The organism is Rhodoplanes tepidamans (genome assembly GCF_030813915.1).
GTDB lineage: Bacteria > Pseudomonadota > Alphaproteobacteria > Rhizobiales > Xanthobacteraceae > Rhodoplanes > Rhodoplanes tepidamans.
The window spans coordinates 170345-283649 of sequence record NZ_JAUSUJ010000001.1 but is presented as its reverse complement, the minus strand read 5'-3'; the positions used below and the strand labels follow the sequence as shown (position 1 = coordinate 283649).

Annotated in this window: 105 protein-coding genes and 1 tRNA gene (2 of these 106 cut by a window edge); 40 read left to right on the top strand and 66 right to left on the bottom strand. The window is 71.3% G+C overall.

Translation table 11 applies throughout. The annotated features are described in order from the left end of the window. The 9 genes from J2S22_RS01265 to J2S22_RS01225 form a co-directional block, all read left to right on the top strand. Positions 1-844: the 3' portion of an NAD-dependent epimerase/dehydratase family protein gene (locus J2S22_RS01265; RefSeq protein WP_272776332.1), read on the top strand. Its footprint begins 272 nt before the window's first position; only the last 844 of its 1116 coding nucleotides appear in the window; its start codon lies off the left edge, out of view; it ends in the stop codon at positions 842-844. Then, positions 844-2130: a TIGR04295 family B12-binding domain-containing radical SAM protein gene (locus J2S22_RS01260; protein WP_272776333.1), complete on the top strand. Its 1287-nt coding sequence runs from the start codon at positions 844-846 to the stop codon at positions 2128-2130. The genes J2S22_RS01265 and J2S22_RS01260 overlap by 1 nt, the downstream gene beginning before the upstream one ends. Next, on the top strand, positions 2127-3275 hold the full coding sequence (locus tag J2S22_RS01255; RefSeq protein WP_272776334.1) for a glycosyltransferase family 4 protein: 1149 nt from the start codon (positions 2127-2129) through the stop codon (positions 3273-3275). Before J2S22_RS01260 ends, J2S22_RS01255 begins: the two co-directional genes overlap by 4 nt. Next, complete coding sequence (locus tag J2S22_RS01250; protein WP_272776335.1) at positions 3272-4411, top strand: CgeB family protein; 1140 nt, start codon at positions 3272-3274, stop codon at positions 4409-4411. Before J2S22_RS01255 ends, J2S22_RS01250 begins: the two co-directional genes overlap by 4 nt. After that, positions 4408-5499: a CgeB family protein gene (locus J2S22_RS01245; protein WP_272776336.1), complete on the top strand. Its 1092-nt coding sequence runs from the start codon at positions 4408-4410 to the stop codon at positions 5497-5499. Before J2S22_RS01250 ends, J2S22_RS01245 begins: the two co-directional genes overlap by 4 nt. Next, positions 5496-6611 (top strand): CgeB family protein, encoded by a 1116-nt coding sequence (locus J2S22_RS01240; protein ID WP_272776337.1) that lies wholly within the window; start codon positions 5496-5498, stop codon positions 6609-6611. Before J2S22_RS01245 ends, J2S22_RS01240 begins: the two co-directional genes overlap by 4 nt. A gap of 135 nt (positions 6612-6746) precedes the next feature. Further along, positions 6747-7811 carry a UDP-glucuronic acid decarboxylase family protein gene (locus J2S22_RS01235; RefSeq protein ID WP_370878166.1) on the top strand — a complete coding sequence of 355 codons (1065 nt, stop codon included), beginning with the start codon at positions 6747-6749 and terminating at the stop codon, positions 7809-7811. A gap of 431 nt (positions 7812-8242) precedes the next feature. Further along, positions 8243-9103, top strand: a complete 861-nt coding sequence (locus J2S22_RS01230; RefSeq protein WP_272776339.1) for an FAD binding domain-containing protein — start codon at positions 8243-8245, stop codon at positions 9101-9103. 82 nt (positions 9104-9185) lie between these two features. Beyond that, positions 9186-9548 (top strand): hypothetical protein, encoded by a 363-nt coding sequence (locus tag J2S22_RS01225; protein WP_272776340.1) that lies wholly within the window; start codon positions 9186-9188, stop codon positions 9546-9548. Between the two features lie 60 nt (positions 9549-9608). Here J2S22_RS01225 and J2S22_RS01220 read toward each other — a convergent pair whose 3' ends face one another. The 4 genes from J2S22_RS01220 to J2S22_RS01205 form a co-directional block, all read right to left on the bottom strand. After that, the gene (locus J2S22_RS01220; protein ID WP_272776341.1) at positions 9609-10133 is read right to left on the bottom strand and encodes a hypothetical protein; all 525 of its coding nucleotides are present in this window, start codon (positions 10131-10133) and stop codon (positions 9609-9611) included. Positions 10134-10418: 285 nt separating this feature from the next. After that, positions 10419-11135: a 50S ribosomal protein L1 gene (gene rplA, locus J2S22_RS01215; RefSeq protein WP_272776342.1), complete on the bottom strand. Its 717-nt coding sequence runs from the start codon at positions 11133-11135 to the stop codon at positions 10419-10421. Positions 11136-11139: 4 nt separating this feature from the next. Beyond that, complete coding sequence (gene rplK, locus J2S22_RS01210; protein WP_272776343.1) at positions 11140-11568, bottom strand: 50S ribosomal protein L11; 429 nt, start codon at positions 11566-11568, stop codon at positions 11140-11142. Between the two features lie 132 nt (positions 11569-11700). After that, positions 11701-12117 (bottom strand): winged helix-turn-helix transcriptional regulator, encoded by a 417-nt coding sequence (locus J2S22_RS01205; RefSeq protein WP_272776344.1) that lies wholly within the window; start codon positions 12115-12117, stop codon positions 11701-11703. A gap of 122 nt (positions 12118-12239) precedes the next feature. Between J2S22_RS01205 and J2S22_RS01200 the strand changes: the two genes are divergently transcribed. Next, positions 12240-13256, top strand: coding sequence for a zinc-binding alcohol dehydrogenase family protein (locus tag J2S22_RS01200; protein WP_272776437.1), 1017 nt, complete (start codon positions 12240-12242; stop codon positions 13254-13256). Positions 13257-13272: 16 nt separating this feature from the next. Here J2S22_RS01200 and nadA read toward each other — a convergent pair whose 3' ends face one another. The 11 genes from nadA to J2S22_RS01145 all read right to left on the bottom strand — a co-directional run bounded on the left by nadA (position 13273) and on the right by J2S22_RS01145 (position 24956). Beyond that, on the bottom strand, positions 13273-14358 hold the full coding sequence (gene nadA / locus J2S22_RS01195) for a quinolinate synthase NadA (protein WP_272776345.1): 1086 nt from the start codon (positions 14356-14358) through the stop codon (positions 13273-13275). A 385-nt stretch (positions 14359-14743) separates the two neighbouring features. Next, positions 14744-15274 carry a transcription termination/antitermination protein NusG gene (gene nusG / locus J2S22_RS01190; protein ID WP_272776346.1) on the bottom strand — a complete coding sequence of 177 codons (531 nt, stop codon included), beginning with the start codon at positions 15272-15274 and terminating at the stop codon, positions 14744-14746. Positions 15275-15292: 18 nt separating this feature from the next. Then, positions 15293-15490, bottom strand: a complete 198-nt coding sequence (gene secE / locus J2S22_RS01185) for a preprotein translocase subunit SecE (RefSeq protein ID WP_111421509.1) — start codon at positions 15488-15490, stop codon at positions 15293-15295. A 349-nt stretch (positions 15491-15839) separates the two neighbouring features. Further along, entirely contained in the window at positions 15840-16637 is a 798-nt protein-coding gene (locus tag J2S22_RS01180; RefSeq protein ID WP_272776439.1) for a galactosyltransferase-related protein, read from the bottom strand. A 61-nt stretch (positions 16638-16698) separates the two neighbouring features. Beyond that, complete coding sequence (locus J2S22_RS01175) at positions 16699-16902, bottom strand: hypothetical protein (protein WP_272776347.1); 204 nt, start codon at positions 16900-16902, stop codon at positions 16699-16701. A gap of 312 nt (positions 16903-17214) precedes the next feature. Continuing rightward, positions 17215-17291 (bottom strand) — tRNA-Trp (locus J2S22_RS01170). 141 nt (positions 17292-17432) lie between these two features. Beyond that, the gene (locus tag J2S22_RS01165; RefSeq protein WP_272776348.1) at positions 17433-18410 is read right to left on the bottom strand and encodes an alpha/beta fold hydrolase; all 978 of its coding nucleotides are present in this window, start codon (positions 18408-18410) and stop codon (positions 17433-17435) included. A gap of 73 nt (positions 18411-18483) precedes the next feature. Further along, positions 18484-19725: an amidohydrolase family protein gene (locus J2S22_RS01160; RefSeq protein WP_272776349.1), complete on the bottom strand. Its 1242-nt coding sequence runs from the start codon at positions 19723-19725 to the stop codon at positions 18484-18486. A gap of 165 nt (positions 19726-19890) precedes the next feature. Beyond that, positions 19891-22380: a branched-chain amino acid ABC transporter ATP-binding protein/permease gene (locus tag J2S22_RS01155; RefSeq protein ID WP_272776440.1), complete on the bottom strand. Its 2490-nt coding sequence runs from the start codon at positions 22378-22380 to the stop codon at positions 19891-19893. Between the two features lie 310 nt (positions 22381-22690). Then, complete coding sequence (locus J2S22_RS01150; RefSeq protein ID WP_272776441.1) at positions 22691-23560, bottom strand: branched-chain amino acid ABC transporter permease; 870 nt, start codon at positions 23558-23560, stop codon at positions 22691-22693. Positions 23561-23753: 193 nt separating this feature from the next. Continuing rightward, positions 23754-24956, bottom strand: coding sequence for an ABC transporter substrate-binding protein (locus J2S22_RS01145; protein WP_272776350.1), 1203 nt, complete (start codon positions 24954-24956; stop codon positions 23754-23756). Positions 24957-25233: 277 nt separating this feature from the next. Between J2S22_RS01145 and J2S22_RS01140 the strand changes: the two genes are divergently transcribed. Beyond that, positions 25234-25674 carry a nuclear transport factor 2-like protein gene (locus J2S22_RS01140; protein ID WP_272776351.1) on the top strand — a complete coding sequence of 147 codons (441 nt, stop codon included), beginning with the start codon at positions 25234-25236 and terminating at the stop codon, positions 25672-25674. A gap of 230 nt (positions 25675-25904) precedes the next feature. On the opposite strand, the gene J2S22_RS01135 is transcribed toward J2S22_RS01140, so the two are convergent. The 9 genes from J2S22_RS01135 to flgB form a co-directional block, all read right to left on the bottom strand. Next, entirely contained in the window at positions 25905-26660 is a 756-nt protein-coding gene (locus J2S22_RS01135; protein WP_272776352.1) for a GntR family transcriptional regulator, read from the bottom strand. Between the two features lie 146 nt (positions 26661-26806). Then, on the bottom strand, positions 26807-27019 hold the full coding sequence (locus tag J2S22_RS01130; RefSeq protein WP_272776353.1) for a hypothetical protein: 213 nt from the start codon (positions 27017-27019) through the stop codon (positions 26807-26809). Positions 27020-27131: 112 nt separating this feature from the next. Continuing rightward, the gene (gene cckA / locus J2S22_RS01125) at positions 27132-29759 is read right to left on the bottom strand and encodes a cell cycle histidine kinase CckA (protein ID WP_370878158.1); all 2628 of its coding nucleotides are present in this window, start codon (positions 29757-29759) and stop codon (positions 27132-27134) included. Positions 29760-29981: 222 nt separating this feature from the next. Beyond that, on the bottom strand, positions 29982-31049 hold the full coding sequence (flhB, locus tag J2S22_RS01120) for a flagellar biosynthesis protein FlhB (protein ID WP_272776354.1): 1068 nt from the start codon (positions 31047-31049) through the stop codon (positions 29982-29984). A gap of 15 nt (positions 31050-31064) precedes the next feature. Next, complete coding sequence (gene fliR, locus J2S22_RS01115; RefSeq protein WP_272776355.1) at positions 31065-31835, bottom strand: flagellar biosynthetic protein FliR; 771 nt, start codon at positions 31833-31835, stop codon at positions 31065-31067. A gap of 25 nt (positions 31836-31860) precedes the next feature. After that, a complete protein-coding gene (fliQ, locus tag J2S22_RS01110) occupies positions 31861-32124 on the bottom strand; it encodes a flagellar biosynthesis protein FliQ (protein ID WP_272776356.1) in 264 nt (87 codons plus the stop codon). Between the two features lie 61 nt (positions 32125-32185). Beyond that, positions 32186-32509 carry a flagellar hook-basal body complex protein FliE gene (gene fliE, locus J2S22_RS01105; RefSeq protein ID WP_272776357.1) on the bottom strand — a complete coding sequence of 108 codons (324 nt, stop codon included), beginning with the start codon at positions 32507-32509 and terminating at the stop codon, positions 32186-32188. Positions 32510-32526: 17 nt separating this feature from the next. Beyond that, positions 32527-32937 carry a flagellar basal body rod protein FlgC gene (gene flgC, locus J2S22_RS01100; protein ID WP_272776358.1) on the bottom strand — a complete coding sequence of 137 codons (411 nt, stop codon included), beginning with the start codon at positions 32935-32937 and terminating at the stop codon, positions 32527-32529. 20 nt (positions 32938-32957) lie between these two features. After that, positions 32958-33341 (bottom strand): flagellar basal body rod protein FlgB, encoded by a 384-nt coding sequence (gene flgB, locus J2S22_RS01095; protein ID WP_272776359.1) that lies wholly within the window; start codon positions 33339-33341, stop codon positions 32958-32960. A 284-nt stretch (positions 33342-33625) separates the two neighbouring features. On the opposite strand from flgB, the gene J2S22_RS01090 reads away from it, so the two are divergent. Then, positions 33626-34900, top strand: coding sequence for a flagellar biosynthetic protein FliO (locus J2S22_RS01090; RefSeq protein WP_272776360.1), 1275 nt, complete (start codon positions 33626-33628; stop codon positions 34898-34900). A 158-nt stretch (positions 34901-35058) separates the two neighbouring features. Next, positions 35059-35751 carry a flagellar type III secretion system pore protein FliP gene (fliP, locus tag J2S22_RS01085; protein ID WP_272776443.1) on the top strand — a complete coding sequence of 231 codons (693 nt, stop codon included), beginning with the start codon at positions 35059-35061 and terminating at the stop codon, positions 35749-35751. A gap of 137 nt (positions 35752-35888) precedes the next feature. On the opposite strand, the gene J2S22_RS01080 is transcribed toward fliP, so the two are convergent. Then, a complete protein-coding gene (locus J2S22_RS01080; RefSeq protein WP_272776361.1) occupies positions 35889-39899 on the bottom strand; it encodes a tetratricopeptide repeat protein in 4011 nt (1336 codons plus the stop codon). A 213-nt stretch (positions 39900-40112) separates the two neighbouring features. On the opposite strand from J2S22_RS01080, the gene J2S22_RS01075 reads away from it, so the two are divergent. After that, complete coding sequence (locus tag J2S22_RS01075; RefSeq protein ID WP_272776362.1) at positions 40113-40316, top strand: hypothetical protein; 204 nt, start codon at positions 40113-40115, stop codon at positions 40314-40316. A gap of 55 nt (positions 40317-40371) precedes the next feature. Here the strand turns inward: J2S22_RS01075 and J2S22_RS01070 are convergent, their stop codons facing one another. Continuing rightward, on the bottom strand, positions 40372-41271 hold the full coding sequence (locus tag J2S22_RS01070) for a VOC family protein (RefSeq protein ID WP_272776363.1): 900 nt from the start codon (positions 41269-41271) through the stop codon (positions 40372-40374). A 253-nt stretch (positions 41272-41524) separates the two neighbouring features. Between J2S22_RS01070 and J2S22_RS01065 the strand changes: the two genes are divergently transcribed. From J2S22_RS01065 to J2S22_RS01050, 4 genes are all read left to right on the top strand, one after another. Beyond that, a complete protein-coding gene (locus J2S22_RS01065) occupies positions 41525-42334 on the top strand; it encodes an ABC transporter ATP-binding protein (protein WP_272776364.1) in 810 nt (269 codons plus the stop codon). A 38-nt stretch (positions 42335-42372) separates the two neighbouring features. Continuing rightward, a complete protein-coding gene (locus J2S22_RS01060; RefSeq protein ID WP_272776365.1) occupies positions 42373-43353 on the top strand; it encodes an ABC transporter substrate-binding protein in 981 nt (326 codons plus the stop codon). Next, positions 43350-44144 carry an ABC transporter permease gene (locus J2S22_RS01055; RefSeq protein ID WP_272776366.1) on the top strand — a complete coding sequence of 265 codons (795 nt, stop codon included), beginning with the start codon at positions 43350-43352 and terminating at the stop codon, positions 44142-44144. Before J2S22_RS01060 ends, J2S22_RS01055 begins: the two co-directional genes overlap by 4 nt. Before the next feature lie 192 nt (positions 44145-44336). Next, on the top strand, positions 44337-45326 hold the full coding sequence (locus tag J2S22_RS01050) for a Bug family tripartite tricarboxylate transporter substrate binding protein (protein ID WP_272776367.1): 990 nt from the start codon (positions 44337-44339) through the stop codon (positions 45324-45326). 134 nt (positions 45327-45460) lie between these two features. Here J2S22_RS01050 and J2S22_RS01045 read toward each other — a convergent pair whose 3' ends face one another. The 3 genes from J2S22_RS01045 to J2S22_RS01035 all read right to left on the bottom strand — a co-directional run bounded on the left by J2S22_RS01045 (position 45461) and on the right by J2S22_RS01035 (position 48994). Beyond that, positions 45461-46996, bottom strand: coding sequence for a class I adenylate-forming enzyme family protein (locus J2S22_RS01045; protein WP_272776368.1), 1536 nt, complete (start codon positions 46994-46996; stop codon positions 45461-45463). Positions 46997-47302: 306 nt separating this feature from the next. Then, positions 47303-47728 (bottom strand): PaaI family thioesterase, encoded by a 426-nt coding sequence (locus J2S22_RS01040; RefSeq protein ID WP_272776369.1) that lies wholly within the window; start codon positions 47726-47728, stop codon positions 47303-47305. A gap of 261 nt (positions 47729-47989) precedes the next feature. Beyond that, on the bottom strand, positions 47990-48994 hold the full coding sequence (locus tag J2S22_RS01035; RefSeq protein ID WP_272776370.1) for a zinc-binding dehydrogenase: 1005 nt from the start codon (positions 48992-48994) through the stop codon (positions 47990-47992). A gap of 268 nt (positions 48995-49262) precedes the next feature. On the opposite strand from J2S22_RS01035, the gene J2S22_RS01030 reads away from it, so the two are divergent. Continuing rightward, positions 49263-50861 (top strand): UbiD family decarboxylase, encoded by a 1599-nt coding sequence (locus J2S22_RS01030; RefSeq protein ID WP_272776371.1) that lies wholly within the window; start codon positions 49263-49265, stop codon positions 50859-50861. Positions 50862-51078: 217 nt separating this feature from the next. Here J2S22_RS01030 and J2S22_RS01025 read toward each other — a convergent pair whose 3' ends face one another. The 3 genes from J2S22_RS01025 to J2S22_RS01015 all read right to left on the bottom strand — a co-directional run bounded on the left by J2S22_RS01025 (position 51079) and on the right by J2S22_RS01015 (position 54638). Next, positions 51079-52158 (bottom strand): NAD/NADP octopine/nopaline dehydrogenase family protein, encoded by a 1080-nt coding sequence (locus J2S22_RS01025; protein WP_272776372.1) that lies wholly within the window; start codon positions 52156-52158, stop codon positions 51079-51081. Continuing rightward, a complete protein-coding gene (locus J2S22_RS01020) occupies positions 52155-53579 on the bottom strand; it encodes an MmgE/PrpD family protein (protein ID WP_272776373.1) in 1425 nt (474 codons plus the stop codon). Before J2S22_RS01020 ends, J2S22_RS01025 begins: the two co-directional genes overlap by 4 nt. A gap of 81 nt (positions 53580-53660) precedes the next feature. Further along, positions 53661-54638: an ABC transporter substrate-binding protein gene (locus tag J2S22_RS01015; protein WP_272776374.1), complete on the bottom strand. Its 978-nt coding sequence runs from the start codon at positions 54636-54638 to the stop codon at positions 53661-53663. Positions 54639-54802: 164 nt separating this feature from the next. Between J2S22_RS01015 and J2S22_RS01010 the strand changes: the two genes are divergently transcribed. The 5 genes from J2S22_RS01010 to J2S22_RS00990 all read left to right on the top strand — a co-directional run bounded on the left by J2S22_RS01010 (position 54803) and on the right by J2S22_RS00990 (position 60015). Continuing rightward, positions 54803-55639, top strand: a complete 837-nt coding sequence (locus J2S22_RS01010) for an IclR family transcriptional regulator (protein ID WP_272776375.1) — start codon at positions 54803-54805, stop codon at positions 55637-55639. Between the two features lie 276 nt (positions 55640-55915). After that, the gene (locus J2S22_RS01005) at positions 55916-57028 is read left to right on the top strand and encodes a CobW family GTP-binding protein (RefSeq protein ID WP_272776376.1); all 1113 of its coding nucleotides are present in this window, start codon (positions 55916-55918) and stop codon (positions 57026-57028) included. Between the two features lie 19 nt (positions 57029-57047). After that, entirely contained in the window at positions 57048-58430 is a 1383-nt protein-coding gene (locus J2S22_RS01000) for a dihydroorotase (protein WP_272776377.1), read from the top strand. A 14-nt stretch (positions 58431-58444) separates the two neighbouring features. Next, the gene (locus tag J2S22_RS00995) at positions 58445-59227 is read left to right on the top strand and encodes an ABC transporter permease (RefSeq protein ID WP_272776378.1); all 783 of its coding nucleotides are present in this window, start codon (positions 58445-58447) and stop codon (positions 59225-59227) included. Then, a complete protein-coding gene (locus tag J2S22_RS00990) occupies positions 59224-60015 on the top strand; it encodes an ABC transporter ATP-binding protein (protein WP_272776379.1) in 792 nt (263 codons plus the stop codon). Before J2S22_RS00995 ends, J2S22_RS00990 begins: the two co-directional genes overlap by 4 nt. 24 nt (positions 60016-60039) lie before the next feature. Here the strand turns inward: J2S22_RS00990 and J2S22_RS00985 are convergent, their stop codons facing one another. Together J2S22_RS00985 and J2S22_RS00980 are read right to left on the bottom strand one after the other, a co-directional pair. Beyond that, positions 60040-60426 carry a DUF805 domain-containing protein gene (locus J2S22_RS00985; RefSeq protein ID WP_272776380.1) on the bottom strand — a complete coding sequence of 129 codons (387 nt, stop codon included), beginning with the start codon at positions 60424-60426 and terminating at the stop codon, positions 60040-60042. Positions 60427-60494: 68 nt separating this feature from the next. Beyond that, a complete protein-coding gene (locus J2S22_RS00980) occupies positions 60495-61235 on the bottom strand; it encodes a sulfite exporter TauE/SafE family protein (protein WP_272776381.1) in 741 nt (246 codons plus the stop codon). Between the two features lie 149 nt (positions 61236-61384). Here J2S22_RS00980 and J2S22_RS00975 point away from each other — a divergent pair, with 149 nt between their 5' ends. Next, the gene (locus J2S22_RS00975) at positions 61385-62281 is read left to right on the top strand and encodes a LysR family transcriptional regulator (RefSeq protein ID WP_272776382.1); all 897 of its coding nucleotides are present in this window, start codon (positions 61385-61387) and stop codon (positions 62279-62281) included. 39 nt (positions 62282-62320) lie between these two features. On the opposite strand, the gene J2S22_RS00970 is transcribed toward J2S22_RS00975, so the two are convergent. The 4 genes from J2S22_RS00970 to fliL are packed head-to-tail and all read right to left on the bottom strand — an operon-like array spanning position 62321 to position 65342. Continuing rightward, positions 62321-63148 carry a MotE family protein gene (locus tag J2S22_RS00970; protein WP_272776383.1) on the bottom strand — a complete coding sequence of 276 codons (828 nt, stop codon included), beginning with the start codon at positions 63146-63148 and terminating at the stop codon, positions 62321-62323. Continuing rightward, positions 63145-63609 carry a DUF6468 domain-containing protein gene (locus J2S22_RS00965; protein WP_272776384.1) on the bottom strand — a complete coding sequence of 155 codons (465 nt, stop codon included), beginning with the start codon at positions 63607-63609 and terminating at the stop codon, positions 63145-63147. Before J2S22_RS00965 ends, J2S22_RS00970 begins: the two co-directional genes overlap by 4 nt. After that, positions 63606-64814 (bottom strand): flagellar motor switch protein FliM, encoded by a 1209-nt coding sequence (fliM, locus tag J2S22_RS00960; protein ID WP_272776385.1) that lies wholly within the window; start codon positions 64812-64814, stop codon positions 63606-63608. The genes J2S22_RS00965 and fliM overlap by 4 nt, the downstream gene beginning before the upstream one ends. A gap of 18 nt (positions 64815-64832) precedes the next feature. Beyond that, the gene (fliL, locus tag J2S22_RS00955; RefSeq protein ID WP_272776386.1) at positions 64833-65342 is read right to left on the bottom strand and encodes a flagellar basal body-associated protein FliL; all 510 of its coding nucleotides are present in this window, start codon (positions 65340-65342) and stop codon (positions 64833-64835) included. Between the two features lie 355 nt (positions 65343-65697). Between fliL and flgF the strand changes: the two genes are divergently transcribed. The 6 genes from flgF (at position 65698) to J2S22_RS00925 (ending at position 71428) form a co-directional block, all read left to right on the top strand. Continuing rightward, complete coding sequence (gene flgF / locus J2S22_RS00950) at positions 65698-66468, top strand: flagellar basal-body rod protein FlgF (protein WP_272776387.1); 771 nt, start codon at positions 65698-65700, stop codon at positions 66466-66468. Positions 66469-66490: 22 nt separating this feature from the next. Continuing rightward, a complete protein-coding gene (gene flgG / locus J2S22_RS00945; protein WP_272776388.1) occupies positions 66491-67282 on the top strand; it encodes a flagellar basal-body rod protein FlgG in 792 nt (263 codons plus the stop codon). 11 nt (positions 67283-67293) lie between these two features. Continuing rightward, entirely contained in the window at positions 67294-68391 is a 1098-nt protein-coding gene (gene flgA / locus J2S22_RS00940) for a flagellar basal body P-ring formation chaperone FlgA (protein WP_272776389.1), read from the top strand. 6 nt (positions 68392-68397) lie between these two features. Beyond that, the gene (flgH, locus tag J2S22_RS00935; RefSeq protein ID WP_272776390.1) at positions 68398-69159 is read left to right on the top strand and encodes a flagellar basal body L-ring protein FlgH; all 762 of its coding nucleotides are present in this window, start codon (positions 68398-68400) and stop codon (positions 69157-69159) included. 266 nt (positions 69160-69425) lie between these two features. Continuing rightward, positions 69426-70505: an MraY family glycosyltransferase gene (locus J2S22_RS00930; protein ID WP_370878157.1), complete on the top strand. Its 1080-nt coding sequence runs from the start codon at positions 69426-69428 to the stop codon at positions 70503-70505. Further along, positions 70502-71428, top strand: coding sequence for an NAD-dependent epimerase/dehydratase family protein (locus J2S22_RS00925; RefSeq protein ID WP_272776391.1), 927 nt, complete (start codon positions 70502-70504; stop codon positions 71426-71428). Before J2S22_RS00930 ends, J2S22_RS00925 begins: the two co-directional genes overlap by 4 nt. A 51-nt stretch (positions 71429-71479) precedes the next feature. Here J2S22_RS00925 and J2S22_RS00920 read toward each other — a convergent pair whose 3' ends face one another. Next, positions 71480-73396 carry a nucleoside-diphosphate sugar epimerase/dehydratase gene (locus J2S22_RS00920; protein WP_272776392.1) on the bottom strand — a complete coding sequence of 639 codons (1917 nt, stop codon included), beginning with the start codon at positions 73394-73396 and terminating at the stop codon, positions 71480-71482. A gap of 204 nt (positions 73397-73600) precedes the next feature. After that, complete coding sequence (locus J2S22_RS00915) at positions 73601-74122, bottom strand: methyltransferase family protein (RefSeq protein WP_272776393.1); 522 nt, start codon at positions 74120-74122, stop codon at positions 73601-73603. A 114-nt stretch (positions 74123-74236) separates the two neighbouring features. Here J2S22_RS00915 and J2S22_RS00910 point away from each other — a divergent pair, with 114 nt between their 5' ends. Both J2S22_RS00910 and J2S22_RS00905 read left to right on the top strand, forming a co-directional pair. Continuing rightward, entirely contained in the window at positions 74237-75739 is a 1503-nt protein-coding gene (locus J2S22_RS00910) for a peptide MFS transporter (protein WP_272776394.1), read from the top strand. Positions 75740-75827: 88 nt separating this feature from the next. Further along, a complete protein-coding gene (locus tag J2S22_RS00905) occupies positions 75828-76772 on the top strand; it encodes a UDP-glucuronic acid decarboxylase family protein (protein ID WP_272776395.1) in 945 nt (314 codons plus the stop codon). A gap of 215 nt (positions 76773-76987) precedes the next feature. Here the strand turns inward: J2S22_RS00905 and J2S22_RS00900 are convergent, their stop codons facing one another. Then, entirely contained in the window at positions 76988-77875 is an 888-nt protein-coding gene (locus J2S22_RS00900; protein ID WP_272776396.1) for a tetratricopeptide repeat protein, read from the bottom strand. Positions 77876-78009: 134 nt separating this feature from the next. After that, entirely contained in the window at positions 78010-79176 is a 1167-nt protein-coding gene (locus tag J2S22_RS00895; RefSeq protein ID WP_272776397.1) for a 4-hydroxybenzoate 3-monooxygenase, read from the bottom strand. A 431-nt stretch (positions 79177-79607) separates the two neighbouring features. Here J2S22_RS00895 and J2S22_RS00890 point away from each other — a divergent pair, with 431 nt between their 5' ends. Both J2S22_RS00890 and J2S22_RS00885 read left to right on the top strand, forming a co-directional pair. After that, positions 79608-81092, top strand: coding sequence for a DEAD/DEAH box helicase (locus J2S22_RS00890; protein WP_272776398.1), 1485 nt, complete (start codon positions 79608-79610; stop codon positions 81090-81092). 252 nt (positions 81093-81344) lie between these two features. Then, a complete protein-coding gene (locus tag J2S22_RS00885) occupies positions 81345-82412 on the top strand; it encodes a GGDEF domain-containing protein (RefSeq protein WP_272776399.1) in 1068 nt (355 codons plus the stop codon). Between the two features lie 33 nt (positions 82413-82445). On the opposite strand, the gene J2S22_RS00880 is transcribed toward J2S22_RS00885, so the two are convergent. From J2S22_RS00880 to J2S22_RS00845, 8 genes are all read right to left on the bottom strand, one after another. After that, positions 82446-82817, bottom strand: coding sequence for a HesB/IscA family protein (locus tag J2S22_RS00880; RefSeq protein WP_272776400.1), 372 nt, complete (start codon positions 82815-82817; stop codon positions 82446-82448). A 70-nt stretch (positions 82818-82887) separates the two neighbouring features. Continuing rightward, positions 82888-83277 carry an SUF system Fe-S cluster assembly protein gene (locus tag J2S22_RS00875; RefSeq protein WP_272776401.1) on the bottom strand — a complete coding sequence of 130 codons (390 nt, stop codon included), beginning with the start codon at positions 83275-83277 and terminating at the stop codon, positions 82888-82890. Then, complete coding sequence (locus J2S22_RS00870) at positions 83274-84518, bottom strand: cysteine desulfurase (protein WP_272776402.1); 1245 nt, start codon at positions 84516-84518, stop codon at positions 83274-83276. Before J2S22_RS00870 ends, J2S22_RS00875 begins: the two co-directional genes overlap by 4 nt. 39 nt (positions 84519-84557) lie before the next feature. Further along, a complete protein-coding gene (gene sufD / locus J2S22_RS00865) occupies positions 84558-85889 on the bottom strand; it encodes a Fe-S cluster assembly protein SufD (RefSeq protein WP_370878165.1) in 1332 nt (443 codons plus the stop codon). A 280-nt stretch (positions 85890-86169) separates the two neighbouring features. Further along, complete coding sequence (gene sufC / locus J2S22_RS00860) at positions 86170-86928, bottom strand: Fe-S cluster assembly ATPase SufC (RefSeq protein WP_272776404.1); 759 nt, start codon at positions 86926-86928, stop codon at positions 86170-86172. Between the two features lie 122 nt (positions 86929-87050). Further along, positions 87051-87272 (bottom strand): hypothetical protein, encoded by a 222-nt coding sequence (locus tag J2S22_RS00855; protein WP_272776405.1) that lies wholly within the window; start codon positions 87270-87272, stop codon positions 87051-87053. After that, a complete protein-coding gene (gene sufB, locus J2S22_RS00850) occupies positions 87269-88768 on the bottom strand; it encodes a Fe-S cluster assembly protein SufB (RefSeq protein ID WP_272776406.1) in 1500 nt (499 codons plus the stop codon). Before sufB ends, J2S22_RS00855 begins: the two co-directional genes overlap by 4 nt. A gap of 92 nt (positions 88769-88860) precedes the next feature. Then, complete coding sequence (locus tag J2S22_RS00845) at positions 88861-90042, bottom strand: cysteine desulfurase family protein (RefSeq protein WP_272776407.1); 1182 nt, start codon at positions 90040-90042, stop codon at positions 88861-88863. A 315-nt stretch (positions 90043-90357) separates the two neighbouring features. Between J2S22_RS00845 and J2S22_RS00840 the strand changes: the two genes are divergently transcribed. Further along, on the top strand, positions 90358-91038 hold the full coding sequence (locus tag J2S22_RS00840; RefSeq protein WP_272776408.1) for an alpha/beta hydrolase: 681 nt from the start codon (positions 90358-90360) through the stop codon (positions 91036-91038). A 60-nt stretch (positions 91039-91098) separates the two neighbouring features. Here the strand turns inward: J2S22_RS00840 and J2S22_RS00835 are convergent, their stop codons facing one another. After that, positions 91099-91827, bottom strand: coding sequence for a ceramidase domain-containing protein (locus tag J2S22_RS00835; RefSeq protein ID WP_272776409.1), 729 nt, complete (start codon positions 91825-91827; stop codon positions 91099-91101). Positions 91828-92138: 311 nt separating this feature from the next. Between J2S22_RS00835 and trhA the strand changes: the two genes are divergently transcribed. After that, on the top strand, positions 92139-92825 hold the full coding sequence (gene trhA / locus J2S22_RS00830; RefSeq protein WP_272776410.1) for a PAQR family membrane homeostasis protein TrhA: 687 nt from the start codon (positions 92139-92141) through the stop codon (positions 92823-92825). Between the two features lie 75 nt (positions 92826-92900). On the opposite strand, the gene J2S22_RS00825 is transcribed toward trhA, so the two are convergent. Continuing rightward, positions 92901-95015 carry a methyl-accepting chemotaxis protein gene (locus J2S22_RS00825; protein WP_272776411.1) on the bottom strand — a complete coding sequence of 705 codons (2115 nt, stop codon included), beginning with the start codon at positions 95013-95015 and terminating at the stop codon, positions 92901-92903. Between the two features lie 451 nt (positions 95016-95466). Between J2S22_RS00825 and tyrS the strand changes: the two genes are divergently transcribed. Beyond that, positions 95467-96723, top strand: coding sequence for a tyrosine--tRNA ligase (gene tyrS, locus J2S22_RS00820; RefSeq protein ID WP_272776412.1), 1257 nt, complete (start codon positions 95467-95469; stop codon positions 96721-96723). 27 nt (positions 96724-96750) lie between these two features. Here the strand turns inward: tyrS and J2S22_RS00815 are convergent, their stop codons facing one another. After that, positions 96751-97845 carry an alpha/beta fold hydrolase gene (locus tag J2S22_RS00815; RefSeq protein ID WP_272776413.1) on the bottom strand — a complete coding sequence of 365 codons (1095 nt, stop codon included), beginning with the start codon at positions 97843-97845 and terminating at the stop codon, positions 96751-96753. A 100-nt stretch (positions 97846-97945) separates the two neighbouring features. On the opposite strand from J2S22_RS00815, the gene J2S22_RS00810 reads away from it, so the two are divergent. Next, complete coding sequence (locus J2S22_RS00810; RefSeq protein ID WP_272776414.1) at positions 97946-98845, top strand: LysR family transcriptional regulator; 900 nt, start codon at positions 97946-97948, stop codon at positions 98843-98845. A 53-nt stretch (positions 98846-98898) separates the two neighbouring features. Here the strand turns inward: J2S22_RS00810 and J2S22_RS00805 are convergent, their stop codons facing one another. From J2S22_RS00805 to J2S22_RS00785, 5 genes are all read right to left on the bottom strand, one after another. Continuing rightward, entirely contained in the window at positions 98899-100392 is a 1494-nt protein-coding gene (locus J2S22_RS00805) for a Do family serine endopeptidase (protein WP_272776415.1), read from the bottom strand. Between the two features lie 197 nt (positions 100393-100589). After that, positions 100590-100781 carry a DUF2065 domain-containing protein gene (locus tag J2S22_RS00800; RefSeq protein ID WP_272776416.1) on the bottom strand — a complete coding sequence of 64 codons (192 nt, stop codon included), beginning with the start codon at positions 100779-100781 and terminating at the stop codon, positions 100590-100592. Between the two features lie 73 nt (positions 100782-100854). Further along, positions 100855-101787 (bottom strand): protease modulator HflC, encoded by a 933-nt coding sequence (gene hflC, locus J2S22_RS00795; RefSeq protein ID WP_272776417.1) that lies wholly within the window; start codon positions 101785-101787, stop codon positions 100855-100857. Continuing rightward, a complete protein-coding gene (gene hflK, locus J2S22_RS00790; protein WP_272776418.1) occupies positions 101784-102941 on the bottom strand; it encodes an FtsH protease activity modulator HflK in 1158 nt (385 codons plus the stop codon). Before hflK ends, hflC begins: the two co-directional genes overlap by 4 nt. 185 nt (positions 102942-103126) lie before the next feature. Then, positions 103127-103687 carry a dihydrofolate reductase gene (locus J2S22_RS00785; protein WP_272776419.1) on the bottom strand — a complete coding sequence of 187 codons (561 nt, stop codon included), beginning with the start codon at positions 103685-103687 and terminating at the stop codon, positions 103127-103129. Positions 103688-103830: 143 nt separating this feature from the next. On the opposite strand from J2S22_RS00785, the gene J2S22_RS00780 reads away from it, so the two are divergent. Next, positions 103831-106077 carry a hypothetical protein gene (locus J2S22_RS00780; RefSeq protein ID WP_272776420.1) on the top strand — a complete coding sequence of 749 codons (2247 nt, stop codon included), beginning with the start codon at positions 103831-103833 and terminating at the stop codon, positions 106075-106077. 42 nt (positions 106078-106119) lie between these two features. On the opposite strand, the gene J2S22_RS00775 is transcribed toward J2S22_RS00780, so the two are convergent. The 8 genes from J2S22_RS00775 to J2S22_RS00740 all read right to left on the bottom strand — a co-directional run. After that, entirely contained in the window at positions 106120-106755 is a 636-nt protein-coding gene (locus tag J2S22_RS00775) for a thiamine pyrophosphate-dependent enzyme (protein WP_272776421.1), read from the bottom strand. Further along, on the bottom strand, positions 106752-107252 hold the full coding sequence (locus tag J2S22_RS00770) for a thiamine pyrophosphate-binding protein (protein ID WP_272776422.1): 501 nt from the start codon (positions 107250-107252) through the stop codon (positions 106752-106754). The genes J2S22_RS00775 and J2S22_RS00770 overlap by 4 nt, the downstream gene beginning before the upstream one ends. A gap of 9 nt (positions 107253-107261) precedes the next feature. Further along, positions 107262-107735, bottom strand: coding sequence for a nucleoside deaminase (locus tag J2S22_RS00765; RefSeq protein WP_272776423.1), 474 nt, complete (start codon positions 107733-107735; stop codon positions 107262-107264). Between the two features lie 191 nt (positions 107736-107926). Beyond that, positions 107927-108976: an ABC transporter substrate-binding protein gene (locus tag J2S22_RS00760; RefSeq protein WP_272776424.1), complete on the bottom strand. Its 1050-nt coding sequence runs from the start codon at positions 108974-108976 to the stop codon at positions 107927-107929. A gap of 109 nt (positions 108977-109085) precedes the next feature. Further along, positions 109086-110009 carry a LysR family transcriptional regulator gene (locus J2S22_RS00755; protein ID WP_272776425.1) on the bottom strand — a complete coding sequence of 308 codons (924 nt, stop codon included), beginning with the start codon at positions 110007-110009 and terminating at the stop codon, positions 109086-109088. A 167-nt stretch (positions 110010-110176) separates the two neighbouring features. Continuing rightward, on the bottom strand, positions 110177-110971 hold the full coding sequence (locus J2S22_RS00750; RefSeq protein ID WP_272776426.1) for a thymidylate synthase: 795 nt from the start codon (positions 110969-110971) through the stop codon (positions 110177-110179). A 131-nt stretch (positions 110972-111102) separates the two neighbouring features. Further along, positions 111103-112089, bottom strand: a complete 987-nt coding sequence (locus tag J2S22_RS00745; RefSeq protein WP_272776427.1) for a tripartite tricarboxylate transporter substrate-binding protein — start codon at positions 112087-112089, stop codon at positions 111103-111105. 404 nt (positions 112090-112493) lie between these two features. Continuing rightward, positions 112494-113305, bottom strand: partial view of a tripartite tricarboxylate transporter permease gene (locus J2S22_RS00740; protein WP_272776428.1) — the 3' portion only. The gene runs 694 nt beyond the window's last position; the window shows 812 of its 1506 coding nt (coding positions 695-1506); its start codon lies beyond the right edge, outside the window; the stop codon is at positions 112494-112496.

Genomic DNA, 113305 nt, shown 5'->3' with positions numbered 1-113305 from the left:
GATCGCCGCCTACACCAACACCAACGACCTCGGCACCGCCGTGCTGATGGAGGCGCTGCTGCGCCACCCGGTCGACCGGCTGGTGGTCGCCTCGTCGATGAGCATCTACGGCGAGGGTCTGGCGCGGCGGGCCGACGGCACGCTCGTCGAGCCGGCGGACCGCAGCGTCGAGCAGCTCCGCCACGGCCGCTGGGAGCCCGAGGACCAGGACGGCGCTCCGCTCGAGGCGGTGCCGACCCCGGAGACCAAGCGTCCGGCCCTCAACTCGATCTACGCCCTGAACAAGTACGTGCAGGAGCGCATGGGCCTGATCACCGGCCGCGCCTACGGCATCCCGACCGTGGCGCTGCGCTTCTTCAACGTGTTCGGGCCCCATCAGGCGCTGTCCAACCCCTACACCGGCGTGCTGGCGATCTTCGCGGCGCGCCTGCTCAACCAGCGGCCGCCGCTGGTGTTCGAGGACGGCCGGCAGCGGCGCGACTTCGTGCATGTGCGCGACGTCGCCGAGGCCTGCCTGCTGGCGATGACCACCGACGTCGGCGTCGGCGAGGTGTTCAACGTCGGCTCCGGCACGAGCCGCAGCATCGAGTCCGTCGCCCACGACCTCGCCGCCGTGATGAACGCGACCGACCTCGCCCCGCACGTCACCGGCAAGTACCGCACCGGCGACATCCGCCACTGCTTCGCCGACGTCGGCCGGAGCCGCAGCCGGCTCGGCTTCACGCCCAAGGTGGACTTCTCGGACGGGCTGGTCGAGCTCGCAGAGTGGCTGTCGACCGAGATCGCCATCGACCAGGTCGAGCACGCCACCGCCGAGCTCGCGCGCCGCGGCCTGGTGGCGTGATGAAGGTCGCGCTCGTCAACCCGCCGTGGCGCTACGACGGCAGCATCTATTTCGGCTGCCGGGCGCCGCACCTGCCGATCGAGCTCGGCTGCGCGGCGCAGCTCCTCGCCGCCGCCGGACACGAGGCGACGATCCTCGACGCGCATCTGCTCGGCCTGTCGCTGGCCGAGCTCGCCGACCGGGTCCGCGCCGCCGCTCCGGACATGGTCGTGATCACGACTGCGCCGACCTATCTGTTCTGGCGCTGCGCTCCGCCCGAGCTGCGGGTGCCGCAGGAGACGGCGCGGGCGCTGCGCGACCTCGCGCCGCTCCTCGTCGCCGTCGGGCCGCACGGCTCGACCACGCCCCGTGCCGCCCTGAAGAAGCTCGACGTCGACGTGGTGGTGATGGGCGAGAGCGAGGAGACGCTGGTGCGCCTCGCCGCCGGCGAGCGCGACGGCGTTCCGGGGCTCTGCTACGTCGACGCTGGCACGGTGCGCGTCAGTGGCGGTCCGCAGGCGGCGTGCTTCGTCGACATGGCACCGCTCGCCTGGCCGGACGAGTTCGTCGCCCGCCACCGTCACCATCATCACCGCTTCGACGCCGAGCCGGCCGGGCCGGGCGCCGAGGTCGAGGCGTCGCGCGGCTGCCCCTACAGCTGCACGTTCTGCGCCAAGGAGAACTTCCGCAACGGCTACCGCAGGCGTCCGCCGGCCTCGGTGCTGGCCGAGATCGACGCCCTGCAGCGGCAGGGCGTCGAGTACGTCTACTTCATCGACGAGATCTTCCTGCCCAATGCCGAGCTGCTCGAGGGGCTGGTCGGCCGCGGCCTGACCTTCGGCGTGCAGACCCGCATCGACCTGTGGAAGCCGGACCAGCTCGCGCTGCTCGGCCGTGCCGGCTGCGGGTCGGTCGAGGCCGGCGTGGAGAGCCTCTCGGTCGAAGGCCGCGACGCGCTCGCGAAGAAGTGCCGGCTGTCGACCGACGAGCTCGCCGAACGGCTCTACGCCGCCAAGCGGCACATCCCCTTCGTCCAGGCGAACCTGATCGAGATGCCGCAGGACGACGACGAGACGGTGCAGCGCTGGCGCGACGCCATGCGGGCCGCCGGAGTCTGGGCGAACGATCCGGTGCCGCTGTTCCCGTATCCCGGCTCGCCCGACTACCGCCGCCTGTGGGGCGAGCCCGACGACGAGGCCTGGGAGCGGGCGCACGCCTGGTATCTCGGCCAGTTCGCCGGCTTCAGCGACATCCAGGAGGAGCGCCCGCGGCCGCTGCCCGAGCTCGAGCGGGAGTGCTGCGCGTGAGGCCGCCGCGCCCGCTGCGCGTGCTGATGACCGCCGACGCCGTCGGCGGCGTGTGGACCTACGCGACGACGCTCGCCGGGGCCCTGGCCGGGCGCGGGCATCGGGTCCTGCTGGTGACGCTCGGCCCCGCACCCGACGCCGCCCAGCGGGCGGCGGTGGCCGCGACCGACGGCGTCGCGCTGCGCGTCACCGACCTCGCGCTCGAATGGATGGATCCCGAGGGTCGCGATCTTCCCCGTGCCCGGAGCGTGCTCGGCGTGATCGCGGCCGAGTTCGGTCCCGACGTCGTGCATCTCGGCGGCTTTCGCGAGGCGACGATCGACGTCGCCGCGCCCACCCTGGTGGTGGCGCATTCCTGCGTGCGCTCGTGGTGGCGCGCCTGCCGGGGCGGCGAGCCCGACGAGCCGCGCTGGCGGACCTACATGGCGAACGTCGCGGCGGGGCTCGCCGCGGCGGACGCCTGGGCGGCGCCGACCCGCGCGTTCCGCGACGAGATCGCCGCCCTCTACGCGCCGCCGCGCGCCGGGGTCGTGATCCCGAACGGCATCGCGGTGCGTCACGCCGCCGGGCCGGCGCTCCGTCGTCCGGTCGTGCTCGCCGCCGGCCGCCTGTGGGACGAGGCCAAGGGCATCGACACCCTGGTCGCGGCCGCCCCTGCCCTGCCCTGGCTTGTGCGGATCGCCGGTCCGGAGATGGCGCCGGACGGCAGCGCCGCCCTCGCCGCGTCCGACGCCGTGGCGGCTCTCGGCCGGCTCGACCGCGACGCCCTGCACGACGAGATGCGATCGGCCGAGATCGTCGCGGCGCCCGCCCGCTACGAGCCGTTCGGCCTGACCGTCGCCGAGGCGGCGGCCTGCGGCGCCGCGCTGGTGCTGGCCGACATCCCGACCTTCCGCGAGCTGTGGGACGGCGCCGCCGTCCTCGTGCCGCCGGACGACCCGGACGCCCTCGCCGCGGCCGTGAAGGGCCTCGCGGCGGACCCGCAGCGGCGCGCCGCGCTGCAGCGTGCCGCCCGCGCCCGCGCCGCGGCCCTCACGCTCGCGGCCGTGACCGACGCCGTGGAGGCGCTCTACGCGCGGCTGCTCGCCGGCGGCTCTCGCCAGGCCCTGCACGCGGCGACGCTCGCGCCGGAGGCCGTGGCATGAAGATCGTGATCTTCTGCCACTCGCTCGAATCCTGCTGGAACCACGGCAACGCCCATTTCCTCCGCGGCGTCGCGCGCGAGCTCCTGCGGGCCGGGCATGCCGTCGCCGTGCACGAGCCGGCCGAGGGCTGGAGCCGCACCAATGCGGTCGCCGACGGCGGTCCGCACGCGCTGGCGCAGGCGGCGGATCTCGTCCCGGGCGTCGCCGTGCAGCGCTACGACGCTGCCGGCCCGGACCTCGACGAGGCCCTCGACGGGGCCGACCTGGTGCTGGCGCACGAGTGGAACGAGCCCGGCCTGATCGCCGCGCTCGGCGCCCGCCGCGCCGCCGACGGTCGCTTCCTGCTGTTCTTCCACGACACCCATCACCGCGCCGTCACGGCGCCGGAGGAGATCGGCCGCTTCGACCTCGACGGCTACGACGGCGTGCTCGCCTTCGGCGAGGTGCTGCGCGAGGTGTATCTGAAGCGCGGCTGGGGCCGCCGGGTGTTCACCTGGCACGAGGCGGCCGACACGGCCCTGTTCCGGCCGCTGGTGCGGGCGCACGAGCGGGACCTCGTGTTCATCGGCAACTACGGCGACGGCGAGCGGGACGCCGAGCTGAAGAGCTTCCTGATGGAGCCGGTCGCGGCGCTGGGCCTCGCCGCCCGCGTGCACGGCGTGCGCTGGCCCGAGGCCGCCCGCGCCGCGCTTCTCGCGCGCGGCATCGAGTATGCCGGCTGGCTGCCCAATCACCGCGCGCCGGAGGCCTTCGCCCGCGCCCGCGTCACCGTGCACGTGCCGCGCCGGCCCTATGCCGAGGCGCTGCGCGGCATCCCGACCATCCGGATGTTCGAGGCGCTCGCCTGCGGCATCCCGCTGATCAGCGCGCCGTGGGACGACGCCGAGGGCCTGTTCCCGGACGGCAGCTATCTGAAGGTCGGCGACCGCGACGGCATGACGGCGGCGCTCGCCGCCGTGCTGCGCGACCGCGACCGCGCCGAAGACCTCGCCCGCACCGGGCTCGCCGCGATCCGGGCGCGTCACACCTGCGCCCACCGCGTCGCCGAGCTCCTGTCCATCGCCGCGTCCCTCCGAGGAGACCGCATGCCCGCCTCCCCCGCCCCCGCCGAGCCGAGCAGGATCGCCGCATCATGAAGCTCCGCTTCTTCGGATCGAGCCTCGTGTCCTCCTACTGGAACGGGGCGGCCACCTATTATCGCGGACTCCTGAAGGCGCTCGCCGCGCACGGCGTCGACGTCGTCTTCTACGAGCCGGACGCCTATCAGCGTCAGCAGTTCCGCGACATCGCCGACCCGGACTGGGCGCGCGTCGTCGTCTACCCGGCCAGCGCGGCGGGTTGGCAGCGGGCGCTCGACGAGGCGGCGCGCGACGCCGACCTGCTGGTCAAGGCGAGCGGCGTCGGCGTGTTCGACCGCGAGCTGGAGATCGCGGTGCCGGAGGCGGTGCGACCGGGGGCGATCTCCGCCTGGTGGGACGTCGACGCGCCCGCCACGCTCGATGCCGTCGCGGCGAACCCGGAGGATCACCTGCGGGCCGCCGTGCCGCGCTACGACATCGTCTTCACCTACGGGGGCGGCGATCCGGTGGTCGACGCCTACATGGCGCTCGGCGCCCGCGCCTGCGTGCCGATCTACAACGCCGTCGATCCCGAGACGCATCACCCGGTGCCGGCGCGCGACGAATGGCGCTGCGATCTCGGCTTCCTCGGCAACCGCCTGCCCGACCGCGAGGCCCGCGTCGAGGACTTCTTCCTCGCCGCCGCCGCGCACCTGCCGGAGCGGAGCTTCCTGCTCGGCGGCGCCGGCTGGGAGGACAAGCCGATGCCCGCCAATGTGCGCCGCCTCGGCCATGTCGGCAGCGTCGATCACAACGCCTTCTTCTGCTCGTCGGTCGCCACCCTCAACGTCAACCGCGCCAGCATGGCGCGCTACGGCTTCTCGCCGCCGACCCGCATCTTCGAGGCGGCCGGCGCCGGTGCCTGCCTGATCACCGACCGCTGGGACGGCATCGACCAGTTCCTCGAGCCGGACCGCGAGATCCTGGTCGCCGAGTCGGGCGCCGAGGTCGCGTCCCTGCTCGCGGCGCTCGACGAGACGCGCGCCAGGGCGATCGGCGCCGCCGGCCGCGCCCGCGTGCTCGCGGCCCACACCTACGCGCACCGCGCCCGCCAGGTGCTCGACCGCCTCGGCGTCCGCAGCGTCGGCCGGGAGGCGGCGGAATGACGCTCGACATCGTCGTCCTCGGCCTGTCCATCACGTCGTCCTGGGGCAACGGCCACGCCACCACCTACCGGGCGCTGATCAAGGCGCTCGCCGAGCGCGGCCATCGCGTCACCTTCCTGGAGCGCGACGTCGCGTGGTATCGCGACCATCGCGACCTGCGGCGGCCGGACTGGTGCCGGGTCGAGCTGTACAGGACCCTGACGGATCTGCCGCGCCGCCATGCCGGGCTGGTGCGCGATGCAGACCTCGTGATCCTCGGCTCCTTCGTGCCGGACGGCGCGGCCATCGCCGACTGGGTGACGTCGCAGGCACGCGGCGTCACCGCCTTCTACGACATCGACACGCCGGTGACGCTGGCGCGGCTCGAGCGCGGCGTCACCGACTACATCGCGCCGGCCCTCGTCCCCCGCTTCGATGTCTACCTGTCGTTCACGGGCGGCCCGGTGCTGGAGCTGATCGAGCAGACCTGGGGCGCGCGGGCGGCGCGGCCGCTCTACTGCGCCGTCGATCCCGACATCCACCGGCCGCACGACGTCGTTCCGCACCTCGCGCTCGGCTACATCGGCACCTACAGCCCCGACCGCCAGCGCACCCTCGACCGCCTGCTGGTCGAGCCGGCGCGACGCCTGCCGGCGCTGCGCTTCGCTGTCGCCGGCCCGCAATATCCGGCCGAGCTGCAGTGGCCCGCCAATGTCGAGCGCATCGACCACCTCCCGCCGCAGGAGCACGCGCGCTTCTACTGCGGCCAGCGCTACACCCTCAACGTCACCCGCGCCGACATGATCGCCGCCGGCTGGTCGCCGAGCGTGCGTCTGTTCGAGGCGGGCGCCTGCGGCGTCCCGGTGATCTCCGACCGCTGGGCCGGCCTCGACGGCTTCTACACGCCCGGCACCGAGATCCTGATCGCCGACTCGACCGAGCAGGCGGTGGCGATCATCCGCGAGATGCCGGAGGACAGGCGGCGCGACATCGCCGCGGCGGCGCGCCGGCGCACGCTCGCCTGCCACACGGCGCGCGAGCGCGCCCGTGCGCTGGAGGAGCACTACGCGGAGGCGGCGGCGGCGAGGACCCGGCGTGACGCCCCGCGGGTCGGGGTCGGCGCGGTGGCCTGATGACGTGATCAGGAACCGGCGAACGGGACGAGGTTTGTACCCAGTGTGCCGTCGCGCAGGACCGATCTCGGCGAGCGACACGGCCGATCGGCAGCGACACCACGACAAGAACAGGAAGGGAGACCACGCGTGCCCGTGATCGGAAAGCTGAACATCGTCGTGACCGGCGGCGCCGGATTCATCGGCTCCCACCTGTGCGACCGGCTCGTCCAGAAGGGGCACATGGTGACCTGCGTCGACAATCTGCACACCGGCCGTTTCGACAACGTCCGGCCGCTGCTCAATCACCGCAACTTCAGCTTCGCCGAGGCCGACGTGCGCGAGCCGCTCGACATCGGCGGCCCGGTCGACCGCATCTACAATCTCGCCTGCCCGGCCTCGCCGCCGCATTACCAGACCGATCCGATCGGCACCGTGAAGACCTGCGTGCTCGGGGCCCTCCACGTGCTGGAGCTCGCTCGCTCGACCGGCGCACGGGTGCTGCAGGCCTCGACCAGCGAGGTCTACGGCGACCCGGAGATCCATCCGCAGCCGGAGAGCTATCGGGGCAGCGTCAACCCGATCGGCCCGCGCGCCTGCTACGACGAGGGCAAGCGCTGCGCCGAGGCGCTGTTCTTCGACTATCGGCGCATGCACGGCGTCGCCGTCAAGGTAGCGCGCATCTTCAACACCTACGGTCCGCGCATGCTGGAGAACGACGGCCGGGTGATCTCCAATTTCGTCGTGCAGGCGCTGCGCAACAAGCCGATCACGCTGTACGGCGACGGCTCGCAGACCCGCTCGTTCTGCTATGTCGAGGACCTGCTGAACGGCCTCGAGCTCTTGATGGAGAGCGACGACCAGGTGACCGGGCCGATCAATCTGGGCAATCCGCGCGAGGTGACGGTCAAGGAGATCGCCCACATGGTGCTGGCCCAGACCGGGTCGCGCTCGCGCCTCGCCTACCATCCACTGCCGCAGGACGATCCGCGCCGCCGCAAGCCGGAGATCGGGGCGGCCGCGCAGGCGCTGGGCTGGCAGCCCAGCATCCCGCTCGAGCAGGGGCTGCGCTCGACGATCGACTACTTCGCCCTCAAGGTGGCGACGCCGGCTCCGGCCGCGGCACCGCGGCGCGAGGCGCCCACGGCGGTGGCGGCCGGGCCGAATCGCGCCGTGCGAAAGCGGCGGGCCGCCCTCTCGGCCGTCTCCGGGCCGGCGTGACCCGAACGGTCCGACTCGCCCGGCCCGAAACCCTCGCCGCCCCCCGGTGCATCCCGGGCGCGGCCGGGGCCGCTCGGGGAGCCGACGCCGACCTGTCCAGTCAACTGCACGACGGCCGTGTTCTGACAAATTGACAAATCGGCCTGCCTGTATGAGAGCTTGAGGCGACCGAGCCGTTGCTTCGTGACGCGGTCTCGGCCCATTCGTGACGAGCCCGGCTCAGGACCCGTGTTGGACCGCTCGATCTCCACGCCTTCCGACGCGAAGCGCCCAGCGGCCCCGGCTCGCGCCCGTGTCGTCCTGTTCGATGTTCGCAACCACGCTCGCTGGGAGCGGTCGGTGTCGACGCGATCGCGCGCTCCCGCTCGGGCGGCATCCATCGACCTTCGGCGCGGCGCGCGCCCGGCGGGCTCCCATGGCGGATGCTGCCCATGAAGGGACCCTCGCTGGACCTCCACATGGATTCCGCTCAGTTCGACTATGTCCGCGTGCTGTATGCCGAGGAGGCCGTCAACGTCCTGGCCCAGTGCGGTGAGCGCGGCGTGGTGCTGGCCGGCGGCCAGTCGCTGATCCCGCAGATGAGCCTGCGCTCCTCCGTGCCGCACGTCCTCGTCGATCTCGGCCAGGCGACCGATCTGCGCACCATCGAGGCGCGCGGCGACACGGTCGCGATCGGCGCGATGGTCACCCATGCGATGATCGAGGACGGCCTGGTGCCGGACCCGATGGCCGGCATTCTGCCCTATGTGGCGCACGGCATCGCGCACCGTGACATCCGCAACCGCGGCACCCTGGGCGGCACCGCCTGCTGGGCCGATCCGTGTGCCGACTGGCCGACCGCCCTGATGGCGCTCGACGCCACCATGGTGACCCTGTCGCAGCAGGGGGAGCGGCGCATCCCGATCACCGCGTTCTATCCGGAGGCGTTCACCAACGCCCTCGGCCCGGCCGAGATCGTCACTTCGATCGTGCTGCCGCGCTCGTCCAAGCGGGCCCGGTGGGGCTACTACAAGGTCACCCGCACGGTCAGCGAATCGGCGGACGCGATCGCCGCCGTGATCTCCGATCCGGAGCGCGGCGTCAGCCGGGTGGTGCTGGGCGGGCTCAAATGCCCGCCGCTGGTCCTCGACGAGCTGTCCACGCGCCTGCGTGAGCGCCCGCTGGAGCCCGGCGAGATCCGGCTGGAGGCGTGCAAGGAGATGATCTCGCATCTCCCGGCCCTCGTCGACGTCAACCTCCACAATTACGCCTTCGCGCTCAGCCGCGCCCTGCGCAGCGCCTTCGTGGCGTGACGCCGGAGGGCGCCGGCCCGGCCGCCGCCTCGGCGCGGAACGCCCGGTCCCGCCACGGGTTTCCCTCGAAAGGGAGCCCCAGATGGACCGTGACGAGACCGCCCGCGCCGCGCCTTCCAGGACAGCCTTCGCCGACCGGGCCGAGGTGAGCGACGGCGACCGCCCGCTGCTGGAGACCCCCGGCGGACGCTCCGCCGAGCGCGATCCGGCCGACCGCAGCGACTTCGACGACGAGGCCCGCCGCACCGATGTGGGCGCGGTTCCGCGCAGCACCGTCACGGGCCGGCACGAGCCGGGCACGGGCGGCCAGGAGACCGAGGACGGGCTGAGCGAGACCGAGGAGGCGACCCGGCGCGCCGCCGAGGACATCGCCACCGGCCCCGGCGAAGAGGACCGCGGCGACGGGACGCCGGTGTTCGAGCGTGGCGGCCTGCCGAAGGCGTGACGATCCGGCGCGCCGCTCCGCCTGGCGGCCGGCTGCCGGCGCCGGGCGCCTGGTGGCGGGTCAGAAAGCGCAGGCGCCGCGAAGCCGGCCGGCGGCCTCGGCGAAGCCGTGGACGTCGAAGCTGAGCTCGCGCTCCCCGGCTGCGGTGCGGACCTGCAGCGCGAAGGTGCGGGCGGCGCGGAAGCGATCGAGCAGCGCCGCCGCGTCGGGCGCCGCATAGGCGTTGCCCAGAATGCGCCAGCGTTCCGCGCTGGTCACGTGGTCGAGCTGCACGGTGACGTCGACCTCGCCGACCGGCTCGCTGCCGGGCGGCCAGTCGAGGTCGACGGCGAGCAGCGCGAGCGTCCCCTGCCGGCACTCCACCAGCAGCCCGGCCCGGCCCGGCTCGGCCATCGGCCCTTCGCGGCGCGTCACCGACAGGCCGTGCTCGACCAGCGCCGGCCGCTCCGGGCCCTGCCCCGGAGCCGGCGCCGGGACCGGCACACGCAGCACGAAACCGGTGGTGACCCGATCCTGGGCGGCCGCCGCGCCGAGCGGGAGCAACACGAACGGCAGCAACAACTTGACGACTCGGAACACGGTCACGCCGGGCACCTCCGGGTCTGCGGGCGCTCCGCTGCGGAGGCCGGCGCGAACGACCAAAAAGTCCGATGAAGCCGATGAGCACGTCCAGGCATGATTTGCGAATTCTTAACTGCTTCGTGGGCGCAGTCCAATCCTGTCGACGGTCGGCATGGCCGATCTCCGGCCGGATCCGGGCCGCCGCCGTGCCTTGCTCGTGCCCCAAATCGAAACGGCCGGGACGAAGCCCGGCCGTGACGTCACGATTCGAACGATGTGACGCGACCGCCGCGCGGCGGTCGCGTCGCCTCAGTGCTGCTGGGCCGTCGCGGCGGCCAGCACCGTCGACGGCTCGACCTTCACGCCCGGGCCCATCGTGGAGGAGATGGCGATCCGGTTGATGTACTGGCCCTTGGCGCCGGCCGGCTTGGCCTTCGACACCGCGTCGGCGAACGCCTTGATGTTCTCGACCAGCTTGTCGGCCTCGAACGACGCCTTGCCGACGCCGGCATGGATGATGCCGGCCTTCTCGACGCGGAACTCCACCGAGCCGCCCTTGGCGCCGGCGACCGCCGCCTTGACGTCCATGGTGACGGTGCCGACCTTCGGGTTCGGCATCATGCCGCGCGGGCCGAGCACCTTGCCGAGGCGACCGACCAGCGGCATCAGGTCCGGGGTGGCGATGCAGCGGTCGAAGTCGATGTTGCCGCCCTGGACGCGCTCGACCAGGTCCTCGGCGCCGACCACGTCGGCCCCGGCGGCGCGCGCCTCGTCGGCCTTGGCGCCGCGGGCGAACACCGCGACCCGCAGGCTGCGGCCGGTGCCGTTCGGCAGGGTGACGACGCCACGCACCATCTGGTCGGCGTGACGCGGATCGACGCCGAGATTCATCGCGATCTCGACGGTCTCGTCGAACTTCGCGGTGGCCCGCTCCTTGATCAGCTTCACGGCGTCGGCGAGCGAATAGAGCTTGTTGCGGTCGATGCCTTCGCGGGAGGCCAGAACGCGCTTTCCATGATCAGCCATCAGATCACCCCTTCACGTCCAGGCCCATGGAGCGGGCGGAGCCCTCGACCATGCGCATCGCCGATTCGATGTTGTCGGTGTTGAAATCCTTCATCTTCTTCTCGGCGATCTCGCGCACCTGGTCGCGGGTCACGACGCCCACGTGGTCGCGGCCGGTCGCCTTGGCGCCCGACTGGATGCCGGCCGCCTTCTTGAGGAAGAACGACACCGGCGGGGTGCGCATCTCGAACGTGAAGGAGCGGTCGGCATAGATGGTGATGACGACCGGGATCGGCGATCCCTTCTCCATCTGCTGGGTCTGGGCGTTGAACGCCTTGCAGAACTCCATGATGTTGAGGCCGCGCTGGCCGAGCGCGGGGCCGATCGGCGGGGACGGATTGGCCGATCCCGCCGGCACCTGAAGCTTCAGGTATCCTGTGACTTTCTTCGCCATGGCAATGTCCTTCGCGCCGGCATCGCCGGCTCGCAGGGTTCGTGGTGCGGATCAAGGGCGGTCGGCGAACCGTCCCTCCTCCCACGTATCGACGCCGTCGCCGGCAGGCGCCGACGGCGGTGTGGCGGGTATCTATCCCGGGACGTCCGGGGAGACAAGGGGGCCGCCGCCGGGCTCCGAACGGCCCGGCGCCGGGGACGCGACCGGCCTGCCGTCGCGCGCCGCCAGATAGGCGTCGCCCCAGCTCTTCAGCGCCAGGATGACCGGCCGCAGGCTCGCGCCAAGCCCGGACAGCCGGTACTCGACCCGCGGCGGCACCTCGGCATAGACGGTGCGCACCACGAGCCCGGCCGTCTCCAGCTCGCGCAGCTGGCGCGTCAGGACCCGCTGGGTCACGCCCGGCAGCTTGCGGCGCAGGGCGTTGAAGCGCAGGCAGCCGTCCAGCAGGTGGTACAGCACCACGCCCTTCCACTTGCCGTCGATCAGGTCGAGGGTCGCCTCGACCGGGCAGCCCGGTCCGCAGTCGTACCGCCGCGTCGTCTTCGCCATGGTATCCAAAACGACCCTAAGAGCCCGAAAGGTTCATTCTTGCACCTGTCCGCCCTATCGCCAACTCTGCGGGCGTCACATCGGGCCTCGCGGCGAGGCCCGCCGAACACCCGGAGACCATGATGCGTGCCGTCGGCTTCACCCGCTCGCTCCCGATCGACGACCCCGAATCGCTCGTCGACCTCACCCTCGACCGGCCGGAGCCGACCGGGCGGGACCTCCTGGTCGAGGTCAGGGCGGTGTCGGTCAATCCGGTCGACACGAAGGTGAGGAAGCGGACCGAACCCGATGGAAAGCCTGTGGTTCTCGGCTACGACGCCGCCGGCGTGGTGGCCGCGGCCGGGCCCGAGGTCACGCTGTTCCGGCCGGGCGACGAGGTCTTCTACGCCGGCTCGATCGCCCGCCCCGGCACCAATGCCGAGTTCCACCTGGTCGACGAGCGCATCGTCGGCCGCAAGCCGCGGACGCTGGGCTTCGCGGCCGCCGCGGCGCTGCCGCTGACCGCCATCACGGCCTGGGAGATGATGTTCGACCGGCTGGGAATTCCGCGCAGCCCGGACGGCCGCGGCGGCGGCCCCGGCCTGCTCCTGATCGGCAGCGCGGGCGGGGTCGGCTCGATCGCGATCCAGCTCGCCCGGGCCCTCACCGACGTCACCGTGATCGGCACCGCCTCGCGTCCGGAGACGGCCGCGTGGGCGCGGTCGCTCGGCGCCCATCACGTCATCGACCACACGCAGCCGATGGCGCCCCAGCTCGCCGCGATCGGCCACCCGACCGTCCCGTGGATCTTCTCGATCAATGCCAGCGACCAGCACTTCGACACCGCCGCCGAGGTGATCGCCCCGCAGGGCCGGTTCGGCCTGATCGACGATCCGGGGCCGATCGACGTGCGCAAGCTCAAGCGCAAATGCGCCTCGTTCCACTGGGAGCTGATGTTCACCCGGCCCCTGTTCGGGACGCCCGACATGATCGAGCAGCATCGGCTGCTGAACGAGGTCGCCGATCTGGTCGACGCCGGCCGGATCAAGACCACCGCGACCGAGACGCTCGGCCGCATCGACGCGGCGACGCTGCGCCGCGCCCATGCCCTGATCGAGAGCGGCCGCACCCGGGGCAAGCTGGTGCTGGAGGGCTTTTAGGCGCCGGCCTCCGGCGTCACGGAACGGCCGGCCGGCGCACCGCCGGCCGGACCGCCAGCATGCGCTCCACCGCACGCCGCGCCGGCGCCGCCAGGGCCGGGTCGATCTCCACCCGGGGCGCCAGGCCGCGCAGCGCCGCCAGGATGTTGGCGAGGGTGATCCGGCCCATGTGCGGGCACAGATGGCAGGGCCGCACGATCTCGACCTCCGGCACCGCCGCCGTGACATTGTCGCTCATCGCGCATTCGGTCAGCAGCAGCACCCGCGGCGGCCTGCGGCTCTCGATGAAGTCGATCATCGCGGCAGTCGAGCCGACCAGATCCGCCCCGGCCAGCACCTCGGGCGTGCATTCCGGATGGGCGAGCACCACGAGTTCGTCATAGGCCTCGCGGAACTCGGCGATGTCGGCCGCCGTGAAGCGGACATGGACCTCGCACTGGCCCTCCCAGGCGATGATCCGCACCGCGGTGCGCGAGGCGACGTGCCGGGCCAGATAGGCGTCCGGCAGCATGATCACCTCCGGCGCGCCGAGGCTCTCGACCACCTCGAGGGCGTTGCCGGAGGTGCAGCAGATGTCGACCTCGGCCTTCACGGCCACCGACGTGTTCACATAGGCGACCACCGGGACACCGGGATGGCGCTCCCGCAGCCGGCGGACGTCGGCCGGCGCGATCGAGGCGGCGAGTGAGCAGCCGGCCTCCGGATCGGGGATCAGCACGGTCTTGTCGGGATTCATCAGCTTGGCGGTCTCCGCCATGAAGTGGACCCCGGCCAGCACGATCACCTCGGCGTCGGTGTCGCACGCCTGCCGGGCGAGCGCGAGGCTGTCGCCGACCAGGTCGGCGACGCCGTGGAAGATCTCCGGTGCCTGATAGTTGTGGGCGAGCACGATCGCCCGCCGCTCGCGCTTGAGGCGGTCGATCGCGTGGATCAGCGGCGCGTGGACCGGCCATTCGACGGCGGGGATCACCCGCCGCAGCCGTTCGTAGGCCGGCCGGGTCGCCTCGGCGATCTCCGGCGTGAAGTCCGGCACGGCCCCGCCCGGCCCGGCGGGAGACGAGGTCGCCGCGCTGCGGCCCGCATCCGGAACATCCGAGGACATGATCGCCTCCTGCGTCACGACGCCGGTCCGCCCGGCGGAGCGGATGGCGCTCCGTGGCGACCGGCGATCGATGGGAGTGTGGCCGGGCTCTGCCCGATCCGCGCCCGGCCGCGCGACGCGCGGGCCCGAAGGGCGCCGTCCGCCGCGCGTCGACCGGATCGACCGGACGCGGGCGGGTCGTCCGCCGCCGGCGCCGAACGGCGGCCTGCGCGGAGGACGTGCCTCGGATGGTAGCGGCCGGGGCCACCGGGCGGCAAGGGCGACGCGAGGCGCAGGGCGCAAGGCAGGCTGCAGGGCGGCGGCCGAGCGCTCGCCGGGACCCCACAGCACAACGGCCGGGCGAGCCCGGCCGTTCGAAAATTTCTAAAGACTCAGAGTTTTGCGGTCAGACCTTCTCGACCTGCCCGAACTCCAGCTCGACCGGCGTGGCGCGGCCGAAGATCGACACCGCGACCTTGATGCGCGAGCGGGCGTCGTCGACCTCCTCGACCACGCCGTTGAACGAGGCGAACGGGCCGTCCGACACGCGCACCTGCTCGCCGATCTCGAACGAGACGGTCGGCTTCGGGCGCTCGATGCCCTCCTGCACCTGGTGCAGGATGCGGCCGGCCTCGGCCTCGGAGATCGGCATCGGCTTGTTGTCGGTGCCGAGGAAGCCGGTCACCTTCGGGGTGTTCTTGATGAGGTGGTAGGCCTCGTCGGTGAGCTCCATCTTCACCAGCACGTAGCCGGGGAAGAACTTGCGCTCCGAGTCGACCTTGCGGCCGCGCCGCACCTCGGTGACCTTCTCCTTGGGCACCAGGATCTCGTCGAACAGGTGCTCGAGATGCCGCTGGCGCGCCTGCTCGCGGATCGATTCCGCCACCTTGTTCTCGAAATTGGAATAGGCGTGAACGATGTACCAACGCTTGCTCATGTCCGTCATCCGCGCCGTCTAGCGTCCGATCCCGAGCACGAGCGTCACGCCGAACCGGATCACCTGGTCGGCGAGCAGGAAGAAGATGGCAGCCGCCGCCGACATCACGAACACCATCACGGTGGTGATCGCGGTCTCGCGCCGGGTCGGCCAGGTGACCTTCTCGGTCTCCGAGCGGACCTCCTGCAAGAACTTGAACGGGCTAACCTTCGCCATCGCCTCTTCCGATCGTCCAATGGGTGAAATGAGCCCGCGCGAGCGACGGCGGAGCCGCCGTCGGTCCTCGCCATCGCGGTCCCGCAGGGTCGAGCCGCGCCTTCCCGCCCCGGTGGCGCACCACCGTCGCGCCGCCCGAGCAGTGTGGACGCATGCCCGAACCGAAAACCGTTCAGACACTTAGGTTCGAGCCGACGCGCCGACAACCCCGCCGCGGGCCGAACAGGCCCAACTCGATGATCCACCTTCTAGTTTTGTTTTACGCTCCAAGCAAGGGCCGAACCGCCACGGCCGGCCGCGGTTCGACCGGCCCGGCGGGCCGCCCCGGCGCCGATCGGATCGGGGCCGGTCAGATCGAGACCGTCACCTTCTCGGCCTGGAAGCCGGGCGCGGCCTCGGCGAGCGTCGCCCGGGTCAATACCGCGAAGTCGAGGGTCGAGAGCCCGTCCGCCGCCAGCGATGCGGGATCGGTCGCCTCCCGGGCGGCGAAGCGCTGCTCGAACAGCGCCTTGTTCCGCAGGTGCGAGGCGGTCGGCGCAACCTGCCCGGCGGCGAGGTCGTACCCCTTGTTGGGGTGCGGCAGGAGCCTGAACCTGCCGTTGCGCCGGGTGAGCGGCACCCCCGTGATCTCGCACCGCGCGGCCAGGTCGGTGTCCTCGTAACCCCATCCCCAGTAGTCGTTGCTGTAGCCGTTGACCCGCTCGAAGCCCTCCTTGGCGAAGGCGACGACGCCACCCATGAACGCCGCCATGTCGTGCGAGACGGCGAACCCGCGCGGGTCGACGACGGTCTCGGCCCCGCGGCCGACCAGATGCACCCCGCCGCGCTTCGGGCAGCGGTAATCGACCCGCACCGGGCAGTAGTCGACGTCGTGAAAGCACACGGCGTCGATGCGATCCCGCAGGAGCACGTAGCCGATGTTCTTGAGCTTCGCGATGTTGAACTCGCGGCCCGGCTCCTGCTCGACGACGAGGAGGCTCGTGCGGGCCGGCGCCTTGCTCCGGTGCTCGCGGAGATAGCGCTGCAGCACCGGGAGAAACTCGGCGAGATGCGCATTGCGGTCGCGGAACGGAACTACCACGCCCAGATGGCCGCCAGCGACTGCATTGTCGTCGCCCAGCCCGACCGACGCCTGGTAGCTCACCATCACGAAGGCTCTTCTCGGGTTCGCCGCCGGGTTCCGGCAGCCGGCCGGCGGGGGATCGCGGTCATCTGTGGAAGTAGACGAGCGCAGCGATCATCAGCCCGAAATAGATGCAGGTTCCGCCGATCACCACCCGGGCTCGCCGGGACAGGAGGGGCGTGTCGAGGCTGGCGCGATGGGTGGCCCGCTCGGCGGCCACCATCAGGGCGCCGCCGGCGATCACCATCAGCCCGGCGAGGCCGTAGAAGATCCGTATGTCGAAATCCATGCCGCTCCGCCCCCTCGGCCCGTGCCCGCATCGCCCGGCCGGCACGCCGCGCCGCAGTCCTTTAGCGAACTGCCGCCGCATTCTCAATTTCGCTCGCACGGTGCGGGGGGGGGGGAGCCGGACGGCCCGCGAAGACGGGATGAACCCCGACAGCAGGACCGGTGGAGACGGAGCGTCGCGGCAGACCGGCGGAGAGCGGCCTTGGCAGCCGGCGCGGCAGAGGCGCGATCGCCGCGCCGCATCCCCGCGGCGGGCCGATGCAGCCGACGCGAAATCCGTTTTCAATCAGATGCTTGAGGTCATGCCGCTCGATGGCAGGAGTGGAGGGACTCGAACCCCCAACCCCCGGTTTTGGAGACCGGTGCTCTGACCAATTGAGCTACACTCCTACGCGCGAGGCGCAGCGGCTGCCGGTTCCGGCGGCCACGGCCTCTCATTGCATCATCGCCCGCGGCTTTGCAAGGGCGACCGGGCTCGCCCGGATGCAAGACGCCGGGCCGGCGGAGCCGGCCTTCCCACTCGGTGGCGGCTCAGCCCAGCGGCAGGCCGGCGAGGCGCTCGATCTCGGCCGCGATCGCCTCGGCGTGGCGGTGATGGGCCATGTGGCCGGCGCCCGGCAGGCGCACCACGCGGCCGTGCGGCAGCACCTTGGCCAGCACCTCGCCATGCAGGGCGGGCGGGACGATCGGGTCGGCCTCGGCGACCACCACGACGGTCGGCACCGTGATGTCGGGATAGCGCGGCGCCACCGCGACGAGGTGGTTCCGCAGGTCCGAATACTCCGTCATGCTGTTCCGGAAGCGCCGCGGCGTCAGCCCGACGGCGAGGCCGGTGCGGGCCGCATAGTCCTTGACGGGCGGCTCCGGCCGGAACAGCCGGGCGACCATGCGGTCCATCATCGGCAGCGAGGCGGGCAGCAGCACGGTCCAGATCAGCGGCCGCCCGAACATCACCTCGGCGACGCGCTGGAACCAGGGCAGCCCGCCCGGACGCGGATGGGTGGTCGGGTTGATCAGCACCAGGCCCGCCACCGTGCCGGGCTCGTCGAGCGCGTAGCGCAGCGCGATCAGGCCGCCGAGCGAGTGGCCGACGACGACGAGCCGCTTCGCGCCGACCTTCTCCACGGCGGTGCGGATCAGCGCGACCTGATGGCCGGGATCGGAGACCACCGGACCGCCCTCCCCGGAGAAGCCCTGCCCGGGCCGGTCCGGCACGATCACGCGCAGGCGGCGTGACAGCCGCTCGCCGAGCGCGAGCCGCATGTCGGCATGGTGCACATTGGCGCCGTGGAGCAGCAGCACGGCCGGCGGCTCGGCGCCGGTGCCGGCGCCGGTGCCGGGGGGCGTTTCGGGGGCGAGATCGACGAGATGGATGCGGGCCGGCCCCGCCTCGATCAGCCGGCCGACCGGCGGGTTGTCCGCCTCGATGATGCGCGTGAGCCACCATGTGAGCGTCGCCGCCGCGGCGAGCCCGACCGCGACGACCAGCAGAAGTCCGACAACCAGCATGGCGACCTGCGCCTCCTCCCCGGGGGCCGGCCCACCGTATCGGGCGCCGGCGGCCCCGCGCAAGCGGGCGGCGTCATTCCGCCGCGACCGCCTCCCGGTGCAGCACCGCGGGGGCGCGCGTGAAGGTGCGGCGGCCACGCTTCCAGCCGCCGAGCGGCACGGCGATCTCGGCGACGGCGCCGGCCGGATCGCGCGCGTCGAGCACCACGAGATCGGCCGGGTTGCCGACCGCAATGCCGTAGTCCGGGAGATTCATCAGCCGGGCCGGCGCGGCCGTGATCATGTCGAGGCAGCGTTCCAGCTCGGCCGCGCGGCCGAGCTGCGCCACGTTGGCGTACAGGTTGGCGATCCGCACCATCGAGCAGTCGCCGAACGGCGTGAACGGGTTGAGCACGTTGTTGGTGGCGATCGAGCAGGTGACGCCCTGCTCGGCCAGGCGATGCGCCGGGGTGACGCCGCGCGGCACGTCGTGGTCGTGGCCGCGGCCCATGAGGAACAGGTCGGTCGCCGGCAGCACGGTGAGCGCCACCCCGGCGTCGGCGAGCCGTCTGGCCGCCGCGGCCCGGGCCGCCTCCGGCATGGCCGAGAGCTTGGTGACGTGGCCGATGGCGACGCGGCCGCCCCAGCCGTGGCGGTCGGTTAGGCGGCACACCTCGTCGAGATGCGTCCAGCCGGGATCGAGGTCGAAGTCGAGATGGAAGTCGACGTCGAGATCGTACCTTTGCGCGATGGCGAAGATGCGGGCGATCTGGCCGTGCGGGTCCGTGTCGGTGTAGGGGCAGCCGCCGATCGTGTCGGCCCCCGCCTCGCAGGCCTGGACCAGCAGCTCCTCGGTGCCGGGATCGTTGAGAAGCCCTTCCTGCGGAAAGACGCAGATGTCGAGATCGATCGCGAAGGCATGGTCGTGCTTCAGTCGGCGGATGGCACGAAAGCTCTTCAGGCCGATGCGCGGGTCCACCTCGACATGGGTGCGCATGCGCGTCGTGCCCTGCAGGATCGCCTTCTCCAATGTCCGCCTCGCCCGCGCATGGACGTCCTCCTCGGTGAAGTCGCGCTTGGCCGCCGCCACCTGGGCGATCGCCTCGGCGAGCGTCCCCTGCTCGCTCCGGCAGCGGTCGAGGATGCAGGACTTGTCGAGATGGATGTGGGTCTCGACGAAGCCCGGCACCGCCAGCCGGCCGCCGAGGTCCTCGGTCGGCGCGCCGCTCGCGATGCGGGGCTCGATCGCGGCGATGCGGCCCGCACGCACGCCGATGTCGCAGAGCGACTCGCGGCCGGCGAGGCGGACGTTCCTGAAGAGGAGATCGAGGGGCATGGAGACAGCTCGCATCCGAGAGTGGGCTACAGACAGCTGTGGTCATTCCGGGCCGGCGCGCAGCGCCGGACCCGGAATCCAGCCAAGAATGCCGAGTTCGGGGCTGGATTCCGGGTTCGCGCCTTCGGCGCGCCCCGGAATGACTGGCTTGCTTCCACCACGCCGTCACTCCGCCGCGTGGCCCAGATAGGCGGCCTCGATGGCGGGGTCGCCGCGCAGGGCCGCGGCCGTGCCGGCGCCGACGACGCGGCCCGACTCCAGCACATAGGCCCGGTCGGCGACGTCGAGGGCGAGCTGCGCCATCTGGTCGACCAGCAGGATGGTGACGCCGTCGTCACGCAGCCGCGCCAGCACGTCGAACAGCCCGTCGATGACGGCCGGCGCCAGCCCGAGCGACGGCTCGTCGAGCAGCAGGGTGCGGGGCCGCGCCATCAGGCCGCGGACGATCGCCAGCATCTGCTGCTCGCCGCCGGACAGGAGCCCGGCCGGACTGTCGATTCGTTCGCGCAGCCGCGGGAAGAGGTTCAGCAGACGCTCCGCGTCCGCCTCGATGTCGCGGTCGGAGCGCGTGTAGGCGCCGAGCAGGATGTTGTCGCGCACCGAGAGGTCGGGAAACACCTGCCGGCCCTCCGGCACCAGCACGAGGCGCGCGCCGGCGATCTCGGGGGCGTCGAGATGGTCGATGCGCAGGTCGTTGAACACCACCTCGCCGTCGACCGGCCGCAGCAGCCCGGCGAGCGCCCGCAGCGCGGTCGACTTGCCGGCCCCGTTGGCGCCGATCAGCGCGACGGTCTCGCCCGGACGGACGTCGAGATCGACGTTGTCCAGCACCGGGGCGGCGCCGTAGCCGGCGGTGAGGCGGATGACGGTGAGGATGGCGTCGACAGGCGCCTCCCACCCCGCGGTGCGGCCGCGCGCCTGCCTGGTCTCGCCGCCCAGATAGGCCTTGATCACCTTCGGGTCGCGGCGGATCTCGGCCGGCCGGCCGGTGGCGATCGGCACGCCGGCGTCGAGCACCACGATGGAATCCGAGATTCCCATCACGAGCTGCATGTCGTGCTCGACCAGGATCACGGCGAGGCCGAGATCGGCGATCCGGCGCAGGAGGCCGGCGAGCGTGTCCTTGTCGGCCCGCATCAGGCCGGCGGCCGGCTCGTCGAGCAGCAGCACGCGCGGCCGCATGGCCAGCGCCCGGGCGATCTCGACGAGGCGGCGGTCGACATGCGGGAGATCCGCGGCCGGGGTCGCCAGGGCGCCGCGATAGCCGACGAAGGCGAGCAGCGCCTCGGCGGCCTTCACGTCGTCGGGACCGGCGAAACGACCGAGCAGCCCGCCGAGCTTTCCGCGGCGGAGCGCCACCAGGACGTTGTCGAGCACCGAGAGCGAGCCGAACAGCCGCGTCGTCTGGTAGGTCCGGGCGATGCCGGCGCGCGCCACCCTGTGGCTCGCGGCGCCGGCGAGCTCCGTGTCGGCGAGCCGGATGCTGCCGGAATCGGGGCGGTAGAAGCCGCCGATCATGTTGAGGACGGTCGTCTTGCCGGCGCCGTTCGGGCCGATGATCGCGGTGACGCGCCCCGGCTCGGCCGTCACGGCGACGCCGGTCGCCGCCTTGATGCCGCCGAAGGCGAGCGTCAGGCCCTCGACCCGCAGGGTCCGCGGCTCGGCCGGCGCCAGGAAGGCGGCGAGGTCGAAGCCGGTGCCGTCGGCGGGGCGCGGATCGACGCGGCGCCAGAACCGCGACACCGTGCCGATGACGCCCTCCGGGGCGAGCCACAGCACACCGAGCAGCAGCGCGCCGAAGAACAGGAGCCGGTACTCGGCGAGGCCGGACAGCAGCTCCGGCAGCACCACGCTGATCGCTGCGCCGATCACCGGGCCGAACACCGCGCCGGCGCCGCCGACGATCACGGCGAGCAGGAACAGGATCGACTGCGAGAACGGGAACGAGTCGGGCGCGACGAACATCATCAGCGGCGCGAACAGGCCGCCGGCGACCCCGGCGAAGCCGGCCGACAGCGTGAAGGCGGCCGCCTTGACGATCACCGGATCGAGCCCCACCGAGCGGGCGGCGATCTCGGCGTCGCGCACCGCCACCATGCTCTTGCCCCAGGCGCTGCGGGCGATGCGGTGGAACAGCCACAGCGAGGCGCCGGCCAGCACCACGGCGAGCGCCGCCATCTCGCGCTCGGTGAACACGAGGCTGCCGATCGCCGGCGGCGGCAGGCCCATCAGGCCGTTGGCGCCGCCGGTCAGGGCCCGCCACTCGATGGTGCCGTGCTGGACGATGAAGGCGAACGCGATGGTCAGCATCGCCAGCGTCGGCCCGGCGACCCGCAGGGCGGGCAGCGACAGCAGGAACCCGACCGCGGCGGCGATCAGGCCGGCGGCCGGCAAGGCCAGCCAGAAGTCCACGCCGGCCAGCGTCAGGATCGCCACCGCATAGGCGCCGATGGCGTAGAAGCCGACATGGCCGAGCGACACCTGCCCGCCGAGGCCGAGCAGGATGTTGAGCCCGACGCAGACGACGACGGTGAGCGAGACCAGCGCCAGCACGAACGGCGCATAGCCCTCCGCCAGCAGCGCGAAGCCGAGCGCGACCGCGGTGAGCAGCGCGATGGCGACCGGCGTTGCGAAACGCCGCAGCGGCGCGGGCAGCGACGGGAGGCGGGGGAGGCGCAGAGCACGCAGGGCCCGACGAATTTTGGCGGACAATGTCCCCTCCTCCGTCATGGCCGGGCTCGTCCCGTGATCGTCCGGTTCTGTATGCGGAGCTGCGGCACGAACCGGTACCCTCTCCCGAGGGGAGAGGGTCGGACGAGAGCGCAGCTCGCGTCCGGGGTGAGGGGCGTATGCGCCGATGATCGGCCTCGGCCCCCGCTCACCCGACGCGCTGGGCGCGTCGACCTCTCCCCGCTGGGGAGAGGTGACGGGGGCAGACGCGAGGCCGTGATGTTGGACCAGGCCATCACACCTTGCTCACGGCGGCGCGGCCGAGGAGGCCGTGGGGCATCAGGGCGAGCGCGGCGATCACCACCGAGAAGACGACGATCTGGGTGTAGGTCGAGCCCAGATAGGCGGTCACCAGGGCCTCGGTCAGGCCGTAGATCAGGCCGGCCAGCATGACGCCCCAGGCCGAGCCGATGCCGCCCAGGATCGCCACGGCGAAGGCCTTGATGCCGAACAGCGTGCCCATCTCGGAATGGACGCTGAACAGCGGCGCGATCAGCAGGCCGGCGAGGCCGGCGAGCGCCGTGGACAGCATGAAGGCGACGGCGACGACGCGCCGCACGTCGATGCCCATCAGCCGCGCCGCGTCGGGATTCTGCACCACGGCCAGCATGGCCTTGCCGCGCCGCGTCTTCCGCAGCGCGAGATGCAGCAGCACCGCGATGCCGAGGCCGACCGCCGGGATGACGAGCTGCAGCGGGTAGACGCCGGCGCCGAAGACCTCCACCGGCCTGACGGCGAGCGACGACGGGAAGCTGCGCGGCTCCTTGCCAAACGTGAACAGCACGGCGTTGTCGAGCACGATGCCGCCCGCCACCGTCGCCATCAGCCAGGCGCCGGAGCCGCGGTCGACAAAGGGCCGCACCAGCACGCGCTCGATGGCGAGCCCGAAGGCGGCGCACAGGAACAGCGCCAGCACGGCGGCCGGCACCCACGGCCAGCCGAGCTTGACGGCGAACACGTAGCCCAGCACCGCGCCGAGCATCATGGCCGAGCCCTGCGCGAAGTTGACCGTGCTGGACACGACATACGTGACATGGAAGCCGAGCGCGATCAGCCCGTACATGCTGCCGAGCCCCAGCCCGGACACGATCGACGAGGTGAGCAGCATCTCGTTCTCCCTGGGCCCGGGCCCCGATCTCCGCTCGTCCCCGCGTCCGGGTCTTGCCCCCTCCCTGGGGGAGAAGCTCGCGACCGGGGTGAGGGCCTACGGCGCCGATGACGAGCCTGGGCCCCCCTCACGCGCCGCGCTGCGCGCGGCGACCTCCCCCCGCCGGGGAGAGGTGCAGCAGAGGCAGCGCTCAGTTCTTCAGCGGCAGGATCTCGTCGCCCTTGAAGTAGGTGAAGATGTAGTCGGACGACGCCAGCGCGTCGTGGTTCTGCTTGGTGAAGGGCGTCTTGTAGGTCTTGATCAGGCCGTCGTAGCTGTCGATGGCGTAGAGCGCGTCGCGGATCTTGGTGCCGTCGGTCGAGCCGGCCTTGGCGATGGCGAGGCCGACCAGATGGGCGGCGTCGTAGGCGTTGGCGATGCCGACCGCCGGGGTCACGTCGGCGAGGCCCTTGATCTCGGGATACTTGGCCTTGAGCGCGGCCAGCGTCGCCTTCGCCTTGGGCGTCTCGTTGCCCGAGAAGCTGAAGGTCTGGATGAAGTGCACCTTGTCGGCGCTGGCGCCCGCGAGCTCGCCGAAGCGGCCGCCGGCCGGGCCCCAGTGCGAGACGATCGGCACCGACCAGCCCATCCGGTCGAGCGACTTCACCACCTGGGCCGAGGGCGCCACGTTGGCGACCAGGAACAGCACGTCGGCGCCGGCCTGCTTCAGGCGGGTGAGCTGCGGCACCACGTCGACGTCGTTGGTCTCGAACTTCTCCACGCCGGCGAACGGGATCTTCTTGGCCTCGAGCGCGGCCTTGAGGCCCTTCTCGTTGGACTCGCCCCACGGATTGTTGATCAGGATCATGCCCGGCTTCTTGGCGCCGTACTTCTTGACGGCGTAGTCGACCAGCGCGACGTCGACCAGCTCGTCGACGGCCGAGACGCGGAACACGTAGTTGTCGGCGGCGCCGTTCTTGGTGATCGGCGTGCCGGCCGCCCACACGCCCATGAACGGTACCTTGGACTGGTTGGCGAACGGCACGATGGCGAGCGACACCGGCGTGTCGAGGCCGCCGAAGAACGCCGCCACCTTCTCGCGCTGCACCAGCTCGCGCGCCGCGACGACGCCCTTGGCCGGATTGCTCTCGTCGTCGCGCACGACCAGCTCGACCTTCTTGCCCAGCAGGCCGCCCTTGGCGTTCATCTCGTCGATGGCGAGCGACAGGCCGCGCACGATCGCCTCGCCGGACTTCGCCGACTGGCCCGACATGGCGGCGACGAGGCCGAGCTTGACGGTCTCCTGCGCCTGCGACGGCGACGCCAGCGGGCCGGCCAGCGTGCCGGCGAGAAGCGCGGCCGCGCCGGCGAGCGCGAGCCGCCGGGTCGGGCGGGCGGACGGAATCCTGAGCATGGGCGTACCTCACGGGGGTGGGTGGACCGCGCCCTTCCACGCAAGCGACGTGCCAGACCGGAGCCGCCGGATTCGCACGACCTCGCCTCCGGCAGGCGGCAAAAACGCCCACCGGATGGGCACTCGCATGGGCGCTCCGCTCAAATCGCATGCAGAAGTGTATACAATCGATATCGCTTTCGCATACGATCGGCGAGGTGACGGGCCGCGGCGCGGCTGGCCGGGAAAATGCATTCCCGGAGGACGACCCCGCCCGCTCACCGTTCCGGAGGAACCGATGTCCGCTGCGCCCGCCCCGTCCGCCGCCCCGCTCGACAGCCCGTCCGAGACGCAGGCCGCCGCCGCCATCGTCGAGGCCTTCCTGGAGGCCTCGATGGTTCCGGACCCGGTCCGGGCCGCGACCTATATTTCCGACGACCTGGTGATCACCTTCACGGGCGGGCGAAAATTCTCGCATCCGCGCGAGAGCGCGGCGTTCAATGCCGGCCGCTACAAGTGGGTGAAGAAGCGGATGCTGCGCACCGACGTGGTGCCGGGGGTGGGCGAGACCATCTGCTACAATCTCGGCCATCTCTACGGCGAGTGGCCGGACGGCACCCCGTTCGAGGGCAACCGCTACATCGACCGCTTCGTCGTGCGCGGCGGCAAGATCGTCCAGATGGACGTGTGGAACGACTCGGCCGAGCGCCTGCTCACCAAGAACGGCATCGAGGCGTGACGGGAACGCTGGTCATTCCGGGGCGAGTGCCGCAGGCACTCGAACCCGGAATCCAGCCATGAAAGCAGGCGTCCGCCGCTGGATTCCGGGTCCGGTGCTTCGCGCCGCTCCGGAACGACGGGTGCCTGACCTGCCGACGCAGGCGGCGCCGCAGATGGGCCCCGGCTCTGCGGCAACACCGAGCCTGCGGCTCGCTGCGCCTTGTCCGGGGCACGAGGCTCCTGCCTTCCTCACCGCTTCCGCGCCCCCTTCGCCCGCCGCACGCCGGCCGGCGCTTCGTCCGCGTAGGGCGCCAGGATCGCCTTGATGTCGCGCTCCTTGGTCGGGCGCGGGACGATCAGGGCGCGGTCCATCACGGCGCCGAGATGCTGGTCCATCACGGCGATCGCCGCCTCCGCGTCGCCCTCCGCCAGCGCCGCGATGACGGCGCGGTGCTCGCTGACCGCGCATTCCGAGGAGTGCGGCCGCGCGTAGAGGGCCAGGATCAGGCCGCAGCGCAGAGCGATCTCGGACACGTAGCGGACCAGCACCTCGCTGCCCGTCATCTCGGCGAGCACGACGTGGAACTCGGTGGCGAGCCGGATCGACCGCCGCTCGTCGGTGCCGCGTGAAAGCTCCTCCTCCGCGACATGCGCCTCGAGGGTGGCGATCTGGGCCGGTGTCAGGCGGCCGGCGAGCCGGGTGACGACCAGGCGCTCCAGCCCGAGCCGGATGTCGAACAGGTCGCCGGCCTGGTCCCAGCCCGGGGTGGCGACGGCGGCGCCGCGGTTGCGGCGCAGCTCGACCAGCCCCTCGGCGGCGAGCCGGCCGAGCGCATGGCGCACGATGGTGCGGCTCGCCCCGAAGCGCTCGCCGATGGCGTCCTCGGGCAGCTTGGCGCCGGGCTCGAGCGCCTGCTCGATGATGGCGTGCCGCAGCGCCCGGTAGATCGCCTCGGCCCGGTCGCCCGGCCGCTTGGCCGGCTTCTTCTCAGCGTCCTTCGCCATGGTGTCGCGTCAGCCTGCCACCTGTCGCCGGGATCCTGCCTGCAGCCCGGATGAAGCGAAGCGCAATCGGGGAGCATCGCGCCCCGCGATCCGCTGCGCTCCATGCGGGCGGCGGCGTCTCCGAGCATGTCGCGTGCCAGCCGGTCTCACCGCGGCGGCGGCACGACCACCGGGGCGCCGCAGTTGCGGCGGCCCTGGGCGGCGCAGTCGTCGGCCCTGCGCTGCGCCACCATGGCGTCGACCAGCCAGTACCCGGCGGCGACCACGGCGAGGAAGAAGATCGCCAGCACGATGTTGGTGGTCCGGCGGCTGCCGTCGCCCTCGTCGTCGTCCTCGTCGTGGTCTTGGGGCTGGGTCATGATGGAGCGACAGACCTCGAGACGTGGGACCCCGGATGAAGCGCGACGCGGTCCGGGGCGTCCGCCCGACCCGCACGCCGCTGGCGTCGTGCGGGCTCGCGCTTCGTGCCGCCTACGGATGCGACGCCTCGCCCCCCATGGTCTCCTTCACGGCGGCGACCAGCTGCTTCAGGGTGAACGGCTTCGCGAGAAACGCGAACTGGCCGCCCTCCGGAAGATTCTTGGCGAAGGCCTCCTCGGCGTAGCCGGAGACGAAGATGATCTTGAGGTCGGGATGGCGCTTGCGGAGTTCCTTGAGGAGCGTCGGGCCGTCCATCTCGGGCATCACCACGTCGGAGACGACGAGGTCGACCTTCTGGCCGGCGTCGATCAGCTCGATCGCCTCCTGGCCGTTGCCGGCCTCGCACACCGTGTAGCCCCGCGACGACAGGCCGCGCGCGTTGAGGCCGCGCAGGCCCTCCTCGTCCTCGACCAGCAGGATGGTGCCCTGCCCGGTGTGGTCGGCGGCGCGCGCCTGCTCGGGGGCCGTCGGCTGGGCCGGCGCCAGCGACGCCGCGATCGCCTCGGTCTCCTCGATGGTCGGCACGTGGCGCGGCAGGTAGATGCGGAACGTGGTGCCGCGGCCGATCTCCGACTCGACGAAGACGTAGCCGCCGGTCTGCTTGATGATGCCGTAGACGGTCGACAGGCCGAGCCCGGTGCCCTTGCCGACCTCCTTGGTGGAGAAGAACGGCTCGAAGATGCGGTCGATGATCTCGGGCGGAATGCCGGACCCGGAGTCCGCCACCTCGATCAGCACGTACTCGCCCGGCGGCATGCCCTTGTAGGCGGAGGCGCGGGTCTCCTCCTCGCCGACATTGCGGGTGCGCAGCGTCAGCCGGCCGCCGTCCGGCATGGCGTCGCGCGCGTTCACGGCCAGGTTCACGATGACCTGCTCGAACTGCGAGAGGTCCGCCTTGACGGGCCACAGGTCGCGGCCGTGGCGGACGTCGAGCGACACCTTCTCGCCGATCAGCCGGCGCAGCAGCATGGAGATGTCGGACAGCGCCTCGGCGAGGTCGAGCACCTGCGGCCGCAGCGTCTGGCGGCGCGAGAACGCCAGCAGCTGCCGCACCAGCGCGGCCGCCCGGTTGGCGTTCTGCTTGATCTGCATGATGTCCTGGAAGGACGGGTCGGTCGGCTTGTGGGCGTTGAGCAGGAAGTCGGTCGCCATCATGATGGCGGACAGCACGTTGTTGAAGTCGTGCGCGATGCCGCCGGCGAGCTTGCCGACCGAATCCATCTTCTGCGCCTGATCGACCTGCTTCTGCAGGGCGCGCTGCTCGGTGGTCTCCAGCGCGTAGACGATGGCGGCCTCCTGGTCGCCCTCCTCCTCGACCGCCGTCACCCAGAAGCGGGCCCAGCGCTCCCCCGCGCCGGCGAGCGCCGCCTCGACGGGCGGCACGTCGCCCTGCCCGCGCGCCGCCTTGGCGATCGCCGTCTCCAGGGCGGGACGGTCGCGTTCCGCCACGATGGCGAGGATGGAGCCGCCCTCGGGCCGGGCCTCCCCCGGCACGAGGTCCTGGAACAGGCGGGCGAGCAGGCCGTTGGGGCGGGCGATCCGGCCGGCCCGGTCGACCGTCGCGATCGCCATCGGGGTGTTGATGAAGAAGCGCATGAAGCGCACCTCGGCGGCGCGCTGCGGATCGATGCCCTCGTTCTTGGCCCGGTTGAGCACCAGGGTGCGCGACGCACCCGGCGCGCCGTCCGCCCCGAACGCCACCTTGTGGTAGAGCCGCACCGGAACCGTCTTGCCGCTGCGGGTCTTGAGGTCGAGGTCGAGGACGTCGGTCTTCACCTCGCCGGGCTGGGCCGCCGCGGCGGTGAGCAGCGCGGCGCCGTTGGCCGGCACGATGTCGGTCAGCTGCAGGCCGCCCGAGCCGACCTCGGCGAGGTCGTAGTCGAGCCATTCGGCGAGCGTCGCGTTGATGTAGCCGACCGCGCCGGCGCCATCGACCGAGAAGAAGCCGGCCGGGGCGTGGTCCAGATAGTCGATGGCGTGCTGCAGCTCCTGGAAGACGTTCTCCTGGCGCTCGCGCTCGCGCGACACGTCGGCCACCGTCCACACCGTGAAGCGCGAATCGGACCCGCTGCGGCCGAGCGGCCGCACCCGCATCTGCAGCCAGCGGGCGGGATCGCCGGGGAGGCCGGCGACCCGCACCTCCTCCTGCAGGCGCCGCCCCTCGCGGGCCGCCTTGAGCAGCCGGTAGACGGCCTCGGACACGTCCGGATCACCGATGAAGACCCGCTCGACCGGTCGCACGTCGGCGAGGTCGGTGGCGTCGACGAGCTGGCAGTAGGCCGGGTTGGCGTAGACCACCCGGCCGTTCGGATCGGTCACCACGATGCCGTCGAAGGCGTCGTCGAGCACCCGCCGGTACATCGGGCTCGCTTCCGCCCCGCCGGCGAAGCGCAGGATCCCGGTCGCGGTGGCGAGCAGCGAGAACACGCCGATCATGCCGAGGACGGCGAGCAGGCCGAGCACGTAGGGCTCGGCCTCGGCGCGGCCGAGGAACAGCAGGCCGGCGGCCGCGGCGATCAGCGCGAGCGCGATGACCAGCACGAACCGGATGCTTCCACGCCGCTCGCCGCCCGGGAACACGTCCAAGCCTCCGTTGCCGAAGCCCGCGCTGCCCAGGCCTCCGCCGCCGAGGCCGCCCCTGCCCGAGCCGCCTCTTCCGCTCAGGTCTTGCGTCGTCATCGGTATCGGCTCCGTCGCCCGACCTCGCGAATCAATCTGTGCCCGAGTCCCCTGCTTCGAACAAGGGCGCCCACGACGCACGCGCAAGCGCCGGGACCGCCGCGGACCGGCCCCGACGCCGGCCCCGACGCAGGGCCGGCCGTCGCGTCCGCGGCCGAGGTCGCGCCGGCTTACCGCCGCACCTCACGTCCCGCCGCGAGGCCTTTCGTCCTGCCGGCCGTCCTATCGCCAGGCCTTCTTGAGGCGCATCACGTAGCCGACGACCTCGGCGACCGCCTTGTAGTGCTCGGGCGGGATCTCCTGGTCGATCTCGACGGTGGCGTAGAGGGTGCGGGCGAGCGGCGGGTTCTCGATCACGGGCACCGAATGCTCGGTCGCGACCTCGCGGATCTTGAGGGCGATCCGGTCGACGCCCTTGGCGAGACAGACCGGGGCGTTCATGCCGCGCTCGTATTTGAGGGCGATGGCGTAGTGGGTCGGGTTGGTGATCACCACGGTGGCGCCCGGCACCGCCGCCATCATGCGCTTGCGCATGCGGCTCACCCGGATCTGGCGGATCTTGGCCTTGATCTTGGGGTCGCCCTCGGTCTCCTTGAACTCGTCCTTGATCTCCTTCAGCGTCATCTTCTGGCGCTGATACCACTCCTGGTACTGGAACAGGTAGTCGGCGCCGGCGATGACGGCCAGGATCGCCACCACGGCGCCGAGCAGCTTCAGGACCAGGGTCAGGGACAGCGGCAGGATGGCGGCCGGATCGGTCGAGACCAGCGCCTCGAGCCGGTCGCGCTCCGGCCACAGCAGCATCGCCAGCACGGTGCCGATCAGGGCGACCTTGAGCAGCCCCTTGACGAAGTTGACGATCGCCTGCTTGGAGAACAGCCGCTTGAAACCGGCGAGCGGCGACACCTTGGAGAGCTTGGGGGTCAGGCCCTCGGTCGACCACACCAGCCGGTGCTGGAGGGCGGTGCCGGCGAGCGCCGCCACGGCGAGCATCAGGAACGGCAGCCCGACCGCGGCCAGCACCTCCAGCGTCAGCGTCTGGGTGAGACGGACCAGCATGCGGCCGTCGGTCGGGATCTCCCACGACTTGGCGATCAGCCCCTTCATGGTCGCCGTGAGGGCGCTGCTGGTCGGCCCGGCGAACATCGTCAGAGCCAGTGTGCCGCCGCCGATCACGAACCAGGTCGACACCTCCTGGCTCTTGACCACGTCGCCGCGCTTGAGTGCCTCGTCGAGGCGTCGTTGTGTCGGGTCTTCTGTCTTGTCCGACTGGTCCTGGTCCTCGGCCATGGCGGGGTCGGTCCCTCAGCCACGGGGCGCGATGTCGTGCATCACGCCTTCGAAGAAGCCCAGGAAGGTCGCCATCATGGCGCCGATGACGAACACGAGGATTAGGAGGCCGGCGAAGATCGACAGCGGCATCGCGACGAAGAACACCTGCATCTGCGGCATCAGCCGCGACAGCACGCCGAGCCCGACGTTGAACAGGATGCCGAACACCAGGAACGGCGCGGCGATCTGCACCCCGATCGAGAAGGCGCCGGCGACCAGCCGGGTCGCCAGCGCCGCCATGTCGCCGGTCGCCGGCACCTCGCCGGGGCGGAACAGCAGGTAGCTGTCGCCGAGCGCCGCGATGGCGAGGTGATGCATGTCGGTGGCGAAGATCAGCACGATGCCGAGCAGGGTGAGGAAGTTTGAGACGATCACGCCCTGCTGGCCCTGGGTCGGGTCGATGGTCGAGACGAATCCGAAGCCGAGCTGCTGGGCGACGATCGAGCCGGTGACCTGCAGGGCCGAGATGCACAGCCGCGCCGTCATGCCGAGCAGGAAGCCGACCAGGAGCTCCGACATCAGCATGCCGAACACCGGGCCGAAGCTCTTCAGGTCGACCTGATAGGCATTGCGGTAGAGCGGCATCACCACCGCGGCGAGCACCAGCGCCACGGTCAGCCGCAGGCGGACCGGCACGCTGCGCTCGCCGAAGCCCGGCAGCAGCATGATCATGGTGCCGGTGCGGGCGAACATCAGCATGAAGGCGACGGCGAGGGAGGGCAGGAACGAGAGGTCGATGCGCATTCCCGCCCCTCCCCGGTGGCCGGCGTCATCCGCCGGTGATCCGCGCCGCGAGCCGGATCATGTGGCCGTTGAGCTGATCCGCCATGAACGGCAGCGCCAGAATCATCGCGGTGAATATGGCGAGGATCTTCGGGACGAAGATCAGAGTCGACTCCTGAATCTGCGTGAGCGCCTGGAACAGCGAGACGACCACGCCGACGACGAGACCGACCAGCATCAGCGGGCTCGCCACCAGGACGAGCGTGACGATCGAATCGCGCGCGACGTCTACGACTTCCGGCCCGGTCATTCCAAGTCCCCTGCCCGGCGCCGTCGCGCCGCCCCGCTCGCCCGCTCCGCCGCCGGACCGGTCAGATCGTCATCCGCATGATCTCTTCGTAGGCCTGGATGACCTTGTCGCGCACCGAGACGAGGCTGGCGATGGCGGTCTCGGTCTCGGCGACCGCCGTCACCACGTCGACGATGTTGGCCTTGCCGGACGCGAGCGCCTGGCCCTGCACGTCGGACTTGTGGCCGGCCGCGGCGATGTCCTGGGCGACGTCGCGCAGCATCGCACCGAAGCTGCCGGTCTTGCCCTCGGCCGCGTCCCCGATGGTCTTGCTGAGCCCCGTGCCGGGCGTGCCGAGGCGCGCCGTGGTGGCGTAGGCATTGGCGGCGATGCCCGGAATGGCCATGTCTCTTCCCCTCTGGTTCAGGCGCGCAGGATGTCGAGCGTGCGCTGGATCATTCGGCGGGTCGCGCCGATCACGTTGACGTTGGCCTCGTAGGAGCGCTGGGCCTCGCGCATGTCCGTCATCTCGACCAGCGCGTTGACGTTCGGGTAGCGGACATTGCCGCTGGCGTCGGCCATCGGATGGCCGGGCTGGTACTTGGTCCGGAACTCGGTCTGGTCGGGGCGCACCGGCCCGAGGGCGACGACGCGCGCGTCGAGGCTGCGGTCGAGCTCCGACCGGAAGGTCGGGATGCGGCGCCGGTAGGGGTCGGCTCCGGGACGCGACGCCGTCGAATCGGCGTTGGCGATGTTCTCGGAGAGCACCCGCATGCGGCCCGCCTGGGCCCGCAGGCCGGAGGCGGCGATGGAGAGCGATTTCACGAAGTCCATGGGTTCACCTCACTCTCGCGTCACTTGCCGATCGCCGTCTTCAGGAGCGCGAGGCTGCGCGAATAGAGCTGCGTGGCCGCCTGGTAGTCCATCTGGTTGCTCGCCACCTTCAGCATCTCGTCCTCGATCTGGACGGCGTTGCCGCCGGGCCGCACGGCGAAGCGCTCGGGCTTGTCGCGGAAGCGCTCGCCGCCGGAGAGGCCCGCCAGGTGGGCCGCATCGGTGGTGGCGAGAGCCACCGGCCGGGGCTCCGGCCGCTCGAAGGACAGCGGCGCGAGGTCGCGCGGCTTGAACTTGGGCGTGTCGGCGTTTGACACGTTCTCGGCGAGCAGCCGCTGGCGTTCCTGGTGCCACTGCATCCGGGTGCGGAGCATCGAGAAGATCGGGATGTCGGAGATCGCCATGGTGGGTCGCCTGCCGTCGCGGCGACATGGTGTGCGCCGCTAGGCAAACATTGCCGGGCGTATGGTTAACGGTCCGTTAACCGCCGCGGCGCCATCCGGTCGCCACGGTTTTGCCGCTTCGGAAAAGCCCTGATATCGCGTATGCGGTGGGCTCCCCTGCGCTTTCGTGTTAAGAAGCCGTGAACGCGCGGAGCGGCAGGTTTTGCCGCACGCGTTAACGGTCCCGCGAATCACCTCGGGCACGCGCGGCAGGAGCGGAGAAAGGGTTAACAGTGATGGGCGACATGCCGCTTCCCGCAAAGTTCTTCATCGCCTTCGTCATCGTGCTGGCGCTGATCGGCGGGGTCGCGTGGCTGGTGCGGCGGTTCGGCTCGGGCGGGCTCGGCTCGGCCTCGGCCCGCGGCCGCCAGGCCCGACTCGGCGTGATCGAGGCGACCGCCGTGGACAGCCGGCGCCGGCTGGTGCTGGTGCGGCGCGACAATGTCGAGCATCTGATCATGCTGGGCGGCCCCACCGACGTGGTGGTCGAGGCCAACATCGTCCGCGGCCAGCCGGCCGCGCCGATGCGCGACGTCCCAACGCCCCGGATGGAACAGCCCGGCCGCCCGGCGGCCGAGAACGGCCTGTGGGCGCCGGCCGCCCCGCTGGCGCCGGAGCCGGCGTTCCGGGCCGGCCGCGGCGGCGAGCGCGCCATGATCCAGCCGATCGCCGAGGATCTGCCGCTGCAGCCGCAGGCCGAGCCGGCGCCGCGGCCGCAGACCGTCGATCGGCTCGCCGGGCTGGCGGCCGAGCTCGGCCGCAGCGCGCCACCGCCGATCGTCGATCCCCGCATGGCCGAGCCGCGCATGTCGGAGCCCCGCATGCCCGAGATGCGGCCTCCCGAGCCCCGCATGCCGGACATGCGGGCCCAGGAGCCCTGGATGCCGGAGCCGCGCATGCCGGAGCCCCGCGCCGCCGAGCCCCGGATGCCCGAGCCCCGGATGCCCGAGCCGCGAACGCCGGAGCACCGGCCCGCCGAGCACCGGCCGGCCGACGCCCGCCGGCCGGTCGGCGAGCTTCGCCGCCCGCTCGAGCCGCGGCGTGCACCGCCGGCCCCGCCTGCCGCTCCGCCGGCCGCCCCGGCGGGCGAGAACGATCACGGCGGCGACCGCCAGCTCGCCGCCATGGCGGAGCAGCTGGAAGCCGCGCTGCGGCGCTCCGGCGGCAGCGAGCGCCCCTCCGAGCCGGCGGCCGAGGCCGTTCCGAGCCCGCCTCCCGCGGCGCCCCCCGCCGCTCGTCCGCGTCCGTCGCTGCGGTCGCCGCTCGAGCCGCGCAGCTCGCTGCTCCGCGGCACCTCGCCGGCCCGTCCGCCGATGAGCGAGCCGCCCCCGCCGCCCGCTCCGCAGGCCGAGACCGCCGCCGAGCCGGTGCCCCCGCCGGCCGGCGAAGAGCCGGCCCAGGCGCATGCCGCGCCTCCCGCCCCCCAACCGCAAGACAGCAAGCCTTCCGGCAAGACCGCCTACGAGAGCCTCGAAGAGGAAATGGCGAATCTGCTCGGCCGCGCGCCCGGCAAGCCGTGACATCGGTCGGGGGCGGCCGCCGCGTTCGTCTCGCGACGATGGCGGCCGGAGTGGGGACGGCCACCACGAGGCTGCGCGCCTGTGCGCCGCCGGCCGGCATGCTGCTGACGGGTACGCTGCTGGCCGGTACGCTGCTGGGGGCTGTGCTGCTGGGGGGCATGATGCTGGCCGGCCCGGCGGCCGCCCAGGACATCAGCCTCAATCTCGGCCAGGGCGCCGGGCTGACCGAGCGGGTGATCCAGCTCATCGCACTGATCACGGTGCTGTCGCTGGCGCCGTCGATCCTGGTGATGGTGACGTCCTTCACCCGGATCGTCGTCGTCCTGTCGCTGCTGCGCACCGCGCTCGGCACCGCGACGGCACCGCCCAACACCGTGATCATCTCGCTCGCCCTGTTCCTCACCGCCTTCGTGATGGGGCCGGCCTTCGAGCGGGCCTACGACATCGGCATCCGGCCGCTGGTCAACAACGAGATCACGGTCGAGCAGGCCTTCGAGCGGTCGAGCGAGCCGTTCCGGGCCTTCATGCTCAAGAACGTGCGGGACAAGGACCTCAAGCTGTTCCTCGACATGGCGCGGGAGGCGCGGCCGGCAGCTCCGGAGGATCTGTCGCTGCGCATCCTGGTGCCGGCCTTCATGATCTCCGAGCTCAAACGCGCCTTCGAGATCGGCTTCCTGCTGTTCCTGCCGTTCCTGATCATCGACCTCGTGGTCGCCTCGGTGCTGATGTCGATGGGCATGATGATGCTGCCGCCCGCGACCATCTCGCTGCCGTTCAAGCTGATCTTCTTCGTGCTGGTGGACGGCTGGAACCTGGTCGCCGGTAGCCTGGTGCAGAGCTACGGCAGCTAGGGAGTCGCGGGGCGACCCGTCTCCCGGCCGGGTGCCTGGCAACGGCCTGAGACGCCTCGTCCGGCCGCCCGGGGCCAGGGTCGCGGCGCGGTGCACCGCGACCGGGACACGAGGCCCGTACGGGCGTGCCGCCTCCTTTACCGCCGCACCACCGTGACCTTGCGGGAGCGGATCGAGGCGGTCGGGTCGGGGTCGGCGAGCGGCGCCCGGCTCTGCGTCCCGGGCGCGGCGGCGGGGCCGTCCGGCGGCGGCGGCGCCACGTCCTGGCCGCCGAAGGAGCCGGTCTCCGGATAACGGACCCGCAACTCGCGCAGGAAGCTGTCGAGCGTGTCGGTCGCCGCCACCATGCGGGAGACCGCGGCGAACTCCGGCGCGTTGGCGGCGCGCGGCGCGGTCGCCACCTCGAAGGCGCGGCGATCCGGACCGTCGGCCATCTTGGCCACGTACTTGTCGCGGAAGCGGCCGAGCCCGAGCGTGTCGTCGGCGATCGCGTAGCCGATCGCGGCGCGCAGGAGGTCGGCCCGCTCCGGCTCGCTGAGCGGCTGCCAGTCGCGCCAGCGCTCGCCGTACATCATCTCGATCTGCTCGGCGGCGGCCTGCCAGCGCTTGGCCGACCACAGGATGTCGCCGCGCAGCCGCACCGCCTCGCGCCCGTCGAGATTGCCGATCACCTCGAGCGCGAGGTCGGGCCGGCCGATGTCGGAGAGGGCCCGCCCCTCGATCAGCAGGCGCTGGTTGCGCAGCTCGGTGGCGAGATTCGTGGTCTGGGTGGCGCGCAGGGTGGCGAGCGCCCGGTCCGGCTTGCGGTTCATCAGATAGACGATGGCGAGCTTGGTCGCGACCTGGGCCCGCGCCGCGCCCTGCAGGCGGTGATCCACCTGGTGCTGCAGCAGCTCGGCCGCCTGGTCGAGCAGGTCGACCGAGACCAGGCGGTCGGCGAGCCGACGGATCATCTCGTCGCCGCGGCGTCCGATCGGGGTGAGCTCGCGGAAGTCGTAGAACAGGCCGAGCGCGTCGACGGCCGGCATCGCGTCGCCCTTGCCGGCCAGGAACAGCGTGTCGAAGGTCGCCGCCGCCTCCTCCTGGATGCGCCGGGTGAGCTCCGAGTTCGGATGTGCCATCAGCGCGGTGCGCATCACGTGGAAGGCGTCGCGATAGCGTGATTCCTGGGTGTAGAGCCGGGCCAGGAGCTGCAGCGCCTCGATCTCGGTCTCGTCGCCGCGCCAGATCGTGGTCAGCTCCTCGAGGTCGGCGATCACCTCGGCGCGCTTCAGGTCGCCGAGGTGATAGCGCAGCACGGTCTCGCGCAGCCGCGCCTGGGCGGCGTTCGGCCCGCTGCCCCCGGCCGAGACGGCGAGCCGGTAGTCGGCGAGCGCGTCGCCGCTGCGGCCCATGCCCTCGGCCACCTGGCCGGCCAGCACGGCGATGGCGGGCTCCATGTCCTTGTCGACGCCGAGCGTCTCGAAGGCGTGCAGCAGGTTCTGGGCGACGGCGTAGTTCTTCACCTCGAGAGCGGCCCGCACCGCCTCCTTGAGGATCAGCCGCTGCAGCTGGATCGGCAGCGTCGACACGGCGGATTCGACGGTCCTCAGCTTCTCGTTCGCCTCGGCCCAGTTGCCCTGCCTGGCGACCGCGAAGCCGCGCCAGATCTGGGCGTCCGGATGGCCCGCGACGATCGGATGCGAGAGGTCCTTGAGGGCCTCCGGAATGCGGCCCAGCATGATGTTGGCGAGCGCGTGCATCAGGAGGCCGGCCGGATCGTCGGCGCCGGGACGCTCCTCGGCGAGCGCCACCTCGATGACGCCCTTGGCCTCGGCGTACATCTCGCGGGCCAGATAGAACCGGGCGAGGTCCATGCGAGCACCCGTGCGGCGCGTCTCCAGCGCCTCGGCGGCGGCGGCCATCAGGGCGCGATGGCGGGTCTCGAAATCGGCCTCGCGGTCGAACCCCCACAGCTGCGGATCGAACACGGCCGGCCGGAACAGGCCGGCACGGCGCCCGACCATGTCGCTCGCCGACACGGCGAGGCCGCCGGGACGCCCGACCACGATCCGGTCGGCGCCCAGCTCGACCGTCAGGTCGTCGGCGATCGGCTGCAGCACGACACCGTGCGCCGACGGCAGCACGCCGAACTCGACATAGTCCTGCGGCTGCATGAAGCCGCGCGGCGGGCCGAGGCCGGTGACGACGACCAGCGTGTCGCCGGCTTCCGGGTCGGGGATGCGGTGGACGACGCGCGGATCGTCGAAAGGCACCGCCGCCGTGATGCGGCTCTGGCTCGCCGGGTTGCGCACCAGCGCCAGCGGCCGCGGCGCCTCCATCACCTGGTCGCCGATGACGATCGTCACGGTCGAGCCGTCGATCCGCGCCGTGGCGAGCCGCGGCCGCTCGAGCTTGAGGCGGAGCGCCTGGCCGTCGCGCAGCGGAATCAGCGTCGCGCTCTGCACGGTGCCGCTGCGGTCGCGGCCGAGCGCCGCGACGTCGATCTTGGCGCGCGTGTCGAAGACCGCCCACAGCGCATCGGCGCGGTTGAACACCGCGAGCGGGGTGGCGATCGAGAACGGGAAGCTGAGGATCAGGTTGTCGGCCTGGCGGCCGACCTGCATCTGCACGGCGCCGGTCGGATCGGCCGAGGCGGCGGGCGCCACGATGACGGGCGCGGCGGGCTCCGCGCCGCCGTCCTGCAGGTCGGCGGCACGCGGCTCGGGCCGGGCGGGAGCGGTCGCCTCGCGCAGCGGCGCGGGAGCGGGCCCCGGTGCGACTGCGGCGGGAGCGGGAGCCGGCGCGGCGGACGGGGCCGGGAGAACGGCCGCCAGGGCCGGCCGGGCCGGCACGTCGGAGAGATCGGCGGGCGGGATCGCCGCGGCAGGGGCCGTGGCGGCCGGGGCCGGAGCAGCCCGTGCGGGCGCCGCCGGTGGCGGCACCGGAGCTGCCGCGGCTGCCGGCGCGATCGGGCGCGCCGTAGGCTGCGGCGTACCGGGCAGCGGCGGCGTGAGGGCGGCGGGCGACAGGGGCGGACGCGGCGATTCGACCGTGACCGCGGGTGCGGGCGCAGGGGCCGGCGCGGGCGACGGTGCGGGGGCCGGCGCGCGGGCGGCCGGAGCCGCCGCCGGGCCCGGAGCCGGGGCCGTCTGGGCCGGAGCCGTCTGGGCGGGCGTCGTCTGTGGCGCCTCGAGGCCGAGGCCGCTGCCGCGACGGCGGTCGCGGCTCTCGGCCAGGATGGCGGCGAGCTCGGCGGCACGGCCGGCCGGGTCGGTCTCGCTGCGCCGCCGCGCCGCCTCGACCACGCCGACATCGACCACGAAGCTCTCGTCCTCGCGGAAGGTGCGGACGTCGACATTGCCGATGAAACCGAACCGCACCGTCGTCGACTGGTCCTGGATCTCGGCATCGACGCCGCCCACCATCGGCGGCATGGATCCCTTGGCGTCGGCGAGATCGAACTTGAGCGGTGCGTCGAAGGTGAGGACGAGGGCGTCCTTCTCACGCGAGGTGGCGACCGGGATCAGGTCGGGCAGATCGAACACGTAGCGCGAGAAGGTCGGCTGATGCGAGACGCGCACCCGGGTGAGCGGCATCTGCTTCTGACGGACCAGCTGCTGCTGCTTCTTGATCTTGCGCTCGGCCTCGCGGGCGCGGCGCGCGAGTTCCTCCACCACCTCCTGCGGCAGCCCGGGCGGCTGTCCCTTCCAGGTCTCGGGCAGGAGATCGACATAGAGCCGCTCGCCGGCCGTCAGCGTGTTGAGCTTGACGGGACGCGCCAGCGCGATGCGCACGCCGCGGCCATCGGGATCGCGACGCGCCGCACCGATCCAGCCGCTCGCCATGCTGGGCAGGCGATCGACCGAGACGGCGACGGGCTTGCGGAAGCCGAGAATGACGATGCCGTTCGCCATCCGCACTTCGCTTTCCACGTCGTCGGCGAAGTGGAAGACGAGGCGGGCATAGCCTTCGGCCGTGGAGACCGAGAGCTCCGCCCGCACGGGCTGCTGCTGCTGGGCGGCGGCGGCGCCGAGCAGCGCCGCCATCACGGCGGCGGCGGCGACGAGGCTGGCGAGCCGCGCACCGATGCGGCCGAGGCCGGCGGCGCCGTCCTCCCGGTCGACGAAACGGAACGCGGTGCGCAACGCAACTGAGAACAACGGCATGACGGGTCCCGCGCGAACGCGCTACGACTGCACTCGGGATGACACCACCCTAGCCCGCCCCCGTTTAACGGGCGCTTAACGCTATGCATTTGATTTCGAAAGGCACTCGCCCTGGCACGGCGGGCAGGCACGACCTTTGCGCGAACCGGCGCGACTCGTGCGGAACGGGAAAGGCGGCGGACGGTTGTTCCGACGACAACCCGGAGGAACATCATGATCACCGAGAATTTTGGAATCATCCTCGCCCTGCTGCTGATCGTCATCCCCAGCATCGGCGCCATGGCGATGGGCAGCATGGGATCGTCGGGCACCTCGTTCCGGCCCGCGCTGGCGACCGGCCGCGACGACAGCGACGAGGGCGAGGAGATGCGCGGGCACCCGGTCCGCAACGTCGGCCGCAACCCGGACCGCCGCTGAGCCGAAGCGGCCGCAGCGCCGCCTCGCAGGTGAGAATGCCGGCGACGCCGACGGCTCAGCGTCGCCAGGGCAGCGCCGCCGCGTCCTCGACGAACACCCAGGCCCCCTGCCCCAGCGCATCCGGGAACGGCGCGATCACGGCGCCGTCCCGCACCGTGAACGGCAGGCCGGCACTGTCGAGCCGAGCCCTCAGCGCATCGAGCGACGCCACCACCAGGGCGTACGCGCCGATGAACGGCAGCCCGGGCGGCACCAGGCCGATCAGGTCACGGAACGTGTCCGGCGTGGCGAGCTGGACGCGGCCGCGATCGAGGCCGATCACCGGACCCGCCGCGGTGTCGGTCACCGGCCGGTCGAGGAACCGCGAAAACCGCGCCGCCGCCTCGGCGGTGTCGCCGACTGCCACCACGGCGTCGAGCAGCGCCGTGACGCCGTTCGGCTGCGTCAGCCAGCGCGGCTGCCACACGGTGTGCTCGGTGCGATGGGTGAGCATCTGGATGCGGCCCTCCGGCATGACGCCCGGCGACAGCCGGGCGACCGTGAAGGCGGCGACGTCGGGCCCCTCGGCGGTCTCGACCGGCCGCTGCATGGCGACGAGCGGCTGCATCGGCATGCCGCTCGCCGCGAGCCGCGCGTGGTGCCGCGCCGCGTCGGCCACCGCGAAGGCGATCAGATGCACGCCGCGATAGCGGGCGAGCGCGGCATCGAGCTGGCGGCCGAGCGGCGTGTCGGCGGTCTTGAACAGCACCTCGACGTAGCCGCGTGAGAACATCGCCGTGACGTTGCCGGTTCCGGCCGGTGCCATGCTGCCGTCGGGCCCGGGATTGACCTGCACGGACGGCGGCGTCGGCGCGAACCCGGCCCGCGCGAGCGCCTCGCCGGCATCGCCGCGATCCGCCGCGAAGTGCCCGATATGGTCCAGAAAAATCTGCTCCCCGGCGGGAAGCTGACGCACGCTTTCTTCCATGAAGGCCCGAGCTCCCGGTCACCCTGTCGCTATTTCGCCGCCTCGCGCCCCGGTTGGTGCCGCGCCGCGACGCCCCGCCTTATATACGAGGCACTGCCGCCGTCGACTCCCCCGGGCGGCCCGCCGGTGCACCGGCGGCCCTCGTCATCTCCTCGTGATCGGCATGGAACTTGCTCTGGAAATCGGCCCGCAACCGGTCGAGAATGGACGACGTTTGACCCCCGCTCCCCTCATGGATGCCATGACTCCACCGGCCGCGCACGTCGCGCACCCCGATCAGCGACAGGCGCTGGCCTTCCGCCACGTCTCGAAGCAGTTCCCGCGCGGCGACGGCGGCGCGCTGGAGGTTCTGCGCGACGTCAGCTTCGACGTCCCGGCCGGCTCCGTCGTCTCGATCCTCGGACCGTCGGGCTCCGGCAAGTCGACGCTGCTCAACATGGCGGCGGGCCTGCTCGCGCCGGACCAGGGCCGCGTGCTGGTGCTCGGCCACGAGACGACCGGCACGGTCGACTGGTCGCGCCTCGGCTACATGTTCCAGGACGACCGGCTGCTGCCCTGGCGCACCGCGATCGACAATGTCGGGCTGGCGCTCGAAACCGGGTCGATCGGCAGGCGCGAGAAGCGCGAGCGCTCGCAGGCGCAGCTGTCGCTGGTCGGGCTCGGCGATTTCGCCAGCGCCTATCCGCACCAGCTCTCGGGCGGCATGCGCAGCCGCGTGGCGCTCGCCCGCAGCCTCGTCACCGAGCCGGACATTCTGCTCATGGACGAGCCGTTCTCGCGGCTCGATGCCCAAACGCGCACCACTATGCATACAGAGTTGCTGCGCATCCACCGCGAGCGCGGCATGTCGATCGTGTTCGTCACCCACGACGTGGAGGAGGCCGTGATCCTGGCCGACCACATCGTGATGTTCTCGCCGCGGCCCGGCCGCGTGCACACCGAGCTCGCCGTCGAGCTGCCGCACCCCCGCCTCGGCACCCCGGACGCCCTGAGCCTCGTCGCGGAGCTGCGTGCCGCGATCGCGGGCATGTCGGCCGACTGGGTGATCTGATCCGTCCCGCCCCCGTCCCCCGCCCCATTGGAGACACCATGTCCGTGCGAAAGCTCGCCGCCCTCCTGGCCGCCGCGGCCGTCACCCTCACCCCCGTCTCCGCCTCGGCCCAGGAGAAGATCAAGATCGGCTACTGGAGCAGCGGCTTCAGCGTCGGCTTCGGCGCCGTGCTCGAGGTCGGCAAGTTCCTGGAGGCCCAGGGCCTGGCCCCCGAATACATCAAGTTCAGCGACGTCAACGGCCCGACCAAGGCGCTGCTGACCCATTCGATCGACGCCGCGTTCGGGGCGCCGGCCACCGGCGCCTTCACGCTCGGCGGCGAGGGCGCACCGATCGAGCTGGTGCTGGTGAACCAGATCGCCGAGGCGACCTTCGTCACCAAGGACGGCTCGCCCATCAAGTCGCTCGAGGAGCTCAAGGGCAAGAAGGTCGGCATGTCGCCGGCCGGCAGCGCCATGTACGCCATCTCGACCTCGGTGCTGGAGAAGAACCACGGCCTCAAGCGCAGCGACTACACGGCGGTGGCGGGTAACGAGGGACGTCTCCTGCAGTTCCTCTCCCAGGGCGACATCGACGCGGCCGCGCTGCGCGCCGTGACCATCGCCTCGGTCCCCGACATGAAGCTGAAGCGGCTCGGCAGCGTCGTCGAGGAATGGAAGACGATGACCAAGGGCTCGGCTCCGCCGATTCTCGGCGTCGCCCTCGTCCACAAGGACTTCGCCCGCCAGAGCCCGCAGGCGGTGACCAAGTTCGTCACGGCGCTGATCGCGGCGACCCGGTTCGGCAGCGCCGAGACCGCGAAGGCCTCCGAGATCCTCAGCAAGAGCGCCAATCTCGACGCCCGTGACGCCACCTCCTACGCCCGCCTGTGGGATCAGTTCTACGTCGCCTCGCTCGGTCCCGACGACATCGCCAACCTGAAGGCCGAGGCGGAGGTGTTCCGCGCCTCCGGCACGCTGGAGAAGCCGGTGCCGGATTCGCTGTTCGTGCCGACCTACTACGAGCAGGCCAAGAAGTGAGAGCTCCGGCCGAGACGACGATCAGGACTCCCGGGCGCGCCACGCTGGCCGCCCGGCGGTCCGCCCTGCTCCTCCTGCTGATCGTGGCGTGGTGGGCGGCGTCGCTCGCCCTGCCGCCCTACGTGCTGCCGAGCCCGGCCCGCGTCGCCCAGCGGCTGGCGCAGCTCGCCGAGAGCGGCGACCTCTTCACCAACCTGTTCACCACGCTGTGGCGCGTGCTCGCCGGCTTCGCCGTCGCCGTGGTGATCGGGGTGCCGGGCGGCATCCTGCTCGGCTCGAACCGGGCGCTCGGCAGCTTCTTCGAGCCGGTTCTGCCGGTGATGAACACGGTGTCGTCGGCGATCTGGGCGATCTTCGCCATCCTGTGGTTCGGCCTGTCGCCGCTGACGCCCATCTTCGTGGTGCTGATGACGGCACTGCCGCTGATCATCACCAACGTGTGGCAGGGCACCCAGGCGGTCAACGCCGACTATGTCGAGCTGGCGCACACGCTGCGCTTCTCGCGCTTCAAGACCCTGCTGAAGATCTACGTGCCGTCGATCCTGCCGTATTTCTTCTCCGGCGCCCGGCTCGCCTTCGGGTTCGGCTGGCGCGTCAGCCTGGTCGCCGAGACGCTGGGCGCCTCGAGCGGCGTCGGCTATCGTCTGCGCCAGGCCTCCGACCTGATCCAGACCGACCAGGTGTTCGCCTGGACGATCGCCCAGATCGCCATGATGGTGGTGATCGAGATCGGGCTCCTGGCGCCGCTGGAGCGGCACCTGTTCCGCTGGCGGCGCGACGTGCGGACCTGACCGGCGCACGCGACCTTCCACCGCCGGCCCGGACCGGGCCGGCGGCAGAGTTCTTGCAGGGCGACGGGCGGCTCGGGCCGCCCGGACAAGACCCCCGGCCGGAAACACCCGGGAACGACGTGCGGCCCGTCCGACACGGGTCGAGGTGGTGCAGCGCGGCGGCCCCCGGCCGTGCCGCGACGGGAGACGACGATGCGACGACGTGACGTGCTGACGCTCGCCCTTGGCTCTCTGGCCGGAGCCGCCCTCGCGACAGGTCCCGGCTTCGCCCAGGGCCAATGGCCGGACCGGCCGATCCGCCTGGTGGTGCCGCGCAGCGCCGGCGGCGTCCTCGACATCGTGGCGCGCCACTGGGCCGAATGGGTGAAGGAGCCGCTCGGCTCCATCGTGGTCGACAACATCGGCGGCGGCGGCGGCATCATCGGCACCGCGACCGTCGCCCGCAGCCCGGCCGACGGCTACACGCTGCTGCTCGGGTCGACCAGCGACCTCGTGCTGCACCCGGTGCTGTCGCCCAAGGCGGCCAACTACACGGCGTCGGACTTCGCCCCGGTCGCCACCATGGCGATCTCGGTGGCGTCGATCATCGTGCATCCCTCGGTGCCGGCCAAGGACCTGAAGGAGCTCGCCGCCTACGCCAAGGCCAATCCGGGCAAGCTGTCCTACGGCTCGGCGGGCGCCGGCACCATGGCCAATCTCGCCGGCGAGCTGTTCAAGTCGCTGGCCGGCGCGCCCGACATCGTGCACGTGCCCTACAAGGGGGCGGCCGGCGGCTACACGGATCTGATCTCCGGCCAGCTGCCGATGTTCGCCGCCAACATCACCGACCAGATGATCTCGCTCCACCGCGCCGGCAAGGTGCGCATCCTGGCGGTGGCGACCGAGAAGCGGCTCGACATCGCCCCCGAGCTGCCGACCACGGCGGAGGCCGGCTATCCCGAGCTGATCGCCAAGCTGGCGCTCGGCGTGTTCGCCCCGGCCGGCACCCCGGACCCGGTCCTCGACAAGCTCGCCGAGGTGACACGCAAGAGCCTGGACGATGCGGACTTCCGCGCCAAGCTGGTGAAGGCCGGATTCGAGCCGGTGCTCGGCGTCGGCCGCCGCGAGACGGCGGAGTTCATCGGCGCCGAGGAGAAGCGCTGGACCCCGGTGGTGATGTCGTCCGGGCTGAAGACGCAGTAGCCAGACGCCGCTCTTGAGCGTGCCCCGTAACGGGGGTCGTCATGCCCGCGCGCGTCGCGGGCATCCACGTCTTTGGTCCCGGCCGCAGGAACGATCGTGGATGGCCGGGACGAGCCCGGCCATGACGCGATCGGTCATCCGCCCTTGCGGTCCTGCGCCAGCCGCGCCTCGGCGTCGCGGTGCAGCGCGCCGCGGTCGATCTTGTTGGTCGAGGCGAGCGGCAGCCGGTCGATGAACCAGACGAAGCGCGGGTGCTGGTAGGCCGGCGCGTGGGCGAGCGCGAAGCGCTTGATGTCCTCCGGGTCCGGCGTGCTGCCGGCGCGCGGGATCACGAAGGCGACCGGCTTCTGGCCCTTGATCTCGTCGTCGACCGGCACCACGGCGGCCTGTGCCACGTCGGGGTGGCGCTCCAGCATGCGCTCGACGTCGCCCGGGAAGATGTTCTCGCCGCCCGAGACGAACATGTCGTCGGTGCGCCCGACGAAGGTGTAGAAGCCGTTTTCGTCGCGGCGAAACACGTCGCCGGTCTTGTAGAAGCCGTCGGCCGTGATCGGCGGCGGCAGATCCGGACGGTTGTGATAGCCGTTCATGATCGCCGGCGACTTCATCTCCAGCGCACCCTCGACCGCGTCGCGGTCGTCGCCGTCGACGAGGCGCACCGCGACCTGCGGGTGCGGATGGCCGACCGACGTGTCCGGCTGCTTCAGCCCCTGCGGATGCGGACCGAACACCACCGGGCCGCCTTCCGTGGTGCCGTAGGCGTTGGTGATCACGGCGTGCGGCAGCAGCGCCTTGATGCCCGCCATCAGGCTTGCGCTGACCGGCGCCGAGCCCATGCGCACCAATTCGACGCTGGAGAGATCGGTGCGGGCGAGCAGCTCGCGCTCGCGCAGCATCATCGCCATCATGGGCGGCACCGCGGTGAGCCACGTCGCCTTGTAGCGGTCGATCGCCTCGACATAGGCGGCGGCCGTGAACTGCGGCAGCAGGATCACGGTGGCGTGCGCCGCGCAGGCGAGCTTGGCCAGCGCCAGCGCGTTCATGTGGTAGAGCGGCGCCGCGATCAGGAAGCGATGCGCCGCCATGCCGGGAGCGCCGGCGAGCCTCGTCTTCACCACCCACAGATGGCTCTGGTGCGACAGCACGACACCCTTCGGCGTGCCGGTCGAGCCCGAGGTGTAGAGGAACATGGCCGGCTCGCGGTCCGCCGGCACGACGGCGTCGAACGGCCCCGGATCGAGGAAGTCGTCGAAGCTCTCGGCCCCGTGCGCGCCGAAGCAGACGACCGGCAGATCCGCCGGGCAGTCGTCGCGCCGCGCCGGATCGCAGAACACCAGGCGGGCGCCGCAGTCCTTCAGGATGAAGTCGATGGTGCCGCGCGGGAACTTGAAGTTGACCGGCACCGCGACCAGCCCGGCCCGCATGATCCCGAAATAGGCGGCGAGATACTCGGACCGGTTCGCGGCGAGGATGGCCACCCGATCGCCGCGTGAAAACCCGCGCGCCGACAAGGCGCGGGCGACGCCGTTCGCCGCGGCGTCGAGCGCCGCGTAGGTGACCTCGCGCGGCACCTCCTCGCCGCCGAGATCGATCACGGCGAGCTTTTGGGAGTCCTGACGACGGTCGATCAGGTCACCGAGGTTCTTGGGATCGTATGTTTGCGAAATCATGATGCCGGCCACTCGCCCCTCCGCCGTCATGGCCGGGCTCGTCCCGGCCATCCACGCCTGTTCGGGACGCCCTCCTCGAAGAACTGCGCGGGCGTCACCGCCACACGATGGGATCACGACGGGATCGGTCACCACCTGCCCCGGAGCTCGATCCGTCATCCTGAAGTGCGAGGGTCCGGCGGCGCTTTGCGACGCCGGCGCGAGCCTCGAAGGATGCGGCCCCGGCGTCTCGGCAGCTCCCGGGCCGTCGCCCTTCGAGGCCCGGCCTGCGGCCGGGCACCTCAGGGTGACGGAGATTCACCGATGTCACTTCTTCGGCGCCACCGCGCCCGTGAAGTAGGTGGCGCGGCCGCTCGCCAGGAGCTTGCCCTGGAGATCGAACACCTGCGCCTCGGCGGTCGAGAACTGGCTGCCCGGCTTGACCACGCGGCCCTTGACGATCAGGTCGCCCGGCATCGCGGCGGAGTGGTAGTCCACCCGCATGTCGATGGTCGGCACGCCGCGGCCGGTGCGCCTGACCAGCGCCCAGTCGGCGGCGAGGTCGAGCAGCGTCGCCAGGATGCCGCCGTGCGTGTAGGGCCGCTCCGGATGCACCTTCCACTCCTCGCGCCAGGTGGCGCGGATCTCGATCGTGTCCTCGCCGAGCGCCGTCACCTTGAGGCCGAGCCACTGGTGGTACGGCCCCTGGGTGATCATCGCGTCGACTTGGTCTGCGGTGAGGTCTTGGCTCATGGATGTCCTGTCGGTGAGGCCTCCGCGCCGCCCTGCCGGGACGCTGCCCCCCTCCCCACCCTTCCCCCACAAGGGGGACGGAGCAGGCGGAGATCGGGGCAGACGCTTGGACCATCGGGCGCAGGACCTTTCGTCGAATTCATCTGCTCGACATTCGAGCGGTTACGGCTCCTGCGGTCCCTCCCCCCTTGTGGGGGAGGGACCGGGAGGGGGGTCGGGCGCCGGGACGATCGTGGCAAACCTCCCGGAGTTCCGAAGCGATCACGGCGTGACGACGACCTTGCCGATCACCTCGCGGTCCTGGATCAGGCGCAGGCCCTCGCGGGCCTGGTCGAGCGGCAGGACCGTGTCGATCACGGGCGCGAGCTTCTTCGCCGCGATCAGCTCCATCAGGGCCGCCAGGTTGTCGTCGTAGAAGCTGTTCGAGCCGAGGATCTGCAGCTCGAAGCTCCAGATGTAGCGGAGATCCTCCTTGGGATCGTGGCCGGCGGTGGCGCCGCAGACCAGGATCTTGCCGCCGCGCTTGACGCATTTGAGCGACGGCGCCCAGGTGTCGCCGCCGGTGAAGTTGATCACCACGTCGACGCCGCCCTCGTAGGTGCGGCGCTGCGGCTTGCCGTAGCGCTCGACCGCCCACTTGGAGAAGTCGGTCTTGGTGTAGTCGATCACGTGGTCGGCGCCCATCTCGGAGAGGCGCTTGAGCTTGCTCTCGCTCGACGCGCAGGCGATCACCTCGGCGCCCAGCATCTTGGCCAGGATGACGCAGCCGGTGCCGACGCCGCCGGAGGCGCCGAGCACGACCACCTTGTCGCCGGCCTTGACGGTGTCGTGGGTGATCAGCATGCGGTGCGCGGTGCCGTAGGCGACCGGCAGCGCCGCCGCCTGCTCGAAGGTCACGTCGGCCGGCATGGCGATGAGCTGGTCGGCCGCGACGAGGCAGTACTCCGCCATGCCGCCGTCGAGCATCTCGCCCATCAGGCCCTTCTTCCTGTTGAGCGGATTGACCAGCACGCGGTCGCCCGGCTTCCAGCCGGTCACGCCGGCGCCGACCTCGGCGATCTCGCCCGCCATGTCGAGGCCGATCACCACCGGCAGCGGCACCTTGATGCCCGGCATGCCGCGAACCGTGAAGACGTCGTGGTAATTGAACGAGGAGGCGCGCACGCGGATGACGACGTGCCCCTCCGTGACGGTCGGCCGCGGATGGTCGGTCACGTAGTCCAGATCGTCGAGAGTGCCGTGCCGCCGCAGCACCAGAGCTCGCATCGTCGCGCTCAAAGCCTTCGTCTCCTCTTCGTCCAAAATCCCGTTCGCCGGGTCTCGCTCGCCCGGACACGGGCCGTCGTACGGGGCCTTCCGGGCCTCTTGATTAACCCAGGCAGCCTGATATGCAAAGTGGTGTCGCACGCAGGGCGGGCGGCACGGATCTGGCTTCGGAGGGTGCGCCGTCGCCCGATCGTTCGTTGTACGATCGCGGCCCGCGATCGTCGACACCAGGTGGCGTCCGCCCCCCGAAAAAATCCCGGAGTCCGGTATGCAAGAGACGTTCCGACAGTTCCTCGACCGGCTGCGCGAGGCCGGCGAGCTCGTCGACCTTCGCCAGCCCGTGGACATCCGCCACATCGCCACCCTGGTCGACCAGTCGGACAAGGCGCTGTTCTTCCACGACGTGATCGGATACCGCACACCCGTCGTCTCGGGCATCATCCGCACGCAGAAGCGGGCCATGATGTCGATGCACGCCGGAAGCTACGGCGAGATCGAGGAGAGGCTCCGCCGCGCCACCGCCGCGCCGATCCCGCCGGTGCGGGTCGACACCTCGCCCACCCGCGAGGTGGTGATGCGGGGCGACGAGGTCGACCTGTTCAAGCTGCCCATTCCGATGTCGTCGATCTACGACGGCGGCCCGATGATCACGGCCGGCGTGGTGATCGCCAGGGACCCGGAGCTCGGCTTCAACAGCGGCATCTACCGGTTCATCGTCAAAGAGAAGAACCTCACCGGCATCGACATCGTCACCCCGAACAACATGCGGCTGTTCGCGGACCGTGCATACAAAGCGGGCCGCCCCTGCCCGATTTCGATCAGCATCGGCACCCACCCCTACGAGATCACCGGCTCCGGCTTCCGCGCCCCGCTCGGCGTCGACGAGATGGGGATCGCCGGCGGCCTGCGCGGCGCGCCGGTCGCGCTCGCGCCCTGCGAGACCATCGACGTGCCCTACATCGCCGACGCCGAGATCGTGCTCGAGGCCGAGATCCTGCCGACCGGATGGACCTGGCCGGAGGGCCGCTTCGGCGAGTTCACCCGGCTGATGGGCGGGCTGCACTGGAATCCGCTGGTGCGCATCAAGGCCGTCGCGATGCGCCGCGACGCCGTCTACTACTCGCTGCACATGCCGTGGGAGAACACCTGGCTCGCCGCGCCGACCCGCTACGCGGCGCTGCGCCAGGCGCTCAAGACCGCCGGCGTCACGGTCAAGGACATCAACGTCACGCTCGGCGGCTGCGCCTTCTGGCACGCCGTGATCTCCATCAGGAAGCAGGCCGGCGAGGGCAAGAACGCGCTGCTCGCGGCGCTCTCGGTGATGGACCTCAAGCACGTGGTCGTGGTCGACGACGACATCGACGTGTTCGATCCCGCCGAGGTCGAGTGGGCGATCGCCACCCGCGTGCAGGCCGACCGCGACGTGATGATCATCTCGAACGCGCGGGCCAAGCCGCTCGATCCGAGCCTGCTGCCGATGCCGCCCGGCGTGGTGCCCACCGGCGCCAAGATGGGCATCGACGCCACCATCCCGGAATACGCCCAGCGCGAGGCCTACGAGCGCATCACCTACGCCTATGCCGACACGGCGAAGATCGACGACTACGTCGCCGGCAAGACCGACCCGGAAGGCGAGACGGGCGGCGACAACGAGGTGGCGCGGCTCGCCGACGCCATCCTGGAGAAGATCGCGGCCGAGCCGATGTACTACACCGACATCGCCGAGGCGTTCGCGGGCTACAACTTCCAGACCGTCGCCCGCGCGCTGGGACACCTGCACACGACCGAACGGCTGTGGCAGGACCGGACCGGCCGCATGTGCGTGCGCGGCTCCGCCTTCGCGGCCAAGCCGCCGGCAGGCCGGTAGAAGCCGCCGGCAGGCCGTCAGGAGCCGCCGGCAGGTGTTGGAAGGGCCGAGGGTGGGCAGGGCGCCGGGCGGCAGGCGGCCCGTCGGGCGACCGCCCCGGCCCGGTCGAGGCATCCCACCCCCGCTTTCCGACCCTCCCCCGCGAGCGGGAGGAGGGTCGGCCGCGGCCAGACGCGGTGGCGGGTTCAGCCGCGCCTGCCGGTGTGGGGCGTCTCGCCTAGCCGAGCCAGCCCTCGGTCGCGAGACGCACGATCTCGGACCACGGCCGATCCTCGAGCCGCAGGCACGACAGGATCGCGTTCTCGGCCCGGTGGTCGCGGCCGAGCGCGGCGTCGGCGAGCGTGATGGTCGCCTCGTGGACCGGTGCCGGAACGCCCGCCCGGCGGGCGAGCGCGGCGGCGAAGACGAGGCCGTAGGGAATGTCCTGCGCCAGGAATCGATGCGCCGTCGAGGTCGGCCCCCTGGGGCCCCGCCCCCTGGCCGCGAGCGTGGCGTTCATCTCCGCCATCGTGCCGAGCGGGATCTCGAACGAGCGGTGGAAGTGCTCGTTGACGCTGTGGATGGTCGCGCCGAGCGCGGCCCCCAGCGCGATGCGCTCGCGGTCGAGCGCCTCCATCAGCCGGCCGACCGCCACCGTGGTCTGCGCATAGGGCGCCCACGTCTCGCCGTGCTCGATGCGGGCGACGTTGAGCAGCATGGCCGGCACGTGGAAGACCGGGTTGGCGTTGGCCAGCAGGCCGATCTCGATCGCATCGGCGCGCGCCTCGAAGCGGTCGCCGAACAGCGCCGCGCACAGCCCGAGCGCCGCCGCGGTCTCGCCGTAAGGCATCACCGAGGCCTGGATGCGCGGCCGGACCGAGCGCATGTCGACCTCGCCGACGGCGGTCTTGCTGGCGGTGCCGATCGAGGTGCTCCACGATACGATCACGGGCCTCGTGCCGCGTGCCGCCGCGAGCTTCGACAGCACGAGGGCGCCGAGCGAATGTGCGGCGCTGACCATCACGACCTGGCCAGAGACGAGATGCGGCGCCGCCGCCTCCATGACCGCGACGTGGCCGCCAGCGTCGACCGCGATCAGCACGGCGTCGGCGCCCGCGACCGCCTGGGCGGCCGTCGCGGCGATCGTCACCTCGCACGCCCCGGTGATCGCGCCCTTGGCGACGATCCGGGCTCGCGGCCCGAATGACGCCGTGCTGCGGCCCGACGGCGACCACAGGGTCGCCTGGTGGCCGGCAGCGGCGAGCACCGACGCCGAGGCGAAGGCGATGGCGCCGGCGCCGAGAATCCCGACCCTCATCGGCCCGCCTCCGGGCCGTGAGGCGGCCCGAACACGTCGCGCATGTCGGCGAGCGTGTCGAGCGCGCGCAGGGCGGCGAGGAGCCGGCCGGCTCCGTCGGCCCCGAGAAACGGCGAGACGTTGTCGAGGAACTTGCCGTCGAGGTCGGCGTCCGGCATCGGGTTCTCCGGCTTGCCGGTCGCCGAGAGCTGCAGGTGGGAGACGCTGCGTCCGTCGGCGAGCGTCACGATCACCCGGGTCGCCTCGGGCGCGCGGGCCCGCATCTCGGCGCTGTCGAAATCGGCCGAGCGGCGCATCTCGACCTTGTCCATGATGGTCCGCACGGCGCGATCCCGCACCACGTCCATGGTCAGCATGTCGGCGCCGAGCCGACCGTGGAGCAGCCGGCAGGCGACCGCGAACGGCATCGAGAATTGCGCCTGGGTCACGTTCTCGGGCCGCGGGAAGGCGAGGTTCGCGGCGATGTGCGGCGTCACCTCGCAGACCACGCGGACGACGTCGCGGGCCGCGAAGGCCTCGGTCGCCATCAACCGGCCGACGGCTTCGACGGCCGCCTGCACGGACGAGCAGGCCGGATGCAGCTTGAACGAGATGCCGGGATCCGCGAAGGCGCCGAGGACGTCCAGCACGGCCTCGTCCCAGGCGCCGCCACCGACCACCTGGACGAGGCCGCGCGATCCCTCGAAGGCGTCGGCCGGTGCCTCGACGCCGGCCTCGGCCATCAGTGCCGCCCGGAGCCCGGTCTCGGCGGCGCGGCCGCACAGGGCCGGCTTCATGTCGGAGCCGACCGCGATGCGCAGGCCGCCGGCCTGGACGGCCGCGATCGCGATCGCATCGGCGGCGCGCCGGGCGTCGAGCCGCATCAACCGCGCGGCCGCCGCGGCGGCGCTGATCGGCCCGAGCACGGCGCTGTTGAACCAGCCGCGGCCATAGAGCCCGTCGACCGCCTTGCTGTAGGGCACGCCGGACAGGCTTCGGGCGACGATCTGGGCGATCTCCGTGCCGATCGCGAAGGCGGCGAGCACGTCGGCGCCGGCGGCGCCGCGCTCCTCCGCCGCCGCGAGCAGGACCGGGCTCAGAACGGCCGGGCCGAACAGCATGCCGACGCTGTAGTTGGCGTCGAAATCGAGCGAATGCGCGCCGACTGCGTTGAGATGCGCGGCCGCCGTCGCGGCGAGCCGGCCGCCGCCGATCACGGTGCACGGCCCCGGAGCCGCCTCCCGCGCCAGAACGCTGCGAACCGCCGCATGGACGGGCATGCGGGTGCCGGCAAAAGCGACACCGATCGCGTCGACGATGCCGCGGCGCGCCGTCGCGATCGCGGCGGCCGGGATGTCGCGGGCCGGCACGCCGGACACGAAGGCGCCGAGACGTTCGGCGACGAGGGGCCGCATCCGGGAGGACGACAGGGTCGTGGTCATCGAACGGTACACCGGCGGCGGCACGGCGGGCGTCCCGGAGGATGGCCGCGCCGCGAAGGGACGCTCCGCGGCGCGGAGCCTTCAGCGGGACTTGCGGAAGCTCGGATCGTAGTAGCGGGACAGCACGAACTCGCGCGACGAGGACGGGTTGTCGGACACGGCGTTGTCGATGAGGATCAGGTTCGTCAGGCTCGCCGCCGAGACGTCGAGGTCGGGCGCGATGGCCTTCTGCTGCTCGACGACGAAGGCGTAGGACTCGGCGCAGACGTCCTTGGCGACGTTGGTATAGGTCGCCAGGATGTCGATCGCGCGCTGCTTGTTGGCGGGCGCGTAGATCCAGTTCGCCGCCTTCTGCAGGGCCTGGGTCACCCCCTCGGCGGCCAGGCGGTTCTTGGCGGCCCAGTCCTTGTTGAGGATCAGCGGCGTCTGGAGATACGGATCGGTGTAGTCGTCGAGCACCTTCATGCCGTTGCGCTGTGCCATGGTGTCGAACGGGGCGATCAGCAGGGCGCCCTGGACCTGGCCGTTGTCCATCGCGACGATGCGGTCCTTGGAGTTCGCCATGGCGACCAGCCTGAGCGACCTGTCGTCGACCCCGGCCCGCTTGACGAGGTAGCGGAGCAGGTTGGCGGTGCCGCCGCTGACGCCGCCGGCCGTCACCGGCTTGCCGGCCATGTCGGAGATCTTGGTCACGCCCTTGCCGCCGACGAGGCGGAGGACCGACTTGTGCAGCACCGCCCCGGCGATGACGATCGGCGCGTCCTTGTCGATCGCCCGGATGGCGAGATCGGCGACCGCGATGCCGGCCTCGACGCTGCCGCTCGACACCGCCTGCAGCAGCGCCGGACTACCGGCGGCGACCAGCTCCTTGATGTCGATGTTGCGCTCCGCGTAAAAGCCCTCGGTCTTGGCGATCGCGTGCAGCCACAGGAGCGAGCTCGGCGCCAGCACGGCGAGCCGAACCTCGGTCTTGGCCGGCGCCTGGGCCCGGGCCGGGCCCGGCCCGGACGCGAGGCCCGCCACCACGGCCACTGCCATCACCTGAACAAGCCGCTTCATGTCGCTCTCCTTCTGACAGCGGAGGGGTCCGCAGCGAAACATCGACTGAACCAGAATGTCACATCGATGCAATATCGCTAATTGTCAAAATATGTCAATTTGCATAGTTGACGCGCTTATGCTTGAAGTTTGATCGTCACCTGCAGGTTTCCTGAGCATTCCGCATGAGCAGACCCAGCCACATTCTCTCGGTCCTTCACCTGTTCGACGGTGGCGACGCGGCCTGGACCGTCGAGGCGATCGCGCGGGAGCTCGGGGTCTCGGTGCGGACCTCGTACCGGACCGTCGCCGAGCTGACCCGGAACGGCTTCCTCGATCCCGGCCCCGGCGCCACCTACGTGCTCGGGCCGGCGTTCATCCGCTTCGACCGCATCATCCGGCAGAGCGATCCGCTGATCCGGATCGCCTCGCCCGGCATGCTGGCGCTGCTCGACGGGGCCGGCCGGCCGGCCGCCGCGCTGCTGTGCCGGCGGTTCCGCGACTGCGTGATGTGCGTTCACGGCGTCGAGGCGGAGGCGGCCAACCCGATAGCGAGCTACGAGCGCGGCGTCGCGATGTCGCCGTTCCGCGGCGCGCCGGCCAAGATCATGCTCTCTCACCTGCCCGACCGGGTGCTGCGCGGCATCTACCTGCGCAATGAGGAAGCCATCCGCACCTCCGGCATCGAGACCTGGCGGCAGTTCCGCGCCATGCTGCGCGACGTCCGCAAGGCCGGCGTGGCGGTGACCGAATCGGAGATCGGCCAGAACCGCATGGGCATCGCGGCACCGATCCTGCGCGGCGACCAGATCGTCGCCAGCCTCAGCCTGGTGGTCGCGCCGGCGACCGGCGAGGCGCTGCAGCGGCTGTCCACGCTGGTGACCGGCGTCGCCGCGTCGATCTCGTCCGCCCTCGCCGCCGACGACGACGGCGCCGCCGCCGCGCCGGCAACGAATGGTCCGGGGCCGGCCGACGCGCCGCCCGCCGCAGCTCTGCCCGGGGATCGCCGGCGGGTCGGCTGAACCGGCGAGCCGGGCGGCACGCATCCCGCATTCCACCCTCACCGACGGGCCGGCGCGCGCCGGGCCGACCGCGTGCGCGTGCCGGCCGGCGCCCGCGGGTTTCGCACCGCATCGGCCCGCCGCCGCTCCCCGCGGGCTCCCGTGCAGGGCGGGCATCCACAGCCAGGCACGTCTGCATTACGACACAGTTTGACAAACATGCTTTTTGCCATATTCTGACAATATGCGCTCTCAAGCTTGCCTCACCTCTGGCCGGGCCCGTCGGGTGAACGCCCGATGACCGCCGCACCGACCGACGACCGCCTGCCCGTCATGCTGCTCACCGGCTTCCTCGGCAGCGGCAAGACGACTCTCCTGAACGCTTGGCTGCGCACCACCGACCTCGCGGGCGCCGCCGTCATCGTCAACGAGTTCGGCGAGGTCGGCATCGACCACGCGCTGATCGCGGCGAGCAGCGACAACACCATCGAGCTCTCCACCGGCTGCCTGTGCTGCACGGTACGCGGCGATCTCGTCGACACGCTGCGCGAGCTGACCGAGAAGCGCGCCGCCGGCGCGGTGCGGGCGTTCGACCGCATCGTCATCGAGACCACCGGGCTCGCCGATCCGGCGCCGGTGATCCAGGCGCTGATGACCATGCCGGTGGCGCGGCGCTATCGCCTCGCCCAGGTGGTCGCCACGGTCGACGCCGTGAACGGGCTCGCCACCCTCGACCGTCATTCCGAGGCGCTGAAGCAGGCCGCCGTCGCCGACGAGGTGGTGATCACCAAGACCGACCTCGCCGCCGGTCCGGGCGTCGTGGAGACGCTGGCGGCGCGGGTGCACGGCCTCAATCCCGGCGCCCGCCTGCACGTGTCGCGGCCCGACCACATGCCGCTGCCGAGCGAGCTCGCCGCGACCGACATCTACGACCCCGCCACCAAGGGCACCAACGTGCTCGCCTGGCTCAACGCCGAGGCCTATGGGGGCGACGACGCCGACGGGGACGATGACCAAGCCGGGCACGGGCACGCCCGGCACGGCCACCGTCACCATCACCACGACGTCAACCGCCACGACGCGGCGATCGGCTCGTTCTGTCTCGCCTACGACGAGCCGCTGGACTGGGAGCACGTCGCCGCATGGCTCGACGCGCTGGTGATGGCGCACGGCGCCGACCTCCTGCGGGTGAAGGGCATCCTCAACATCGCCGGCCAGCGACGCCCGGTGGTGCTGCAGGCCGTGCAGCACCTGTTCCATCCCCCCGCCGTGCTGCCCGAATGGCCGACCGCCGATCGTCGGTCCCAGATCGTCTTCATCACCCGCGCCCTCTCGCGCGACTTCGTGGCCGAGGTCCTGGACACGGTGCGGCAGCGCCGCCCGGCCTCCGCCCTTCCCTCCTCGAACTGACCCGCACCCGGAGCCCGTCATGGACTGCGTCATCAAGAACGGCCTGCTGATCACCGCGACAGGCAAGGGCCGCACATCGATCGGCATCGAGGGCGGCCGGATCGCCGGGCTGTTCGAGCCGGGCCAGGAGCCGGCCGCCGCCGAGGTGATCGACGCCTCCGGTCTCGCCGTCATCCCGGGCGTGATCGACATGCACTCGCACCACCGCGAGGGCAGCGAGCCGGGCTTCGAGTACAAGGACACGATCTACACCTCGACCCTGCAATGCGCAGCCGGCGGCGTCACCACCTCGGTGGCCATGCCGAACGTCAATCCGCCGCCCAACAGCCTCGACCTCCTGAAGAAGCAGTTCGCGATCTACGAGCGCGACGCGATCGTCGACTGGAACTTCAACCCGGCGCCGACCGTCGCCGAAGAGGTTCCGCGCATGGCCGAGCAGGGCATCGCGGCCTTCAAGATCTTCATGGTGGTCGACACCGGCCGCTCCTACCCGCACATGCCCGGCATCGGCGTGCACGACCACGGCAAGATCCTCGAGATCATGAAGCACTGCGCCGAGGTGAACATACCGCTGATGGTCCATCCCCATGATCAGGCCCTCATGGACGTCATCGAAAAGGACTTCTGGGAGCGCCAGCAGCGCGACGCGCTCGCCTACGCCAAGGCCTACGCGGCGCATGACGGGGTGATCTGGGAGACGGCGATCGCCACGCTGCTGCGGCTGCAGAAGGCGTCGGGTTGCCGGCTGCACATCCTGCACACCCAGACCTCGGGCAGCGTCGACCTGATCCGCCGCGCCAAGGCCGAGGGCCAGAAGGTGACGTGCGAGATCAACCCGTGGGCCCTGTTCCTTGGCTGCGACTGGGGCGCCATCCAGCGGCTCGGCTCCTACGCGCTCTCCTACTGGGTACCGGAGAAGAACGTGCCCAGCCTGTGGGAAGGCCTCACCGACGGCACCATCGACATCGTCGCCACCGATCACGCCCCGCACACCCGCGAGGAGAAGGAGATCGGCTGGATCGACGGCTGGAAGGCGCACACCGGCACGCCGTCGACCCAGTTCTACGTCAGCATGTTCCTCACCGCCGCTCTGGAGGGCAAGTTCCCGATCGAGCGCGCCGTCGAGGCGATGTCGACGAAGCCGGCGAAGCTGTTCGGGCTCGAGCGCAAGGGCGACGTGATGCCCGGCTACGACGCCGACCTCGTCCTGATCGATCTCGACAGAGAGTACGAGATCAAGGACGCCGACGTGCTGAGCCTCACCGGCTGGTCGCCCTATGCGGGCCGGCGCTTCAAGGCGAAGCCGGTGCGCACCCTGGTGCGCGGCCGCACCGTCTTCGTCGACGGCAAGGTGGTGGGCGAGAAGGGCTGGGGCAGGCAGGCCCGCGCCCGCTATCAGTGAGGAGCAGCGCGCCCGTGCGACGACTCTACGAATTGCTCGAGCAGGACACACGGACGGCCGGCCTCACCCGCGTGGCGGTCTCCACCGTCGCCGTGCTGGTCGTCTGGCAGCTCGTGTCCATGGTGGTCACCAACCGCCTGCTGCTGGTGCCGCCCGCCGAGGTCGCCGTCGCGCTGGTCAAGGAGGTCGAGACCGGCGCCATGTGGACCAACGCCGTGGCGACCGTCACGGCGGTGACCACCTCCTTCGTCGTGTCCGTCGCGATCGGCATCGCGGTGGGTCTCGCGCTGGCGTCGAGCCAGGCCCTGTCGCTCACCGCCGGTCCGGTGCTCGGCGCTCTCAACTCGGTGCCGATCATCGCGCTGGCGCCGCTGTTCATCTCCTGGCTCGGGCTCGGCTTCGCCTCGAAGTTCGTGCTGGTCATCATGGTCGCGGTGTTCCCCGTGGTGGTGACCACCGAGGCCGGCCTGCGCGCCACCGACCGGCAGCTCGTCGAGGCGGCGCGCTCGTTCAACGCCACCCGCCTGCAGATCTTCACCACGGTGACGTTCCCCTACGCCCTGCCGTTCATCGTCAGCGGCATCCGGGTCGCCTGGGCGCGCGCCCTGGTCGGCATCGTGGTGGCGGAGTTCTTCGGCTCCTTCGCCGGCTTCGGCTTCGCCATCCTGGCGGCCAGCCAGACCTTCGACACCGCCCGGGTGCTCGGCTACGTCATCATGCTGGGCGCCATGGGCCTGATCGGCAGCGTCCTGTTCGCCGCCCTCGAGCGCCGGCTCGCCCCCTGGAGGCAAGAATGAGCACCGCGGTCCGTCTGAAGATCGAGGCGATCGACAAAGTCTTCAAGCGCCGCGACAAGCCGTCGATCGAGGCGCTGCGCAACATCGACATGGAGGTCGCCGAAGGCGAGTTCGTCTCCATCGTCGGGGCGAGCGGCAGCGGCAAGTCTACACTGCTGCGCATCATCGACGGGCTGATCACCCCGTCCGGCGGACGCGTCCTGGTCGACGGCCGGCCGGTCGACCGTCCCGGTCCCGACCGCGCCGTGGTCTTCCAGCAGGATTCGCTGCTGCCGTGGAAGACCGTGATCGACAACGTCGCCTACGGGCTCACCCTCGCCCGCGTGCCGAAGGCCGACGCGCACAGGACCGCGCAGCGCTTCATCGACGTCGCCGGCCTGCACGGGTTCGAGCACCACTACCCGCACCAACTCTCGGGCGGCATGCGCCAGCGCGTCAACGTCGCCCGCGCGCTCGCCGTCAACCCGAAGATCCTGCTGCTCGACGAGCCCTTCGCGGCGCTCGACGCGCAGACCCGCGAGATCATGCAGGCCGAGCTCCTGTCGATCTGGCAGGAGACGAGGAAGACCGTGCTGCTGATCACCCACCAGATCGACGAGGCGGTGTTCCTGTCCGACCGCGTGATCGTATTCTCGGCGCGGCCCGGCACGGTGCGCGAGGAGATCCGCGTCGACCTGCCGCGACCGCGCGACCTCCATGTGAAGCGCAGCCCGGAGTTTTCCGGGCTCGTCGATCATATCTGGACCCTGATCGAGGCCGAGGTCCGGGCCGGCCTCAGGCAGGGATAGCCGGCCGCAGTGCAGCGCCCGGGATCAGTACGCCCGGGCGAACGGCTCGTCTTGCGCCAGCGGGTCGGGACCGAAGCGGTTAGGGCCCGGCGTGCCGCGCAGGCAGGCGAAGACGAGCAGCACGAGTGCACCGATCACGGTGATGACCAGCAGCATCCACCAGCCGGTGCGGTCGATGTCGTGCAGGCGGCGGATGCCGACCGCGAGGCCCGGCAGGAACAGCGCCAGCGAGGCGAGCGCGTTGATCGGCGAGATGCCGCCGGGGCCGAACAGCATGTAGTCGACGATGCCGGTGGCGAGGCTGACCAGGATGACGAACAGCACCCAGTACCAGTACTCCGACCGCGAGGCACGTCCCTCGAAGCCGACATAGTTGCGGAACCCGGACGCGATCGCTTCGCCGAACGTCATGGAGCCATCCCCTGTTGCAGACCACCTAAAGGAAGCATTCCGTTGGTGTCGGCGACAGCCGCTCTCGTTCACGATAGCGTGCGCAGCATCAGCCACAGGCCGAGCAGCGCCAGCCCGGCGAGGAACGCGGTGCGGAACACCGGCTCGCTGACGCGGGCCCGCACCGCCTGCCCGATCGCCATGCCGACGGCGGCCGGCCCCAGCGCCGCGAGCGACAGGAGCGCCAGCCCGGGATCGTAGAGGCGCTCCAGCAGCAGCCCGGCGCCGAGCGCCACGGTCGACACCGTGAAGGACAGGCCGAGCGCCTGGACGAGATCGTCCTTGCCGAGCCCGAGGGCCTGCAGCCACGGCACCGCCGGCAGCACGAACACCCCGGTCGCCGCCGTGACGAGCCCGGTGGCGACGCCGACCAGCGGTGCGAGCCACGCCTCCTGCGCCGCCGTCGGGCGCGGCAGCCGCAGCCGCGCGAGGCCGACGAGGCCGTAGGCGGCGAGCGCCGCCCCGAGCCCCGCCGCCGCCCACGGGCCGGCCAGCCCGACGGTGCGCGATCCGGCGAGCGTGCCGGCGACCACCCCGAGCAGCATCGGCCACAGCCGCCGCAGCAGCGGCGCCAGCGCGCCGCCTGCGAGCATCTGCCAGGCATTGGTGACCAGCGACGGCACCACCAGCACGGCCGCGGCGGCCGCCGGCGGCATCACCAGGCCGAGCAGCCCCATGGCGACGGTCGGCAGGCCGAGGCCGATCGTGCCCTTGACGAACCCGGCGAGCAGGAAGGTGGCGGCGCCGACCGCGAGAACCGTGATCTCCATGCGCAGAGCTTGATCGCGCGGCGGCCGCGCCACAATCTGGATGTTCCGGAGCCTGCCTTCGGCAGGGCCGAAGGCAGCGTCCGCCCGGTCGGGCGCCCCCTGCCCGCCCGTCGCAGCCCGTCCGCAGCCATCGGCCCCCGAGGATCCGCATGTCGCTCGATCTCACCGATCTCCGCCTGTTCGTCGCGGTCGCCGAGCGGGGCAGCATCACGGCCGGCGCCGCCGCGGTCCATCTGGCGCTCGCCTCGGCGAGCGCGCGGGTGCGGGCGCTCGAGCAGACGCTCGGTACCGCGCTGCTGGAGCGCGGCCGCCGCGGCGTGCAGCCGACCGCCGCCGGCGAGGCGCTGCTCGGCCACGCCCGGCTGGTGCTGGCCCAGGTGGCGAGCCTGAAGGGCGACCTCGCCGCCCATGCGCGCGGCCTCGCCGGCCGGGTCCGGCTGGTCAGCAACACGGTCGCGCTCGCCGAGATGCTGCCGCCCGTGCTGGCGCCGTGGCTGGCGCGCAACCCGGCCGTCGCGCTCGACGTGGCGGAGCGGCCGAGCCCGGAGATCGTCGGCGACGTGATGGCCGGGCGGGCCGAGATCGGGCTCGCCGCCGACAGCGTCGATCTCGGCGCGCTGGAGCGGTTTCCCTTCGCGGTCGACCGGCTGGTGCTGGTGGTGGCGCGCCGCCACCGGCTGGCGCGCATCCGGCGCATCGCCTTCGCCGAGGCCGCCGCCGAGCCGTTCGTCGCGCTCGCCGGCGACAGCGCGCTGCAGCGCCATCTCGCCGGCCACGCGGCGCGGGCGGGCCGGCGCCTGGCGGTGCGGATCGCCGTGCAGGGCTTCGACGCGGTGTGCCGGATGGTCGAGGCGGGGATCGGCGTGGCGGTGGTGCCGGACGTCGCCGCGGCCCGCTGCCGCCGCAGCATGGCGATCGTGCCGGTGCGGCTCGCCGATCCGTGGAGCGAGCGCCGCCTGGTCGTCGGCGTGCGCCGGCTGGCGGGGCTGACGCCGCCCGCCCGCGCCCTGGTCGAGCATCTGCGGGCGGCGGCGAAGGCAGCCTGAGCGGCGCGGCCGGGCGGCGTCGGCGCCGCCGCCCGGGCGTCACTGCGTGCGCGTCCGCCCTTCGATCTTGGGCAGCTCGCTCGGCGACGGGGTGCGCACCGAGGCCGAGGCGCGGTGGGCGAGCTCGACGGTCAGCTTCTCGGCCGCCTCGGGCTGCATCAGCGCCATGATGTCCGACATCCGGCGCGGATTGATCTGGGTGGCGACGTCGAGCAGCACCTTCATCTCCAGCCGGTCGAAGATCTTCGCCGCGTCCTTGGCCCGCATGTTCTCGTACATGGTGACCAGGCTCTTGAAGCGCTGCGCCTCCGCCTCGTCCTTCTGCTGGGTGGCGACCTTGATCCGCTCCTCCAGCTCCTTGAGCTCGTTGATGCGCAGCTCGAGCTGCTTCTCGGCCGAGCGCAGCATGCTCTCGCGCACCTCGAGCTCGCGGGCCCGCGCCTCGAGCTCCTGCCGGCGCTCCTGCAGCCGTTCCAGCATGGCGCGCTCGCCCGGCGGGATCGGCGGCTGCAGGATCGGTACCACGAGGCCGCCCGGGCTCGGCTCCGGATCGGCGGGCTTCGGCTTCTCGTCCTTCTTTTCCTCTTTCGGCTTGGACGGGGCGGAGCCGGTCGGCTTGTCGGGCACCGAGCCGGTCACGTCGGGGAAGTTGAACATCTGCTTCGCCCACGAGCCCCCGGCGGCCGGGTCGGCGCTGGCGAGCTGGCGGCCGGACGGGCCGGCGGGACCGCCGCGCGACACCGGCGGCTCGAAGCCGCCGGTCGGGATTCCGCCGTCCATCACGAAGCCGAGGATCTTCAGGGCGAGCAGGCAGACGGCCGCGAACAGCACGACCGGAATGAGCCGCAATTCGCGGATCAGGCTCATGCCGCCAGCCCCCGGGCACGGGCGCGGGTGCGCTGGGCGAAGGCCTGGGCCGCGGCGAGCACGGCCTTGCTGTCGGCCGGCGCCGCGGCGGCCGGCGCGGCCGGCTCGGCGGCGGCGTCCGGATCGGTCAGCGGCCGGCCGGCCAGCACCACCCGGGTGAGCCGGTCGAGGACGAGATTGCCGGCCTCGATCTGGCGGCTGATGTCGGCGGCGAAGCGCTCGGCGGTGCGCAGGCGGTCGCCGATGTTCTGGTCGACGTCGCGCACCGTCACCTTCAGGCCGGCGATCGCCCGCTCGGCGATCTCGGTCGCCGTGATCAGCTCGGCGATGGTGGCCTTGAGGGCGTGCTCGTCGGCCTTCAGCCGGCGCAGCTGCTTGTTGAGCATGGTGCAGTAGACGACGGTGAGGACCAAGAGGACCGAGACCAGACCCTCGACCACGAATCCGATCCAGTGTGTCACGACGACGCCTCCAAGCGCTTGGACGATTCCCCGGCCGACTCGAACATCGCGTAGGTCGTCTTCGGCCGTCTCAGTGGTTTGGCGACCCGCACCGCGACCCGGTCGCCGACCCGGCCCATGCGTGCCTCGGTGAGGATGACGTTGCCGCAGCGGACCGAGACGAGGGTCTCGGGCCGCAGGTCGAGCGGCAGCGTGTCGCCGACGTCGAGCTCCATCAGCCGCCGCAGCGGCAGGTAGGCCTCGTAGAGCACGGCGTCGACGGCGATCTCGGCCTGGCCGATCTCGGTGGCGAGATGCCCTTCCCAGATCGGGTCGCGGCCGAGCTTGTCGCCGACGAACATCTGCAGGAGGACGTCGCGGATCGGCTCGATGGTCGCGTAGGGCAGCAGCAGCTCGACGGTGCCGCCGCGGTCCTCCATGTCGATGCGCAGGCGCACCAGGATGGCGGCGTTGGCGGGCCGCGAGATCGCCGCGAAGCGCGGGTTGGTCTCGAAGCGGTCGATGTTGAACTTCACCGGCGACAGCGGCTTGAACGCGAGCTCGGCGTCGGCCAGGATCACCTCGATCATGCGCTTGACGAGGTCTGTCTCGATGGTCGTGTAGGGCCGTCCCTCGACCCGCACCGACGACTGCCCGCGGCGGCCGCCGAGCAGCACGTCGATCATCGAGTAGATCAGGCTCGACGACACCGTGAACAGGCCGAAGTTCTCCCACTCCTCCGCCTTGAAGACCGCCAGGATCGCCGGCAGCGGGATCGAGTTGAGGTAGTCGCCGAAGCGCACCGAGGTGATCTGGTCGAGCGACACCTCGACGTTGTCGGAGGTGAAGTTGCGCAGGCTGGTCGTCATCAGCCGGACGAGCCGGTCGAAGACGATCTCGAGCATCGGCAGGCGCTCGTAGGAGACCATCGCCGAATCGATGATCGCCCGGATGCCCGACGAATCGTTGAGGGTCAGGTCGGCGAAGCTGTAGCCGAGGAGCGCGTCGATCTCCTCCTGGCCCAGCGTGCGCTCGGCGCTCGCCTTGCCGGAACCGCCCTCGTTGGTCTCGTCGATGATCGCGGCCCACTGGGCCGCCATCTGCTCGTCGACCTCGCCCTCCTTGGGCGCGGCGTTCTCGCCGGGCGGCGCCGTGGACTCGGCTTCGAGCGCGAGACCCCACTGTGCGGCTAGGGCGTCCTGGTCGACGGTCTGGTCAGGCGGCATGACACGTATCCCGGCGCGTCACTGGACGACGATTTCCTTGAACAGCACCGCGTTCACCCGGTTGGGGGCGATCGAGGCGTTGACCCGGCGGGTCAGCTCCTCCTTCAGCCGGTAGAGGCCGGCGGAGCCGTCGAGATCGGTCGGGCGGAGCTCGCGCAGATAGGTCTGGAACATGTCCATCAGGCGCGGCATCAGCGGAGTGAGCTGCTCCTTGAGCTTCGCGTCGGAGAGCTCGAGCACCACCTTCACCTTGAGGTACTGGGTGCGCTCGTTGTTGGCACCCGAGAGGTTGACGAGCACGTCCGGCACGTCGAAGAACACGGCCGGCTTGGCCGCCGGTGCGGCCTGCGCCTGCTCAGCATGGTCGCCGCCGCCGGCGAGCATCGTCCAGGCCGCGAAGCCGCCGCCCCCGAGCAGCAGCACGGCGCCACCGGCGATCGCGATCAGCTTGATCGGAAGCCCCTTCTTGGCCGGCTTCTCGCCGTCTTCCGGCGCGGTCGCCTCGGCGTCCTGATTCTTGCCCGCCATGACAGTGCCCCTGATCGCCTCTGGCTCGTTCGCCGCGGTCCGAACCCACTGCCCGTTTCGGTCGGGTTCTCGCGGTTCCGGCCGCGGGAACACAGTAGTGGCCAAATGGTTAACGGAAACTTTCCAAGACCACCCCTGTACGGCACTTTTTGCCGGGTGACCGGGGCCGGCGGGCGCATCTTGCCGGCCGTGAACCCTCCCTTAACCAACGACATCGTTGATCCGTAAATGTTTTTCGCTCTGGCACGGGGACTGCTTCGAAGCCGCCGTGGCGACGGCTTGGGAGAGCCGCCGTCACAGGAGGCCGGAGCGCCGCTCGGGAGAAGCGTCGCCCCGGAACATGGGGAGAGATCCGATGCCGAACGCAGTCCTGATCGGGCTGTCGTCCCAGATGGCGTTGCGCCGCGAGCTCGATTCGATCGCGAACAACATCGCCAACGTGAACACGACAGGCTTCAAGGCCGACCGCGTGAGGTTCCAGGAGCATCTGGCCCCGCTCGCGCGCGAGAACCGCTTCGACAACCCGGACCGGGCGGTCCGCTTCGTCGAGGAGGGCGGCAGCTGGCGCGACTACGGCCAGGGCGGCATCCAGCAGACCGGCAATCCCCTCGACGTGGCGATCGACGGCAACGCCTTCCTGGTGGTGCAGACGCCGGACGGCGAGCGCTACACCCGCTCCGGCTCGCTGCAGATCAACGCCCAGGGCCAGCTCGTCACCCTGGACGGCTCGCCCGTGATGGGCGACGGCGGCCCGATCGTCCTCCAGACGCTCGACCGCAACGTGTCGATCACGCCGGACGGCCGGATCACGGTGCTGCAGGGCGCCGAGAAGCTCTACGACTCGCAGCGCAGCCGGCTCCGGCTCGTCTCCTTCGCCAATCCGCAGCTCCTCCAGAAGGAGGGCAACAACATGTACTCGGCGCCCGACGGGGCCGGGCTGCAGGCCGCCGGCGCCGACGTGAAGGTCGTCCAGGGCGCGGTGGAGAAGTCGAACGTCAACAGCGTCATCGAGATGACGCGGCTGATCGAGGTCTCGCGCACCTACACCACGATCGCGAACCTGCTGTCGCAGCACAACGACATGCGCAAGTCGGCGATCGAGCGTCTCGCCGAAGTCCCGAGCTGAGCCCTCCTGAGGAGACACCACCATGCGAGCACTGCACACCGCCGCGACCGGCATGGCCGCCCAGGAGCTCAACGTCCAGGTCATCTCGAACAACATCGCGAACATGCGCACGACCGGCTACAAGCGGCAGCGCGCGGAGTTCCAGGACCTGCTCTACGAGCACGTCCGCCGGATCGGCACCCAGACCTCGGACCAGGGCAACATCCTGCCGGTCGGCATCGATCTCGGCTCCGGCGTGCGCACCGTCGGCACGCCGCGCATCATGACCCAGGGCACGCTGTCCAACACCGACGGCGACCTCGACGTCGCGGTCCGGGGCGAGGGCTTCTTCAAGATCCAGCTCCCCGACGGCACCTACGCCTACACGCGGGACGGCTCCTTCGAGAAGGACTCGCAGGGCCGCATGGTGACGGCGCAGGGCTACCTGGTGCAGCCCGGCATCACCATCCCGACCAACGCGTCGGCCATCACCATCAACACGCAGGGCCAGGTCTCGGTGACGGTTCCCGGCAACACCACGGCCCAGGTGGTCGGCACCCTGACCCTGACCCGGTTCATCAACAAGGCCGGCCTGCAGCCGATCGGCGACAACCTGTTCACCGAGACGACCGCCTCCGGCACCCCGCTCGACGGCACCGCCACCAACGACGGCTACGGCGACATCCTGCAGAAGTATCTCGAGCAGGCCAATGTCGAGGTGGTGACCGAGATTTCCGACCTGATCGCCGCGCAGCGCGCCTACGAGATGAACGCCAAGGTGATCTCGGCGACCGACTCGATGCTGCAGACCGGCACCAACATGATGCGCTCGTGAGGACCGGGACCATGACCCGCCGCTTCGCCGCCACCATCGCAGCCCCCCTGCTCGCCGCCGCCGTCGCGGCCCCGCTCGCAGCTTCGCCGGCCGCCGCCGCGGCCCCGCTCGCGCCGCCGCCGGCCGCCGCCGTCGAATCCATGCTGATGGAGATCCGCTCCATCCCGACGCTCAAGCGCACCATCACGGTCAAGGAGCCGCTGGTGCGGATCGGCGACCTCCTGGAGAACGCCGGGCCGCTGGCCGGCGTCCCGGTCTTCCGGGCGCCCGACATCGGCACCACCGGCACGGTCTCCACCTCTCAGATCATGGAGGCGCTGCGGCCCTACCGGATGTTCCGCGTCGACCTCGGCGACATCGCCGAGGTCGAGGTGACCCGGGCCGGCCGCGTCTTCTCCTCGGCCGAGATCCAGAACCGCATCCTGCAGGCCTATTCGGGCCAGTACGGGCTCGGCGAGGCCGCCAGCCTGTCGCTGACGATCGAGCGCGACGTCCGCGCCTTCGCGGTGGAGGCCAGCTCGAGCGGCGAGCTGGTGGTGGCGCGGTCGAGCTACGACCCGCGCACCACCCGGTTCGACATCACGTTCGAGGTGCCGGGCAGCCAGGCGGCGCGACGGGTGCCGCTGCGCTTCACCGGCACGCTGGTCGAGATGGTCGAGACCGTGGTCGCCGCCCGCAGCCTGCAGCGCGGCGACGTGATCAAGGCCACCGACGTGATCGTCGAGCGACGGCCGCGGGCCGAGGTGCCGACCGACGCGGCCGCTCCCGGCGAGCGCGTCGCCGGGCTCGCCGTCCGCCAGCAGCTGCGGTCGGGCCAACCGATCCGCCGCCACGACCTGATGAAGCCCGACCTGGTGAAGCGCGACGACACCGTCACGCTGATCTTCGAGGCCCCCGGCCTGTTCCTGACCACCCGCGGCAAGGCCCTGGAGGCCGGCGCCGAGGGCGACACGGTCACGGCCGTCAACCTGCAGTCCAAGCGGACCGTGCAGGGCGTCGTCTCCGGCCCCGGCCAGATCCGCCTCGTCTCGGCGACGCCGCGCGTCGTCGCCGCCGCGGCCCTGCCGCCGTCCGCCCCTGCCCGAAGCGCGCCGAAGAGCGGCGAGTGAGGAGTCATGACCAGGATCATCCACCCCTCGCTGCCGCGGCGCGCCGCCACCGTCGCGGTGCTGCTCGGAGCGACCCTCGCGGGCGGCTGCTCGGCGATCGACCGTCTCGCCAATATCGGCGAGACGCCGAAGCTCAGCGCCATCGAGAACCCGACCGCCACCCCCGGCTACAAGCCGGTGCAGATGCCGATGCCGATGCCGCAGCCGGCCGTCTACAACCCCAACTCGCTATGGCGGAACGGCTCGCGGGCCTTCTTCAAGGACCAGCGCGCCCACCAGGTCGGTGACCTCCTGACCGTCACGGTCAACATCACCGACAAGGCCAAGTACGAGAACGAGACGAGCCGCAGCCGCTCCAGCAGCGAGGACTCCGGCGTCACCGACTTCATCGGCACCAACACGTTCAACACCGCCAAGGCGCCGCTGCCGGGCCGCATCCTGACCAGCGATTCGTCGGCTTCCACCGACGGCAAGGGCACGATCGACCGCAAGGAGACGCTGTCCACCACGGTCGCCGCCGTGGTGACCCAGGTGCTGCCCAACGGCAACCTGGTGGTCGAGGGCCGCCAGGAGATCCGGGTCAACTTCGAGGTGCGCGAACTGATCGTCGCCGGCATCGTCCGGCCCGAGGACATCCAGAGCGACAACACCATCGATTCGACCAAGATCGCCGAGGCCCGCATCGCCTATGGCGGCCGCGGCCAGATCACCGACGTGCAGCAGCCGCGCTACGGGCAGCAGCTGTTCGACATCATCCTGCCGTTCTGACGTCCCGCACCGCGACGGCGCCGCAGGCGCCGCCGTCCACGAGCTCCCCGCCGTTCCGGCCGGAACGGCGCTCGGCGCGGCCTCCGGCTTCTCCCCGCCGGAGGCCGCGTTCTCCTTTCCGCGGCCGGCGCCACAGCCGCTACCGGGGCCGCGCGGGTTGTGGTTAACTCGTCGTAAAGGCCGGCAGATCCCGCGACTCGCCCACCCCGGAGGACGACACCGGAGCGGCGCGGGGACCGGCGCCGGCGGCGCGCCAGCGGATCCACATGAGTACGAATGTCGAGGGCCCGGACGTCGAGCGATGGCGGCTCCTGCTGGAGACCGGCCTCCCGGCCATGGTCGGAGCGCTCGCCGTGACGGTGGCGCTGATCGTCGCGCTGTCGCCGCTGCTGCGCCGCATCGCGCTGGCGCGGCCGACCGCGCGCTCCTCCCACACCGTGCCGACCCCGCAGGGTGGCGGCATCGCCGTGGCGGCGGGCGCCGTCGCGGCGCTGGCGGCGACCGCCGCCGTCGATCCCGCCGGGGCGCCGGCCGGCCTGCAGGCGGCGGCGGTGGCGGCCGGCGTGGCGGTGCTCGCCGTCACCGGCTTCGTCGACGATGTCCGCCCGCTGCCGCCCGGGCCGCGGCTCGTCCTGCAGGCCCTGGCGGTGGGGGTCGTGGTCGCCGCCCTGCCGGGCGACCTGCGGATCGTGCCGGCGCTGCCCGAGGTGGTCGAGAGCGTCCTTCTCGGCCTCGGGCTCCTGTGGTTCGTCAACCTGGTGAACTTCATGGACGGGCTCGACTGGATGACGGTCGCCCAGATGGTGCCGATGACGGCGGCGCTCGCCGGGCTCGCCGCGCTCGGCGCCCTGCCGTTCGAGGGCGGCGTCGTGGCGCTGGCGCTGCTCGGTGCGCTGCTCGGCTTCGCGCCGTTCAACCGGCCGGTGGCGCGCCTCTTCCTCGGCGACGTCGGCAGCCTGCCGCTCGGCCTCGTCACCGGCTGGCTCCTGGTGCTGACGGCGGCGCGCGGCCATCTCGCCGCCGCCCTGCTGCTGCCGCTGTACTACGTGGCGGACGCGACCCTGACGCTCGGGCGGCGGCTCCTGCGCGGCGAGCGGGTGTGGGAGGCGCACCGGACCCACTTCTACCAGCGTGCCGTCGCGAACGGACTGGCGGTGCCGCAGGTGGTCGGCCGCGTCGCGCTGACCAACCTGGTCCTCGCCGGGCTCGCCGTGTGGACCGTGGTGCGGCCCGGCGCCGCCGTCGCGACCGCCGCGGCGACCGCCGGCGGCGCGGCCGTCGCCCTGCTGCTCGCCGATCTCGGCCGCCCCCGGACCGGCCGCCTCTCGTCGCGAGGCTCGCCGTGACCACGACCCGCCGCGTCCTCGTCACCGGGGCGACCGGCTTCGTCGGCCGCGCCCTCCTGCCGGCCCTCGCCGCCTCCGACCGCCTGGTGCGGGCGGCCGCCCGCAATCCCGCCGACCTCCCGCGCAGCGACCGCATCGAGCCGGTGCCGATGCCGGACCTCGCCGAGCCCTGCGACTGGGGGCCGCTGCTCGCCGGCATCGACGAGATCGTCCACCTCGCCGGGCTGCCGTATCGCAGCGGCGTCGAGGACACGGTCTACGACCGCGCCATCCGGGCCGCCACCGGCGAGCTCGCCCGCGCCTGCGCGGGCCGTTCGATCCAGCGCTTCGTGTATCTGTCCTCGGTCGGGGCGCAGGCGGGCGCCGCGGTCGAGCACCCGGTGCACGAGACCGACGCGCCGCACCCGGTGACGGCGCACGACCGCGCCAAGCTCGCCGCCGAGGCGGAGGTGCGGGGCTCCCGCATCCCGTTCACCATCCTGCGGCCGGCGCTGCTCTACGGCCCGCACGTCAAGGGCAACATGGCGCTGCTGATGCGCATCTCGGCGTCGCCCTGGCCGCTGCCCACCGCCGCCTTCTCCAACCGCCGCTCGTTCCTGGCGATCGAGAACCTGGTCGACGCCATCGTGTTCTGCCTGAACACCCCGTCGACGCTGGGCGAGACCTATCTGGTGGCCGATCCGGACCCGATCACGCTCGCCGAGATGATCACCATCCTGCGCGAGGCGGCGCAGCGGTCGCCGCCGGCCGGGACGCCGGCGCCGTTCGAGATCCTGCTGCGGTCGAGCGAGCGCAGCGTGCTGTGGGACCGCATCGGCGGCGAGCTGGTGGTCGACCCCGGCAAGCTGCTCGCCGCCGGCTGGCGGCCGCCCGTGGAGACCCGCGGCGGCCTGCGGGCGACCGTGCGGGCCGGGTTCGACTGATCCGCCGTCGGCCGGCCGCGCGCCGTGTCGGCGCGCACCATCGAGGCCGGTCTACGCCGCCTGACCGCGGAAATCCGGCACGGCGTCACGCAGCACGTGGAGGACGCCCTCGCGCTCGCCATAGGCGAGCGCCTGCTCGAGCGCGACGAAGCGCGCGCGCATCTGGTCGAGCGAGGCGAACACCGGCCGCGACGCCACCACGCCCGGCACGCCGATGTCGACGGTCGGCTCCTCGCGGGCGAACAGGATCTCGTTCAGCCGCTCGCCGGGGCGGATGCCGGAGTAGACGATCTGCACGTCGCGGCCGGGCTCGAGGCCGCTCAGCCGGATCATCCGCTCGGCGAGGTCGAGGATCTTCACGGCCTGCCCCATGTTGAGGACGTAGACCGAGACGTCGGACACCGACGGCCCGAGCGCGTGGCTCGCCGCGGTGAGCACCAAGTCGCAGGCCTCGCGGATGGTCATGAAGAAGCGGACCATGTCCGGATGCGTCACGGTGACGGGCCCGCCCGCCTCGATCTGCGCCTTGAACTTGGGGATCACCGAGCCGTTGGAGGCGAGCACGTTGCCGAACCGCACCGCGATCAGCCGCATCGGCGCCGGGCCGCCCTCGACCCGCAGCCGCGCCAGCTCGGCGTCGAGCGCCTGGCAGTACATCTCGGCGAACCGCTTGGTGGCGCCCAGCATCGACACCGGCTCGATCGCCTTGTCGGTCGAGATCATCACCATGCCGCGGGCGCCGGCGCGCAGCGCCGCCTCGGCGACGTTGATCGAGCCGAACACGTTGGTCTTGATCGCCTCGCCCCAGTCGCGCTCGAGCAGCGGCACGTGCTTGAGGGCGGCGGCGTGGAACACCAGCTCGGGCTCGAAATGGCCGAACACGACGTCGAGACGGCGGCGGTCGCGCACGTCGGCGATGCGGCCCTCGATGACGCAGTCGGTGTTCTTGGCGCTCAGCGTCTCCATCACGGCGTGGAGCGCCGGCTCGGAGTTCTCGATGACCAGCAGCCGCGCCGCCCCGAACGTCACCACGCGGTCGCAGATCTCGGCCCCGATCGAGCCGCCGCCGCCCGTCACGGCGACGCTGCAGCCGCGCACGAACTCGCGCAGCCGGCCGTAGTCGATCGCCACGCTCGGCCGCAGCAGCAGGTCCTCGACCGCCACCGGCGCGAGGCGCAGCACGTTGCCGCCCTCCTCCAGCGAGGACAGCCGGCCGGTCGGCAGGCCGAGCTGGCGCGCCACCATCAGGGCGTCCTCGACGCCGGTGTCGGGCGCGAAGGCCGAAGCGGTGAGCACCAGGCGCCGCACGTCGATGCCGCGCGCCGTGAGGTCGACATAGGCGCGCTGCAGGTCGGAGAAGCGGCCGAGCACCGAGACGCCGCGCAGCGTCTGGCCCTGGTCGGCCGGCGACGGCGACAGGATGCCGACCGGCCAGCTGTTGCGCACCGCGCCGCTCTCGATCGCCCGCAGCAGCACCTCGGCGTCGGCGGCGCGGCCGAGGATCAGGATCGGCGCCGCCTCCTGGCGCACGGTCCGCCGCCGCGTCCGGGTGAAGCGGAAGTACCGGTAGGCGAGGCGCGAGCCGCCGAGGAAGAACACCTGCAGGACGAAATACAGGACGATGGTGATCTTGCCGAAGAAGAAGTGCCCGTAGAGGTTCGGCGCCAGCAGGATGTAGTCGACCACCAGCAGCGACACGGTGAGCACGGCCGAGGCCCGCACGATGTTGGCGAGGTCGAACAGCGAGGCGAAGCGCCACTTCGAGCGATAGAGGTCGAAGTACCAGTAGACGCAGGTGGCGTAGACGACGAACACCGGAACGACGAGCAGCAGGCCGTCGAGCCGGGCAGCCAGCCCCTCCTCCTCGAACCGCATGTAGAAGCTGACGACCAGGGCGGCGGCCGTCGCGACCAGATCGTGCGCGATCACCAGCACCCGCCGGCCGTTGAAGTTCGCCCCGAAAGCCATCGCCCCCTTCGCTCCCGCGGCCGGAATCCCGAGCCGCCGCGCAGAACGTTACCGCAACCGTTCCGCGAAATCGACGCGAGACTGCGATCCCGACGCGAACATCCCGGCAGAATGCCCGAGTCGGTCCCGCCTCGCGACCGTCGATCTCATTCCCGGTTCCACCCCCGCCCGGATCCATCCCGCACAGGTTGGTCCCGCACAGGTCTATCCCGGCGACCGCGACGGCGGCCAGCCATATCGCGGCACCCGGGCGCGAAAATCCCGGTAGCGGTCCCCGAACTTGCGCTCCAGATACCTCTCTTCCCGGAGCACGACGCCGTAATGAAGGACGAGGCCGGTCGGCAGCATCAGCCCGAGAAGCCACAGCGAGCCGAAGCCGACCGCCAGCCCGAGCATCAGCAGTCCGAGGCCGACATACATCGGATTTCGCACGTAGCGGTAGATGCCGTCGGTGACGAGCGCGGTGGCCGGCCGCCACGGCAGCGGGTCGGTGCCGGCCCGCAAGAACCGGCGCTCGCCCGCCACCGCCAGGACGAGCCCGGCCGCCGCCAGGACGGCCGCCGCGACGAGGCGCGGCCCGAGCCCCAGCAGGGCGGCACCGCCGCTCGGCCACGCCTGCTCGAGCCCGGCCGCGATCGCCAGCGTCACGGCGGCGATCAGGGGCGGCGGCGCGATCACGCCCGCCTTGTCCGCGCCGTCCGTCGGCACCTCCCCGGTGTCCGCCATGGCCGTCCCCGCTCCGTCTCGTCCGGCGCGGTTTTCACCCTGCCCGGACATGCTCTAGAGTGGCCGACAACTCCCGCGCGACGCCCGGTGCCGGCCCGGCGCACAGAATAGTCGATGTCGCCACCGCACAGCACCTCGCCCGCGCCCGCGGCCGCCGTTCCCCCGGCCGGCCCGGAAACCACGTCCGCCCCGCCGCCCCGGGCCGAGCTGTTCGGCCATCCGCGCGGGCTCGTCGTGCTGTTCGGGACCGAGATGTGGGAGCGCTTCTCCTATTACGGGATGCGCGCCCTCCTGGTCCTCTACATGGTCAAGTACCTGTCGGAGCCGGAGCGCGCCGAGCGGGTGCTCGGCTGGGCCGAGCTGCGCGGCGCGCTGGAGCTGGTGACCGGCCCGCTCGGCCCGCAGCCCTTCGCCTCGTGGGTCTACGGCTTCTACACCGGCCTCGTCTATCTGACGCCGCTCCTCGGCGGGCTCCTGGCCGACCGGGTGCTCGGCCAGCGCCGCACCGTCGTGCTCGGCGCCGCCCTGATGGCGGCCGGCCACTTCATGATGGCGTTCGAGACGCTGCTGTTCCCCGCCCTCCTGACGCTGATCCTCGGCAACGGCGCCTTCAAGCCGAACATCGTGACCCAGGTGGGCGGCCTCTACGGCGCCGACGATCCGCGCCGCGACCGCGCCTACTCGATCTTCTACGTCGGCATCAACATCGGGGCCTTCCTGGCGCCGCTGGTGTGCGGGACGCTCGGCGAGCAGGTCGGCTGGCACTGGGGCTTCGGGGCCGCCGGGGTCGGCATGCTGGCCGGCCTCGTCCTCTATCTCGCCGGTGGCGCGACCCTGCCGCCCGACGCCGCGACCCGCGCCTGGGCCGAAGCCCAGGCCCGGCCGGAGACGAGCGGCCTCGTCCGGCACGAGCGCCGCGCCGTCCTGGCGATCCTGCTGCTGTGCGTCCCCGTGACCCTGTTCTGGGCGACCTACGAGCAGGACGGCAACACCCTCATGCTGTGGATCGACGACCACACCGACCGGACCGTGTCGCTGCTCGGCCTCACGGTCGAGATCCCGACGACCTGGTTCTTGGCCGTCAACCCGTTCCTGATCTTCGCCTTCACGCCGGTGATCGTCGAGCTGTGGGCGTGGCAGAGCCGGCGCGGCCGCGAGCCCTCGACGGTCGCCAAGATGGCGCTCGGCTGCTTCGGCGTCGCGCTCGCCAACCTGATCATGGCAGCCGCCGCGCTCCAGGCCGGCGGGGGCGGCCAGACCGGCCAGACGAGCTGGCTGTGGGTGCTCGGCTATTTCGTCGCGCTCACGCTGGGCGAGCTCTATCTGTCGCCGGTCGGCTTCTCGCTGGTGTCGGCGGTGGCGCCGCTGCGCCACGTGTCGCTGCTGATGGCGGTGTGGCTCGGCACCAGCTTCACCGGCAATCTCCTCGGCGGCGCGCTCGGCAGCCTGTGGAGCGGCATGGACAAGACGGCGTTCTTCCTGATGATCGCCGCCATCGCGGCCGCGGCCGGCACCGCCATCGCGGCGTTCCGGCGGCCGTTGCACGCCCTGCTGCACACGCCGCCGGCGAACCGCGCCGCCGATGCCGCCCCGGGCCGCCCTGCGGCCGGATCCTGACCGCTGCCCGGCCGCCCCTCTTGTTGTCGCGGCCCGCTCCTGCCACAAGCAGCCTGGATTCGACGGGCGCCCCCGCGGAGGCGGTTTCATGGACGACACTTCGGTACTGGTGACCGGCGGCGCCGGATTCCTCGGCTCGCATCTGTGCGACCGCCTGGTCGCGGCCGGCCACGATGTCCTGTGCATCGACAACTTCTACACCGGCTCGCGCCGCAACGTGGCGCACCTGCTCGGCAAGGCGAACTTCGAGCTCTCGCGGCACGACGTGACGTTTCCGCTCTATGTCGAGGTGGACCGCATCTTCAATCTCGCCTGTCCGGCGAGCCCGGTGCACTACCAGTTCGATCCGGTCCAGACGACCAAGACCAGCGTGCACGGCGCCATCAACATGCTGGGGCTGGCCAAGCGCGTGAAGGCCCGCCTCCTCCAGGCCTCGACCTCGGAGGTCTACGGCGACCCCGAGATCCATCCGCAGCGCGAGGACTACTGGGGCCGCGTCAACCCGATCGGCACGCGAAGCTGCTACGACGAGGGCAAGCGCTGCGCCGAGACGCTGATGTTCGACTACCACCGCCAGCACGCGCTGGAGATCAAGGTGGTGCGCATCTTCAACACCTACGGGCCGCGCATGCACCCGAACGACGGGCGCGTGGTGTCGAACTTCATCGTCCAGGCCCTGAAGGGCGACGAGATCACCATCTACGGCGACGGCCAGCAGACCCGCTCGTTCTGCTACGTCGACGACCTGATCGAGGGCATGCTGCGGATGATGGACTCGCCCGCCGAGTTCGTCGGCCCGGTCAACATCGGCAATCCGGGCGAGTTCACCATGCTGGAGCTCGCCGAGCTGGTGCTGAAGCTCACCGGCAGCCGCTCGAAGCTGATCTTCAAGCCGCTGCCGGCCGACGACCCCAAGCAGCGCTGCCCCGACATCGGCCTCGCCGGCGAGAAGCTCGGCTGGGCCCCCACCGTGGCGCTGGAGGACGGCCTGAAGCCCACCATCGCGTATTTCAAGGGCGTGCTGGGGGTGTGAGACGGGGGCGACCGCCCGGCTCTCCCCCTCTCCCCTCGCGGGAGAGGGTGCCCCCGCGCAGCGAGGGCGGTTGAGGGCGCGCGCCACGAGCGCCGAGCAAGCGGAGGGCCCCCTCACCCGTCTCGCCGCCACGCGGCGATCCCCCCTCTTGTCGCGCGAGCGCGCGACCCGCGAGGGGAGAGGGAAAGCAGGCCGCGACCTCCTGCATCACCTGATCACTTCGAGCGCAGGCGCTGCAGGCTGGTGCGGGTGGCGGCGTCGGCCGGGTCGTAGGCGACGGCCCGCTCGTAGTCCTCGATGGCGAGATCGACGCGGCCGCGCCGCTCGTTGGCGTAGGCGCGCCACACGATGGCGCTGAACGCCTTCTCGTCGATCGACAGGGCCTGGTCGAAATCGGCCACCGCGGCCTCCCAGTCCTCGGTCGACAGCGCCGCGTAGCCGCGCCCGAGGAAGGCGAAGAAGCGGTCGGTCGGCGCCCGCAGGGCCGAGCGGAGCGCGCGGTCGTAGTCGATCTTGGCGTCGGCCCAGCGCTCCAGATTGATCTTCGCCTCGGCGCGGGCGAGCAGCGAGCGCCCGTCCTGCCAGTCCATGCGGATCGCCTCGTTGTAGCTCTGGATGGCGCGCTCGTATTCGCCCATGGCCGCGTGCACGCGGCCGATCGCGTAGGGATAGGCGGTCTTGCGGGGCTCGATGCGGGCGCCCGCCGTGAAGTCGGCGAGCGCGTCGGCCCAGCGCTGGCGCCGCATGTAGAAATAGCCGCGGTCGAGATACACCGACGGATCGTTCCGGGTCAGCGTCAGGAGCTCGGCGAAGTCGGCCTCGGCGCGGGGAAAGTCGGCGACCTTCTCGTAGAGCGAGGCGCGGGTCCGCAGCACCATCCGGCGGTCGGCGCCGGCGGGCAGCGAGGCCCGGATCGACTCCTCGTCGACCATGAGGTTGCGGTCGAGCGCCTTCTGGCTCTCCCGCATGGCGTTGTTGTGGAGCTGACGGGTCAGCTTCTCCGAGAACGACTCGGATCGCACCGGCGGTGCCCACAAGGCGAGGCCGAGCAGCCCGATCAGGACGGCGATGTCGAGCCGCCGGATGCGCGGGATGGTGATCATGTCCAGGGTACTCCACACCCGAAAAGGCTAGCGGAAACCGGTTACGGAAGCCCTCGGTCGCGCCCTCCAATTCTCATCTGATTTTATGAAAAGTCGCGACGCCGCGTCGTCGCGGCGCGCGGCATCGCTCCGCCTCATGCGAGCGGCAGGCCCGAATAGTTCTCGGCGAGCGCCGTGGCGGCGGCGACCGAGCCGGCCACGTAGCCGATGTCGGCTCGCTGGCGGCGGCGGTCGAATGCCGTCTCGTCGGGGAAGCGGTGCAGGAGCTGGGTCATGAACCAGGAGAAGCGCTGCGCCTTCCAGACGCGATCGAGGCAGGTGCGCGAATAGGCCTCGAGCCCGTCGGTGCGCCCGTCGCGCTCGTAAGCGACGAGCGCCCGCGACAGGTACACGACGTCGGCGAAGGCGAGATTCATGCCCTTGGCGCCGGTCGGCGGCTGGATGTGGGCGGAGTCGCCGGCGAGGAACAGGCGGCCGTGCTGCATCGGCTCGACGACGACGCTGCGCATCGGCGTGACGCCCTTCTGCAGCACGGGCCCGCGCGCCAGCGGGCACGCCCCGCCGAGCCGGGCCTCCAGCTCGTCGAACACCCGCTGGTCCGGCCAGCGTCCGAGATCCTCGTCGGGCTCGCACTGCAGATAGAGCCGCGACAGCGTCGGCGAGCGCATCGAGAACAGCGCGAAGCCGCGCTCGTGAAAGGCGTAGATCAGCTCGTCGGAGGGCGGCGGCGACTCCGAGAGGATGCCGAGCCAGCCGAACGGATAGCCGCGCTCGTAGACGGTGAGCACGCCGTCCGGGATGGCCGGCCGCGAGATGCCGTGGAAGCCGTCGCAGCCGGCGACGAAGTCGCAGGCGAGCGACCTCGCCTCGCCGCCGTGGTGGAAATGGACGACCGGCGTCGCCGTGTCGAGGCCCTCGAGCGCGGTCGCCGCCGCCTCGAACAGGATCTCGCCGCCGCGCGAGAGCAGGAGCGCGATCAGGTCCTTCACCACCTCCTTCTGGTCGTAGATGGTGACGATCCGGCCGACCAGCTGGCGGAAGTCGATGGAATGCAGCCTGCCGTCGCAGGCCAGCCGGATGCCGTCGTGGACCAGGCCCTCGCGCTGCAGCCGCTCGCCTGCCCCGATCTCGATCAGCAGGTCGCGGGCCCACTGCTCCAGCAGCCCCGCCCGGACCCGCTGCTCGACATAGGCTCGGCTGCGGGCTTCCAGCACGACGGAGTCGATCCCCTCCCGCCGCAGGAGCAGCGAGAGCATCAGCCCGGCCGGCCCGGCGCCGACGATCGCGACCTTGGTGCGCATTGTCGTCCTCCCGATGATTCTTGTTTGTCTGCAATCCCCTCTAGGAGGCCGGAGGGGTCGCGGAGAAGACCGGGCATCGGGAAACGCTGGAACATTCCCGCCCCGCCGGCGCCGGCCGGCCGGGTGGCGCGACGGCGGGCCGGACGCCCGGACGGGCGAGCGGACGGGGGAGCGGACGGTCCGGGCGGGGTCGCCGGGGCGACCGGCGGCGCCGCCGCCGGGGTCGGGAGAATCCCGAGTGTGACGAAGAAACGACAGGAGTTTTCGGCGTTTACTTAACTCATTGCAGCGCGAAGCATTGACTTTGCAACCCGTCCCCCTATGTTGTCCTCCGTCGGTTCGCCGTATGTTCGACCGCCCATCCCGCATATCCGTCGTCGAGGAGCTGACCGGCACGGCTGGGAACTGCGGGCGTTTACCTTCGAGGGTCCATGTCTTTCGCCCATCTCGGCCTGTCCGAAAAAGTGCTCGCTGCGGTCGCGTCCGCCGGTTACACCACGCCGACCCCGATCCAGGATCAGGCCATCCCGCACGTCCTCGCTCATCGCGACGTGCTCGGCATCGCCCAGACCGGAACCGGCAAGACGGCCGCTTTCGTGCTGCCGATGCTGACCAAGCTGGAACAGGGCCGCGCCCGCGCCCGGATGCCGCGCACCCTGATCCTCGAGCCGACGCGCGAGCTCGCCGCGCAGGTCGAGGAGAGCTTCATCAAGTACGGCAAGAACCACAAGCTCAACGTGGCGCTGCTGATTGGCGGCGTGTCGTTCGGCAATCAGGACACCAAGCTGACGCGCGGCGTCGACGTGCTGATCGCGACGCCGGGGCGCCTGCTCGACCACACCGAGCGCGGCGGGCTGCTGCTCACCGGCGTCGAGCTCCTGGTGATCGACGAAGCCGACCGCATGCTCGACATGGGCTTCATCCCGGACATCGAGCGCATCTGCAAGCTGGTGCCGTTCACCCGTCAGACGCTGTTCTTCACCGCCACCATGCCGGCGGAGATCCGGCGCATCACCGAGCAGTTCCTGCACAACCCGGTGAAGGTCGAGGTCACGCGCGCGGCCAGCACGGTCGACACCATCACCCAGGGGCTGGTGAAGTCGGGCCGCGAGCCGCACGACAAGCGCGAGGTGCTGCGCCGGCTGATCCGCCAGGCCGAGGGCCTCAAGAACGCGATCGTCTTCTGCAACCGCAAGCGTGACGTCGCGACGCTGCATCGCTCGCTGCAGCGGCACAAGTTCTCCGCGGTCGCCCTGCACGGCGACATGGACCAGTCGGCCCGCACCGCCGCGCTCGATCAGTTCCGCAAGGGCGAGATCGCGATCCTGGTGGCGTCGGACGTCGCCGCCCGCGGCCTCGACATTCCGGACGTCAGCCACGTCTTCAACTTCGACGTTCCTCATCATCCCGACGACTACGTGCACCGCATCGGCCGCACCGGCCGGGCCGGACGCTCCGGCACGGCGCTGACGATCGTGACCGGCGCCGACACCAAGGCGGTCGCCGCCATCGAGAAGCTGATCGGCCGCACCATCGCCTGGGTCGGCACGCCGCCGGCCGACGATGTGGCCGAGGACGACGGGCCGCGCGAGCCGGTCCGCATGGGGGCCCGCATGCCGCGCCGCGGCCGCGACGCCGACAAGCGTGGCGACAGGCGCGACGGCGAGAAGCGCGAGGTCCGCGCCCGCGACGGCCAGGATCACCGCGGCGGCCAGGAGCGCGGCACCCAGGAGCGCGGCGCTCAGGAGCGCGGCGGCAAGCCGAGCCACGAGACGACGCCGGGCCGCGGCAAGCGCGGCGCCAACGTCACCCCGCTCGAGACGGCGCGCCGCCGTCCGCCGCGCGACGAGGCGCCGGACGACATCGAGAACTATCTCCCCGCGTTCCTGCTGCGCCCGGTGCGCGTGAAGGCCTGAGCACGCGCCTTAGGTCCCGACGCGCCGACGCGCCGGCGCCAAGAGCTAGCCTCAACGTGTTAGTTAGGGCCGGAAAACCGTCGTCGCCATCGCCGCGGCGGTCCGGTGACGTACCGAAGACCCGCCGCGGAGGTTCGTTCCTCGCTTTCCGTTTACGGCATATTTAGCCGCCCGGCTTAGCCTCTCCACAGACCGGTCGGAGGCGCCGATGCCCGCCAGACCGTCGTTCTCCTTCGCCCTCGGAGTACGCGGATGTCGGGCAGGCCGGACGATTTCGAGCGTACAGTCTCGTTCGCCAAGATCGCGCTGGATCAGATCAAGGCGCTGCGCCTCTCGGCGGCGCCGCGCAACTACGAGATCTGGTACCACTACGCCACCGGCTACAACGCCTCCCTGAACGCCGCCATCAACGACCACATCTCCAAGGCCGGAACGCTCTCGACCGAGGAGATCGACCGGATTTACGCCCGCTTCTTCACGCCGACCCGGCTCGGCGAGCAGATCGAGACGATCGGCGGCAAGGTCGCGGGCCGGATCGATCAGATCATGGCGGTGCTGGACGCCGCACTCGGTTCCACCAGCCGCGCCACCGAGACGCTCGCCGACGCCAGCGACCAGCTCGGCCAGGCGGAGGACGACGCCGCGATCCGCGGCGTGCTCGAGGATCTGATCCGCACCGTGAAGGAGATCGAGAGCGACAACCGCGCGCTCGAGCACCGCCTCGGCGCGTCGAAGAACGAGATCGCCAAGCTGCAGCAGAACCTCGAGGAGCTGCGCAGCGAGAGCATGACCGACCCGCTCACCACGCTGGCCAACCGGAAGTGCTTCGACGAGGCCCTCGACCGGCTGATCGAGGAGGCCGTGCAGCGCGGCCTGTCGCTGTCGCTGGTGCTGACCGACATCGATCACTTCAAGCGCTTCAACGACACCTACGGCCACCTCACCGGGGACCAGGTGCTGCGCCTCGTCGCGCTCTCGGTGAAGCAGAACGTCAAGGGCCAGGACCTCGCGGCCCGCTACGGCGGCGAGGAGTTCGCCGTCATCCTGCCGGAGACGCCGCTGAAGTCCGCCACCACGGTGGCTGACTACATCCGCCGCGCCGTGATGGGCAAGGAGCTGATGAAGCGCTCGACGCGGGAGATCCTGGGCCGCGTCACCATCTCGTGCGGCGTCGCCACGCTGCGGCCCGGCGATACCGTCCACACCCTGATCGAGCGCACCGACGCCTGCCTCTACGCGGCGAAGCGGGCCGGCCGGAACATGGTGGTGTGCGAGACCGATCCCGAGGTGTCGCCGGACCTGCAGCGCCGCATCGCGTGAGCGGACGGACGGCGGACCGCCGCCGCCGCGCGCCTAGGCCTCGACCTCGGCCGGCTTGATCTGCACCGACTCGCCGCAGCCGCAGGCCGAGACCTGGTTGGGGTTGGTGAACACGAACCCGGCCGACAGCTTCTCGGTCCTGAAGTCCATCTCGGTGCCGAGCAGGAACAGCACGGCCTTGGGGTCGACCAGCACCCGCACGCCCTTGTCCTCGATCACCTCGTCGGACGGGGTCACCGCCTCGGCGTATTCCATCGTGTAGGACATGCCGGCGCAGCCGCCGTTCTTGACGCCGATGCGCACGCCGGCGATCGGCTTCTCGGCCTTCGCCATGATCTGCTTGAGCCGCGCCGCGGCGGCGTCGGTCAGCCGGATCACCTGCGGTCTCGGACGCGCACTCGCCATCTCTCGTCTCCTTCGCGGCCGGCCCGCACGGGCCGGCGCCGGGCGGCCGGGGGACCGCCCGGACCGGGCACTACCACATGTTGAGGACGACCCGGGCCTCGTCGGACATCCGGCTCGGGTCCCACGGCGGCTCCCAGACGATCTCGACGTCCACCGGGCCGACCCCGGCGACGCTCGCGACCGCGTTCTCCACCATGGTGGGAAGCTCCTGGGCCGACGGGCAGTTCGGCGTCGTCAGCGTCATGTCGACCGACACGGAGCGATCGTCGTTGATCTCGATCTTGTAGATCAGGCCGAGCTCGTAGATGTCGGCCGGGATCTCCGGATCGTAGACGGTCTTCAGCGCCGCGACGATGTCGTCGGTCAGTCGGCGGATCTCGTCGGGCGGCAGGGCCGAGCCGGCCGGTACCGCCAGGGTGGCGTTCGCGGGCGCGTCGGCGGGGTTGGTGTCGTCGGTCATGCGAACATATCCTGGGCCTTGATCAGGGCTTCGGCCAGACGGTCGACCTCTTCCACCGTGTTGTAAAGCCCGAAGCTGGCTCTGCAAGTGGCCGTGACCCCGAAGCGGGCCAGCAGCGGCATCACGCAGTGGGTGCCGGCCCGCACCGCGATACCCGAGCGGTCGATGATGGTGGCGATGTCGTGCGGGTGGGCGCCCTTCATCTCGAACGAGACGATGGCCCCCTTCTCCTTCGCCGTGCCGATGATGCGCAGCGAGTTGATCTCGCCGAGCCGGTCGTGGGCGTAGCGCAGCAGCGTCTCCTCGTGCGCCCGGATGCGGTCGCGGCCGATCGAGGTGACGTAGTCGATGGCCGCCCCGAAGCCGATGGCCTGGACGATCGCCGGCGTGCCGGCCTCGAAGCGGTGCGGCGGGTCGCCGTAGGTGACGCGGTCCTCGAACACCTCGCGGATCATCTCGCCGCCGCCCAGGAAGGGCGGCATCTTCTCGAGAATGTCGTAGCGGGCGTAGAGCGCGCCGATGCCGCTCGGGCCGTAAAGCTTGTGGCCCGTCATCACGTAGAAGTCGCAGCCGATGTCCTGGACGTCGACGTCGAGATGGACGAGCCCCTGGGCGCCGTCGACCAGCACCGGGATGCCGCGGGCGTGCGCGATCCGCACCACCTCCTTGACCGGCACCGTGGTGCCGAGACCGTTCGACATCTGGGTGATGGCGACCATCCGGGTGCGATCGGTCAGCAGCTTCTCGAACGCGTCGATCAGGAAGTTGCCCTCGTCGTCGACCGGCGCCCACTTGATCACCGCCCCCTGGCGCTCGCGCAGGAAGTTCCACGGCACGATGTTGGAATGGTGCTCCAGGATCGAGAGCACGATCTCGTCGCCCGGTCCGATGCGGTCGCGGCCGAAGGTCTGCGCCACCAGGTTGACCGCCTCGGTGGCGTTGCGGGTGAACACGATCTCCTCGGCCCGCGCCGCGTTGACGAAGGCCCGCACCTTCTCGCGCGCGCCTTCGTACGCTTCGGTCGCGGCGTTGGCGAGGTAGTGCAGCCCGCGATGCACGTTGGCGTATTCGTGCGTGTAGGCGTGCGTCAGCCGGTCGAGCACCGCCGTCGGCTTCTGGGCCGAGGCGGCGTTGTCGAGATAGACGAGCGGCTTGCCGTACACCTGCAGCGACAGGGCCGGAAAGTCCTCGCGGATGCGCGCGACGTCGTAGGAGCCGTTCTTTACCGCCGGATGGGTCATGTGATGCGCACGCGCGGCTGGGGGGCGCCGCGCCTCGTGCTACTCCCGTGCCTCGAGCCACCGCGTCGCCGCGGCCGTCAGGGCATCGCGGATGCCCTCGTTGGTCACCGTGTCGATCGCCTCGCCGACGAAGGACTGGATCAGCAGCGTCTCGGCCTCCTTCTTCGGGATGCCGCGCGCCATCAGGTAGAACAGCAGGTCGTCGTCGAGCGCGCCGGCCGTGGCGCCGTGGCCGCAGACCACGTCGTCGGCGAAGATCTCGAGCTCCGGCTTGTGGTCGGCCTCGGCCGTCTCCGACAGGAGCAGCGCGTGCGAGGCCATCTTGCCGTCGGTCTTCTGCGCGTCCGGCCGCACGATGGTCTTGCCCTGGAACACGCTGCGGCTCTCGCCGTCGAGCACGCCCTTGAAGATCTCCCGGCTGACGCAGCCGCCGATGGCGTGGTCGACCACCAGGGTCGCGTCGGCGTGCTGGCGGCCCCGCAGCATGGTCGCGCCGTGCAGCCCGACCGTCGTGCCCGTCCCGTCGCAGCGCACGAACGCCTGGTTGCGCACCGCCGCACCGCCGAGCGCGACGGTGAGGTCGCGCATCTGGACGTGGCGGCCGAGCGCCGCGGTCAGGGTCGAGACGTGCAGGGCGGAGCCGCCTTCGAGCCCGATCTTGACGTGATCGATCTCGGCCCCGTCGGCGGCGACGATCTCCAGCGCCGTGTTGACCTGGTAGTCGAGCCCGTCCGGTCCCTCGTGGCTCTCGACCAGGGTCACGGCGGCGCCGGCCCCGACGCTCAGGAGCGAGCGGGTGAAGACGGTCGCCGGCACCGGGCCGGTGAAGCAGAAGACGAGATGGATCGGCCGCGCGATCTTGACGCCGGGCGACACCCGGATCACGACGCCGTCGCCCATGAAGGCGGTGTTGAGCGCGAAGGCGACGTCCTTCTCGGCCGGGCTCTGGGCGCCGAGGCGGCTCGTCACCTCACTGTCGCCGCGGGTCAGCGCGTCGGCGAGCGAGCCGACGACGAGCCCGGGCTCCAGCCCGTCGAGATCGGACAGCTCCTTCAGCAGCACGCCGTCGGCGATCACGACGCGGCGGACGTCGACTCCGGCCAGCACGGCGCCGGCGGCGCGGGCCCGCACCTTGCCGATCTCGCCCGGCGGCTGCGCCAGCGGCTTGGCGTCGCGCATCAGGGCGCGGAGATCCGTGTACTTCCACTCCTCGACGCGCCGGCTCGGCAGGCCGGCGGCCTCGAACCTCCGGAACGCGGCCTCGCGGCGGGCGGCGAGCGGCGCCGGCCCGGGCAGCCGGTCCTTCACGTCGGTCCAGGTGGCGGCGATCGCCTGCTCGGCGTCGGTCTTGGCAATGGTCGGTCGGGTCATGGTCTGGTCATCCGGAATACGGTCGGGGGCTCGGGCTTCGATCAGGCCGAGGCGGCGTTCGACGCGGTCGAGACGGGCGTCGATGCGGTCGACGCGAACCGAGAGGTTGGCGAGCTGAACGTTCAGGTGCGCCATCTGCTGCTCCAGGCTGCCGACCCGCCGAGTCAGCTCGAGCAGGCGACTCGAGCAGGCGATCGGACTGGATGTCGAGCTGAGCCCGGATCGCCCGCAGGTGCTGCAGCACGAGGCTGTCGACCTCCTCGGTCATCGCGCTCCGGCGTCAGGCCGCCGCCTCCTGCTCGTAGTCGGCGTAACCCTTGGCCTCCAGCTCGAGCGCCAGCTCCTTGCCGCCGGTGCGCACGATGCGCCCGCGCGAGAACACGTGCACGATGTCCGGCACGATGTGCTCGAGCAGCCGCTGATAGTGGGTGATCACGATCATGCCGCGCTCCGGCGAGCGCAGGCGGTTGACGCCCTCGGCGGCGATCTTGAGCGCGTCGATGTCGAGCCCCGAGTCGGTCTCGTCCAGCACCGCGAGCTTCGGCTGCAGCAGCGCCATCTGCAGCACCTCGTTGCGCTTCTTCTCGCCGCCCGAGAAGCCGACATTGACCGGACGCTTCAGCATCTCCGGATCGATCGACAGGTTCTTCGCCTCCTCGCGCACCCGCTTCATGAACTCCGGCGTCGACAGCTCCGGCTCGCCGCGCTTCTTGCGCTGGGCGTTCATGGCGGTGCGCAGGAACGTCATGGTGGCGACGCCGGGGATCTCCATCGGGTACTGGAACGCCAGGAACAGGCCGGCGGCGGCGCGCTCGTCGGGCTCGATCGACAGGAGATCGATGCCGTCCAGCGTCACCGAGCCGCCCGTCACCTCGTAGCCGTCCTTGCCCGACAGCACGTGCGCCAGCGTCGACTTGCCCGAGCCGTTCGGGCCCATGATGGCGTGCACCTCGCCCGGGTTCACGACGAGATCGACGCCGCGGAGGATCTGGCGGTCCTCGACAGAAGCCTGCAGGTTCTTGATTTCCAGAAGCGACATTTCGGTTTCACCTCGTGTTGTCCCGCCCTGCATCGCAGCGGCCGGGCGTCACGCGTCAAAGGGGGAAGTCTCGCTCGCCCGCGAGGCGATGCCGTTGTGCGGGCGCTCGCGGGCGTGGCGGCTCAATCGACGAGATCCAGACGTGTCTCGATCCTGTCGAGCCGGGCCTTGATGCCCGCGATGCCGCCGTGGTCGTGCTCCTGGATGGTCACGACGCCGGCCAGATGCTGACGGATGGCGGTCGTCTCGACGCTCATCGTGTGCATCATGTCGGCCATCCTGCCCGTCTGGCCACGGATCGCCCGGAGATGCTCCAGGACCAGATCGTCCGGCTCTCCGGTCATCCGACGCTGCCCTCCAGCGAGATGGAGATCAGCTTCTGGGCCTCGACGGCGAACTCCATCGGCAGGTGCTGCAGCACGTCCTTGACGAAGCCGTTCACCACCAGGGCGACCGCCTCCTCCTCGGAGAGGCCGCGCTGCATGCAGTAGAACAGCATGTCCTCGGAGATCTTCGAGGTGGTCGCCTCGTGCTCGAACACGGCCGAGGCGTTCTTCGCCTCGATGTAGGGGACCGTGTGGGCGCCGCAGTGCGAGCCGATCAGGAGCGAATCGCAGTTGGTGAAGTTGCGCGCGCCGGTCGCCTTGCGGTGGGCCGAGACGAGCCCCCGGTAGGTGTTGTCGGAGCGGCCCGCCGCGATGCCCTTGGAGATGATCCGGCTCGTGGTGTTCTTGCCGAGATGGATCATCTTGGTGCCCGAATCGACCTGCTGGCGGCCGTTCGAGATGGCGATCGAGTAGAATTCTCCGCGCGAACCGTCACCCCGGAGAATGCAGCTCGGATACTTCCAGGTGATGGCCGAGCCGGTCTCCACCTGGGTCCACGAGATCTTCGAGTTCCTGCCGCGGCAGTCGCCCCGCTTGGTGACGAAGTTGTAGATGCCGCCCTTGCCCTCGGAGTCGCCCGGGAACCAGTTCTGCACGGTCGAGTACTTGATCTCGGCGTCGTCGAGCGCGATCAGTTCGACCACGGCGGCGTGGAGCTGGTTCTCGTCGCGGCGCGGCGCCGTGCAGCCTTCCAGGTAGCTCACATAGGAGCCCCGGTCGGCGATGATCAGGGTGCGCTCGAACTGGCCGGTGTTGCGCTCGTTGATGCGGAAGTAGGTCGACAGCTCCATCGGGCAGCGCACGCCCGGCGGGATGTAGACGAACGAGCCGTCCGAGAACACGGCCGAGTTGAGGGTGGCGAAGAAGTTGTCGGTCACCGGCACCACCGAGCCGAGATACTTCTTCACCAGCTCCGGATGCTCGCGCACGGCCTCGGAGATCGGCATGAAGATCACGCCGGCCTTCTTCAGCTCCTCCTTGAAGGTGGTCGCCACCGAGACCGAATCGAACACGGCGTCGACCGCGACCCGGGTGCCGCCGGCCGGAGCGTCGGCCCCGTCCTGACGCACCACGCCGGCCAGGATCTCCTGCTCGCGCAGCGGGATGCCGAGCTTCTCGTAGGTCCGGAGGATCTCCGGGTCGATCTCGTCGAGCGACTTCGGCGCGACGAACGCCTTGGGCGCCGCGTAGTAGTAGGCGTTCTGGTAGTCGATCTTCGGGTAGTCGACCCGCGCCCAGGTCGGCTCCTCCATGGTCAGCCAGCGGCGATACGCCTCGAGGCGCCACTCCAGCATCCAGGCCGGCTCGTCCTTCTTGGCCGAGATGAACCGGACCGTGTCCTCGGAGAGTCCCTTGGGTGCCTTCTCGGTCTCGATGTCGGTCTCGAAACCGTACTTGTACTGATCGACGTCGATGCTCTTGACCTGCTCGACGGTCTCCTGCACGGCCGGCATTTCATTCCCTCCACTGCGGTTTCAAGGACCGCGGGTTGGATGTTGGCCTATGGTGTTCGTCCTGCGGAAGATCACCTGCGAAATGGATCGGGTCACGCGGCAATACCGCATCCTCCCTTAGATAGTCTACGTACGAGCCCGTTCCAAGCGTCGACGAAGGCCGCGACGTCGCGTTCGGTCGTCGCCGGGCCGAGGCTGACCCGAATGGCCCCGGCGGCAATGGCGGGCGGAACCCCCATGGCGGCCAGCACCTGCGACGCGCCCACCTTGCCGGACGAGCAGGCGGCCCCGGACGAGACGGCCAGTCCGGCGAGATCGAGGGCGATCAGGGCGGTCTCGGCCTTCAGCCCCGGCGCCGCCAGCAGGCTGGTGTTGGGCAGGCGGGGTGCCGCCCCGCCGATCACGCAGGTCTGCGGCGAACCGGCGGCGACCTGCGCCTCCAGGGCGTCGCGCCGCGTCGCCATGGCCGGGCCGGCTGCCGCGAGGTCGCGGGCCGCGGCGGCCGCGGCCGCCCCGAAGCCGGCGATCGCCGCGACGTTCTCGGTCCCGGCGCGGGCCCCGCGCTCCTGCCCGCCGCCCTTCAGGAGCGGATCGGACACATGGATCGCGGCGGAGCGCAGCACCACGGCACCGACTCCCTTGGGACCACCGATCTTGTGGCCCGAGAGCGTCATCAGATCGGCCCCCAGGGCGCCGATGTCGCACGGGATCTTCCCGGCGCTCTGAACCGCGTCGACATGCAGGATCCCTCCGGCCGCGTGAACCAGTTCCGCCGCGGCGGCGATCGGCTGCACCACCCCGGTCTCGTTGTTGGCATGCATGACCGATACCAACGGCCGAATCCCAGTGTTTTCAACGGCCAGGGCCTCGAGCCGGGCCGCCAGGGCGGCCAGGTCGACGAGCCCGTCGGGGGTGACCGGAACAATGTCGACAGCGTTGGTCGGAAACCGGCCACCGGACCGGACCGAGGCGTGTTCGATCGCCGACACCAGCAGGCGGTCGCGCGGCGCCGTGTCGGCCCCGACCTGCAGGGCGGGGGTCAGGGCGAGGACATTGGCCTCGGTGCCGCCGGAGGTGAAGATCACGTCGCGGGGCGCCGCCCCGACCAGCCGGGCGACCGCCTCGCGGGCGTCTTCGACCAGGGCGCGGGCCGCCCGCCCCTCGGCATGGACCGAGGACGGGTTGCCGGCGTCGAGCGCGGCCAGCATCGCGGCGCGCGCCTCCGGCCGCAGCGGCGCGGTGGCGTTCCAGTCGAGATAGACGCGCTCGGTCATGCGTTTCCGTCGATCTGCCGGGTCCGGAGGCGGGTCCGGCGGGCCGGCCGGCGCGGCCCGGCCGCGCCCCGCCCGAGGCCGTGCGGCCAGCGGCCACCCGCAACGAAATCCTTGCTTTTCGCCCCGGGGGTCATGCTAGACCAAGGCGCCGCGCCACCGACCGGCTTCGCAGCCGTCCAACGGCCAGGACCATTCCGGAAATTCGAGGCGTTGTAGACAGATAGGCGGGTCGCGCCGGCGGCGTCAAGGGCGCCGGGGACGAGGCCGGAGGGCGGTGGTGCCTGTGCACCGCCGGGCAGGACGAGGTTCACGAGCATGCCTGAGGTCATCTTCAACGGATCCGCCGGTCGGATCGAGGGGCGCTATCACCCGTCGCGGGTGAAGAACGCCCCGATCGCCATCGTGCTGCATCCGCACCCCCAGTTCGGCGGCACGATGAACCACCAGATCGTCTACCAGATGTATTATGCCTTCGCGCATCGCAACTTTTCCGTGCTGCGCTTCAACTTCCGCGGGGTCGGCCGCAGCCAGGGCTCGTTCGACCACGGCCAGGGCGAGCTGTCCGACGCCGCCTCGGCGCTCGACTGGGCCCAGGCCATCAATCCGGAGGCGCGCAGCTGCTGGATCGCCGGCTTCTCGTTCGGCGCCTGGATCGGCATGCAGCTGCTGATGCGCCGGCCGGAAATCGAGGGATTCATCTCGATCGCCCCGCCGGCCAATCTCTACGACTTCTCGTTCCTGGCCCCCTGCCCCTCCTCCGGCCTGATCGTCCACGGCGAGCGCGACGCCGTCGTGCCCTACAAGGACGTCCAGACCCTGGTCGAGAAGCTGAAGACCCAGAAGGGCATCGTCATCGAGCAGAAGGTGATCCCCTCGGCCAACCACTTCTTCGACCAGAAGATCGAGCCGCTGATGCAGGCCATCACCGGCTATCTCGACAAGCGCCTCGCCACCGTCACGGCCAAGCCCGAGCCGCGTGGCCGCCGCACCGGCTGACCGGCGCGGCCGGCCGGCCATCGCCCCGCAAGTCCCGCTCGGGTGGCATCCCTATCCCGCTCAGGTGATCCGGACCGTCGCCGCCGAAGCCGCGCCGGCGCGTGACGCCGTCCGCCGGAGGGCGTCCGCCCGGGCCAGGATGACGGTCCTCAGCAGGAGCCAGAGCACCGTCGCGTTGAGCAGATGCCACAGGAAGTGCGTCCCGACCGGGAGCACCGGACAGATCTCGCGATCCACGGTCCGAAACACCAGCGAGACCAGGAACAGGCCCGCCGCGATCGCGAGCCCGCGGGCGGCCCGTCGCCGGTCCCGTTGCTCGGCCCCGGCGCCCCGCGGCTGCCGAAGGAGCCCGGCGAACGCCGCCAGGGCGACCAGGGCCGGCAGATAGGCGAGCGAGCCGTGGAGCCGGTCGGCATCGGGCCCGAGCGCGAGCCCGCCCGCCGCGAACAGCCCGGTCGCCGCCCCCGCCGCCACCAGGCCGAGGCCGAAGAATCGCCGCAGCGCCAGGAAGAAGTAGCCGTGGATGAACACGGCGATCGGGACGACGTCGAGCAGCACGGCGCCGCGGGTCGCCACCGTGTGGAAGACGAAGCTGCCGATTCCGATCGCAGCCGTGACGACGATCAGGGCCAGCGCGAAGCCGTCGGACCGCGCCTGCCGCCGCCACAGCCGGAAGGCCGCCGCCGCGGCCAGCAGGAAGGCGAGATTGGTGGCGGCATTCACCGGCTCGGACCAGAAGCCGTGATCCTGCCGTTCGCAATACTGGATCACGGCATCCTGCCAGGCCATGGCGCGCGGCCTCCCGTCGGGTTCGAGACCGGCCGCCCGGACCGTGACCCGCCGGCGGCGCCGCCGGGGCGCGATGCGGGCCCGGCGTGACGTCGCCGCCGTGACGCGGCGACGGGCCGGCCTTTCGGTCAAACCGAGACGACGGTGGAGTGTTCCCGGCGTCGGGCGGCGCGATCCGCCGGGGCGGCACGGACCGCGTACGCGCCCGCAGCGGCGCTGACCGTACGCCACCGTGTCGGAATGCCGCGCCGCCGGCAGGCCGCACAGGAACCGCGGCCGAACCTGCTCGGTTGACGGCGCGATCAGGGGACGTGCGCGCAGTGACCTTCTTCAGTCGACCGAGACGATACAGGTGGGACTTCGACCGCGACGAGATCGTCGCCGACGGCGTGATGCACGCGCTCGGCCTCGGTCTGGCGATCGCCGGCGCGTTCGCGATCGCGCTCTGGACGGCGCGCGACGTGTTCGCCGCCCCGATCGTCGAGCCTCTGGTGGCCTATTCGGCGTCGCTGGTGGCGATGGTCGCGTTCTCGGCCGCCTACAACATGTGGCCGCCGTCGGCGACCAAGGGATTTCTCCGCCGCTTCGACCATGCCGGCATCTACCTGCTGATCGCCGGCACCTACACGCCGATCCTGTGGCCGCTCGCCGACCAGCCCGCCGCCGGCCTCCTGCTGGCCGGCCTGTGGCTGACGGCCGGGCTCGGGATCGCCGTGAAGCTCGCGCTGCCGGGACGGGCCGAGCGCCTTTCCTATGCCGTGTACCTGCTGCTCGGCTGGAGCGGCATCGCGCTCTACCGGACGCTGGACTCCGCGCTGCCGCCCGGAACCCTGCAGCTCCTGGTGACCGGCGGCCTCCTCTATTCGGTCGGCGTCGTCTTCCATCTCTGGCGCAGCCTGCGGTACCAGAACGCGATCTGGCACGGCTTCGTGCTGCTCGCCGCGGCGTGCCACTATGCCGCCGTGGTCGACTACGCGGCGCTCGTCGAGGCGGCCTGACGCGGACCATCGAACCGGCACGCTCCGGCACCACCCGCCGGAGCCGTGCGGCCGACCGGCGGGACCTCGGCCCGCTCAGGCGGCCCGCACCGTCGCCAGGAACTTCTCCACCTCGATCTCCAGCCGGTTGCTCTCGCCGGCGAGCGCGCGCGCCGAGGAGAGGACCTGGGACGAGGCCGCCCCGGTCTCGCCGGCGCCGCGGCTGACCTCGCCGATGGTTCCGGCCAGCTCGGCGGTGCCGTGCGAGGCCTGCTGGGCGTTGCGGGCGATCTCGGAGGTCGCCGCCCCCTGCTCCTCGACGGCGGCGGCGATCGCCGACGCGATCTCGGCGATGCGCCCGATGGTGCCGCCGATCTCCTTGATCGCCGCGACCGAGTCGCTCGTCGCCGCCTGCATGGCGCCGATCTGGGTGGCGATGTCGCCGGTCGCCTTGGCGGTCTGGCCGGCCAGCGCCTTCACCTCCTGGGCCACGATGGCGAAGCCGCGGCCGGCCTCGCCGGCGCGCGCCGCCTCGATGGTGGCGTTCAGCGCCAGCAGGTTGGTCTGCTCGGCGATGGCCGTGATCAGCTTGACGACGTCGCCGATGCGGCCCGCCGCCTGCGACAGCTCGGCGATGCGGCGGTCGGTCTGCTCGGCCTGCCGCACGGCGTCCGCGGCGATGCGGGTCGAATCCTGGACCTGCCGGCTGATCTCGCCGACCGAGGCGGTCATCTGGCCGGCGGCCGAGGCGACGCTCTGGACATTGGCGGAGGCCTGATCCGAGGTCGTCGCCGCCGTCGCCGAAAGCCGCTGGGTCGTCTCGGCCGTCCGGGTCAGGGTGCCGGCCGAGGCCTCCAGCTCGGTCGCCGCCGACGACACGGTCTCGACGATCTCGCCGACCGCGGCCTCGAACGACTGCGCCAGCGTATGCATCTCCTGCCGCCGCCGCTCGGCCGCGATCTTCTCCGCCTCGGCCTGCGCCTCCGCCTCGCGCCGCGCCTTCTCGGCCGCCTTGACCTTGAAGCTCTCGACGGCGCGGGCGATCTCGCCCATCTCGTCGCCCCGGTCGACGCCGGCCAGGGCCACGTCGAGATTGCCGTCCGCGAGCTCCTGCATGCCGCGGGTCAGCGCCGACAGCGGCCGGCCGATCCGCCGCCACGCCACCACGATGCCGGTCAGGCCGACCAGCAGGGCGAGCGCCAGCACGCCGGCGTTGACCAGGAGCCCGGTCCGGGCGGCCGCCGCCCCCTGCCCCGCGTGGGCGATGATCGACTCCAGCGCCGCGGTGGAGACGGCGACCAGCGCGTCGAGCGACACGTTGGCGATCCGGACATACTCGTCGTTGCCGATCGGCGGGTCGCGGCCTTCGCTCAACGCCTTCTCGATGTCGGCGCGTGCCTTGCCGTAGGTCTCGAAGCGCTTCGTCTGGGCGTCGGCGACCGCGGCGACGACCGGTGCCGGCACGCCCGAGCGCGCCGCCAGCCCCTTCACGATCTGCCACGCCGCGTCGGTCTGGCCGCCGAGCGACTGGCGCTGATCGCGCAGCTCCGGCGGATAGGCCCGCTTCTGGATGATCTGCTGGATGACGGTCCGCTCGCGGCCGGCGGAGGCGCGCGCCAGCCAGGCGGCCTCCTTGATGCCGACCAGCTCGGCCACCGCCGGGTCGGCCATGCGGATCTTGCGGCCGAGCGCCGCCGAGACGCGCTCCAGCTCGTCGCCCATGGTCAGGGCGGTCTGGAACCACTCCTTGGCGAGGCCGGCCGGCCGCTCCTTGAGCGGCTGCTTGATCGCCGCGTCGGCCTTGGCGCGCACCGTGGCGACGTCGGCCAGCATGCGGCGCAGCCTTCCCGGCACGTCGCCGTCGGCGCACTGCAGGCGCGCGCAGGCGGCGAGCACCGCCTCGATCGCCGGCGCCGCTTTGCCTCGAAACGTCGCGAACTGGTCGGTGAGCCTGGCGCCGGCCGGCGCCTCGGCCTGCAGGGCGATGAACATCATGCCCCGCTCGACCACGGTGTTCTGGATGACGTCGAACAGCGCGCGGTTGGCGACCGCGATCGCCTCCACCTCGGCGGTGGTGCGCGCGTTGGTCCAGGAGTCGCGCAGCGCGACCGTCGCCTGGCCGCCCATGACGACGGCGCACAGACCGAACAGGCCGTACAGGATCGTGGTGATCTTGACGCCGCGGACGGCGGGCATCGACGAAGCAGCCATGTGGTGAACTCTGGTCGAGCGACCGGCCGCGGTGAACACGGCCTGCCCGTGGAAGGAAATGCGCCGCAGCTCACAAATAAAGGAGAATATTTGAAGGAATTCTAAAGAGAGCCGCCTCCGCTGCCCCGCAATGCTTCGGCTATCGAAACGACGTCTCCCCTGACCATTCTTACTAGACGTACTACTACGGAGCCGAATATCAATCCGAGCATTTGCGGCAGACCGACACCACGGGGTGAGCTCCAAGGACCCACGCGGTGGACCGCGAACACCGCCGAAGCGCCGTCGCCGCCAATTTGAAATCGACGCCGGACCTGATACATCACCGGCCCGAGGCGGCGCGCACCGGCCGGGCGCCCGGGAGCGGTCCGCCGCCGGGGCCGCCGGCGATCTTTCGTGGCGGCGCGACGCGACCGCGACGCCGATCTCCCCCGCTACGAGGACGAGGGTCATGAGCACGTACGAGTCCGATTTTCTCCGCACCCTGGAGAGCCGTGGCTTCATCCACCAGGTGTCGGACGCGGCGGGACTGGACGCGCTGGCGAAGCGGAACGAGATCGTCGCCTATGTCGGCTACGACTGCACGGCGCCGTCGCTGCATGTCGGCCACCTGATCTCGATCATGATGCTGCACTGGCTGCAGCAGACCGGCAACAAGCCGATCGCCCTGATGGGCGGCGGGACGACGCGGGTCGGCGACCCGTCGGGCCGCGACGAGACCCGCAAGCTGCTCACCTACGAGCAGATCGACGCGAACAAGAACAGCATCAAGCGGGTGTTCTCGAACTTCCTCGCCTTCGGCGAGGGGCGCGGCGACGCCGTGATGGCCGACAACGCCGAATGGCTGACGACGCTCAACTACATCGAGATGCTGCGCGAGGTCGGCCGCCACTTCTCGATCAACCGCATGCTGACCATGGATTCGGTGCGGCTGCGGCTGGAGCGCGAGCAGGAGCTCTCGTTCATCGAGTTCAACTACATGATCCTGCAGTCCTACGACTTCGTCGAGCTGGCCCGGCGCTACGGCTGCAACCTGCAGATGGGCGGCTCCGACCAGTGGGGCAACATCGTCAACGGCATCGATCTCGGCCGCCGCATGGGCACGCATCAGCTCTATGCGCTCACCTGCCCGCTGCTCACCACCGCCTCGGGCGCCAAGATGGGCAAGACCGCGGCCGGCGCCGTGTGGCTCGACGGCGCGATGCTGTCGCCGTACGACTACTGGCAGTTCTGGCGCAACACCGAGGACGGCGACGTCGTCCCGTTCCTCAAGCTGTTCACGCTGCTGCCGCTCGCCGAGATCGACCGCCTCGCCGCGCTCGGCGGGGCCGAGATCAACGAGGCGAAGAAGATCCTCGCCACCGAGGCGACCGCCCTGGTGCACGGCCGCGCCGCCGCCGAACAGGCCGCGGAGACCGCGCGGAAGACCTTCGAGGAGGGCGCGCTGGCCGCGACCCTGCCGACCGTCGAGGTCGGCCGCGCCGAGCTCGACAAGGGCCTCGGCGTGCTGGTCGCCTTCGCCGAGAAGACCGGCCTCGTCGCCTCCAACGGCGAGGCCCGCCGCCAGGTCAAGGCCGGCGGCCTCCGGGTCAACGACGTCGCCGTCACCGACGAGAAGATGCAGCTCGGCCCGAAGGACCTGACCGCCGACGGCGTGATCAAGCTCTCCCTCGGCAAGAAGAAGCACGTGCTGCTGAAGGCGGTGTGAGGCTGCGCCGCCTCGCGGCGGCGGTGGTCATCGTGGCCCCCCGTCCGCCGGGACGGCGCGCAGGAAGCCGACGACCTCGTCCAGAAACGCGTCGCGGCCGCGCTCCGGCCGGTCGAGATGCACGTAGTGGGTCGCCCCGGGCAGCGTGACGACGCGCAGGCTGCGGGCGCGGACTGCGTCGTGGACGAATGCGGACGCATCCTCCGGACGGCTCCAAAAGTCACGCTCCGAGCGGACGACCAGCACGGGCGCCGTGATCGATCCCGCGTCGAACAGGCGGCGTCCGCCGGCCTGAAGAAAGCTGTCCTCGATTGCGCCGAGCGGCGCCCGGAACGCCGGCGGATCCCGCCCGGCGGCACGTGGATCACTCGCCAGCGCCTCCCGCACATAAGCGGCGGCGACCGCATCGTCCCGCCAGGCCGACTTGTCGGCGAGCGGAATCGTGGCGTCCCAGGACGGCAGCAGCGACGCTGCGGGATTCCAGCGATAGGCCCCGATGGCCGGGTTCAGCCGGTCCGGACGCACCGGATCCGCGCTCGGCGAGCCGGGCCCGAGGGAGGGGTGCCGGGCCGATCCGCCGTAGAGGGCATTGAGCACGACCAGCGCACCGACCCGCTCCGGCCACAGCGAAGCGTACCAGGCGGCCCACATGCCGCCGGTCGCCCATCCGAGCAACGCCACGCACGGCGCTCCGGTTCGCTCCATCACGGCGGTCGCGACGGCGTCGATGTCCCGCACCACCTCGTGCCCGCGCGACAGCGGCGGCGCCTCGGCGGCCGGATGGTCCATCGCGGCCGGCCGATCCGAACCGCCGTAGCCCCGGGCATCCATCACGAAGACCGGGCGCTGCAGACGGAGCGCGAGATCGGCGGCGAGCGAGCCCCCCGGCACGTCGAGATCGAACGACGCCACGCCGGGCACGCGGGCTCCGTGCACCAGCACGAGCGGCAGGCCGGGCTCGACCCGGGCCGGCACGAGGGCGCGCACGCGAAGCCCGACCCCGTCCACCGTCGTGACGCGGACGTCCGTCCGGCCCGGTGCTTCGGCGGCGCGGACCGGATCCGTCGCGACGGCGACGAGAAGCGTCACGGCCGCGGCCGCCGACACGGCAGACAGCATCATCTTCATCTCCCGATACGGTTGTTCGGGAGAGACTCTGGCGCGAACCTTGCGATATGAAAAATACGAAGTCCATGAACTCACGATACGAACAGGGTATCGCATGATCGAGCTGCGCCAGTTCCGCCAGTTCGTCGCGGTCGCCGAGGAGCTGAGCTTCCGCCGCGCCGCGGAGCGCCTGCACATGGCGCAACCGCCGCTCACGGCGTCGATCCGCAAGCTCGAGACCGAGCTCGGCACGACATTGCTGGAGCGGACCAACCGGGTGGAGCGGCTGACGCCGGCCGGCCGGGTGTTCCTCGAGGAGGCCCGGCGCGCGCTGGCCCAGGCGGAACGCGCGATCCGCGACGCACGACGCGCCGGAGAGGGGCTGATCGGATCGCTGCGCCTGACCTTCGTGGCCAGCAGTGCTCATTCGTTGCTGCCGCAACTGATCCGCTCGTTCAGGGCTCGCCACGCGGAGGTCGCGCTCGACCTGCAGGAGGCCTCGACGGCCCAACAGGTGCAAGCCCTGCAGATGGACCGGGCCGACCTCGGTTTGGTGGTGCTGCCGCTCGCCGACCCGCACGGGCTGACGGTCGTGCCGCTCGTTCGCGACTCCCTCGTAGTGGCACTGCCGGGCGGGCATCACCTCGCTCGCCGGCGAAAGGTGGCTCTTGCCGAGCTGTCGCGCGAGCCGTGGATCCGATTCCCGGCGCGCTACGGGCCGGGCCTGCACAGCCGAATTACCGCGGCCTGCGCGGCCGCCGGCTTCGTTCCGCAGGTGGTTCAGGAGGCGCTCCAGATGGAGACGATCGTCGGTCTGGTCGCGGCCGGCCTCGGCGTCGCCGTGGTTTCGCCGGCCGCCGCCGATCGCGAGCGGCACGACATCGGCTTCCGTCCACTCGTCGGCCCCGGAACGCCGATCGGCTACGACATCGCTCTCGCTTATCCGCGAGCGACGCCGGTCGTCGAAGCCTTCGTGGCGCTCGCCCGATCGGCCGCGGCCGACCGCCCGAAATGACGATGCCCGGCGCGAGCGCCGGGCATCGAAGGGACCGCGTGGGTGGTCTGCCGCTACTGCAGCGACAGCGCCACGAAGCGCACGTCGCCGTCGGCGCCGGAGACCAGCAGGAGGGCGGACTTGCGGCCGTCCTTCTTGAGCTGGTCGATGCGCTTCTGCACGTCGGCCGTGGTCGCCACCGGCTCCTGCGAGATCTCGACGATCACGTCGCCGGCGACGAGGCGCTTCTCGGCGGCGGACGACTTCGAGTCGACGCTGGTGATCACCACGCCCTTGACCGTGTCCTTGATCTTGTAGCGCTTGCGCAGGTCGTTGGACAGGTTGGCGAGGTTGAGACCGAGCGTCGACTGGACGACCGACTTGTCGTCCGGGCCGTCGCCCCGCTTGGGGCTCAGCGCGGCCTGCTTCTCGCCGTCCTCGAGCCGGCCGAGCTTGACCGTCTTGGTCTCTTCCTTGCCCTTGCGGAGCACCACCACGGGAACGTCCTTGCCGACCGGCGTCTCGGCGACGATCCGCGGCAGGTCGCGCATGTCCTTGATGTCCTTGCCGTCGAACCGGACGATCACGTCGCCGGTCTCGATTCCGGCCGGCTTCGCCGGGCCCTTGTCGTCGACCCCGGAGACCAGCGCGCCACGCGCCGGCTTGATGCCGATGCTCTCGGCGATCTCGTCGCTGACCTGCTGGATGCGCACGCCGAGCCAGCCGCGCCGAGTCTCGCCGAACTGGCGGAGCTGGTCGATGATCGGCATCGCGGTCTTCGACGGCACCGCGAAGCCGATGCCGATCGAGCCGCCGGAGGGCGAGATGATCGCCGTGTTGATGCCGACCACCTCGCCGTCGAGGTTGAACAGCGGGCCGCCCGAGTTGCCGCGATTGATCGCCGCGTCGGTCTGGATGTAGTTGTCGTAGCGCCCCGAGTTGATGTCGCGGTTGCGGGCCGAGACGATGCCGGCCGTCACCGTGCCGCCGAGCTGGAACGGGTTGCCGATCGCCACCACCCACTCGCCGATCCGCAGCTTGTCGGAATCGCCGAACGACACGGCCTTGAGCGGCTTGTCGCTCGTCACCTTGACGACCGCGAGGTCGACCTCCTTGTCGCGGCCCAGGATCTCCGCCTTCAGGCGGGTGCCGTCGTTGAAGATCACCGTCACCTCGTCGGCGTCGGCGATCACGTGGTTGTTGGTGACGATGATGCCGGACGGATCGATCACGAAGCCGGAGCCGAGCGAGTTGACGCGGCGCGGGGCGCGCTCGCGCGGGCTGTTCTCGCCCTGCTGGCCGCGGCGGTTCTTGAAGAACTCCTCGAAGAAGTCCTCGAACGGCGCGCCCGGCGGCAGGCTCGGCACCGCGTTGCCGTGCGCCTGGACGTTCTGCGAGGTGGAGATGTTGACGACCGCGTCCATCACCTTCTCGGTGACGTCGGCGATGACGTCGGGACCGCGCGGGGCGGAGCGGGCGTCGCCCGCGACCAGCAGAGCCGCGGCGAGCGTCGCCGCGACGAGCGGACGCCGAATCCGGCGGATGCGTTCGAACGAAAGGCCGGCCATGACCTGGCGATCTCCTCGGAGGTGACGAAACGCGTGAACGATGGACGCGCGGGTGCCGGACGTGTTGAGCCATGTCCGATCCGGACCGCAGGCCGGACGCCGCGAGAGGACCGGGCCCATACGGACGGATTGGGGCGGAAAGGCGACCCCGTCCGCGCCGTCACGGCCCGCACGCTCGCCGCTCACGCACTCGCCGCTCAGGATAATAGACGGATCAGCCAGATCAAGGCGACGCCGATCGCCGCACTGACCACGCCGACGATCCGCAGCGTGTGTTCCGGCGTTTCCAGCAGGGCCAGCGCCGCCCGCCGGGCCGGTCCGGGAAACGCCGCGAACAGAAGGCCCTCGATCACGAAGACGAGACCGAGGGCGACCAGGAACGCGGACATCGAAAGCCTCGAAGGCAGGCACGCGCGGCGCGCCGGAGCCCGGCCCCCGCGGCGGGGACCGGGCTCGGCCGGATCACTGCTGGGCGGTAGCGGGCGGCGCCGTGCGGGCGGGGGCCGCCGCCTGCGCCGGCGGACGACCGCCGCTCGGATTGGTGAAGTAGCGGAAGAACTCCGAGTCCGGCCGCAGCAGGAAGCGGGTCTCCCCCGGCTTCAGGCCGGCCTCGTAGGCCTGCATGGAGCGGTAGAAGGTGAAGAAGTCCGGGTCCTGGCCGAACGCCTCGGCGAAGATGCGGTTTCGCGTGGCGTCGCCCTCGCCGCGGGTCTGCTCGGCCTTGGAGGTCGCGTCGGCGACCAGCACCGTGACGTCGCGGTCGGCGCGCGCCCGGATCTCCTGGGCCCGCTGGCTGCCCTGGGCGCGGAACTCGGCCGCCTCGCGCTGACGCTCGGTCTGCATCCGCTGATAGACGGCCTGGCTGTTCTGCTCCGGCAGGTCGGCGCGGCGGATGCGGACGTCCACCACGTTGATGCCGAAGGCGTGCGCCTCGCGATCGAGCTGCTCGCGCACCCGCGCCATCATCTGGGCGCGCTCGTCGCGCACCACGTTGGTCAGGGTGGACTCGCCGAGCACCCGACGCAGCGCCGAGTTGAGCAGCGTGGCGAGCCGCGAATTCGCCCCCTCGACCGAGCCGACCGTCTGGTAGAAGCGCAGCGGGTCGGTGACCTTGTAGCGGGCGAAGGCGTCGACCACGAGCCGCTTGGAGTCGGAGGCGATCACCTCCTGGGCCGGGTTCTCCAGGTCGAGAATCCGCTTGTCGACGTAGATGACGTTGTCGATCAGCGGCATCTTGAAGTGCAGCCCGGGCTCGGTGACGATCCGGCGCGGATCGCCGAGGCGGACCACCAGGGCCTGCTGGGTCTGGTACACGGTGAACACCGAGGCCCAGCCGAGCACCAGCAGGATCAGGACGACGACGGCGGCGACGCCGCCAGCGATGCCGGTCTTCATCGGGCGGCTCCCGTCTGGGTACGCGGGCTCGTGACCTGCGGCTGCGCCTGCCGCCGGCCGAGCTCGTCGAGATTGAGATAGGGCACGATGCCGCCGGTCGTCCCGGCGCCGTTGGCGGCCGGATCCAGGATGATCTTGTCGGTGCCGCCGAACAGCCGCTCCATCGTCTCCAGATAGAGACGCTCGCGGGTGATCTCCGGCGCCTTGCGATACTCCTCGTAGATCTTGCTGAAGCGGCCGGCCTGGCCGCGGGCCTCGGCGACGGTCTGCTCGCGATAGGCCTCGGCCGCCTGGGTGATCTGGGCGGCGCGGCCGCGCGCCTCGGGAACCACGCGGTTGGCGTAGGTCTGCGCCTCGTTCTGGGCCCGTTCGAGGTCGGCGCGGGCCGCCTGCACGTCGCGGAAGGCGTCGATGACCTGGTTGGGCGGGTCGACCTTCTGCAACTGCACCTGGGTGATCTGGATGCCGGCGCCGTACTGGTCGAGCGTCCGCTGCATCAGGTCGTGCACGGCGGTCTCGATGGTCTGGCGGGCGCCGGTGAGGATCGGCTGCACCTCGGAGCGGCCGATCACCTCGCGCATGGCGCTCTCGGCCACCGCCTTCACGGTGCCCTCGGGATTCTGGATGTTGAACAGGTACTGGCTGGCGCCGCCGGCCGGCTTGATCACCCAGAACACCGAGAAGTCGACGTCGACGATGTTCTCGTCGCCGGTGAGCATCAGGCTCTCCTCGGGAACGTCGCGCATCGAGGTGCCGCGGCGCACGTCCTCGATCACCCGCATGCCGATGTCGATGCGGTTGACGCGCGTCACCTTGGGGGTGAGCGCCGTCTCGATCGGGTACGGCAGGTGATAGTTCAGGCCCGGCGTGGCGTCACGGCTGTACTTGCCGAAGCGCAGCACGACACCGAGCTCGTCGGGCTCGACCCGGTAGAAGCCGGACACGCCCCACAGCACGACGGCGATCGCCACCAGGATGGCGATGCCCTTGCCGCCCAGGCTGCCGCCGGGCAGGACGCGCCGGAGCTTGTCCTGGCTGCGGCGCAGGAGCTCCTCGAGATCGGGAGGCGTCGGACCCGACGATTGCGGTCCTGTCCCCCACGGTCCCTTGGGGCCCGATCCCCACGGCCCGCCGCCCTGATTGCTCCACGGCATCGATACTGCCTTTCCTCTACGACCGGCCTCGACGGCCGGCGCCCGGCGATCCGGTCGCCTCGGCTCCGGCCGGAGCGTTCCGCTAAGATGTGGCTTGGGTTATAGGAAACCAACCCCCGTTTCAACGCGCGGACTTGCCGCGGCGCGACGCCCCGGCGCGGCCCATCGGCGCACGGCGCAGGCCCTCACGCGCCGCCCTCCGCAGCCGCGAGTCGTGAATAGGTGCAGAAGGTGAACGGCGCCTCGTCCTCCGGGCCCGGGGTCCCGGGCGTGCGGGCGACCTCGCGCCACACGCCGGGATCGATCTCCGGGAACTCGGCGTCGCCCGCGGGGCTGACGTCGACCCGGGTGATCTCCAGCCGGTCGGCGAGCGGCATCGCGGCCCGGTAGAGCTCGCCGCCGCCGGCCAGCATGACGGCCCCGGCCCCGCGCCGCAGCGCATCGGCGCGCGCCACCGCCAGCGCCGCCTCCAGCGAGGCCGCCGCCACCACGCCGGGCGCCGCGAAGGACCGGTCGCGGGTCGCGACGATGGTGGTCCGCCCGGGCAGCGGCTTGCCGATCGACTCGAAGGTCCTGCGGCCCATCACCACCGGATGCCCGAGGGTCAGGGTGCGGAAATGCCGCATGTCGGACTTCAGCCGCCACGGCAGCCCGCCGGCACGGCCGATCACGCCGTTGGCCGCCACGGCGGCGACCAGAACGAGCTCGGGCCCGGCGGCCGCGCGATCAGTCGGGCGAGCGGTCATGCGATCGGCCCGGCCGGCACGGCGTAGAGCAGAAACATATGGACACGCACAGGTTGAGAAACAATGGTATTCTGAACATCATGGACTAGCCGAATCGTCAGTGCCTTCGAGGGAGCCGCCCGGTGGACAGGCTTGGACGGAGTGTGGCCCGGCGTGTCGCCGTCGGCCTGGCGGGGATGATCGTCGCCGCCGCGGCGCTGCTGCCGGCCGGCCAGGGACGGGCGCAGCATGGCGCTCCGGCCGAAGGCGTCAAGCCCGACCTGAAGGCGATCGCCGACTGCCTTGCCGCCGGCCGCGAGATCGTCATGACGCCGCAGCCGGACTGCGTCGACCGGCAGGCCGGCGACGAGACCGCCGAGAAGGCCGGCATGCCGCTCGGCGAGCGCGACTGGGTGCGCGCCTGCAGCAACGGCGGCGACCCCCGCCGGCTGCCGCGCGACACGGTCAAGCGGCTCGCCCGCGAGGCCGACATCGCCCCGAGCGGCATCCGCATCGTCGGCGCCCTGTTCTGCGACGGCATCGACCTCGCCGGGGTCGACCTGCCCTACTCCCTGGTGCTCGACCGCTCGGTCGTGATGGGCGTCGTCGACGCCCGCAATCTCCGCCTGAAGGGCGACTTCAGCATCGAGTACGCGGTGCTGTTCGGCACGCTGCGGCTCAACCGTGCGCGGATCGAGGGCTCGGTCTATCTCGGCGCCGGCTTCATCCGGCGGCTGCGCGCCTACGACACCCACGTCACCGGCTCGTGGCAGCAGAAGACCGCGATCGTCTTCCTCGACGCCCACCTGGTCCGGCTCGCCGTGTCGGGCGACGTCGACCTGACCCGCTCGGCCTTCTCGCGGCTGTGGATCCAGTCGAGCCGGATCGGCGGCACGCTGCGCCTCGACGAGACCGAGGCCCGCTGCGCCTATCACGTCAACGCCAGCACGATCGGCTATCTGACCGCCAACCAGGCGGGCTTCGGCAAGGTGGTGACGATCGGCGCCGGCCCCGACGCCACCCGCTATCCGTGGTGGCGGCACGCCGTCGAGGGACGGCCGGCGACCTACACCCAGACGCTGTTCCGCAGCGCCGCCATCGCGGCCGTGGCGGAGGCCGAGCGGCGGCGCATCGTCCGGCCCGAGCTGCCGGCCGAGGAGAACGCCCTGCTGCGCGGCTGCCGCGAGGAGGCCGAGACGCTGCCCGACGGCTCGACCCGCCCGGTCGGCATCGAGGGAGTCGCCGGGAGCCGCTATCTCGAGTTCTACGTGTTCGACACCACGGTGCAGGCCGCGCTCTGCCTCACCGCCTTCAACTGGGGCTCGCCGCGCGACGGCGAGGCGCCGGACCCGCACCACCCCGTCACCATCCTTGCGCTCAACGGCAGCAAGGTGGACGGCAACCTGATCCTCGACCTGTGGGACGACGAGTCGACGCTGCAGACGGTGCGCCCCGGCCATCCCGCCTTCGCCCGCGTCGCCGCACAGCACAAGTTCGAGGCCGTCGGCCTGTCGGCGGCCGCCGCGATCTACGACTTCGGCGACCAGCACCGGCCCTACATCACGTTCCTGGACGGCCTGCGGTTCGGCCGCGTCCACAAGGCGACGCCGGCCTGCGGCACCGACTACGGCACCAAGCTGGCGAGCCAGGTGGAGCTGCCGAGCGTCGGCGACGTGCTGCGCTGGCTCGACAAGAACCAGGCGCCCTCCTCGCAGCCGTTCCTGACCTTCGTCGAGGCGTTCGAGAAGGCCGGCGCCGACGCGGACGAGCTGCGCATCCAGCGCCGCACCGTCGATCTCTGCGACCGCGTGGTGCGCTGGGTGCCATGGGCGGCGCGCCTGTGCCCGGGCGCACACGGCGAGGCCGCGGCCGCCGCGCCGCCGGCCGCGAACGGGGCCCCGGTGCAGGCGAGCTTCGGCGCCGCCGTCTCGGCCGTCGGCGACCTGATCGGCACCGCCTTCTCGGTGATGCTGTGGGCGCTCGCCGACCACGGCCTGCGGCCCGGCAAGGTGGTGTGGTGGCTCGCCGGGGTGATGCTGCTGTTCTGGCTGCTGTTCCGCCTCGGCCTCGGGATCGTCTGCTTCGCGCCGGCGGAGGGCAGGCCGGGCGCCAGGCTGTGGCCGGTCGGCCCGCTGTTCCTGTTCGACCGGCTGATCCCGCTCTACAAGATCTGCGACGAGCACTACGCGATCGCGCGCTACTATCGGGCCGCCGCCCCCGACGCCGACGCCGGCCCGGACCCGCCGGACGGCGACGCCCGCGAGGCGACGCTGCGCGGCCGCCGGATTCTCGTCCGCCCGGTCGACCAGGCGACCGCCGAGCGCGCCGACCGGCTCCTGGTCGCGCTGCGCATCGTCGGCGTCGTGCTGACGATCTTCCTGCTCGCCGCGCTCAATTCGTTGACGCGGTGAGAGCGCGAGCGGCGTGCAACGCCTCGCGCGCGACGCCCGGTCCTAGTTGTGCTCGCTCGGGCCCATGATGACGATGCCCTCGGTCGCCTCGACGTGGCGGACGAAGATGTACTTGTCCTCGCGGCCGTCGGAGTGCTTGCGGCGCACGTCGCGGAAGCTCTCCTGCGACACCTTGGCGACGATCACGAACGGCACGTCGGCGACGAGACCGCGCCGGCACAGCGCCTCGAAGTCGTCCAGCGTGCGGGCCGTGTGGGCCTCGGCGATGCCGGCGCCGCGCGCGATGGCGGCGATGTCGACGCGGCCCTGCGCCGTGTGGGTCGGCGGCCCGCCGATCGACTGGTAGCACTCGTTGTCCCAGACGACGACCAGGAGGTTCTTCGGCTGCTCGTTGGCGAGCGTCGCGAGGATGCCGAGGTTGAACATCATGCCGCCGTCGGTGTCGAGCGACACGACGCGCCGGTGCGGCAGGCCGACCGCGAGCCCGAAGGCCTGCGGCGTGACGCAGCCGAGCTGCTGCTGGAACAGGCTCGCCTGGCGCATGTGCGGGGCGGCCGTGTACCACTCGTCGACGCTCGCCCCGAGCGACAGGATGACGAGCTCGTTCTTCAGCATCGGCGCCAGCACGCGCATGCAGTCGAAGCGGTGCATCCTCTCGGGTGCCGGGGTCGCGGTCATCGCACCAGCCCTCCGGTGAGCGCCACGGCGGAGTGATAATAGGAGGCGTAGGACCAGGTGACGGCGTCCTGGATCGCCTGCTTCGCCTTCTCGGCCTCGTCGACGACCCGATAGGGAATCCGCATGGCGGTCAGCAGCGGCTCCATGGTCATGCCGTGCGGCACGGCCCACCAGTTGTTCTCGCCGAGATCGCCGCGATAGCTCATCAGCATCACCACGGGAATGCCGGCCCCCATGCCCATCCGGGCGAGTGGCTCGATCGAGGCGCGCAGCCCCGAGTTCTCCATCACCAGCGCGGCGCGCTTGCCGGAGAGAAAGACGCCGCCGCAGATCGCCGCCCCCTCCCCTTCGTTGGTCACCCGGATGGTGCGGATGCCGGGATCGGCGTCGAGCGCCGGATAGAGCTCCTTGAACAGCGAGTCCGGCAGATAGCAGACGACGCTGACGCCGGCGGCCTTCAGCCCGGCGATCACCGCCTCGACGGCCTGCGGGGTCATGCGCGGGCCTCAGCGGGTCAGCGGCACGGCGGCGCCGCTGTAGAGCGCGACGCACTCGTCCTGCAGCACGCCCTCGACCACGGTGAGGTCCCAGCCGACCATCTCGGCCAGCCGCTCCACCGTGTAGTCCTTGAAGTTGAAGGCGAGCTTCGCGTGGCTCTTGACGTGGCGGTTGCGTGCCCCGATCACCATGGTCCTGATGCCGGCGTTGAGCACGGCGCCGCAGCACATCGGGCACGGCTCGCAGGTGCAGTAGAAGGTCGCTTCGGGGATCTCGCGCCGCCCGAGCTTCTTGGTCGCGAGCCCGATCGCCAGCGTCTCGGAATGGGCGGTGGTGTCGCAGGTGCCGACCTTCAGGCTCGGCGTCGACACGATCACCTCGTCGCCGATCGCCACCACGGCGCCGAACGGCTGCTCGCCCATGGCCGCGCCGCGCTTGGCCTCGTCGATCGCGATGCGCATGAATTTCTGGTGGTCGGGCATTTGGAACTGTCCTTGTCGGTCGATCTTGCGGCCCGGACGCGCGGGTCTTGGTTGCTTCACTCCGTCATGGCCGACTCGTCCCGGCCATCCACGTCTTTTGGTCTCGTGACCTGTCACGAAGCCGCGGCTCCACGAGGTCGTGGATGGCCGGGACGAGCCCGGCCATGACGAGGCGTGGGGCGTGGAGTCGTTCACTTCGCCTTCGCGGCCGCGGCGGCGATGTCGCGCTCCGCCTTCGGCGGCAGGAAGTCGCGCACGAACACGGCGCGCGGGTCCGGCCGCTTGTCGAGTGCGTAGGCCTCGGCCACCGTGGCGATCGAGGCGGCGAGACGTCCGTCGTCGAGATCGCCGATGCCGAGCCGCGCCGTCTCCGGCGAGATCATCAGCGACTTGATCGTGTAGACGAGCCGCCGCGTCTCGATGTCGACGTTGATCAGCGGCTCCAGGCCGGCGACCAGCGCGACCGCCGCGGCCGGATCGGCGGCGACGTCCATGACGGCCCGGTTGATCACCTTGACGAGGCCGCGCACCGCCGCCGGCTTCTCCGCGAGCAGCTTCTGCGACACCATCACGCCGTTGGCGTAGAGGTCGAGCCCGAGATCGCTGTACATGAACCAGCGGAAGTCCTTCTCGGGGTCGCGCTTCATGGCGACGAAGTTCATGTAGCTGGTCACCGAGAACTGGGCGATGGCGTCGGCCTGGCCCTGCACCAGCATCTGCTCGATCAGGTTGGGCGCGGCGTTGAGGATCTTCACCTTCGACGCGTCGAAGCCGTTCTTCGCGCCGAGCGGCGGCAGCAGGCGCAACGTCGCCGAGCCGGCCGGCGCGCTCACCGTGCGGCCTTCCAGATCCTTCAGGGTCCGGATCGGCCCGTCGGCCTTGGCGATCACCGCATAGGGCGCGCGGTTGTAGACCAGATAGACCATCACGGGCTGCTCGCCCGGCTTGGCCGCGGCGGTCTGCATGATGGCGTTGATGTCGCCGAAGCCGGCGTCGTAGGCGCCGGTCATCACCCGCGTCACGGTCGCGGCCGAGCCCTCGCCCTGGTCGATGGTGACGTCGAGCCCCTCGGCGGCGAAGTAGCCCTTCTGCTTCGCCCAGTAGTAGAAGGCGTGCGGGCCCGAGATCTTCCAGTCCAGCGTGAACCGGATCCTGGTCGGCTCCTGGGCGGTCGCCGGGAGGGCCTGCATCCCGAGCAGCGCCAGGGCGGCGCAGGCGGCCAGCACGGACCTCGGATTCATCGTCACCTCCGTCGGGCCGGGGCGGCCCCGGGCGCGACTGTCGCACCGCGCCGGACGGTGCGATAGACGGACGCTGGTGATCGAGGTGTTGCCCGCAGAGCAACACCCGTCAGGCCCCGTCCAGCGCCTGCACGGCCTCGGTCATCAGCGTCGCCAGCACGGCCGGCCCGGCCGGCAGATGCGCCTTTCCGCGGGCGACGAGCATCAGCCGGCGCGGCTTCAGACGCGGATCGGCGAGCGGCACGAACACCAGCGCGCCGGCCTCCAGCTCGCGCTCCACCCCGACCCGGGTCTGGAACGTGATGCCGTGGCCCCGCACCGCGAGGTCGCTCATCAGATGGATCGAGTTGGTGACCGCGACGGTGCGCAGCGCCGTGGCGTCGCCCGGCATCGCCGCCTCCAGGGAGGCGCCGAGCGTCAGGCTGGCGTCGGCCAGGATCACCCGCTCGGCCGCGACGTCGGCGAGCCGCAGGCGCGGCTTCCGGGCGAGCCGGTGGTCCGGCCGCATCAGCGCGCCGAGCTTCAGGGCGGCGCCGGCCAGCCGCACCGTGCCCTTCGGCGGCTTGGCGTCGAAGCCGACCGCGAGGTCGGCCTCGCCGCGCGCCACCGCCTCGAAGGCCTGGGCCGAGCCGGTGACGGCGAGCCGCACCGCGACGTCCGGGCAGCGCACCCAGAAGCGGCTCAGCACCTCGGGCAGCAGGCCGCGGGCGACGCTCTCCACCGCCGCCACCGTGACGGTGCCGCGCCGCAGTCCCGCGAGATCGTCGATGAAGGCGCAGGCCTTCTCCAGCTCCGCCTCGCTCGCCCCGGCGTGATAGACGAGGATCTCGCCGGCGCTGGTGAGCACGAGGCGCTGGCGGGCGCGCTCGAACAGCGGCGTGCCGATCCCCTCCTCCAGCTGACGCAGGGTGCGACTCACCGCCGACGGGGCGACGCCGAGCGCGGCGGCGGCGCGCCGGATCGAGCCGAACCGCACCACCGCCTGGAACGCCTGCAGCCGGCTCGAGATCAGGCCGAGGCGGTGCAGGGTCATGGCGAGGGTCCGCGCTGCATCCGATCATTCCGGGGCGCGGGCATGCGCCCGCGGACCCGGGCTCCAGCGGCGAACGCCGACCACGCGGCTGGGGTCCGGGCTCGCCGCGGAGCCTGTGCTCGGGCGGCGCCCCGGAATGACGGCGGCCTGAGCGTCCGGCCCACCCGTCACACCGCGATCGGCGCCTTGATGTGCGGGTGCGGATCGTAGCCCTCGAGCCGGAAGTGCTCGTAGCGGAAGCCGAACAGGTCCGTCACGGTCGGGTCGATCATCATGGTCGGCAGCGTCCGCGGATCGCGCGAGAGCTGCAGGCGCGCCTGCTCCAGGTGGTTGAGGTAAAGGTGGGCGTCGCCGAGGGTGTGGACGAAGTCGCCCGGCCTCAGCCTGGTCACCTGCGCGACCATCAGGGTCAGCAGCGCATAGGACGCGATGTTGAACGGCACGCCGAGGAACACGTCCGCCGAGCGCTGGTAGAGCTGGCAGGAGAGCTTCCCGTCGGCGACGTAGAACTGGAACAGGCAGTGGCACGGCGCCAGCGCCATCTTCGGCAGGTCCGCCGGATTCCAGGCCGAGACGATGATGCGGCGCGAATCCGGATCGCGGCGCAGGAGGTCGAGCGCCTGGGCGATCTGGTCGATGGTGCCGCCGTCGGGCGCCGGCCAGGACCGCCACTGCGCCCCGTAGACCGGACCGAGATCGCCGTTCTGGTCGGCCCACTCGTCCCAGATGCTCACCCCGTTCGCCTTCAGGTAGGCGATGTTGGTGTCGCCGGCCAGGAACCACAGGAGCTCGTGGATGATCGACTTGAGGTGCAGCTTCTTGGTGGTGACGAGCGGGAACCCGTCCGCCAGGTCGAAGCGCATCTGATGGCCGAAGACCGAGATCGTCCCGGTGCCGGTGCGGTCGCGCTTCTCCACGCCCTCGGCGAGAATGCGGGCCATCAGCTCGTGGTACTGGCGCATGGGTCGGCACTTTCGTTCGCGGCCGCGGCCGGGCGGCGGCCCGAGTCGGCGCGCGAAACACTAGCGCCCGCCCCGCCGGAGCGGAACGGGCGCTTGTGGATGGACGTCGATTCGGACGCGCGGAACGGCGCTCAGTTGCCCGGGCCGGCGGCCTTGATCACCTTGCTCCAGCGCTCGACCTCGCTCTTCACCAGCGAGGCGAGGGCCTGCTGGCCGCGGCGGTCGCCCTCCGGCAGGTCGCTGCCGAGCTCGAGCAGCCGCTTGCGGGTGGCCTCGTCGCTGAGCGCCTTGTCGAGCGCGTCGGACAGCTTGTCGACGACCGGCTTCGGTGTGCCCTTGGGCGCGAAGATCGCGTTCCAGGCCGAGACCTTGTACTCGGGCAGGCCGGCCTCCTTGGTGGTCGGAACGTCCGGCAGCGCCGGGTTGCGGCTGTCGGTGGCGATCGCATAGGCCCGGATGGTGCCGCCCTGCACCTGCGACACGACGTTGACGATCTGGTCGCACATGTAGTCGACCTGATTGCCCATCAGGGCGTTCAGGGCCGGGCCCGTGCCCTTGAACGGCACGTCGGTCGGCTTCACGTCGAGGATCGAGTTGAGCAGCAGGCAGGTCGTGTAGGAGACCGAACCGACGCCGGCATGCGCCATGTTGAGGGTGCCGGAATTGGCCTTCACGTGCTTGACGAACTCGGAGAGGTCCTTGGCCGGGTAGTCCTTCTTGGCCAGGATCAGGATCGGCGTGCCGGCCGCGACGCCCACTGGCTCGAAGTCGGTCACCGGATCGTAGGCGAGGTTCGGGTAAAGCGGCACCGCGGCGGCGTGGGTGCCCATGTGGCCCATGATCACCGTGTAGCCGTCGTTGGCGGCCCGCTTGGCCCGCGTCGCGCCGGTGGTGCCGCCGGCCCCGGTGACGTTCTCGATGATGACCTGCTGGCCGAGCGTCTTCGACATGTGGTCGCCGACGATGCGGGCGACGACGTCGGTCGGGCCGCCGGCCGCGAACGGAACGATCATCGTGATGGGCCGGGACGGATACCCGTTGGTCTGGGCGAGCGCGACACCGGCGCTCGCCGCGAGGCATCCGGCGGCGAGCAGGGCCGTCAACTTACCGAACGACATGACAGACTCCTCGTTGTTTCCTCTGGGACAGGCTTTTCAGGCGCACCAAGGACTTCGGACCTTCCAAGGACTGCGGGCGTAGCAAGGCTTCGGTTGCAAAGGGCGACATGCCACCGCGACGAGCGGTGGCGCAATTCGGCTTAGGTCTAGGAAATTCACGGCTCGACGGCCGCTTCACAAGGATTGGTAGAGAATCGCCACTGGCGCAGCACATGCGGCAGACTGTCGCAGCCGTGAACCGGATCGCCCACCCGGAGCACAGCCCAAGTCCCGCCCGGCCGGCGCAGGCCGACGGACGTCCTCCGCCCCTCACCCGACGGCCGGCCCCCCCGAAACGCGAACAGCGCCGCGGCGGGACCGCGGCGCTGTCGGAGTCCGTCCGGGCGGCGGTCGCCGCCGCGGCGTCAGTCCTCGACGAACACCTCCTCGCGCTTGCTGCGGATCATCGGAAGCAGGGCGATGACCAGGAGCAGGGTGGCGAGCGCGAGCAGGCTGGCCGAGATCGGCCGGGTCAGGAAGGTGGTCGGATCGCCGCGGGCGATCAGCATGGCGCGGCGGAGGTTCTCCTCCATCAGCGGGCCGAGGACGAAGCCGAGCAGCATCGGGGCCGGCTCGAAGTCGTGCTTGGACAGCCAGTAGCCGACCAGGCCGAACGCCGCCGTCATGATCACGTCGAACGGCGAGTTGTTGATCGAGTACACGCCGATGCAGCAGAACATCATGATGGCCGGGTAGAGCAGCCGGTACGGCACCCGCAGCAGGCGCACCCAGACGCCGACGAGCGGCAGGTTGATGACGACCAGCATGGCGTTGCCGAGCCACATCGAGGCGATCATGCCCCAGAACAGCTCGGGCTGCTTGGTCATCACCTGCGGGCCCGGGACGATGCCGTGGATGGTCATGGCGCCGACCATGAGGGCCATCACGGCATTCGGCGGGATGCCGAGGGTGAGCAGCGGGATGAACGAGGTCTGCGAGGCGGCGTTGTTGGCGCTCTCCGGCGCGGCGACGCCCTCGATGGCGCCGCGGCCGAAGCGCGACGGGTCCTTGGCCACCTTCTTCTCGAACGTGTAGGCCGCGAAGGCCGCGATGACGGCGCCGCCGCCCGGCAGGATGCCGAGGATGGAGCCGAGCAGCGTGCCGCGGCCGATCGCCGGGGCGCAGGCCTTGAGGTCGGGCCAGGTCGGCATCAGGCCGGTGAGCTTGGCCTTGACCA

Coding starts and splice junctions, on each gene's coding strand:
- J2S22_RS01000 (WP_272776377.1), top strand. CDS start 57,048: ATGGACTGCGTCATCAAGAACGGCCTGCTGATCACCGCGACAGGCAAG.
- secE (WP_111421509.1), bottom strand. CDS start 15,490: ATGGCGAAGGTTAGCCCGTTCAAGTTCTTGCAGGAGGTCCGCTCGGAG.
- J2S22_RS01030 (WP_272776371.1), top strand. CDS start 49,263: ATGCAAGAGACGTTCCGACAGTTCCTCGACCGGCTGCGCGAGGCCGGC.
- J2S22_RS01010 (WP_272776375.1), top strand. CDS start 54,803: ATGAGCAGACCCAGCCACATTCTCTCGGTCCTTCACCTGTTCGACGGT.
- J2S22_RS01180 (WP_272776439.1), bottom strand. CDS start 16,637: ATGGTGAGCTACCAGGCGTCGGTCGGGCTGGGCGACGACAATGCAGTC.
- J2S22_RS01140 (WP_272776351.1), top strand. CDS start 25,234: ATGTCCGCTGCGCCCGCCCCGTCCGCCGCCCCGCTCGACAGCCCGTCC.
- J2S22_RS01015 (WP_272776374.1), bottom strand. CDS start 54,638: ATGAAGCGGCTTGTTCAGGTGATGGCAGTGGCCGTGGTGGCGGGCCTC.
- J2S22_RS01065 (WP_272776364.1), top strand. CDS start 41,525: ATGACTCCACCGGCCGCGCACGTCGCGCACCCCGATCAGCGACAGGCG.
- J2S22_RS01040 (WP_272776369.1), bottom strand. CDS start 47,728: ATGAGCCAAGACCTCACCGCAGACCAAGTCGACGCGATGATCACCCAG.
- flgC (WP_272776358.1), bottom strand. CDS start 32,937: ATGGACTTCGTGAAATCGCTCTCCATCGCCGCCTCCGGCCTGCGGGCC.
- J2S22_RS00975 (WP_272776382.1), top strand. CDS start 61,385: ATGTCGCTCGATCTCACCGATCTCCGCCTGTTCGTCGCGGTCGCCGAG.
- sufC (WP_272776404.1), bottom strand. CDS start 86,928: ATGTCGCTTCTGGAAATCAAGAACCTGCAGGCTTCTGTCGAGGACCGC.
- J2S22_RS00825 (WP_272776411.1), bottom strand. CDS start 95,015: ATGGCTGCTTCGTCGATGCCCGCCGTCCGCGGCGTCAAGATCACCACG.
- J2S22_RS01205 (WP_272776344.1), bottom strand. CDS start 12,117: ATGGCGAAGACGACGCGGCGGTACGACTGCGGACCGGGCTGCCCGGTC.
- J2S22_RS01130 (WP_272776353.1), bottom strand. CDS start 27,019: ATGACCCAGCCCCAAGACCACGACGAGGACGACGACGAGGGCGACGGC.
- J2S22_RS00760 (WP_272776424.1), bottom strand. CDS start 108,976: ATGAATCCGAGGTCCGTGCTGGCCGCCTGCGCCGCCCTGGCGCTGCTC.
- rplA (WP_272776342.1), bottom strand. CDS start 11,135: ATGGCTGATCATGGAAAGCGCGTTCTGGCCTCCCGCGAAGGCATCGAC.
- J2S22_RS01135 (WP_272776352.1), bottom strand. CDS start 26,660: ATGGCGAAGGACGCTGAGAAGAAGCCGGCCAAGCGGCCGGGCGACCGG.
- J2S22_RS00930 (WP_370878157.1), top strand. CDS start 69,426: ATGAGTACGAATGTCGAGGGCCCGGACGTCGAGCGATGGCGGCTCCTG.
- J2S22_RS00890 (WP_272776398.1), top strand. CDS start 79,608: ATGTCTTTCGCCCATCTCGGCCTGTCCGAAAAAGTGCTCGCTGCGGTC.
- J2S22_RS00870 (WP_272776402.1), bottom strand. CDS start 84,518: ATGACCCATCCGGCGGTAAAGAACGGCTCCTACGACGTCGCGCGCATC.
- J2S22_RS01045 (WP_272776368.1), bottom strand. CDS start 46,996: ATGATTTCGCAAACATACGATCCCAAGAACCTCGGTGACCTGATCGAC.
- cckA (WP_370878158.1), bottom strand. CDS start 29,759: ATGACGACGCAAGACCTGAGCGGAAGAGGCGGCTCGGGCAGGGGCGGC.
- J2S22_RS01245 (WP_272776336.1), top strand. CDS start 4,408: ATGAAGCTCCGCTTCTTCGGATCGAGCCTCGTGTCCTCCTACTGGAAC.
- J2S22_RS00985 (WP_272776380.1), bottom strand. CDS start 60,426: ATGACGTTCGGCGAAGCGATCGCGTCCGGGTTCCGCAACTATGTCGGC.
- J2S22_RS01165 (WP_272776348.1), bottom strand. CDS start 18,410: ATGCTGGTTGTCGGACTTCTGCTGGTCGTCGCGGTCGGGCTCGCCGCG.
- fliR (WP_272776355.1), bottom strand. CDS start 31,835: ATGCGCATCGACCTCTCGTTCCTGCCCTCCCTCGCCGTCGCCTTCATG.
- J2S22_RS01075 (WP_272776362.1), top strand. CDS start 40,113: ATGATCACCGAGAATTTTGGAATCATCCTCGCCCTGCTGCTGATCGTC.
- J2S22_RS01060 (WP_272776365.1), top strand. CDS start 42,373: ATGTCCGTGCGAAAGCTCGCCGCCCTCCTGGCCGCCGCGGCCGTCACC.
- J2S22_RS00810 (WP_272776414.1), top strand. CDS start 97,946: ATGATCGAGCTGCGCCAGTTCCGCCAGTTCGTCGCGGTCGCCGAGGAG.
- J2S22_RS00855 (WP_272776405.1), bottom strand. CDS start 87,272: ATGACCGGAGAGCCGGACGATCTGGTCCTGGAGCATCTCCGGGCGATC.
- J2S22_RS00845 (WP_272776407.1), bottom strand. CDS start 90,042: ATGACCGAGCGCGTCTATCTCGACTGGAACGCCACCGCGCCGCTGCGG.
- fliQ (WP_272776356.1), bottom strand. CDS start 32,124: ATGACCGGGCCGGAAGTCGTAGACGTCGCGCGCGATTCGATCGTCACG.
- fliM (WP_272776385.1), bottom strand. CDS start 64,814: ATGCCGCCTGACCAGACCGTCGACCAGGACGCCCTAGCCGCACAGTGG.
- J2S22_RS00785 (WP_272776419.1), bottom strand. CDS start 103,687: ATGACCGCTCGCCCGACTGATCGCGCGGCCGCCGGGCCCGAGCTCGTT.
- J2S22_RS01175 (WP_272776347.1), bottom strand. CDS start 16,902: ATGGATTTCGACATACGGATCTTCTACGGCCTCGCCGGGCTGATGGTG.
- J2S22_RS00895 (WP_272776397.1), bottom strand. CDS start 79,176: ATGCGCACCAAGGTCGCGATCGTCGGCGCCGGGCCGGCCGGGCTGATG.
- fliP (WP_272776443.1), top strand. CDS start 35,059: ATGATGCTGGCCGGCCCGGCGGCCGCCCAGGACATCAGCCTCAATCTC.
- J2S22_RS00800 (WP_272776416.1), bottom strand. CDS start 100,781: ATGTCCGCGTTCCTGGTCGCCCTCGGTCTCGTCTTCGTGATCGAGGGC.
- J2S22_RS00905 (WP_272776395.1), top strand. CDS start 75,828: ATGGACGACACTTCGGTACTGGTGACCGGCGGCGCCGGATTCCTCGGC.
- J2S22_RS00980 (WP_272776381.1), bottom strand. CDS start 61,235: ATGGAGATCACGGTTCTCGCGGTCGGCGCCGCCACCTTCCTGCTCGCC.
- hflK (WP_272776418.1), bottom strand. CDS start 102,941: ATGCCGTGGAGCAATCAGGGCGGCGGGCCGTGGGGATCGGGCCCCAAG.
- J2S22_RS01225 (WP_272776340.1), top strand. CDS start 9,186: ATGGACCGTGACGAGACCGCCCGCGCCGCGCCTTCCAGGACAGCCTTC.
- J2S22_RS01050 (WP_272776367.1), top strand. CDS start 44,337: ATGCGACGACGTGACGTGCTGACGCTCGCCCTTGGCTCTCTGGCCGGA.
- J2S22_RS01005 (WP_272776376.1), top strand. CDS start 55,916: ATGACCGCCGCACCGACCGACGACCGCCTGCCCGTCATGCTGCTCACC.
- J2S22_RS01145 (WP_272776350.1), bottom strand. CDS start 24,956: ATGCTCAGGATTCCGTCCGCCCGCCCGACCCGGCGGCTCGCGCTCGCC.
- J2S22_RS01200 (WP_272776437.1), top strand. CDS start 12,240: ATGCGTGCCGTCGGCTTCACCCGCTCGCTCCCGATCGACGACCCCGAA.
- J2S22_RS00835 (WP_272776409.1), bottom strand. CDS start 91,827: ATGGCCTGGCAGGATGCCGTGATCCAGTATTGCGAACGGCAGGATCAC.
- sufB (WP_272776406.1), bottom strand. CDS start 88,768: ATGCCGGCCGTGCAGGAGACCGTCGAGCAGGTCAAGAGCATCGACGTC.
- J2S22_RS00990 (WP_272776379.1), top strand. CDS start 59,224: ATGAGCACCGCGGTCCGTCTGAAGATCGAGGCGATCGACAAAGTCTTC.
- nadA (WP_272776345.1), bottom strand. CDS start 14,358: ATGTCCTCGGATGTTCCGGATGCGGGCCGCAGCGCGGCGACCTCGTCT.
- J2S22_RS01090 (WP_272776360.1), top strand. CDS start 33,626: ATGCCGCTTCCCGCAAAGTTCTTCATCGCCTTCGTCATCGTGCTGGCG.
- flgA (WP_272776389.1), top strand. CDS start 67,294: ATGACCCGCCGCTTCGCCGCCACCATCGCAGCCCCCCTGCTCGCCGCC.
- tyrS (WP_272776412.1), top strand. CDS start 95,467: ATGAGCACGTACGAGTCCGATTTTCTCCGCACCCTGGAGAGCCGTGGC.
- J2S22_RS01035 (WP_272776370.1), bottom strand. CDS start 48,994: ATGCGAGCTCTGGTGCTGCGGCGGCACGGCACTCTCGACGATCTGGAC.
- J2S22_RS00745 (WP_272776427.1), bottom strand. CDS start 112,089: ATGTCGTTCGGTAAGTTGACGGCCCTGCTCGCCGCCGGATGCCTCGCG.
- fliE (WP_272776357.1), bottom strand. CDS start 32,509: ATGGCCATTCCGGGCATCGCCGCCAATGCCTACGCCACCACGGCGCGC.
- J2S22_RS00970 (WP_272776383.1), bottom strand. CDS start 63,148: ATGAGCCTGATCCGCGAATTGCGGCTCATTCCGGTCGTGCTGTTCGCG.
- J2S22_RS00770 (WP_272776422.1), bottom strand. CDS start 107,252: ATGACCCCGCAGGCCGTCGAGGCGGTGATCGCCGGGCTGAAGGCCGCC.
- J2S22_RS01080 (WP_272776361.1), bottom strand. CDS start 39,899: ATGCCGTTGTTCTCAGTTGCGTTGCGCACCGCGTTCCGTTTCGTCGAC.
- J2S22_RS00915 (WP_272776393.1), bottom strand. CDS start 74,122: ATGGCGGACACCGGGGAGGTGCCGACGGACGGCGCGGACAAGGCGGGC.
- flgB (WP_272776359.1), bottom strand. CDS start 33,341: ATGGCGATCTCCGACATCCCGATCTTCTCGATGCTCCGCACCCGGATG.
- flgF (WP_272776387.1), top strand. CDS start 65,698: ATGCCGAACGCAGTCCTGATCGGGCTGTCGTCCCAGATGGCGTTGCGC.
- J2S22_RS01025 (WP_272776372.1), bottom strand. CDS start 52,158: ATGAGGGTCGGGATTCTCGGCGCCGGCGCCATCGCCTTCGCCTCGGCG.
- fliL (WP_272776386.1), bottom strand. CDS start 65,342: ATGGCGGGCAAGAATCAGGACGCCGAGGCGACCGCGCCGGAAGACGGC.
- J2S22_RS00815 (WP_272776413.1), bottom strand. CDS start 97,845: ATGATGCTGTCTGCCGTGTCGGCGGCCGCGGCCGTGACGCTTCTCGTC.
- J2S22_RS01260 (WP_272776333.1), top strand. CDS start 844: ATGAAGGTCGCGCTCGTCAACCCGCCGTGGCGCTACGACGGCAGCATC.
- J2S22_RS00765 (WP_272776423.1), bottom strand. CDS start 107,735: ATGCCCGACCACCAGAAATTCATGCGCATCGCGATCGACGAGGCCAAG.
- J2S22_RS00840 (WP_272776408.1), top strand. CDS start 90,358: ATGCCTGAGGTCATCTTCAACGGATCCGCCGGTCGGATCGAGGGGCGC.
- J2S22_RS00805 (WP_272776415.1), bottom strand. CDS start 100,392: ATGGCCGGCCTTTCGTTCGAACGCATCCGCCGGATTCGGCGTCCGCTC.
- J2S22_RS00885 (WP_272776399.1), top strand. CDS start 81,345: ATGTCGGGCAGGCCGGACGATTTCGAGCGTACAGTCTCGTTCGCCAAG.
- flhB (WP_272776354.1), bottom strand. CDS start 31,049: ATGGCCGAGGACCAGGACCAGTCGGACAAGACAGAAGACCCGACACAA.
- hflC (WP_272776417.1), bottom strand. CDS start 101,787: ATGAAGACCGGCATCGCTGGCGGCGTCGCCGCCGTCGTCGTCCTGATC.
- J2S22_RS00775 (WP_272776421.1), bottom strand. CDS start 106,755: ATGACCGCGACCCCGGCACCCGAGAGGATGCACCGCTTCGACTGCATG.
- J2S22_RS00880 (WP_272776400.1), bottom strand. CDS start 82,817: ATGGCGAGTGCGCGTCCGAGACCGCAGGTGATCCGGCTGACCGACGCC.
- J2S22_RS00750 (WP_272776426.1), bottom strand. CDS start 110,971: ATGCGCCAGTACCACGAGCTGATGGCCCGCATTCTCGCCGAGGGCGTG.
- J2S22_RS00910 (WP_272776394.1), top strand. CDS start 74,237: ATGTCGCCACCGCACAGCACCTCGCCCGCGCCCGCGGCCGCCGTTCCC.
- J2S22_RS01160 (WP_272776349.1), bottom strand. CDS start 19,725: ATGCCCCTCGATCTCCTCTTCAGGAACGTCCGCCTCGCCGGCCGCGAG.
- sufD (WP_370878165.1), bottom strand. CDS start 85,889: ATGACCCGACCGACCATTGCCAAGACCGACGCCGAGCAGGCGATCGCC.
- J2S22_RS01230 (WP_272776339.1), top strand. CDS start 8,243: ATGAAGGGACCCTCGCTGGACCTCCACATGGATTCCGCTCAGTTCGAC.
- rplK (WP_272776343.1), bottom strand. CDS start 11,568: ATGGCGAAGAAAGTCACAGGATACCTGAAGCTTCAGGTGCCGGCGGGA.
- nusG (WP_272776346.1), bottom strand. CDS start 15,274: ATGAGCAAGCGTTGGTACATCGTTCACGCCTATTCCAATTTCGAGAAC.
- J2S22_RS01250 (WP_272776335.1), top strand. CDS start 3,272: ATGAAGATCGTGATCTTCTGCCACTCGCTCGAATCCTGCTGGAACCAC.
- J2S22_RS00920 (WP_272776392.1), bottom strand. CDS start 73,396: ATGGCTTTCGGGGCGAACTTCAACGGCCGGCGGGTGCTGGTGATCGCG.
- J2S22_RS00875 (WP_272776401.1), bottom strand. CDS start 83,277: ATGACCGACGACACCAACCCCGCCGACGCGCCCGCGAACGCCACCCTG.
- flgG (WP_272776388.1), top strand. CDS start 66,491: ATGCGAGCACTGCACACCGCCGCGACCGGCATGGCCGCCCAGGAGCTC.
- J2S22_RS00755 (WP_272776425.1), bottom strand. CDS start 110,009: ATGACCCTGCACCGCCTCGGCCTGATCTCGAGCCGGCTGCAGGCGTTC.
- J2S22_RS01240 (WP_272776337.1), top strand. CDS start 5,496: ATGACGCTCGACATCGTCGTCCTCGGCCTGTCCATCACGTCGTCCTGG.
- J2S22_RS00900 (WP_272776396.1), bottom strand. CDS start 77,875: ATGATCACCATCCCGCGCATCCGGCGGCTCGACATCGCCGTCCTGATC.
- flgH (WP_272776390.1), top strand. CDS start 68,398: ATGACCAGGATCATCCACCCCTCGCTGCCGCGGCGCGCCGCCACCGTC.
- J2S22_RS01020 (WP_272776373.1), bottom strand. CDS start 53,579: ATGACCACGACCCTGTCGTCCTCCCGGATGCGGCCCCTCGTCGCCGAA.